This is a genomic window from Pseudomonas putida (assembly GCF_028682455.1).
In the GTDB taxonomy this organism is placed as follows: Bacteria; Pseudomonadota; Gammaproteobacteria; order Pseudomonadales; family Pseudomonadaceae; genus Aquipseudomonas; species Aquipseudomonas putida_AA.
Map to the genome: position 1 here is coordinate 254,174 of NZ_JANHLD010000005.1, position 115,343 is coordinate 369,516.

At 61.9% G+C, this 115,343-nt stretch carries 103 protein-coding genes and 1 other RNA gene (2 of these 104 running past the window's edge); 56 read left to right on the forward strand and 48 right to left on the reverse strand.

The genetic code is table 11. From position 1 onward, the window contains the following. The 10 genes from brnQ to sdhC form a co-directional block, all read right to left on the reverse strand. On the reverse strand, nt 1-376 hold the start of the coding sequence (brnQ, locus tag NPS58_RS28130) for a branched-chain amino acid transport system II carrier protein (protein ID WP_274118465.1). Its footprint begins 938 nt before the window's first position; only the first 376 of its 1,314 coding nucleotides appear in the window; its start codon is at nt 374-376; the stop codon falls past the left edge of the window. A 386-nt stretch (nt 377-762) separates the two neighbouring features. Continuing rightward, on the reverse strand, nt 763-1,647 hold the full coding sequence (sucD, locus tag NPS58_RS28135) for a succinate--CoA ligase subunit alpha (RefSeq protein ID WP_038613108.1): 885 nt from the start codon (nt 1,645-1,647) through the stop codon (nt 763-765). Continuing rightward, nucleotides 1,647-2,813 carry an ADP-forming succinate--CoA ligase subunit beta gene (sucC, locus tag NPS58_RS28140; RefSeq protein WP_028945352.1) on the reverse strand — a complete coding sequence of 389 codons (1,167 nt, stop codon included), beginning with the start codon at nt 2,811-2,813 and terminating at the stop codon, nt 1,647-1,649. The genes sucD and sucC overlap by 1 nt, the downstream gene beginning before the upstream one ends. Nucleotides 2,814-2,988: 175 nt before the next feature. Then, the gene (gene lpdA, locus NPS58_RS28145) at nt 2,989-4,425 is read right to left on the reverse strand and encodes a dihydrolipoyl dehydrogenase (protein ID WP_274118466.1); all 1,437 of its coding nucleotides are present in this window, start codon (nt 4,423-4,425) and stop codon (nt 2,989-2,991) included. Nucleotides 4,426-4,519: 94 nt separating this feature from the next. After that, entirely contained in the window at nt 4,520-5,740 is a 1,221-nt protein-coding gene (gene odhB, locus NPS58_RS28150; RefSeq protein WP_274118467.1) for a 2-oxoglutarate dehydrogenase complex dihydrolipoyllysine-residue succinyltransferase, read from the reverse strand. Nucleotides 5,741-5,782: 42 nt separating this feature from the next. Then, the gene (locus NPS58_RS28155) at nt 5,783-8,614 is read right to left on the reverse strand and encodes a 2-oxoglutarate dehydrogenase E1 component (RefSeq protein ID WP_274118468.1); all 2,832 of its coding nucleotides are present in this window, start codon (nt 8,612-8,614) and stop codon (nt 5,783-5,785) included. A 245-nt stretch (nt 8,615-8,859) separates the two neighbouring features. Beyond that, a complete protein-coding gene (locus NPS58_RS28160; RefSeq protein ID WP_274118469.1) occupies nt 8,860-9,564 on the reverse strand; it encodes a succinate dehydrogenase iron-sulfur subunit in 705 nt (234 codons plus the stop codon). Nucleotides 9,565-9,576: 12 nt separating this feature from the next. Beyond that, nucleotides 9,577-11,349, reverse strand: a complete 1,773-nt coding sequence (gene sdhA / locus NPS58_RS28165; RefSeq protein ID WP_274118470.1) for a succinate dehydrogenase flavoprotein subunit — start codon at nt 11,347-11,349, stop codon at nt 9,577-9,579. Between the two features lie 3 nt (nt 11,350-11,352). After that, nucleotides 11,353-11,721, reverse strand: a complete 369-nt coding sequence (sdhD, locus tag NPS58_RS28170; RefSeq protein ID WP_028945358.1) for a succinate dehydrogenase, hydrophobic membrane anchor protein — start codon at nt 11,719-11,721, stop codon at nt 11,353-11,355. Next, the gene (gene sdhC, locus NPS58_RS28175; RefSeq protein WP_174446946.1) at nt 11,715-12,101 is read right to left on the reverse strand and encodes a succinate dehydrogenase, cytochrome b556 subunit; all 387 of its coding nucleotides are present in this window, start codon (nt 12,099-12,101) and stop codon (nt 11,715-11,717) included. Before sdhC ends, sdhD begins: the two co-directional genes overlap by 7 nt. Nucleotides 12,102-12,451: 350 nt before the next feature. On the opposite strand from sdhC, the gene gltA reads away from it, so the two are divergent. Further along, entirely contained in the window at nt 12,452-13,741 is a 1,290-nt protein-coding gene (gene gltA / locus NPS58_RS28180) for a citrate synthase (protein WP_274118471.1), read from the forward strand. Nucleotides 13,742-13,875: 134 nt separating this feature from the next. Here gltA and NPS58_RS28185 read toward each other — a convergent pair whose 3' ends face one another. The 9 genes from NPS58_RS28185 to NPS58_RS28225 form a co-directional block, all read right to left on the reverse strand. Continuing rightward, the gene (locus NPS58_RS28185; protein ID WP_274118472.1) at nt 13,876-14,481 is read right to left on the reverse strand and encodes an START domain-containing protein; all 606 of its coding nucleotides are present in this window, start codon (nt 14,479-14,481) and stop codon (nt 13,876-13,878) included. A gap of 32 nt (nt 14,482-14,513) precedes the next feature. After that, nucleotides 14,514-14,768 carry a YkgJ family cysteine cluster protein gene (locus tag NPS58_RS28190; protein ID WP_274118473.1) on the reverse strand — a complete coding sequence of 85 codons (255 nt, stop codon included), beginning with the start codon at nt 14,766-14,768 and terminating at the stop codon, nt 14,514-14,516. Nucleotides 14,769-14,893: 125 nt separating this feature from the next. Continuing rightward, a complete protein-coding gene (locus NPS58_RS28195; protein ID WP_274118474.1) occupies nt 14,894-15,328 on the reverse strand; it encodes a translation initiation factor 2 in 435 nt (144 codons plus the stop codon). 60 nt (nt 15,329-15,388) lie between these two features. Beyond that, a complete protein-coding gene (locus NPS58_RS28200) occupies nt 15,389-16,834 on the reverse strand; it encodes a PLP-dependent aminotransferase family protein (RefSeq protein ID WP_274118475.1) in 1,446 nt (481 codons plus the stop codon). Nucleotides 16,835-17,038: 204 nt separating this feature from the next. Continuing rightward, the gene (locus NPS58_RS28205) at nt 17,039-17,848 is read right to left on the reverse strand and encodes an OmpA family protein (RefSeq protein WP_274118476.1); all 810 of its coding nucleotides are present in this window, start codon (nt 17,846-17,848) and stop codon (nt 17,039-17,041) included. Next, on the reverse strand, nt 17,845-18,198 hold the full coding sequence (locus NPS58_RS28210; protein WP_274118477.1) for a DUF4398 domain-containing protein: 354 nt from the start codon (nt 18,196-18,198) through the stop codon (nt 17,845-17,847). The genes NPS58_RS28205 and NPS58_RS28210 overlap by 4 nt, the downstream gene beginning before the upstream one ends. Before the next feature lie 9 nt (nt 18,199-18,207). Continuing rightward, on the reverse strand, nt 18,208-19,032 hold the full coding sequence (locus tag NPS58_RS28215) for a substrate-binding periplasmic protein (protein ID WP_425313160.1): 825 nt from the start codon (nt 19,030-19,032) through the stop codon (nt 18,208-18,210). Nucleotides 19,033-19,144: 112 nt separating this feature from the next. Beyond that, on the reverse strand, nt 19,145-20,074 hold the full coding sequence (locus NPS58_RS28220; protein ID WP_274118478.1) for an electron transfer flavoprotein subunit alpha/FixB family protein: 930 nt from the start codon (nt 20,072-20,074) through the stop codon (nt 19,145-19,147). Continuing rightward, the gene (locus NPS58_RS28225; RefSeq protein WP_028945368.1) at nt 20,075-20,824 is read right to left on the reverse strand and encodes an electron transfer flavoprotein subunit beta/FixA family protein; all 750 of its coding nucleotides are present in this window, start codon (nt 20,822-20,824) and stop codon (nt 20,075-20,077) included. Between the two features lie 544 nt (nt 20,825-21,368). Here NPS58_RS28225 and NPS58_RS28230 point away from each other — a divergent pair. Then, entirely contained in the window at nt 21,369-23,033 is a 1,665-nt protein-coding gene (locus tag NPS58_RS28230) for an electron transfer flavoprotein-ubiquinone oxidoreductase (protein WP_274118479.1), read from the forward strand. Nucleotides 23,034-23,118: 85 nt separating this feature from the next. On the opposite strand, the gene NPS58_RS28235 is transcribed toward NPS58_RS28230, so the two are convergent. Both NPS58_RS28235 and NPS58_RS28240 read right to left on the reverse strand, forming a co-directional pair. Then, nucleotides 23,119-24,429 carry an MFS transporter gene (locus NPS58_RS28235; protein ID WP_274118480.1) on the reverse strand — a complete coding sequence of 437 codons (1,311 nt, stop codon included), beginning with the start codon at nt 24,427-24,429 and terminating at the stop codon, nt 23,119-23,121. A 110-nt stretch (nt 24,430-24,539) separates the two neighbouring features. Next, entirely contained in the window at nt 24,540-25,025 is a 486-nt protein-coding gene (locus NPS58_RS28240) for a histidine kinase (protein ID WP_274118481.1), read from the reverse strand. A 38-nt stretch (nt 25,026-25,063) separates the two neighbouring features. Between NPS58_RS28240 and NPS58_RS28245 the strand changes: the two genes are divergently transcribed. From NPS58_RS28245 to NPS58_RS28260, 4 genes are all read left to right on the forward strand, one after another. Beyond that, the gene (locus NPS58_RS28245; protein WP_274118482.1) at nt 25,064-25,252 is read left to right on the forward strand and encodes a hypothetical protein; all 189 of its coding nucleotides are present in this window, start codon (nt 25,064-25,066) and stop codon (nt 25,250-25,252) included. Between the two features lie 76 nt (nt 25,253-25,328). Further along, a complete protein-coding gene (locus NPS58_RS28250; protein ID WP_274118483.1) occupies nt 25,329-26,507 on the forward strand; it encodes an efflux RND transporter periplasmic adaptor subunit in 1,179 nt (392 codons plus the stop codon). Between the two features lies 1 nt (nt 26,508). Next, complete coding sequence (locus NPS58_RS28255) at nt 26,509-28,476, forward strand: MacB family efflux pump subunit (protein ID WP_274118484.1); 1,968 nt, start codon at nt 26,509-26,511, stop codon at nt 28,474-28,476. A gap of 3 nt (nt 28,477-28,479) precedes the next feature. Further along, nucleotides 28,480-29,883 (forward strand): efflux transporter outer membrane subunit, encoded by a 1,404-nt coding sequence (locus NPS58_RS28260; protein WP_274118485.1) that lies wholly within the window; start codon nt 28,480-28,482, stop codon nt 29,881-29,883. A 40-nt stretch (nt 29,884-29,923) separates the two neighbouring features. Here the strand turns inward: NPS58_RS28260 and NPS58_RS28265 are convergent, their stop codons facing one another. After that, nucleotides 29,924-31,246 (reverse strand): ATP-binding protein, encoded by a 1,323-nt coding sequence (locus NPS58_RS28265; protein WP_274118486.1) that lies wholly within the window; start codon nt 31,244-31,246, stop codon nt 29,924-29,926. After that, nucleotides 31,243-31,926, reverse strand: a complete 684-nt coding sequence (locus NPS58_RS28270; RefSeq protein WP_274118487.1) for a response regulator — start codon at nt 31,924-31,926, stop codon at nt 31,243-31,245. Before NPS58_RS28270 ends, NPS58_RS28265 begins: the two co-directional genes overlap by 4 nt. Before the next feature lie 173 nt (nt 31,927-32,099). Here NPS58_RS28270 and dsbD point away from each other — a divergent pair, with 173 nt between their 5' ends. Genes dsbD through dsbG form a run of 3 tightly spaced genes read left to right on the forward strand, consistent with a single transcriptional unit; the run spans nt 32,100 to nt 35,421 of the window. Beyond that, nucleotides 32,100-33,815: a protein-disulfide reductase DsbD gene (dsbD, locus tag NPS58_RS28275; RefSeq protein WP_274118570.1), complete on the forward strand. Its 1,716-nt coding sequence runs from the start codon at nt 32,100-32,102 to the stop codon at nt 33,813-33,815. Beyond that, a complete protein-coding gene (locus NPS58_RS28280) occupies nt 33,815-34,672 on the forward strand; it encodes a TlpA family protein disulfide reductase (protein WP_274118488.1) in 858 nt (285 codons plus the stop codon). The genes dsbD and NPS58_RS28280 overlap by 1 nt, the downstream gene beginning before the upstream one ends. Continuing rightward, complete coding sequence (dsbG, locus tag NPS58_RS28285) at nt 34,657-35,421, forward strand: thiol:disulfide interchange protein DsbG (RefSeq protein ID WP_274118489.1); 765 nt, start codon at nt 34,657-34,659, stop codon at nt 35,419-35,421. The genes NPS58_RS28280 and dsbG overlap by 16 nt, the downstream gene beginning before the upstream one ends. 69 nt (nt 35,422-35,490) lie before the next feature. Here dsbG and NPS58_RS28290 read toward each other — a convergent pair whose 3' ends face one another. Continuing rightward, nucleotides 35,491-36,294 (reverse strand): substrate-binding periplasmic protein, encoded by an 804-nt coding sequence (locus NPS58_RS28290; RefSeq protein WP_274118490.1) that lies wholly within the window; start codon nt 36,292-36,294, stop codon nt 35,491-35,493. A gap of 169 nt (nt 36,295-36,463) precedes the next feature. On the opposite strand from NPS58_RS28290, the gene NPS58_RS28295 reads away from it, so the two are divergent. Both NPS58_RS28295 and NPS58_RS28300 read left to right on the forward strand, forming a co-directional pair. Next, entirely contained in the window at nt 36,464-37,015 is a 552-nt protein-coding gene (locus NPS58_RS28295; RefSeq protein WP_274118491.1) for an exonuclease domain-containing protein, read from the forward strand. A gap of 70 nt (nt 37,016-37,085) precedes the next feature. Continuing rightward, on the forward strand, nt 37,086-37,370 hold the full coding sequence (locus NPS58_RS28300; protein ID WP_010225980.1) for a pyrimidine/purine nucleoside phosphorylase: 285 nt from the start codon (nt 37,086-37,088) through the stop codon (nt 37,368-37,370). A gap of 139 nt (nt 37,371-37,509) precedes the next feature. Here NPS58_RS28300 and NPS58_RS28305 read toward each other — a convergent pair whose 3' ends face one another. Further along, nucleotides 37,510-38,199 carry an alpha/beta family hydrolase gene (locus NPS58_RS28305; RefSeq protein WP_274118492.1) on the reverse strand — a complete coding sequence of 230 codons (690 nt, stop codon included), beginning with the start codon at nt 38,197-38,199 and terminating at the stop codon, nt 37,510-37,512. A gap of 49 nt (nt 38,200-38,248) precedes the next feature. Here NPS58_RS28305 and ccoN (NPS58_RS28310) point away from each other — a divergent pair, with 49 nt between their 5' ends. From ccoN (NPS58_RS28310) to NPS58_RS28385, 16 genes are all read left to right on the forward strand, one after another. Next, entirely contained in the window at nt 38,249-39,673 is a 1,425-nt protein-coding gene (gene ccoN, locus NPS58_RS28310) for a cytochrome-c oxidase, cbb3-type subunit I (RefSeq protein WP_274118493.1), read from the forward strand. 10 nt (nt 39,674-39,683) lie between these two features. After that, nucleotides 39,684-40,292: a cytochrome-c oxidase, cbb3-type subunit II gene (gene ccoO / locus NPS58_RS28315; protein ID WP_274118494.1), complete on the forward strand. Its 609-nt coding sequence runs from the start codon at nt 39,684-39,686 to the stop codon at nt 40,290-40,292. 5 nt (nt 40,293-40,297) lie between these two features. Then, on the forward strand, nt 40,298-40,492 hold the full coding sequence (locus NPS58_RS28320) for a cbb3-type cytochrome oxidase subunit 3 (RefSeq protein WP_274118495.1): 195 nt from the start codon (nt 40,298-40,300) through the stop codon (nt 40,490-40,492). After that, nucleotides 40,489-41,436 (forward strand): cytochrome-c oxidase, cbb3-type subunit III, encoded by a 948-nt coding sequence (gene ccoP / locus NPS58_RS28325; protein ID WP_274118496.1) that lies wholly within the window; start codon nt 40,489-40,491, stop codon nt 41,434-41,436. Before NPS58_RS28320 ends, ccoP (NPS58_RS28325) begins: the two co-directional genes overlap by 4 nt. 486 nt (nt 41,437-41,922) lie before the next feature. Further along, nucleotides 41,923-43,365 carry a cytochrome-c oxidase, cbb3-type subunit I gene (ccoN, locus tag NPS58_RS28330; RefSeq protein WP_274118497.1) on the forward strand — a complete coding sequence of 481 codons (1,443 nt, stop codon included), beginning with the start codon at nt 41,923-41,925 and terminating at the stop codon, nt 43,363-43,365. Further along, the gene (gene ccoO / locus NPS58_RS28335; protein WP_274118498.1) at nt 43,365-43,973 is read left to right on the forward strand and encodes a cytochrome-c oxidase, cbb3-type subunit II; all 609 of its coding nucleotides are present in this window, start codon (nt 43,365-43,367) and stop codon (nt 43,971-43,973) included. Before ccoN (NPS58_RS28330) ends, ccoO (NPS58_RS28335) begins: the two co-directional genes overlap by 1 nt. Before the next feature lie 5 nt (nt 43,974-43,978). Next, nucleotides 43,979-44,176, forward strand: coding sequence for a cbb3-type cytochrome oxidase subunit 3 (locus NPS58_RS28340; protein ID WP_274118499.1), 198 nt, complete (start codon nt 43,979-43,981; stop codon nt 44,174-44,176). Further along, nucleotides 44,173-45,153 carry a cytochrome-c oxidase, cbb3-type subunit III gene (gene ccoP / locus NPS58_RS28345; protein WP_274118500.1) on the forward strand — a complete coding sequence of 327 codons (981 nt, stop codon included), beginning with the start codon at nt 44,173-44,175 and terminating at the stop codon, nt 45,151-45,153. Before NPS58_RS28340 ends, ccoP (NPS58_RS28345) begins: the two co-directional genes overlap by 4 nt. Nucleotides 45,154-45,466: 313 nt before the next feature. Beyond that, on the forward strand, nt 45,467-46,882 hold the full coding sequence (gene ccoG, locus NPS58_RS28350) for a cytochrome c oxidase accessory protein CcoG (RefSeq protein WP_274118501.1): 1,416 nt from the start codon (nt 45,467-45,469) through the stop codon (nt 46,880-46,882). Nucleotides 46,883-46,894: 12 nt separating this feature from the next. Then, the gene (locus NPS58_RS28355) at nt 46,895-47,434 is read left to right on the forward strand and encodes a FixH family protein (protein ID WP_274118502.1); all 540 of its coding nucleotides are present in this window, start codon (nt 46,895-46,897) and stop codon (nt 47,432-47,434) included. A gap of 89 nt (nt 47,435-47,523) precedes the next feature. Next, nucleotides 47,524-49,977: a heavy metal translocating P-type ATPase gene (locus tag NPS58_RS28360; RefSeq protein ID WP_274118503.1), complete on the forward strand. Its 2,454-nt coding sequence runs from the start codon at nt 47,524-47,526 to the stop codon at nt 49,975-49,977. A 12-nt stretch (nt 49,978-49,989) separates the two neighbouring features. Then, on the forward strand, nt 49,990-50,202 hold the full coding sequence (gene ccoS / locus NPS58_RS28365) for a cbb3-type cytochrome oxidase assembly protein CcoS (RefSeq protein ID WP_028945394.1): 213 nt from the start codon (nt 49,990-49,992) through the stop codon (nt 50,200-50,202). Next, entirely contained in the window at nt 50,195-50,878 is a 684-nt protein-coding gene (locus NPS58_RS28370; protein WP_274118504.1) for a sulfite exporter TauE/SafE family protein, read from the forward strand. The genes ccoS and NPS58_RS28370 overlap by 8 nt, the downstream gene beginning before the upstream one ends. A gap of 84 nt (nt 50,879-50,962) precedes the next feature. Further along, the gene (hemN, locus tag NPS58_RS28375; RefSeq protein ID WP_274118505.1) at nt 50,963-52,345 is read left to right on the forward strand and encodes an oxygen-independent coproporphyrinogen III oxidase; all 1,383 of its coding nucleotides are present in this window, start codon (nt 50,963-50,965) and stop codon (nt 52,343-52,345) included. Nucleotides 52,346-52,500: 155 nt separating this feature from the next. Continuing rightward, entirely contained in the window at nt 52,501-53,235 is a 735-nt protein-coding gene (gene fnrA, locus NPS58_RS28380; protein ID WP_274118506.1) for a Crp/Fnr family transcriptional regulator FnrA, read from the forward strand. A gap of 55 nt (nt 53,236-53,290) precedes the next feature. Then, nucleotides 53,291-53,839: an adenine phosphoribosyltransferase gene (locus NPS58_RS28385; RefSeq protein ID WP_274118507.1), complete on the forward strand. Its 549-nt coding sequence runs from the start codon at nt 53,291-53,293 to the stop codon at nt 53,837-53,839. Nucleotides 53,840-53,894: 55 nt separating this feature from the next. Here NPS58_RS28385 and recR read toward each other — a convergent pair whose 3' ends face one another. From recR to NPS58_RS28430, 9 genes are all read right to left on the reverse strand, one after another. After that, nucleotides 53,895-54,497, reverse strand: coding sequence for a recombination mediator RecR (recR, locus tag NPS58_RS28390; RefSeq protein WP_274118508.1), 603 nt, complete (start codon nt 54,495-54,497; stop codon nt 53,895-53,897). Between the two features lie 99 nt (nt 54,498-54,596). Continuing rightward, nucleotides 54,597-54,923 (reverse strand): YbaB/EbfC family nucleoid-associated protein, encoded by a 327-nt coding sequence (locus NPS58_RS28395; RefSeq protein ID WP_028945400.1) that lies wholly within the window; start codon nt 54,921-54,923, stop codon nt 54,597-54,599. Between the two features lie 68 nt (nt 54,924-54,991). Next, nucleotides 54,992-57,022, reverse strand: coding sequence for a DNA polymerase III subunit gamma/tau (dnaX, locus tag NPS58_RS28400; RefSeq protein ID WP_274118509.1), 2,031 nt, complete (start codon nt 57,020-57,022; stop codon nt 54,992-54,994). Between the two features lie 250 nt (nt 57,023-57,272). After that, an RNA gene (gene ffs, locus NPS58_RS28405) (signal recognition particle sRNA small type) lies at nt 57,273-57,369 on the reverse strand. 97 nt (nt 57,370-57,466) lie between these two features. Further along, nucleotides 57,467-58,612, reverse strand: coding sequence for a zinc-binding metallopeptidase family protein (locus NPS58_RS28410; protein WP_274118510.1), 1,146 nt, complete (start codon nt 58,610-58,612; stop codon nt 57,467-57,469). A gap of 59 nt (nt 58,613-58,671) precedes the next feature. Next, on the reverse strand, nt 58,672-61,026 hold the full coding sequence (ligA, locus tag NPS58_RS28415) for an NAD-dependent DNA ligase LigA (protein WP_274118511.1): 2,355 nt from the start codon (nt 61,024-61,026) through the stop codon (nt 58,672-58,674). Between the two features lie 94 nt (nt 61,027-61,120). Further along, nucleotides 61,121-61,996, reverse strand: coding sequence for a cell division protein ZipA (gene zipA, locus NPS58_RS28420; protein ID WP_274118512.1), 876 nt, complete (start codon nt 61,994-61,996; stop codon nt 61,121-61,123). A 203-nt stretch (nt 61,997-62,199) separates the two neighbouring features. Then, nucleotides 62,200-65,688: a chromosome segregation protein SMC gene (gene smc / locus NPS58_RS28425; RefSeq protein ID WP_274118513.1), complete on the reverse strand. Its 3,489-nt coding sequence runs from the start codon at nt 65,686-65,688 to the stop codon at nt 62,200-62,202. A 2-nt stretch (nt 65,689-65,690) separates the two neighbouring features. Next, nucleotides 65,691-66,350, reverse strand: a complete 660-nt coding sequence (locus NPS58_RS28430) for a GntR family transcriptional regulator (protein ID WP_274118514.1) — start codon at nt 66,348-66,350, stop codon at nt 65,691-65,693. A gap of 273 nt (nt 66,351-66,623) precedes the next feature. Here NPS58_RS28430 and xdhA point away from each other — a divergent pair, with 273 nt between their 5' ends. From xdhA to guaD, 4 genes are all read left to right on the forward strand, one after another. Next, on the forward strand, nt 66,624-68,078 hold the full coding sequence (gene xdhA, locus NPS58_RS28435; RefSeq protein ID WP_274118515.1) for a xanthine dehydrogenase small subunit: 1,455 nt from the start codon (nt 66,624-66,626) through the stop codon (nt 68,076-68,078). After that, nucleotides 68,071-70,467 (forward strand): xanthine dehydrogenase molybdopterin binding subunit, encoded by a 2,397-nt coding sequence (gene xdhB / locus NPS58_RS28440; RefSeq protein ID WP_274118516.1) that lies wholly within the window; start codon nt 68,071-68,073, stop codon nt 70,465-70,467. The genes xdhA and xdhB overlap by 8 nt, the downstream gene beginning before the upstream one ends. Before the next feature lie 81 nt (nt 70,468-70,548). Further along, nucleotides 70,549-71,394, forward strand: coding sequence for a xanthine dehydrogenase accessory protein XdhC (xdhC, locus tag NPS58_RS28445; protein WP_274118517.1), 846 nt, complete (start codon nt 70,549-70,551; stop codon nt 71,392-71,394). A gap of 10 nt (nt 71,395-71,404) precedes the next feature. Next, entirely contained in the window at nt 71,405-72,709 is a 1,305-nt protein-coding gene (gene guaD, locus NPS58_RS28450; protein ID WP_274118518.1) for a guanine deaminase, read from the forward strand. On the opposite strand, the gene aqpZ is transcribed toward guaD, so the two are convergent. Both aqpZ and NPS58_RS28460 read right to left on the reverse strand, forming a co-directional pair. Beyond that, nucleotides 72,706-73,404, reverse strand: coding sequence for an aquaporin Z (gene aqpZ / locus NPS58_RS28455; protein ID WP_274118519.1), 699 nt, complete (start codon nt 73,402-73,404; stop codon nt 72,706-72,708). The two genes, guaD and aqpZ, sit on opposite strands and share 4 nt — an antisense overlap. A gap of 546 nt (nt 73,405-73,950) precedes the next feature. After that, complete coding sequence (locus tag NPS58_RS28460; protein WP_028945414.1) at nt 73,951-74,715, reverse strand: GntR family transcriptional regulator; 765 nt, start codon at nt 74,713-74,715, stop codon at nt 73,951-73,953. 359 nt (nt 74,716-75,074) lie between these two features. On the opposite strand from NPS58_RS28460, the gene NPS58_RS28465 reads away from it, so the two are divergent. Next, entirely contained in the window at nt 75,075-76,424 is a 1,350-nt protein-coding gene (locus tag NPS58_RS28465; protein ID WP_425313162.1) for an NCS2 family permease, read from the forward strand. Nucleotides 76,425-76,613: 189 nt separating this feature from the next. Here the strand turns inward: NPS58_RS28465 and uraH are convergent, their stop codons facing one another. After that, nucleotides 76,614-76,967: a hydroxyisourate hydrolase gene (uraH, locus tag NPS58_RS28470; protein WP_028945416.1), complete on the reverse strand. Its 354-nt coding sequence runs from the start codon at nt 76,965-76,967 to the stop codon at nt 76,614-76,616. Between the two features lie 397 nt (nt 76,968-77,364). Here uraH and puuE point away from each other — a divergent pair, with 397 nt between their 5' ends. From puuE to NPS58_RS28505, 7 genes are all read left to right on the forward strand, one after another. Then, the gene (puuE, locus tag NPS58_RS28475; protein WP_274118520.1) at nt 77,365-78,291 is read left to right on the forward strand and encodes an allantoinase PuuE; all 927 of its coding nucleotides are present in this window, start codon (nt 77,365-77,367) and stop codon (nt 78,289-78,291) included. Continuing rightward, entirely contained in the window at nt 78,291-78,806 is a 516-nt protein-coding gene (uraD, locus tag NPS58_RS28480) for a 2-oxo-4-hydroxy-4-carboxy-5-ureidoimidazoline decarboxylase (RefSeq protein ID WP_274118521.1), read from the forward strand. The genes puuE and uraD overlap by 1 nt, the downstream gene beginning before the upstream one ends. A gap of 103 nt (nt 78,807-78,909) precedes the next feature. Beyond that, the gene (locus NPS58_RS28485) at nt 78,910-79,413 is read left to right on the forward strand and encodes an ureidoglycolate lyase (RefSeq protein ID WP_274118522.1); all 504 of its coding nucleotides are present in this window, start codon (nt 78,910-78,912) and stop codon (nt 79,411-79,413) included. 50 nt (nt 79,414-79,463) lie between these two features. Next, nucleotides 79,464-80,789 carry a urate hydroxylase PuuD gene (locus NPS58_RS28490; protein ID WP_274118523.1) on the forward strand — a complete coding sequence of 442 codons (1,326 nt, stop codon included), beginning with the start codon at nt 79,464-79,466 and terminating at the stop codon, nt 80,787-80,789. Nucleotides 80,790-80,916: 127 nt separating this feature from the next. Next, the gene (locus NPS58_RS28495) at nt 80,917-82,272 is read left to right on the forward strand and encodes a nucleobase:cation symporter-2 family protein (RefSeq protein WP_274118524.1); all 1,356 of its coding nucleotides are present in this window, start codon (nt 80,917-80,919) and stop codon (nt 82,270-82,272) included. A 133-nt stretch (nt 82,273-82,405) separates the two neighbouring features. Next, on the forward strand, nt 82,406-83,191 hold the full coding sequence (locus NPS58_RS28500) for an outer membrane protein OmpK (protein ID WP_274118525.1): 786 nt from the start codon (nt 82,406-82,408) through the stop codon (nt 83,189-83,191). A 361-nt stretch (nt 83,192-83,552) separates the two neighbouring features. Beyond that, complete coding sequence (locus NPS58_RS28505) at nt 83,553-84,341, forward strand: outer membrane protein OmpK (protein WP_274118526.1); 789 nt, start codon at nt 83,553-83,555, stop codon at nt 84,339-84,341. Between the two features lie 64 nt (nt 84,342-84,405). Here NPS58_RS28505 and NPS58_RS28510 read toward each other — a convergent pair whose 3' ends face one another. Next, entirely contained in the window at nt 84,406-85,314 is a 909-nt protein-coding gene (locus NPS58_RS28510) for a DUF808 domain-containing protein (protein ID WP_274118527.1), read from the reverse strand. Nucleotides 85,315-85,460: 146 nt separating this feature from the next. On the opposite strand from NPS58_RS28510, the gene NPS58_RS28515 reads away from it, so the two are divergent. Continuing rightward, complete coding sequence (locus NPS58_RS28515) at nt 85,461-86,069, forward strand: TetR/AcrR family transcriptional regulator (protein ID WP_274118528.1); 609 nt, start codon at nt 85,461-85,463, stop codon at nt 86,067-86,069. 54 nt (nt 86,070-86,123) lie between these two features. On the opposite strand, the gene NPS58_RS28520 is transcribed toward NPS58_RS28515, so the two are convergent. Then, nucleotides 86,124-86,564 carry a GlcG/HbpS family heme-binding protein gene (locus NPS58_RS28520; protein WP_274118529.1) on the reverse strand — a complete coding sequence of 147 codons (441 nt, stop codon included), beginning with the start codon at nt 86,562-86,564 and terminating at the stop codon, nt 86,124-86,126. 256 nt (nt 86,565-86,820) lie between these two features. Between NPS58_RS28520 and gcl the strand changes: the two genes are divergently transcribed. The 12 genes from gcl to NPS58_RS28580 all read left to right on the forward strand — a co-directional run bounded on the left by gcl (nt 86,821) and on the right by NPS58_RS28580 (nt 102,666). Beyond that, on the forward strand, nt 86,821-88,596 hold the full coding sequence (gcl, locus tag NPS58_RS28525) for a glyoxylate carboligase (RefSeq protein WP_274118530.1): 1,776 nt from the start codon (nt 86,821-86,823) through the stop codon (nt 88,594-88,596). Between the two features lie 57 nt (nt 88,597-88,653). Continuing rightward, nucleotides 88,654-89,436, forward strand: coding sequence for a hydroxypyruvate isomerase (gene hyi, locus NPS58_RS28530; protein WP_274118531.1), 783 nt, complete (start codon nt 88,654-88,656; stop codon nt 89,434-89,436). 154 nt (nt 89,437-89,590) lie between these two features. Next, on the forward strand, nt 89,591-90,484 hold the full coding sequence (locus tag NPS58_RS28535; RefSeq protein WP_274118532.1) for a 2-hydroxy-3-oxopropionate reductase: 894 nt from the start codon (nt 89,591-89,593) through the stop codon (nt 90,482-90,484). Nucleotides 90,485-90,662: 178 nt separating this feature from the next. Further along, a complete protein-coding gene (locus NPS58_RS28540) occupies nt 90,663-91,943 on the forward strand; it encodes a glycerate kinase type-2 family protein (protein WP_274118533.1) in 1,281 nt (426 codons plus the stop codon). Continuing rightward, nucleotides 91,933-93,348, forward strand: coding sequence for a pyruvate kinase (gene pyk / locus NPS58_RS28545; protein ID WP_274118534.1), 1,416 nt, complete (start codon nt 91,933-91,935; stop codon nt 93,346-93,348). Before NPS58_RS28540 ends, pyk begins: the two co-directional genes overlap by 11 nt. A 139-nt stretch (nt 93,349-93,487) precedes the next feature. Then, nucleotides 93,488-94,375, forward strand: coding sequence for an urea transporter (locus tag NPS58_RS28550; protein WP_274118535.1), 888 nt, complete (start codon nt 93,488-93,490; stop codon nt 94,373-94,375). Between the two features lie 44 nt (nt 94,376-94,419). After that, the gene (locus NPS58_RS28555; protein WP_274118536.1) at nt 94,420-95,244 is read left to right on the forward strand and encodes an ion transporter; all 825 of its coding nucleotides are present in this window, start codon (nt 94,420-94,422) and stop codon (nt 95,242-95,244) included. 93 nt (nt 95,245-95,337) lie between these two features. Then, nucleotides 95,338-96,336 (forward strand): sulfate ABC transporter substrate-binding protein, encoded by a 999-nt coding sequence (locus NPS58_RS28560; protein ID WP_028945434.1) that lies wholly within the window; start codon nt 95,338-95,340, stop codon nt 96,334-96,336. 121 nt (nt 96,337-96,457) lie between these two features. Further along, nucleotides 96,458-98,494, forward strand: a complete 2,037-nt coding sequence (locus NPS58_RS28565; RefSeq protein ID WP_425313164.1) for a mechanosensitive ion channel family protein — start codon at nt 96,458-96,460, stop codon at nt 98,492-98,494. A gap of 43 nt (nt 98,495-98,537) precedes the next feature. After that, a complete protein-coding gene (locus NPS58_RS28570; protein WP_274118537.1) occupies nt 98,538-98,924 on the forward strand; it encodes a DUF2946 domain-containing protein in 387 nt (128 codons plus the stop codon). Nucleotides 98,925-99,023: 99 nt separating this feature from the next. Beyond that, nucleotides 99,024-101,192 (forward strand): TonB-dependent receptor, encoded by a 2,169-nt coding sequence (locus tag NPS58_RS28575; protein ID WP_274118538.1) that lies wholly within the window; start codon nt 99,024-99,026, stop codon nt 101,190-101,192. 10 nt (nt 101,193-101,202) lie between these two features. Then, nucleotides 101,203-102,666 (forward strand): PepSY domain-containing protein, encoded by a 1,464-nt coding sequence (locus NPS58_RS28580; RefSeq protein WP_274118539.1) that lies wholly within the window; start codon nt 101,203-101,205, stop codon nt 102,664-102,666. 35 nt (nt 102,667-102,701) lie between these two features. On the opposite strand, the gene NPS58_RS28585 is transcribed toward NPS58_RS28580, so the two are convergent. Further along, nucleotides 102,702-103,649 (reverse strand): class I SAM-dependent methyltransferase, encoded by a 948-nt coding sequence (locus NPS58_RS28585; RefSeq protein WP_274118540.1) that lies wholly within the window; start codon nt 103,647-103,649, stop codon nt 102,702-102,704. A 131-nt stretch (nt 103,650-103,780) separates the two neighbouring features. Here NPS58_RS28585 and NPS58_RS28590 point away from each other — a divergent pair, with 131 nt between their 5' ends. Then, a complete protein-coding gene (locus tag NPS58_RS28590; RefSeq protein ID WP_274118541.1) occupies nt 103,781-104,473 on the forward strand; it encodes an alpha/beta hydrolase in 693 nt (230 codons plus the stop codon). Here the strand turns inward: NPS58_RS28590 and NPS58_RS28595 are convergent. Continuing rightward, nucleotides 104,460-105,365, reverse strand: coding sequence for a DMT family transporter (locus NPS58_RS28595; protein WP_274118542.1), 906 nt, complete (start codon nt 105,363-105,365; stop codon nt 104,460-104,462). The genes NPS58_RS28590 and NPS58_RS28595 overlap by 14 nt on opposite strands. Nucleotides 105,366-105,495: 130 nt before the next feature. Here NPS58_RS28595 and NPS58_RS28600 point away from each other — a divergent pair, with 130 nt between their 5' ends. Continuing rightward, on the forward strand, nt 105,496-105,933 hold the full coding sequence (locus NPS58_RS28600) for an Lrp/AsnC family transcriptional regulator (RefSeq protein ID WP_028945443.1): 438 nt from the start codon (nt 105,496-105,498) through the stop codon (nt 105,931-105,933). A gap of 238 nt (nt 105,934-106,171) precedes the next feature. Then, nucleotides 106,172-107,161, forward strand: a complete 990-nt coding sequence (locus NPS58_RS28605; protein ID WP_274118543.1) for a formylglycine-generating enzyme family protein — start codon at nt 106,172-106,174, stop codon at nt 107,159-107,161. Nucleotides 107,162-107,219: 58 nt separating this feature from the next. Here the strand turns inward: NPS58_RS28605 and NPS58_RS28610 are convergent, their stop codons facing one another. The 4 genes from NPS58_RS28610 to NPS58_RS28625 form a co-directional block, all read right to left on the reverse strand. Beyond that, on the reverse strand, nt 107,220-109,742 hold the full coding sequence (locus tag NPS58_RS28610) for a LysM peptidoglycan-binding domain-containing protein (protein WP_274118544.1): 2,523 nt from the start codon (nt 109,740-109,742) through the stop codon (nt 107,220-107,222). Nucleotides 109,743-110,220: 478 nt separating this feature from the next. After that, nucleotides 110,221-111,141 carry a transporter substrate-binding domain-containing protein gene (locus NPS58_RS28615; protein ID WP_274118545.1) on the reverse strand — a complete coding sequence of 307 codons (921 nt, stop codon included), beginning with the start codon at nt 111,139-111,141 and terminating at the stop codon, nt 110,221-110,223. 9 nt (nt 111,142-111,150) lie between these two features. Further along, nucleotides 111,151-111,501, reverse strand: a complete 351-nt coding sequence (locus NPS58_RS28620) for a RidA family protein (protein WP_274118546.1) — start codon at nt 111,499-111,501, stop codon at nt 111,151-111,153. A gap of 34 nt (nt 111,502-111,535) precedes the next feature. Continuing rightward, the gene (locus NPS58_RS28625) at nt 111,536-112,777 is read right to left on the reverse strand and encodes a D-amino acid dehydrogenase (RefSeq protein WP_274118547.1); all 1,242 of its coding nucleotides are present in this window, start codon (nt 112,775-112,777) and stop codon (nt 111,536-111,538) included. A 106-nt stretch (nt 112,778-112,883) separates the two neighbouring features. Here NPS58_RS28625 and NPS58_RS28630 point away from each other — a divergent pair, with 106 nt between their 5' ends. Next, nucleotides 112,884-113,798 carry a LysR family transcriptional regulator gene (locus NPS58_RS28630; protein WP_274118548.1) on the forward strand — a complete coding sequence of 305 codons (915 nt, stop codon included), beginning with the start codon at nt 112,884-112,886 and terminating at the stop codon, nt 113,796-113,798. 12 nt (nt 113,799-113,810) lie between these two features. Here NPS58_RS28630 and NPS58_RS28635 read toward each other — a convergent pair whose 3' ends face one another. The 3 genes from NPS58_RS28635 to NPS58_RS28645 form a co-directional block, all read right to left on the reverse strand. Then, nucleotides 113,811-114,473 (reverse strand): histidine phosphatase family protein, encoded by a 663-nt coding sequence (locus NPS58_RS28635; RefSeq protein WP_274118549.1) that lies wholly within the window; start codon nt 114,471-114,473, stop codon nt 113,811-113,813. Nucleotides 114,474-114,682: 209 nt separating this feature from the next. Beyond that, complete coding sequence (locus tag NPS58_RS28640) at nt 114,683-115,021, reverse strand: FKBP-type peptidyl-prolyl cis-trans isomerase (RefSeq protein ID WP_274118550.1); 339 nt, start codon at nt 115,019-115,021, stop codon at nt 114,683-114,685. Nucleotides 115,022-115,040: 19 nt separating this feature from the next. Beyond that, nucleotides 115,041-115,343: the 3' end of a DMT family transporter gene (locus NPS58_RS28645; RefSeq protein WP_274118551.1), read on the reverse strand. Its footprint extends 726 nt past the window's final position; only the last 303 of its 1,029 coding nucleotides appear in the window; the start codon falls outside the window, past its right edge — the gene reads right to left on this strand; the stop codon is at nt 115,041-115,043.

The window sequence follows — 115,343 nt, forward strand, 5'->3', positions numbered from 1 at the left end:
GGCTGTAGATGAACAGCGCAGTCGGGCTTTCACCAGTCAATGGCGCCACGCCGACTTCGAAGGATACCGTCGCGGTGCGCGGGGTTGCGAACAGCGGGCCTACCGACAGGTAGCAAACCGCAGCCAGCAGACCGCCTGCGGCCTTGCCGATGGGGCTGCTCAGCGCGTCCATGCCGCCACCGACCTTGGCCAGGGCGATCACGGTGATTACAGGCAAGCCGACTGCGGTAATCAGGAAACCCAACGCCGCCATCCAGACATGGGGACCGGACTGCAGGCCGACAATAGGTGGGAAGATGATATTACCCGCACCAACGAACAACGCGAACGTCATAAAACCAAGCGCCAGGATGTCCTGGCCTTTCAAAACTTTCATTAAGGAAATACCACACTTCTGAAATCGGGATTTAGAGAGGGATTTCCCCTTGGATGAGGGAAAATGAAGCCCGTCCGGTGAGACAAGCCCTTTAAAGCATGCCCATACCCTTTTGGGGTACCGACATAAAAGTGAGGACAGTGTAACCAAGTTGCACCGGCTGCGCACCGCGGACTGACGAGGTGTCCGATGCACACATGTCTTTGTCGCGTAACCGACAGCAAAAAAGGTACTACCTAGTACAACCAACGCAGAAGCGGGCTTGCCCCGCGATGCGATTCAACCTTCGGATCGCTATCGCGGGGCAAGCCCGCCCCTAAAAGGCAGAAAACACAAAGGCCACCCGAAGGTGGCCTTTGTGGCTGGAGCGAAGGGTCGGCCGAAGCTTACTTCTTCACTTCCCAGCCAGTCAGCTCGGCCAAGGCCTTGCCGATGTCTGCCAGCGAACGCACGGTTTTCACACCAGCGTCTTGCAGTGCAGCGAATTTCTCGTCTGCAGTGCCTTTGCCGCCGGAGATGATGGCGCCAGCGTGGCCCATACGCTTGCCCGCAGGAGCGGTAACACCAGCGATGTAGGAAACGACAGGCTTGGTGACGTTGGCCTTGATGTAGGCAGCGGCTTCTTCTTCGGCCGAACCGCCGATCTCACCGATCATGACGATCGCTTCGGTCTTCGGGTCTTCCTGGAACAGCTTCAGGATGTCGATGAAGTTGGAGCCCGGGATCGGGTCACCACCGATACCAACACAGGTGGACTGACCGAAACCGGCGTCAGTGGTCTGCTTGACGGCTTCATAGGTCAGGGTGCCGGAACGCGAAACGATACCGACCTTGCCTGGCAAGTGGATGTGACCTGGCATGATGCCGATCTTGCACTCGCCCGGAGTGATGACGCCTGGGCAGTTAGGGCCGATCAGGGTAACACCCAGCTCGTCGCACTTGACCTTGGCATCCAGCATGTCCAGGGTAGGAATGCCTTCGGTGATGCAGACGATCAGCTTGATGCCACCGAAAGCAGCTTCCAGGATCGAGTCTTTGCAGAAAGGAGCCGGAACGTAGATGACCGAAGCGTCAGCACCGGTAGCCGCAACGGCTTCTTTAACGGTGTTGAACACTGGCAGGCCCAGATGAGTGGTGCCGCCCTTGCCTGGGGTCACGCCGCCAACCATCTTGGTGCCGTAGGCGATGGCTTGTTCGGAGTGGAAAGTACCCTGCGAGCCGGTGAAGCCCTGGCAGATGACTTTGGTGTCTTTATTGATCAGGACGCTCATTACTTGCCCTCCGCAGCTTTGACAACTTGTTGAGCAGCGTCGGTCAGGCTGGTTGCCGCAATGATGTTCAAACCGCTTTCTGCCAGTACTTTAGCACCCAGTTCAGCGTTGTTACCTTCCAGGCGAACAACAACCGGTACTTTAACGCCGACTTCTTTCACGGCGCCGATGATGCCTTCGGCAATCATGTCGCAGCGAACGATGCCGCCGAAGATGTTGACCAGAACGGCCGCGACATTGCTGTCGGACAGGATGATCTTGAAGGCTTCGGTAACGCGCTCTTTGGTAGCACCACCACCTACGTCGAGGAAGTTGGCTGGCTTGCCGCCGTGCAGGTTGACGATGTCCATGGTACCCATGGCCAGGCCAGCACCGTTGACCATGCAGCCGATGTTGCCTTCCAGGGCCACGTAGTTCAGCTCGAAGCTGGCAGCGTGGGCTTCACGAGGATCGTCCTGGGACGGGTCGTGGAAGGTTTTCAGCTTAGGCTGACGGTACATTGCGTTGGCGTCGATGTTGATCTTGGCATCGAGGCAGTGCAGGTCGCCGTCGGCCTTGATGACCAGCGGGTTGACTTCCAGCAGAGCCAGGTCGTGTTCCTGGAACAGCTTGGCCAGGCCGACGAAAATCTTGGCGAACTGTGCAACTTGCTTGCCTTCCAGACCCAGCTGGAAAGCCAGTTCACGACCCTGGAATGGCTGAGCGCCAACCAGTGGATCGATAGTAGCCTTGATGATCTTCTCAGGAGTGTCGTGAGCGACTTTCTCGATGTCCACGCCACCTTCGGTGGAGGCCATGAACACGATGCGACGGCTCGAACGGTCGACTACAGCGCCCAGGTACAGCTCTTTGGCGATGTCAGTGCAGGATTCGACCAGGATCTTGGTCACTGGCTGACCGTTGGCGTCAGTCTGGTAGGTCACCAGACGCTTGCCCAACCACTGCGCAGCGAACGCCTTGGCGTCTTCTTTGCTGCGAACCAGCTTGACGCCGCCCGCTTTACCGCGACCACCGGCGTGAACCTGGGCTTTGACAACCCACTCGGTGCCACCGATCTTGTCGCAGGCTTCTGCGGCAGCTTCAGGGGTGTCGACTGCGAAACCCTTGGAAACTGGCAGGCCGTATTCAGCGAACAGCTGCTTACCCTGATACTCGTGAAGATTCATGCTTTTTACCGTCTTCGTTAGGTACTGCGCTTCGGCGCTGCGCTCTTGTAGAGTGCCGCGCCACCTGTGACCACTTGCCCCCGGTATGCTCCGGGAGTTCGAGTCCGGCGGACGTTCCGCGGTGAGTCATGCACGCAAGACTCACGACGGGCTGCCCGCCGTGGTTTCTTATTGTTTAACGCTTCTTACGGTTGGCTACGTGGATGGCACCGCCATTCACAGCCAGCGCGGCTTCATGCAGCGCTTCGGACAGGGTCGGATGGGAGAAAACCATCATGCCCAGGTCTTCAGCGCTGGTGCCGAATTCCATTGCGATTGCACCCTGCTGCACGAGTTCTGCAGCCGATGGGCCAATCACATGTACACCCAGGACGCGGTCGGTCTTGGCATCGGCGATGACCTTGACGAAACCACCGGTGTCGTTGGCCGCCATCGCACGGCCGCTGGCCGCGAACGGGAAGGTGCCCACGTTAACCTCAACGCCTTCAGCCTTCAAGGTCTGTTCGGTTTTACCGACCCATGCAATCTCAGGGTGGGTATAGATAACCGATGGGATCAGGTCGTAGTTCATCTGGGCCTTGTGACCCTTGATGCGCTCGACGACCATGATGCCCTCTTCCGAGGCCTTGTGAGCCAGCATCATGCCACGAACCACGTCACCGATGGCGTAAACGCCCGGTACGCTGGTCGCGCAATGATCGTCGACGAAGATGAAGCCACGCTCGTCGATGGTCACGCCGCTGTCGGCAGCCAGCAGGTCAGTGGTCACTGGACGACGGCCGACCGCAACGATCAGCTTGTCGAAGGTGATTTTCTGTTCGCCGTTGGCGTCGGTGTAGGTCACTTCGACTTCAGTTCCGTTGACCTTGGAACCGGTTACGCGAGCGCCCAGCTTGATGTCCAGACCTTGCTTGGTCAGGGTCTTCAGGGCTTCCTTGGAGACGGCGGCATCAGCGGCCATCAGGAAGGTGTCCAGCGCTTCCAGAACGGTGACTTCGGCACCCAGGCGAGCCCAGACCGAACCCAGTTCCAGACCGATGACACCAGCACCGATAACACCCAGGCGCTTAGGTACAGCCTGGAATTCCAGGGCGCCGGTGGAGTCGACGATGACATTCTGGTCGACCGGAGCCGGTGGAATGTCGATCGGACGCGAACCAGAGGCCAGGATCACGTTCTCGGCTTCGATGATTTCGGTGGTGCCGTCAGCCTTGGTGACTTCGACTTTCTTGCCAGCCAGCAGTTTGCCGTGGCCCTGGATCGAAGTGACGCCGTTTGCCTTGAACAGGGTGGCGACGCCGCCGGTCAGGTTCTTGACGATGCCAGCCTTGCGGCCAACCATCGCAGCGACGTCCATCTTGACTTCGCCGGTGGAGATACCGTGGACGTTGAAGCTCTCTTTGGCTTCCTTGTACTTCCAGGAGCTGTCCAGCAGCGCCTTGGATGGAATGCAACCCACGTTCAGGCAGGTACCGCCGAGGGCCAGCTTGCCTTCGCCGTCAACATACTTCTCGATACAGGCAGTCTTCAGACCGAGCTGCGCAGCCTTGATAGCAGCTACGTAGCCGCCAGGACCTGCGCCAATCACTACCACGTCGAATTTCTGGGTCATAAAAGATTCCTTTTAGCTTCAAGCCACAAGCTGCAAGCGGCAAGACGACCGGCTTCGGGGATGAAGCCAGTCGCTTGCAGCTTGCAGCTGTTTTTTAGATGTCCAGCAGCAGACGAGCCGGGTCTTCCAGCAGGTTCTTGATGGTCACCAGGAAGGTCACGGCCTCTTTACCGTCGATCAGACGGTGGTCGTAGGACAGCGCCAGGTACATCATCGGACGGATTACGACCTGGCCATTGACGGCCATTGGACGCTGGATGATGTTGTGCATGCCCAGGATAGCGGCCTGAGGCGGGTTGACGATCGGGGTCGACATCATCGAACCGAAGGTACCACCGTTGGTGATGGTGAAGGTACCGCCGGTCATTTCGTCGATCGACAGTTTGCCGTCACGAGCTTTCTTGCCGAAGGTGGCGATGCCGTTCTCGATTTCGGCCAGGCTCATCAGCTCGGCGTTACGCAGTACAGGCACTACCAGGCCACGGTCGCTGGAAACGGCAACGCCGATGTCCGCGTAACCGTGGTAGACGATGTCCGAACCGTCGATCGAGGCGTTGACAGCCGGGAAGCGCTTCAGCGCTTCGGTGGCAGCCTTGACGAAGAACGACATGAAGCCCAGGCGCACGCCGTTGTGGGTCTTCTCGAACAGGTCCTTGTACTTCGAACGCAGGGCCATGACTTCGGTCATGTCGACTTCGTTGAAAGTGGTCAGCATGGCCATGTTCGACTGTGCTTCGACCAGGCGCTTGGCCACGGTGGCACGTACGCGAGTCATCGGTACACGCTTCTCGGTACGGTCGCCAGTGGCGACAACCGGGGCAGCGGCAGCAGCGCCAGGCTTGGCGGCTGGAGCGGCAGCCGGAGCGGATTTCTTCGCTTCGATGGCGGCTACAACGTCTTCCTTGGTGATGCGACCATCTTTACCGGTGCCCTTGATGCTGTTCAGGGCGATGCCGTTCTCTTCGGCCAGCTTGCGAGCAGCTGGCGCGCCGATGGCGTCTTCGTCCGAAGCAGCAGCGGCCGGTGCGGCAGCTGCAGCGGGAGCTGCGGCAGCAGCAGGAGCAGCGGCAGCAACGCCGCCCTCTTCGATCGAGCCCAGGACTTCGTCGGACAGGACGGTTTCGCCCTCGCCCTTGACGATTGCACCCAGCACGCCGTCAGCGGTGGCCAGTACTTCCAGGACGACCTTGTCGGTCTCGATGTCGACGATCAGTTCGTCACGCTTGACGGCTTCGCCCGGTTGCTTGTGCCAGGTGGCAACGGTGCCATCGGCAACCGATTCCGGGAAAGTAGGGGCTTTGATCTCGATAGCCATTATCAGTGGTTCCTTAAATTCGGTTTCTTGTGCGCGATGGCATTAAACAGTGAAGGCATCTTGCAGCAGTTTTTCCTGCTGCTCGGCGTGCATCGAAGCATAACCACAAGCAGGTGCTGCCGAAGCATCACGGCCCGCGTATTCCAGAACCAGCTCTTTATTGTGGCGGGTCAGGATACGGCGCATGTGGTGCTGGCTGCTGTACCAGGCGCCCTGGTTCATCGGCTCTTCCTGGCACCACACCACATCCTTGAGATTGGTGTACGGCGCGAGGATCTCGACCAGATCGTCCTCAGGGAATGGATACAGCTGCTCGATTCGCACGATGGCGATGTCTTCGCGGCCTTCGGCACGGCGTTTTTCCAGCAGATCGTAGTAGACCTTGCCGCTGCACAGGACCAGGCGGGTGACCTTTTTCGGATCGAGGGTATCGATTTCCGGGATCACGGTCTGGAACGAGCCTTCGGCCAGTTCTTCCAGGGTCGAGATGGCCAGCTTGTGGCGCAGCAGCGACTTTGGAGTCAGTACGATCAGCGGCTTACGCAGTGGACGGATGACCTGGCGACGCAACAGGTGGTAGATCTGAGCAGGCGTGGTCGGTACGCAAACCTGGACGTTGTGCTCGGCGCACAGCTGCAGGTAACGTTCCAGACGTGCCGAGGAGTGCTCAGGCCCCTGCCCTTCATAACCGTGTGGCAGCAGCATGGTCAGACCGCACAGGCGGCCCCACTTGTGCTCGCCGCTGGTGATGAACTGGTCGACAACCACCTGGGCACCGTTGGCGAAGTCGCCGAACTGGGCTTCCCAGATCACCAGCGCGTTTGGCGTGGTGGTGGAGTAGCCGTATTCGAAGGCCAGTACCGCTTCTTCCGACAGGAAGGAGTCGTACAGGTCGAAACGTGGCTGGCCCGGGAACAGGTTCTGCAACGGAATGTAGGTGCTGGCGTCCTTCTGGTTGTGCAACACCGCGTGACGGTGCGAGAAGGTGCCACGGCCGATGTCCTGGCCGGTCATGCGGATCGGGTGACCTTCGAACTGCAGGGTGGCGTAGGCCATGGTCTCTGCATAACCCCAGTTGATCGGCAAGCCACCGGCCTGCATCTTCTGGCGATCTTCGTAGATCTTCGAAACCTGACGCTGAACCACGAAGCCTTCCGGCAGCTCCAGCAGCTTGGCCGACAGTTCCTGCAGGGTCTTCAGATCGAAGCGGGTGTCGTGACGCGCGGTCCAGGCATGGCCCAGGTACGGACGCCAGTCGACGAATAGCTCTTTGTTCGGCTCTTTGACCAGGCTCTTCACTACGTGCAGGCCGTTGTCCAGTGCGTTGCGGTACTCGTCGACCTTGGCCTGGACGCGGTCCAGATCAAGACGACCCGCCTGGATCAGGCTGTCGGCATACAGTTCGCGGGTAGTGCGCTGCTTGGCGATCTGCTGGTACATCAGTGGTTGGGTGCCGTTCGGCTCGTCAGCCTCGTTGTGGCCGCGACGACGGTAGCAGACCAGGTCGATTACCACGTCACGCTTGAACTGCATGCGGTAGTCGACGGCCAGCTGGGTCACGAACAACACGGCTTCCGGATCATCACCGTTAACGTGCAGGATCGGCGCCTGGATCATCTTGGCGACGTCGGTGGCGTACTCGGTGGAACGCGAGTCCAACGGGTTGCTGATGGTGAAACCAACCTGGTTGTTGATCACGATGTGCACGGTACCGCCGGTCTTGAAACCGCGGGTCTGCGACATCTGGAAGGTTTCCATGACCACGCCCTGACCTGCGAATGCAGCGTCACCGTGGATGGAGATCGGCAGAACCTTGTCGCCAACGGTGTCGTTGCGACGGTCCTGACGGGCGCGCACCGAACCTTCTACCACTGGCGAGACAATTTCCAGGTGCGAAGGGTTGAACGCCATGGCCAGGTGGACTTCGCCGCCGGCAGTCATCACGTTGGACGAGAAGCCCTGGTGATACTTGACGTCACCGGACCCCAGCTCGACCTTCTTCTTGCCTTCGAACTCGTCGAACAGGTCGCGCGGGTTCTTGCCGAAGGTGTTGACCAGCACGTTCAGACGGCCACGGTGGGCCATGCCGATTACAACTTCCTTGGTGCCGTAGGAACCGGAACGCTGAATCAGCTCGTCCAGCATCGGAATCAGGCTTTCGCCGCCTTCCAGGCCGAAACGCTTGGTGCCCGGGTATTTGGTACCCAGGTACTTCTCCAGGCCTTCTGCTGCGGTCACACGCTCGAGCAGGTGGCTCTGGATATCTGCCGAGAAAGCCGGGCGCCCACGAACGCTCTCCAGACGCTGCTGGAACCAGCTGCGCTGCTCGGAGTCGACAATATGGGTGAATTCGGCGCCAATGGTGCGGCAATATGTCTGCTGCAAAGCGTCGAAGATTTCGCGTAGGCTCGCTTCCTCTTTGCCGATGAACAGGTCGCCGGCACGGAAGGTCGTATCAAGATCGGCATTGGTCAAGCCGTAGTGATTGATCGACAGGTCTACTGGCGCAGGGCGCTGCCACAACCCCAGGGGGTCGAGCTTCGCGGCTTGGTGGCCGCGCATACGGTAGGCCTGGATCAGGCGCAATACTTCAACCTGCTTCTTCTCGTGTTCACTGCTCACGCTTCCGGCGGAAACCGGTTGGGCGCGGCGCTGGTTCTTTGCCAGCAGTACGAAATGGTCGCGGATTGTAGAGTGCGATACATCGGTAGCGGTGCTGCCTTCGGCGGGCAACTTCTGGAAGTAAGTGCGCCACTCTTCTGGCACAGCGTTAGGGTCGTGCAGGTAGAGCTCGTAGAGCTCTTCCACATATGCAGCGTTACCACCTGAAAGGTGGGCGCTTTCCCACATGCGCTGCATCACGCTTTCTTGCATGCTTGGTCACCCTCGGTTAGGGGACGGATCGGCGAGAGCCACAGCAAGCCTGGAAAAGTCCTAATGCAGCGACCGAACCAAGCCACCAAGGATCCCACAGATTTTCCGGGTACCAGCCCGGAAGCCCCTGCTGGTCTCATATCTTCATAGGTAAAAGCTCGGGCTTTTTGAGCCCTCGCTCGAGTTTCACCTTGGTGCGGGCAAAGGCCCGCACCTCGGTGTGCTACGGGTACAACACTTTCAAATCAGGTACCGCTTTGCAGCAGCATGTTACGTACGTGACCGATCGCCTTGGTCGGGTTCAGACCTTTGGGGCAAACGTTTACGCAGTTCATGATTCCGCGGCAGCGGAACACACTGAACGGGTCGTCCAGCGAAGCCAGACGCTCCTGGGTCTTGGTGTCACGGCTGTCGGCCAGGAAACGATAGGCCTGCAACAGTGCAGCTGGACCGAGGAACTTGTCAGGGTTCCACCAGAACGATGGGCAGGAAGTCGAGCAGCAAGCGCACAGGATGCACTCGTACAGACCGTCCAGCTTTTCACGCTCTTCAGGCGACTGCAGACGCTCGATGGCCGGAGCCGGAGTGTCGTTCTGCAGGAAAGGCTTCACCTTCTCGTACTGCTTGTAGAAGATGCTCATATCGACGACCAGGTCACGGATGACCGGCAATCCAGGCAACGGGCGGACGACCAGCTTGTTACGCTTGACCACTGCCGACAGCGGCGTGATGCAGGCCAGGCCGTTCTTGCCGTTGATGTTCATGCCGTCGGAGCCGCAAACACCTTCGCGGCAAGAACGACGATACGAGAAACCTTCATCCTGTTCTTTGATCAGTGCCAACACATCCAGCACCATCAGGTCTTTGCCACCGGTATCGACCTGGAACGTCTGCATTTTCGGCGCAGAGTCGGTATCGGGGTTGTAACGATAGACTTCGACTTGCAACATAGCGACCACCCCTTAGTAAGTCCGGACTTTTGGCTCGAAAGCCGGTACGGTTTTCGGCGCGAAGTTGACAGCGCGCTTGGCAACCCGCTTCTCGCCTGGGAAGTACAGGGTGTGGCACAGCCAGTTTTCGTCGTCACGGTCTTCGAAGTCTTCACGGGCGTGGGCACCGCGGGACTCTTTACGGACTTCTGCAGCAATTGCAGTGGCTTCGGCGACTTCCAGCAGGTTCTGCAGCTCCAGCGCTTCGATACGCGCGGTGTTGAAGGCCTGGGATTTGTCGTTGATCTTGACGTTGGCGATACGTTCGCGCAGCTGGGCCAACTGCTCGATACCCTTCTGCATGTATTCGCCGGTACGGAATACACCGAAGTAGTTCTGCATGCAGCTTTGCAGCTCGCGACGCAGGGTAGCCACGTCTTCGCCGGTGTTGCGTTCGTTGAGCTTGTTCAGGCGGCTCAGGGCAACATCGATATCGGTGTCGCTGGCGTCGAGGTATTCGATACCGTCGGTCAGCGCCTTTTCCAGGTGCAGGCCGGCAGCGCGGCCGAAGACCACCAGGTCGAGCAGCGAGTTGCCGCCCAGGCGGTTGGCACCGTGAACCGATACACACGCCACTTCACCTACAGCGAACAGACCTGGGATGATCTGGTCTTCACCATTGGCATCCTGGGTCATTGCCTGGCCGTGAATGTTGGTGGCAACGCCGCCCATCATGTAGTGGCAGGTTGGAACGACAGGAACCGGCGCGACGACAGGGTCGACGTGAGCGAAGGTCTTGGACAGTTCACAGATACCTGGCAGGCGGCTGTGCAGTACTTCTTCACCCAGGTGGTCGAGCTTGAGCATCACGTGGTCGCCGTTAGGGCCACAGCCGTTGCCGGCGATGATCTCTTTAACCATCGAGCGGGCCACGACGTCACGACCGGCGAGGTCCTTGGCGTTGGGCGCATAGCGCTCCATGAAACGCTCGCCGTGCTTGTTGATGAGGTAACCACCCTCACCACGGCAGCCTTCGGTAACCAGCACACCAGCGCCGGCGATACCGGTCGGGTGGAACTGCCACATCTCGATGTCCTGTACCGGAACGCCTGCACGCAGCGCCATGCCTACACCGTCACCGGTGTTGATCAGGGCGTTGGTGGTCGAAGCGTAGATACGGCCTGCGCCGCCCGTGGCCAGTACGGTAGCCTTGGACTTGATGTACAGGGTTTCGCCGGTTTCGATGCAGATGGCGATCACACCGACGAACGCGCCTTCCTGGTTCTTCACCAGATCGACGGCGTAGTACTCGTTCAGGAAGGTGGTGCCTGCCTTCAGGTTGCCCTGGTACAGGGTGTGCAGCAGCGCGTGGCCGGTACGGTCGGAAGCTGCACAGGTACGGGCAGCCTGGCCGCCTTTGCCGTAGTCCTTGGACTGGCCACCGAACGGACGCTGGTAGATACGGCCGGTTTCGGTACGCGAGAACGGCAGACCCATGTGGTCCAGCTCGAATACGGCTGCCGGGCCTTCCTGACACATGTATTCGATAGCGTCCTGGTCACCGATGTAGTCGGAACCCTTGACGGTATCGTACATGTGCCAGCGCCAGTCATCGTTCGGGTCGGCCGAAGCGATGGCGCAGGTGATGCCACCCTGGGCCGATACAGTGTGCGAACGGGTCGGGAAGACCTTGGTGATCACGGCAGTCTTGTGACCGCCCTGGGCCAGCTGCAGCGCAGCGCGCATGCCGGCACCGCCGCCACCGATGATGATGGCGTCGAATGAAATCGTTGGAATGTTAGCCATGAATCAGATACCCCAGAGAATCTGCACACCCCAGACGAAGTACGCGAACATCGCGACACCACATACCGCCTGGAACAGGAAACGTACGGCAGTCGCCGACTTGCCCAGCGCCATCGGCGTCAGGTAGTCGGTGGCAATGGTCCACATGCCGACCCAGGCGTGAGCGCCCAGGGCAACCAGTGCCAGCAGACTGAAGATACGCATCGCGTTGTTGGAGAACAGAGCGTGCCACTGGGCAAACTCGATGCCCGGGTGCGCGACCAGGTATCCGATCAGGAAAATGAAATAAGCCGCGAGAACGACCGCAGAAACGCGCTGCGCCATCCAGTCATAGAGGCCCGAACGCGAGAGGTTCGTGACGTTGGTTACCATATCCAAACTCCTGCCAGCACGATCACCACCACAGAGACGGCGATGATAATTTTCGAGCCCAGTCTTCCGCCTTCCAGCGTCTCACCGATGCCCATGTCCATGATCAAGTGGCGCACACCGGCTACCAAGTGATACAGCAAGGCGGACAGGAGGCCCCATGCCACGAACTTGGCCAGCGGACTGGTCAAGCATGCCTTCACCTCGGCGAAACCTTCCTCGGAACCCAGGGATTTGCCCAATGCATAAAGCATGATGCCAAGGCCCAGGAAGAGGATGATGCCGGAAACACGATGAAGAAATGACGTAACGCCGGTAATGGGGAGTTTGATGGTCCTTAGGTCTAGGTTTACAGGTCGTTGGCTTTTCACGGCTTTTTTCACACTGAAGAGCCCCTAGCAAGCAGGGCAAAGTTGTTGGTAAGTGTACTGGTCAGGTACCCACCACCCAGGGAGTGACGACCCCAGCAACACGGGCTTGCAAGCCCCTGGCGGTCGGGGGCCGATTATAGACAGTTAGGCTACTAATGACAACGCGAAGACCTAGCCCAAATAGCGCATTGCCTTTAATGAACAAAAGGCGTAAACGGGCGGCAATTTCGAGGAAAAACAGCGCCCAGAGCCCTTTACAACCGTGCTTTAGGCAAATTGACATTCGAATTTATCTCACTATAGTGGTGCGGGCCCTGCGTGGGGGGTCTGTCTGATGATTTCAAGCATTAATAGGAGGCCACATGGCTGACAAAAAAGCGCAGTTGGTCATCGAGGGCGCAGCCCCCGTCGAGCTGCCCATTTTAACCGGCACCGTTGGTCCCGATGTTATCGACGTTAGAGGGTTGGGGGCCACGGGTCACTTCACTTTCGACCCTGGTTTCATGGCGACCGCATCCTGCGAGTCGAAGATCACTTATATCGACGGCGACAAGGGTATCCTGCTGCATCGCGGCTATCCGATCGAACAGCTCGCCGAGAAATCCGATTATCTCGAGACCTGCTACCTGCTGCTGAACGGCGAGCTGCCCAATGCCGAGCAGAAGGCCCAGTTCGTCAGCACCGTGAAGAACCACACCATGGTGCACGAGCAGTTGAAGTCCTTCTTCAACGGCTTCCGCCGCGACGCCCACCCGATGGCCGTCATGTGCGGCGTGGTCGGCGCCCTGTCGGCGTTCTACCACGACTCGCTGGACATCAATAACCCGCAGCACCGCGAAATTTCCGCGGTCCGCCTGGTCGCCAAGATGCCGACCCTGGCAGCGATGGTGTACAAGTACTCCATGGGCCAGCCCATGATGTACCCGCGCAACGACCTGTCGTACGCGGAAAACTTCCTGCACATGATGTTCAACACCCCGTGCGAGATCAAACCGATCAGTCCGGTACTGGCCAAGGCAATGGACCGGATCTTCATCCTCCACGCCGACCACGAACAGAACGCCTCGACCTCGACCGTCCGCCTGGCCGGTTCTTCGGGCGCCAACCCGTTCGCCTGTATCGCTGCCGGTATCGCCGCACTCTGGGGCCCTGCCCACGGCGGTGCCAACGAAGCCGTACTGACCATGCTCGATGAAATCGGCGATGTCTCCAACATCGACAAGTTCATCGCCAAAGCCAAGGACAAGAACGATCCGTTCAAGCTCATGGGCTTCGGTCATCGCGTCTACAAGAACCGCGATCCACGCGCCACCGTGATGAAGCAGACCTGCGACGAAGTCCTGCGCGAGCTGGGCATCAAGAACGACCCGCAGCTGGAACTGGCCATGCGCCTGGAAGAGATCGCCCTCACCGATCCTTACTTCATCGAGCGCTCGCTGTACCCGAACGTCGACTTCTACTCGGGCATCATCCTCAAGGCGATCGGCATTCCGACCAGCATGTTCACCGTGATCTTCGCCCTGGCGCGGACTGTCGGCTGGATCTCCCACTGGAAAGAAATGCTCTCCAGCCCTTACAAGATCGGCCGCCCTCGCCAGCTGTACACCGGCTACGAGTCGCGCGACATCAGCAAGCTGGAAGACCGCAAGTAAGCCTCTGGGCCGAACGCAAAAAAGGCTGCCTTCGGGCAGCCTTTTTTTTGGCCTGCTGGAGCAGGCTTGCCCCGCGAGAGGCCCGCACTGCAATCACAGTTGCGCTAACGACTCAAATCTCAACATCTGTACGCTTACTGCTTCTCTGCCTTCGCCTTCAACGCCTTCAAGGTATTGAACGGCGCGTCCACCACAAATTTGTTGGCCAGCCACGACGGGACGCTGCCACCCGGCTCGGTGTGCACCTGATAGGTCACTTCAGTGGCATCCCCCTTGGGCACCAACTTCCAGAAACCTTCAACCTGGGACACACGCACAAAGCCTTTCTCCTCAGGCTGGTACTTGGGCACCCCTTCAAGCTTGCGGGTCAGGCTACCGTCGGCATCCTGAGTGGTGGTGACATGCAGGATCGAGTCACGCGCCGTTACCGGCCATGGAGTGTTGAACTGGGTGTAGGTCCAGGTTTGGTCACCTTCGTGCTTGAGCAACTTCTGCGATTTGCACTCGTGAATCCACGCGCAAGCACCGACCACATCTTCCTGCAGCGCCTTGACCTTGGCCAACGGCGCCTTGATCAAGGTGACGCCGCGGTAGGCCTTGTACTCGGAACCGGCCACTTCGCTCAGCGAAATCTTGATGCCGTCTTCGTCCTTGGCCACTTTCCAGTCGTCGGCATGCACCAGCGGCGCCAGCATTGCGCTCAACCCGATAACCACTGCCACTTGCTTAAACGATCCCATTCTATTGTTCCTTATTGTCGAAGATCCGCGTTTCAAGCTGCCGTCATTTGCTCCAGCCAACCAAGGATTCTGATCGCCTCATCGCGATCGCTGCCGCACACCTCTGCCTCGGCCTTGAACCCGCCACACACCGCCGGCCGTTCGGGCTTGCCGAACAAGCCACACAGGTTGGCAGCCGACAAATGCAGGCAACGCTCACCCGCCGGTTTACCCTTGGGCATACCAGGAATCGCAGAGCTGATGGAGGGCGCAATGCAGCAGGCGCCACAACCTTCACGGCAGTTCATGACAACAGAATCCTCGGTGCAACAAATGATGAATGAGCCTGGATAGTACTCGTTTAAACAGGCGTTTGAAATTACTCGTAATACGAAAAATCAGCGCATTTACGGTGACTGGCGAGTCACCGCAGCTATTGCTTGAACTCGAATTCGATGGCGGCGCCTTCGATATCCTGACGAGCATCATTGCGCAGTTGCAGCTGCATCTCGTTGCTCAACAGCCGGCCGTTCAGCTGAAACGGACTGTCGGAAGGAGGTTTTTCGCCAAACAGGTAAGGCAGCAACGGCTTTGGCGTTGACACCGGATCCTGGGAGGCCGGCTTGAGATCCTTGACCATGTCGGCAGGTAGGCTGAGATCGACCCTGGCACTGGGCAGGGGCTCGGGCGCAGGCTTGGCGGGCTTGGACGCTTTGTGGCGTACCGCTGGCTTATGCTTTTCTGTCGCCGGTGCCTTTTTTGCCGTGGACGCGCCCGCCTCGGGCGCCGCCTGGACCATGGCCGAGCCGTTGCCGACCCAAGCGACCAGCAAACACAGGACCAGGCCGACACCACGCAACGCTTTCATAGACACTGACGATCATTCCATAAAGTGCCTATGCTCCCCGTTCCCGCGAAGACTGGCAAGTTAGAAAAAGCCGGTCGATCCGGTCTCCTGGCACAACTGGCTGGCCAACATCCCCAAGGTCATCAAGGCACGTTCCGCCTCGCGGTTCCACGGAATCCCGCAGTTCAGTCGAATGCAGTGGTTGAACTGTTCTGTATTGCTGAAGATCAGACCCGGCGCGATGCTGATCCCCTGCTGCAGCGCACGCACATGCAACTCCTGGGTATTGACCCGCCCGGGCAGGCTGACCCAGAGAATAAATCCGCCGGTGGGCCGGGTCATCTGAGTACCTTCCGGGAAGTGCTGCTGCACCGCCAGCTGGTAGGCGCTGAGGTTCTTGCGGTACTCCTGGCGGATATAGCGCAGGTGGCGGTCGTAGCCGCCGTTCTCAAGGTAAGCGGCCACGCCCATTTGGGTCACACTGCAAGCGGAATGCGTGGTGAAGGTCTGCAAGCGCTGGATTTCAGCCTGGTACTTGCCGGCGATCATCCAGCCAATGCGCACACCTGGCGACAAGGTCTTGGAAAAGCTCGAACAGTAGATCACCCGCCCCAGGCGGTCGAACGCCTTGAGTGCCTTGGTCTTGCCCTGCTCGAACATCAGTTCGCCATAGATATCGTCTTCAACGATCTGTATGTCGAAATCCGACGCCAAGCGCAGCAGCTGCTTCTGGCGATCCTCGGGAATGGTGCCGCCGAGTGGATTACTCAGGCGCGCGGTCAACACCAATGCCTTGATCGACCACTGGTTGGCTGCCAGTTGCAGCGCCTCCAGGCTGATACCGGTAGACGGGTCGCTGGGAATCTCGATGACCTTGAGCCCCAGCAGGTCGGCCAGTTGCAACAGTCCATAATAAGTAGGCGATTCGGCGGCGATCAGGTCGCCAGGTTTGGTCAAAACCCGCAGCGACATTTGCAGCGCATCGACACAACCGTGGGTGACGACCACTTCGCTGGGATCGACCACGACCCCGGCATCGCGCATTCGAATGGCAATCTGCCGGCGCAACGGCTCGAACCCCGGGCTGAACATATAGCTGAAGGCGCGCGGGCTATGAAAGCGCGTGACCTTGGCCAATTGTTGGTGCAACGCCCGCACCGGCAGGTAGTCGACATGCGGCACCGCTGCACCAAACGGAAATACCCCGTCGCGCCGCGCCTCGGTCAACACCTGCTGGATGATACTGCTGCGGGTAACCAGGCCCGGCCGCTCTACCCTGGCGATGTCCGGGGTTTGCGCAGTCAGCGCTGGGGTCTGGTGTACGTAGTAGCCGGACTGCGGGCGAGCACGGATCAGCCCCTGGTCTTCCAGGTTGGCGTAGGCCTGCAGCACGGTGGCATGACTGACATTGAGCTGCGAACTCATCTTGCGCACCGACGGCACCCGCTCACCCGGCTGATAGACACCGCGCCGGATATCCTCGGCCAATTGCTGGGCAATGCGTTGATAGAGCAGCAGGTTGGTCATGATCGGTTCTCGACACGCAGGCAATGTAGTTATTGTTGTTCGACTCGATTTTCGAGCCAGAATACCGGAACAGTTGCAAAGTGTACTGGGACAGATTGCAGAATAGTAGACAATACAGTTGTGTGACAGCGCCTGCTGTCGACCCTTTCACAGGGCACAAAAAAACCCGACGAGGTCACTCGTCGGGTTTTTTATACAACTACCTCAGCGCGCTGCGCCGAGCTTGCCCTTTTCGTCGGAGAAGACAATCTCGACCCGGCGATTCTGCGCCCTGCCCCGCTCCGAGGCATTGGCCTCGACCGGGTACTGGTCACCATAGCCTTCGACCTCGATTCGTTTCTCGTCGACACCCAGATCGACCAGCATGTCTGCCACGGCCTGGGCCCGATCCCGGGACAACTTGAGATTGTCTTCCGGCGCACCCGTACTGTCGGTGTACCCCTCGATGCGTACGATGCGCTTGGGGTTGAGCTGCAGGAACTGCACCAGCTTGAGCACGGTACGGCTGGCCGAATTCTTCAACTCCGCACGACCGGTGTCGAACAGCACATCCCCCAAGGTCATCACCAGGCCGCGATCCCCCTCGGTGGTAGCCAGGCTGACAATCTGCGCCTCGACCCACTTGCCCTGTTGCTGCACGCTGGCGAGCTTGGCTTCGCGCAATGCCAGCTGAAGGCGCTGGCGCTCAAGTTCCAGCTTGGCCAGGCGCTCCTGGTTGAGCACCAGGTTGGTGTGCTCGCGGGCGATATCGCTGTAGCGCTCGCTCAGGTATGCATAGTGGCGAACATCGGCACCAGTGCCCAGGTAAGTGGATAGCCGATCGGCCCGGGCCAGGGATTCACCGGCACGGATGACATCCCGGGGCGCGCTGCGCAACACATCGGAATCGTCCTTGACGGTCTGGAACTTGGCGGTCGCGTCATCGAGCGCCGATTCGCTGCGCTGGCTGGCACAACCCTGCAGGCCCACGATCCCGACCAACAGCAGGGCCGCAATAGGTTTGATCGAACTCACTGCTGTTCCCCCAACTGTTTGCGCAGGCGATTGACCCGCGACTGCAGCAGGTCCAGCTGCTCTTTGCTCTTGCTGGTCAGTACCCGCGCTTCGGCCAGGCGCGCATCAAGCTCGGCCTGCTCGGCGCGCATGCGGGCATCGCGGTAGGCCTCACTGGTCATGTTGACCCGGGCCCTGGCCATTTTGTCTTCGGCCAGCTTCAGCTCGGCCACCTCATCGGTCGCGCCGACGGCCTTGGCCTGCTCCAGCGCCTGCTCAGACAAGCGAAACTGCTCATTGGGTGCCGGGTCATTGGCACATCCGGCCAAGGCCAGTAGCGCCAGGGCGGCGAATAGTGGTTGGGTTCTCACACAATCTTCCTACTGTTTAGGGGCATCCAGCGGTGCCTGCATCTGCGCTTTCCAGCGCTCGATATTGCGTTGCAGCACCGCCTGAGACACGCCGGAGGCCGGCAATTCTGTCAGCTTTTTCGCCAGTTGTCCGCGTATCCAGGTGTCATTGCAGGCTGAATTATGCGACAGCGCCACATACAACCCCGGGCGATCCAGGGGCAAGCCGCGCGCCACCAGTTCATTGCTCATACCCAGCGATTGCGCCATGGCCATGCCCGAGTAACGCCCGGCCAGCACGTACTCCACCTGACCCAGCAACAACTGCTGAAAGGCCTGAGTAAGGTTCTGTGCCGATGAGAGTTTCAAATTGGACTTGGCAAAGGCTTCGAATTCGGGGGTCAGCCGGGACTTTTGCGACAGGCTGCCCTGGCGCTCATGCAAATCGGCCAGGCCATCGTAGACCAGCGGCGAGTCGTGCCGGGTCCAGACCAGGTACTCGTTGTGCATCAGGGGCGGATGAACGTAGTCCACCGCCGTCAGCTCAGCCACCACCAGGGGCGCATCGATCAGCATGTCGACCCGCCCACTGCGCACCTGTTCAAGGGCCTCGCTGCGGGTGCCGCTGTAGAGAATCTCGACTTTCACCCCAAGCTGCGTCGCAACCTGGTCGAGCAGATCGGCATTGGCGCCGATCAGGTGCTTGGGGTCCTTGGGGTCGCGCCATAAATAAGGCGGAGCGTCGGGACTGCCGGTCGCCACCAGGCGCTCGCACTTGCCCGCTGCCATTGCCTGCGACGGCAGCAACACCGCAGCGAGCACCAGCGCCGTGTTCATCCGGCCAAGCCATCCCATGCAAACGACTCCTTACCTTCTCGCACAATAAAAAAGCCCGGTCCGCTGGGTTGCGCAAGACTGGCTTGCACAACCCGCCCGGACCGGGCCCTTTATAAGTGAAGCAGCGGGATTAAACCAGCTTCTCCAGCTCAGGTACGGCTTCGAACAGATCAGCCACCAGGCCGTAGTCGGCCACCTGGAAGATCGGCGCTTCTTCGTCCTTGTTGATCGCAACGATCACTTTGGAGTCTTTCATGCCGGCCAGGTGCTGGATCGCGCCGGAGATACCAACGGCGATGTACAGCTGTGGCGCAACGATCTTGCCGGTCTGACCGACCTGCATGTCGTTGGGTACGAAACCTGCGTCGACCGCAGCGCGCGAAGCGCCAACGGCAGCACCCAGCTTGTCGGCCAGGGAGTACAGGTGCTTGAAGTTGTCGCCGTTCTGCATGCCGCGACCGCCGGAAACGACGATTTTGGCAGCGGTCAGCTCAGGACGGTCGGACTTGGCCAGCTCTTCGCCAACGAACGCCGATTTACCAGCGTCATGCGCTGCAGCGACGCTTTCGACCGCAGCCGAACCACCTTCGGCGGCAACGGCGTCGAAGCCGGTGGCACGTACGGTGATGACCTTGACGGCAGCGTTGGACTGTACGGTGGCGATAGCGTTACCGGCGTAGATCGGACGCTTGAAGGTGTCAGCCGATTCAACCGAGATGATCTCGGAGATCTGGTCGACGTCCAGCAGCGCGGCAACGCGCGGCAGGATGTTCTTGCCGTTGGAGGTGGCAGGTGCCAGCACGTGGCTGTAGCCCTTGCCCAACTCGGCGACCAGCGGAGCGACGTTTTCTGGCAGTTGGTGCGCGTAGGCAGCGTTGTCGGCAACCAGCACCTTGGCGACGCCGGCGATTTTCGCTGCGGCTTCAGCAACACCACCTACGTTCTGGCCAGCGACCAGCACGTGGATGTCGCCACCGATCTTGGCGGCAGCGGCAACAGTGTTCAGGGTGGCCGGGGCAACGGCACCGTTTTCGTGTTCAGCGATAACCAGGATAGTCATTTAGATTACCTTCGCCTCGTTCTTCAGTTTCTCGACCAGTTCAGCAACCGACTTGACCTTGATACCAGCGCTGCGAGCAGCCGGCGCTTCGACTTTCAGGGTCTTGTTGGTGGAGGCGGTGGAAACGCCCAGCGCGTCTGGAGTAACGGTTTCCAGAGGCTTTTTCTTGGCCTTCATGATGTTTGGCAGCGACGCGTAGCGTGGCTCGTTCAAACGCAGGTCGGTGGTGACGATCGCAGGCAGGTTCAGCGCAACAGTCTGCAGGCCGCCGTCGATTTCACGGGTGACGTTGACCTTGTCGCCAGCGACTTCGACCTTGGAGGCGAAAGTACCCTGGGCGAAGCCGGTCAGCGCAGCCAGCATCTGGCCGGTCTGGTTGTTGTCGCTGTCGATGGCTTGCTTGCCAAGGATCACCAGCTGAGGTTGCTCTTTGTCGACCACAGCCTTGAGCAGCTTGGCCACGGCCAGGGAGGTCAGCTCGTCGGCGGATTCGACCAGCACCGCACGGTCGGCACCCAGTGCCAGGGCAGTACGCAACTGCTCCTGCGCCGTAGCGGGGCCTACGGTAACGACGACGATCTCGCTCGCCACGCCCTTTTCTTTCAGGCGTACGGCTTCTTCTACGGCGATTTCGCAGAAGGGGTTCATGGACATCTTGACGTTAGCAAGGTCGACGCCGGAGTTGTCCGCCTTGACGCGAACCTTGACGTTATAGTCGACCACTCGTTTGACAGCTACAAGAACCTTCATGGATTCCTCGTTACTCTCCGGTGAAAAGAATGTCGCCTGGGGCAAACCCGGCGATTGCGCGTGGGTACAAGGGCACCTCTAAAAACGATTGCAGCCGGTCGAATTCAACCCTGACTTAGCGGTCTCGATTTGACCTTGCAGAAGCAAAACCCGTGGTCCATTTTCTGTCGTGGTGTGTAAACTCCACTACAAAGCGGGTTAAGGCCTCAATGCCCTGCTTTTCGCCTGGTTTTTAGGGGTGCACCTGCATCCGACGGTCAGCCTACGGCGAGCGCAAAACCGCTCGTATCTTGACCGTAACGCCCAATCCGGTCAATACGGCAAACCGGTCAGCTTCAAGCCGCGCTTCTTTGATTTTACTGGCCTGCGGCAAATTCAAACAAACGTTTGTATTGGACCCCGTGAGTGGTGTAGATATAATGCGCGGCCAAGAGAAAGCGGTGTAGTCCGTCATCACTCGAGCTACAGCCCGAGCGCATTCAAAATGACCGCCTGACACCCGCCAACAAAGAAAAACCGATGAGCCTTGAGTAGGAGAGAACCTGTGGAACGCGAATACATGGAATTCGACGTGGTCATCGTCGGCGCCGGCCCGGCGGGCCTGTCCGCCGCCTGCCGACTGAAGCAGAAGGCCGCCGAAGCCGGTAACGAAATCAGCGTTTGCGTGGTTGAGAAAGGCTCTGAAGTCGGTGCCCACATCCTCTCCGGCGCGGTGTTCGAACCACGCGCCCTGAACGAACTGTTCCCGGACTGGAAAGAGCTCGGCGCCCCGCTCAACACCGCCGTCAAACGCGACGACATCTATGTGCTCAAGGATGCTGGCAGCTCGATCAAGGTCCCGGACCTGTTCGTGCCCAAGACCATGCACAACGAAGGCAACTACATCATCTCCCTGGGCAACCTGTGCCGCTGGCTCGCCCAGCAGGCCGAGAACCTGGGCGTGGAGATCTACCCGGGCTTCGCCGCCCAGGAAGCGCTGTTCGACGAGAACGGCGTGGTACGCGGGATCATCACCGGCGACCTGGGTGTCGACCGTGAAGGCAATCCTAAAGACGGCCTGTACACCCCAGGCATGGAACTGCGCGGCAAGTACACCTTGTTTGCCGAAGGCTGCCGTGGCCATATCGGCAAGCAACTGATCAAGCGCTTCAACCTCGACAGCGACGCCGACGTCCAGCACTACGGCATCGGCCTCAAGGAAATCTGGGAAATCGACCCGGCCAAGCACGAACAGGGCTTGGTCGTGCACACCGCCGGCTGGCCGCTGGATGTGATGGCCAAGGACAACACCGGTGGTTCCTTCCTTTATCACCTGGAAAACAACCAGGTGGTTGTCGGCCTGATCGTCGACCTGTCGTACGCCAACCCGTTCCTGTCGCCGTTCGACGAGTTCCAGCGCCTCAAGCACCACCCGGTGATCAGCCAGTACCTCGAAGGTGGCAAGCGCATCAGCTACGGCGCCCGCGCCCTGGCCAAGGGCGGCTTGAACTCGCTGCCTAAAATGGTTTTCGCCGGTGGCGCCCTGATCGGCTGCGACCTGGGCACCATGAACGTGGCCAAGATCAAGGGCAGCCACACTGCCATGAAGTCCGGCATGCTCGCAGCAGACGCAGTGGCCGATGCCCTGCTGGCCGGTAGCGAAGGCGGCGATCAGCTCAACACCTACGTCGAAGCGTTCAAGGCCAGCTGGCTGTATGAAGAACTGTTCGCCAGCCGTAACTTCGGCCCGGCCATGCACAAGTTCGGCCCGATGCTCGGCGCTGCGTTCAACTACGTTGACCAGAACTGGTTTGGCGGCAAGCTACCGTTCACCCTGCACGACACCAAGCCGGACTACGCCTGCCTGAAACTTGCAGCTGATTCGAAGAAAATCGACTATCCCAAGCCTGATGGCAAACTCAGCTTCGACAAGCTGAGCTCGGTGTTCCTCTCCAGCACCAACCATGAAGAAGAACAGCCGTGCCACCTCAAGCTGGCCGATGCGAGCATCCCGATCGGCACCAACCTGCCCCTGTACGACGAGCCGGCCCAGCGTTACTGCCCGGCGGGCGTGTACGAGGTAGTCACCCAGGAAGACGGCGCCAAGCGCTTTCAGATCAACGCCCAGAACTGCGTGCACTGCAAGACCTGTGACATCAAGGACCCTTCGCAGAACATCACCTGGGTCACGCCGGAAGGCGCCGGTGGCCCGACTTACCCGAACATGTAAGCCGGCCCGCCACTAAAAAAGCCCCCTCGCCTCACGGCCAGGGGGCTTTTTATTTTGTAGGAGCAGGCTTGCCCCGGGACAACCGTCAGCATCGCACCCCTGCTTCCTCGATCGTCGCGCCTTCCCGTCCGCCGAAATACATCGCCGTCAACAACCCCACAGCCCCCATCACCAACGCGAAACCCGCGCACACCCATGGGCTCCATGGCATCAGAGCGATCAGCATCAACGGCGTGGTACTGGCCCACAATGCATAGGCAATGTTGTAGGTGAAGGAAATGCCCGACACACGAATCGGCGCCGGGAACAGACCGACCATCACCGACGGCACCACTCCCACCACGCCACAAGCCAACCCCGCCAGGGCATAGGCCACGCCGGGCCATTCCCAGCCGCTCACCAGGCTTGCGTACAAGGCGCCGATACCCAGCGGCATCAGCAGGCTGTAGAACATCAATGCGCGCCAGGCACCGATACGGTCAACCAGCAACCCCGCCAGCACGCAACCGATGTTGAGAAAGACAATGCCCATGCTGCTCAAGGCAAAGGTATGCCCGGCGTCCATGCCAAAGCGCTGCTGCATGATAGTGGGGGTAATCACCACCAGCACCACCACCGCCGAGGTCAGCACACAGGTCAGCAGCACCGCCGGCGCCAGCGCTCGCCGATGCTCGCGCAGCACGGTGCTCAGCGGAAAGGCTACCGGTTGCTCGCGCCGTTCGCGCAAGGCCAGGAACACCGGCGTCTCGCTCAGCCAGCGGCGCAGCCACACGCCGATCACACCGAACACACCGCCCAGCAGGAAGGGATAGCGCCATGCGTAGTCGAGAATCTCCTGGGGGGTGAACCACTGCGCCAGCGCGGTCGCCGTCAAGGCTCCGAGCAAGTAGCCAAAGGTCAGGCCGGCCTGGAGAAAGCCCAGGGCATAGCCGCGACGCCCGACCGGAGCGTGCTCGGCCACGAACACCCAGGCACTGGGCACTTCGCCGCCCACCGCCGCGCCCTGCAGAATGCGCAGGGCCAGCAGGATCAGCGGGGCGAAGTAGCCGATGTCGGCGTAGGTCGGCATGAGGCCGATCAGCAAACACGGCAAGGCCATCATCAGGATACTCAGGCTGAAGACCTTCTTGCGCCCCAGGTGATCGGCGAAATGCGCCATCAGGATGCCGCCAAGGGGCCTGGCCAGGTAGCCCGTGACAAAAATGCCGAAGCTTTGCAGCAGGCGCAGCCACTCCGGCATCTGCGGCGGGAAGAACAGCTGACTCAAGGTCAGGGCAAAGAACACGAAGATGATGAAATCGTAGATTTCCAGCGCGCCGCCCAATGCCGCCAGGCTCAGGGTCTTGTGGTCACTGCGGCTCAAGCGCATCGCTGGCGCAGGCGTAGTGGCTGTCATAGGAGCATCCATCAATCAGTGGGCAGACCAACGCGCACGCCGGCGCGCCTGGGCAAACGCAAGAGGATAACAAAACGCGCACCCCTGGGGTGCGCAGGTGCTATCAGCGCTCAGGACTGGCGGGAGAACGCACTCGAGCCAAAGCTCATCCGTCGCGGGGTATAAGCGGGATGCGGGATTCGCTCAGTAATACCCGGCAATTGCCCCAGCACCTTGGGCGCATCGATGATGCCCATGAAGGTCTGCAGGGTTTCGTTGTCGGGCACTTTGGGCAGGCTGATGTTCACCGCCTGGCGCTGGGTGGCGGGAATGGCAGGCACCTTCAGGTGCTGGGACTGGTATAGCAGGGCATGCTGGATCTGCGAATTGACCCGGCAAAAACGCTCCAGGTCGACGCCGACATGGTTGGCCAGGTCGATGTTGCCAACCAACAGATTGAACGGCTGCAACGCCGCCTGCACCAAACGCTGCAGGTCTTCGAAGCATTCCACGGGGGCGATACGGTAATAGCCCATGCCGTTGAGCATCTTTTCCAGCTGCATCAACTGCATCGGGTGCTCGTCGGCAATCAGGATCCGCATGGATTTGTTTGGCATCGTCTATGACCAAGGCTTGAGAGCGTTAGTGACGTTCCTTGACCATACTGCGCCAATATTTCAACTACAGGCTGGAGGCGGGTAATCCGCCTGTGAAAGGGTCTTCACTGATAGTTGTAGGGAATCCCTCAGAAATCAAGCAAGGCCTGCAAGGAATTTTCAGCACGCCTGGCGACAACGACATCTTCCTGACGCTATTCAACGATGGCTGCATCGAGCAGATCTGAATGATGGCAGTTTGCAACAATACAAATTACAATCATTTGCATTATGAGTATCACCCCCTCCTGGCTGGAAGCCCGCATGAGACGTCCTTCGAACAAACGCCGCCTGCTTCTGTGCGGCCTCGGCTTGCTCGCCCTTAGCGCCCTGCTCGCCTGGAAAGCCCTGCCCGCCGGTAGCGACCCGCTGAGCACCGTCAGCGTCACCCGCACGGACATCGAAAGCAGCGTCACCGCACTGGGCACCTTGCAGCCCAGACGCTACGTGGACGTCGGCGCCCAGGCTTCCGGGCAGATCCGCAAGCTGCACGTGGAGGTGGGCGACCCGGTCAAGACTGGCCAATTGCTGGTCGAGATCGACCCCTCGACCCAACAAGCCAGGCTCGACGCCGGTCGCTTCTCGATCGACAACCTCAAGGCCCAGCTTGCCGAGCAGCAAGCCCAGTACCAATTGGCCGAGCAACAGTACAAGCGCCAGCGCAACCTGGCCGCCGGCGGCGCCACGCGCGAAGAAGACGTGCAAAGTGCCCAGGCCCAACTCAAGGTCACCCAGGCCCGCATCGACATGTACCACGCACAGATCCGCCAGGCCCAGGCGAACCTGCGCAGCGATGAAGCCGAGCTGGGCTACACCCGAATCTATGCACCGATGTCCGGCACCGTGGTTGCCGTCGATGCCCGCGAGGGCCAGACCCTCAACGCCCAGCAGCAAACACCGTTGATCCTGCGCATCGCCAAGCTGTCGCCGATGACCGTCTGGGCCCAGGTATCGGAAGCCGATATCGGACACGTCAAACCCGGCATGACGGCCTACTTCACCACCCTGGCTGGCGGCAAGCGTCGCTGGCACAGCACGGTACGCCAGATCCTCCCAGTGCCGCCCAAGCCACTGGACCAGTCCAGCCAGGGCGGCGGCAGCCCGGCCAGTGCCGCTGGCAGTGGCGCAGGTAGCAAGGTGGTGCTGTACACCGTGCTGCTGGATGTCGACAACGCCGACAACGCCCTGATGGCAGAAATGACCACCCAGGTGTTTTTCGTCGCCGGGCGGGCCAGCAAGGTGCTGACCGTACCGGTGGCGGCCCTGGATGAAGACACCAGCGCCCAGAGCATGGCTGTTGCCCAGGTGCTGAACGCCAACGGCAAGGTCGAGCAGCGTCGGGTACGCACCGGGCTCAGCGACCGCTTGCGGGTGCAAGTACTGGACGGCCTGGCCGAAGGTGAACGGCTGCTGATCGGCGCACCTGCTGCCAGCGGAGGTTGAGGTGAGCACACCACTGATCGAACTGCGCGACATCCGCAAATCCTATGGCGGGGTCGACACTCCCAGGGTCGACGTGGTGCGAGGAATCAGCGTGGCCATCCACCCCGGCGAGTTCGTGGCCATCGTCGGTGCCTCCGGTTCCGGCAAGTCGACCTTGATGAACATCCTCGGTTGCCTGGACCGGCCAACGTCCGGCGAGTACCTGTTCGCCGGCAGGAATGTGGCCGACCTGGACAGCGACGAGCTGGCCTGGTTGCGTCGCGAGGCCTTCGGCTTTGTGTTCCAGGGCTATCACCTGATCGCGTCGGGCTCGGCCCAGGAAAACGTCGAGATGCCGGCAATCTATGCCGGCACACCTGCTGTCGAACGCCATGCCCGCGCCGCCGCCCTGCTCGATCGACTGGGGCTTGCCAGCCGTACCGACAATCGCCCCCATCAACTCTCCGGCGGCCAGCAGCAGCGGGTGTCGATCGCCCGGGCGTTGATGAACGGCGGCCATATCATTCTCGCCGACGAGCCCACCGGCGCCCTCGACAGCCAGAGCGGCGCCGAGGTCATGGTCTTGCTCGACGAGCTGGCAAGCCAGGGGCATGTTGTCATCCTGATCACCCATGACCGCGAAGTCGCGGCGCGGGCCAAGCGCGTCATCGAGATTCGCGACGGCCTGAAAGTCAGCGACTCGGCCAACCAACACCCGGTCACCCAGGCCGATGCCCCTGGCCTGCAAGCCGAAGACCTGCGCCGGCGCCTGGACCAGGGCGCCACCCACCGCGGCGCCTGGAAAGGCGAATTGCTCGAGGCCCTGCAAGCGGCCTGGCGGGTCATGTGGATCAACCGCTTTCGCACCGCCCTGACCTTGCTTGGCATTGTCATCGGCGTGGCGTCGGTGGTGGTCATGCTGGCCGTCGGCGAAGGCAGCAAGCGCCAGGTGATGGCGCAGATGGCCGCGTTCGGCTCCAACATTCTCTACCTCAGCGGCAGCGCCCCTACCCTGCGTGAACCGGCCGGCGTCGTGACCCTGGAGGATGTCGCCGCGGTAGGCAGCCTGCCCCAGGTGAAGATGATCATGCCGGTGATCGGCAACAAGCTGATGGTCCGCTACGGCAACAACAACCAGCAGTTCTATGTCGGCGGCAACAACACCTTTTTCTCCGAGATCTTCAACTGGCCCGTGGTCGAAGGCAGCTTCTTCACCGAGGACGACGAGCAGACCGCAGCCGCCGTGGCGGTGATCGGCCAGAAGGTCAAGGAAAAGCTGCTGGGCGATCAAGTCGATCCCATCGGAAAGTACATCCTGGTGGAGAACGTGCCGTTCCAAGTGGTCGGTGTGCTGCAGGGCAAAGGTGCCAGCTCGGGCGATCAGGACAGCGACCAGCGCATCGTGGTGCCCTACTCGGCCGCAGCCATTCGCCTGTTCGGCAGCCGCGACCCGGAGTACGTGACCATCGCCGCCGCCGACTCGCGGCGAGTGGCCGAAACCGAAGCGGCCATCGACAGGCTGATGCGCAAACTGCACAACGGCAAGCACGACTACGAACTGAGCAACGACGCGGCGCTGATCCAGGCCGAAGCGCGCACCCAGAACACCCTGTCGCTGATGCTCGGCTCGATCGCCGCGATCTCGTTGCTGGTTGGCGGCATCGGGGTGATGAACATCATGCTGATGACCGTGCGCGAACGCACCCGTGAGATCGGCATCCGCATGGCCACCGGCGCGCGGCAGCGCGACATCCTGCGTCAGTTCCTCAGTGAAGCGGTACTGCTGTCGATGGTCGGCGGCCTCACCGGCATCGCCCTGGCCCTACTGATCGGCGGTGGATTGCTGCTGTCCGATATCGCCGTGGCCTTCTCCCTGGCCGCCGTCCTCGGCGCGTTTGCCTGCGCGGTGGTTACCGGGGTGGTGTTCGGCTTCATGCCTGCGCGCAAAGCCGCCCGACTCGACCCGGTCAAAGCCCTTGCCAGCGAATAGTCCATGAACCTGCCCAGCCGTCTCAGCCTGTTGTCCATCAGCGTGTTAATCGCCGCCTGCAGCGCCACGCCCACGCCGCCACAAAGCGACTTGCCAACACCGGCCCAGTGGCAAAGCCAGCTTGCCAACCCCGATCAGCCGTTGCCTGGCGAACACTGGTGGCAACAATTTGCCAGCGCGCAGCTCAATCAGTTGATCCAGCAGGCCCGCCATAAAAGCTTCGACCTGGCCGCTGCCGCCGCACGCGTTCGCCAGGCCCAGGCTTCGGCGGTGATCGCCGGCGCGCCGTTGCTGCCGGAGGTCAAGTTCGGCCTCGATGCCAGCCGCCAGCGCCTGCTGCGTGGCGATGGCTTCGACCAACTGGATGCCAGCGACTATGAGCGCACCAGCACTTCCTTTGACACGCGCCTGAGCGCCAGCTACGAGATCGATTTCTGGGGTGGCAAGCGCGCCGCCCGTGACAGCGCACTGCACGGCCTGGACGCCAGCCGCTTCGACCGCCAGACCGTCGAGCTGACCTTGCTCGGCGGCGTTGCCAACAGCTACCTGCAAAGCCTGGCCCTGGCCGAAAAGGTGCGCATTGCCCGGCTCAACCTGGCCAACGCCAAGGATGTGCTGAACCTGGTACAGACCCGTTTCGACTCAGGATCGGCCACCGCCCTTGAACTTGCCCAGCAGCGCAGCCTGGTTGCCGGGCAAGCACGCCAGGTACCGTTGTTCGAACAGCAACTGCAAGAAGCGCGTATCACCCTGGCGACCTTGCTGGGCGAACCGGTGCAACGGCTGCCGCCGATCCAGGAAGCCATCGAGGGCCTGCGCTGGCCCGGCATCGGTAGCGGCGTGCCCAGCGACCTGCTCAGCCGCAGGCCCGACATCGCCGCTGCCGAAGCACGACTGGCGGCAGCCCGGGCCGATGTCACCGTGGCCCGCGCCGCGATGCTGCCAAGCTTTACCCTGGGCGCAGATGTGGGTTCAGGTGCCGATACCTTTGCCCGCATCCTGCGCAGCCCCTACTACACCCTCAGTGCCGGGCTCACGGCGCCGATCTTCAACAATGGCCGACTGAGTGCCGAGCGCGACAAGGCTCGGGCAGTGGAGGAGGAACTGCTGGAGAACTACCGTGCCAGCATCATAGCCGGCTTTGCCGACGTTGAAAAAGCCCTCGCCGGCATCGGCGGCGTCGACAACCAGCGCCAGTGGCAGGATCAGGAAGTCGAACAAGCACGCATCGCCTTTGCCCTGTCGCAGAACCGCTACCGGGCCGGAGCCGAGACCTTGCTGACGGTGCTCGAAACCCAGCGCACCCTGTATCAGGCCCAGGACCAGCAAGTGCAGCTGCGCCTGGCTCGCCTGCAAGGCAGCGTGGCGCTGTACAAAGCGCTGGGTGGGGGTTGGCAGGCCCGGTAAGCCCGCCTGAGCGGATCAAGGTGGCCTGCGGCTAACCTGATCAACCACTGCGCAGCGGGATCTGCAGCAGCACCCGCAACCCGTCGCTGCGGCTGTCAAAGCGCAGGGAACCGGCGCAGCGCTGGACGATGGCCTGGACAATCGCCAGGCCCAGGCCGCAACCGCCGCTCTGGCCATGGCGCCAGAAGCGCTCGGTCAGGTGCTCCAGGTCCTGCTCGGCAATCCCGGGGCCGTGATCGCGCACGGTGAAGGCCACACGGTCCTTGTCCATCTGGACCGCCAGCTCCACCGGCTCGGTTCCCCGGGTGTGGCGCAGGGCGTTGTCCAGCAGGTTGCGCAAGGCGGTTACCGCCAAGGGTGCAGGCATGCCCAGATAAGCCTGGGCGGCACCTGGGTCCAGCTGCAGCGCGATGCGCTGCGAATCGCCAAGGCCAGTGTCCTGGATCGCCTGGCGCGCCACTTGCTCGGCGCTGCACTGCACACCGTCCTCGAACGACAGGCTGCCTTCCACCCGCGCCAGCAACAGCAGTTGCTCCAGGGTACGGTGCAATCGGTCGGCGCCCTGTTCGGCGTGCTCAAGCGCCTGCTCGCGGATGTCGCCATCGGTCATGCGAGCCACCTGCAGGTGGGTCTTGATGGCGGTCAGAGGGGTGCGCAGCTCATGGGCGGCATCGTCGGTCAGGCGGCGTTCACGCTCGATGGTCTGGGCGATGCGCTGGAACAATTGGTTCTGGGTCTCGAGCAGCGGCTGCAACTCGCTGGGCAGGCCCCGCACCTGCAAGGGCTCCAGGGCATCGGGGCTGCGCCGGCGCAGGGCATCGCGCATGCGGTTGAGCGGCGCCAGGCCCTTGCCGACACCGATCCACAGTAACCCCAGGCTACCCAGCAGGGCGACCAGCACCGGCGCCGAGGCGGCCAGCAGGATCGAGCGGTTCAGCGCTTCGCGCTCCTGGTGGCGGTCTGCCGTGGTGATCCGTACATCTGCGCGGTAATAGGTGAAGGTGCGCCAACGGGCATCGTCGATGGTCTGGTCGCGAAAACCGCTGCGGTCGTCGTTGAGCACCTGGTCGTTGCTGTGGTTGCGGGCAATGATTTCGCCACGCAGCGAGCTCACCTGGCACGCCATGCCATCGGGCACGCTGAGCTGATCGGCGCTGATCCGGGTGCTCTCGCCCTTGCTTACCAGTGGCTGGGGCATCTGGTCGATCAGGCCGGCCACCATGCGGGCCGACGCCACCAGGCGCTGATCCAGGGAGAACATCATCTGGTGGCGCAGGTCGCGCAGCATCCAGGCTGCCGCCAGTGCCCAGATCGCCACGAATGCGGCACCCAGGATAAGCGTCAGGCGTACTCGCAGGCTCATGGCTGCGAAACCTCGGGCAGTTGCGCAGGCCCCAGGCGATAGCCCAGGCCCCGCACGGTTTCGACAATGCCGTTGCCCAGCTTGCGGCGCAGGTGATGGATATGCACGTTCAAGGCGTTGCTCTCGACCTCGTCGCCAAAGCCGTAGACGCTGTCCTTGAGTTGCTCGCTGGACAGGACCCGGCCACGGTTGTGCAACAGGGCCTGCAGCAATGCCTGCTCACGTCGCGACAGATCGACCGGAACCCCGCCCAGGCAGGTTTCCCGGCTACTGGGATCGTAGCTGAGCGGGCCATGTTCGATGATATTGACCGCACGTCCCGCCGAGCGGCGCAACAAGGTGTGCAAGCGCGCCGCCAGTTCGCGCAGATCGAAGGGCTTGAGCAGGTAGTCGTCGGCACCGGCCTGCAGGCCGTCGACCCGGTCGGTGATCGCATCGCGGGCCGTCAACACCAGTACCGGCAGGCTCTGGCCTTGTTGACGCAGGCGCTGGAGCAGCTTGAGCCCGTCTTCATCGGGCAGGCCAAGGTCCAGCACCATCACATCGAAGGCAGCCGCCTGAAGCATCGCCTGGGCGGCGCCGGCCGTGGCCACCCGGTCAACGGTCATGCCCTGGGCGGTCAGCCCGGCGGCGATGCCGCTGGCAATCAGGTCGTCATCCTCGCAGAGCAGTACGTGCATGGTGGGTCTCGGGACTCAAAGTGGGCAGTGAAGCGCAGGCGCATTAAGCCAGGATTATGCCGTGCCAGGGCCGAATCGTCGCGGCTGGCCCGACAATCGATGCCTGGCGGTTAACACTCGGTTAATCGAGCATGGCCAGCATCGACCGTTCATCGCACTGCCAAGGCTTCGAGATGCGCGCTTTACTGATTGTCCTGATGTTTGTCTTCAGCGGCCTGACCCAGGCCAACCCTTTTGCCCAAAGCGATTTCCTGCCGGTGGACAAGGCCTTCGTGTTCAGCAGCGAACGGCTGACCACGGGCGAAATGCGCCTGCACTGGAAAATCACCGACGGCTACTACCTGTACCAGAAGCGTCTGAAGTTCGACGGCCTGCCCGCCGAACAGCAGCCCGCATTGCCAGAGGCCCTGCCCCATCAGGACGAGTACTTCGGTGAAACCCTGGTGTATCGCGGCGAGCTGGAGCTGATCCTGCCCGCCGACGCCCGCGGCCAGTTGCGCATGGGCTGGCAAGGCTGCGCCGATGCCGGCCTGTGCTACCCACCGCAAACCAACCTGGTCAGCCTGAGCGATGCCCAGGCCAATGAGCCAGCCACTGAACAGGCCAGCGACCAGGCCCTGGCCGGCGGCCTGCAGCAGTCAGGCCTGGCCTGGAGCCTGCTGGCCTTCCTGGGCCTTGGCCTGTTGCTGGCCTTTACCCCGTGCTCGCTGCCGATGCTGCCGATTCTCGCCGGGCTGGTGCTGGGTAATGGTGTCAGTGCCCGCCGGGGCTGGGCGTTGGCCAGCGTCTATGTGCTGAGCATGGCCCTGGTGTATGCCGCCCTGGGTGTGGTTGCCGCACTGCTGGGTGCCAGCCTGCAGGCCTGGCTGCAGCAACCCTGGCTGCTGGGCACCCTGGCGGCGCTGTTCGTGTTGCTGGCGTTGCCGATGTTCGGCGCCTTCGAACTGCAATTGCCGGCCTGGCTGCGTGATCGCCTGGAGCGCGCCGGCCAAGGCACCCGCGGCGGCAACCTGTACGGTGCGGCCCTGCTGGGTGCGCTGTCGGGGCTGCTGATGGGCCCGTGCATGACCGCGCCGCTGGCCGGCGCCCTGCTCTACATCGCCCAGAGCGGCAACGCGGTGCATGGCGCCCTGGTGCTGTTCACTCTCGGCCTGGGCATGGGCTTGCCGCTGCTGTTGCTGGTCACCCTGGGCAACCGCTACCTGCCGCGCCCCGGCCCGTGGATGAACCTGGTCAAGGGCCTGTTCGGCTTCGTATTCCTGGCCATGGCGCTGTACACCCTGCGTACCGTATTCGAGCCTTCACTGTGGCTGGGCCTGGCCGGTGCCTGGCTGATCGCCCTGGCCTGGGCGGCATGGCCGGCGCTGCATAACCTGCGCGCCATTCGTGCCCTGCCACTGCTGCTGGGCTTCTGGGGCAGCCTCCTGGTGATCGGTGCCGCGGCAGGTGGCGATGATCCCTGGCAGCCGCTGCAGCCTTTCCGTGCAGGGAGCGGCACGGTAGCCAGCGTCGCGCACACCGACGCCTTCGTCACGGTGACCCAGCCGGCCGAGTTGCAGCGTGAACTGGATACAGCCAAGGCCCAGGGCCAGTGGGTGATGCTGGACTACTATGCCGACTGGTGTGTGTCGTGCAAGGTGATGGAGAAACAGGTGTTCGCCCGCACCGACGTGCTGGCCGCCTTGAGCGGCGTACGCCTGATACGCCTGGATGTGACCGCCGATGCGCCGTCGAGTCGCGAGTTGATGCAGCGCTACCAGGTACCCGGCCCGCCCAGCCTGATCTGGATCGGTCCGGAGGGCAATGAACGTCGGGTGCGCCGGATTACCGGTGAGGTCGATGCGAAGACTTTCCTCGAACAGTGGGCCCAGACCCGGAGTCAAGGCTGATGCTGACCGTAAACCTGGGGCCGTTGACCATGGCCTTGAATCACCTGCTACTGCTCTGCGCGCTGACACTGGCAACCCTGGTCGGCTGGCGCGTGGCCAAGCGCGGCGGCGACAACCCCGAGTCGGTGCTGTTCAGCCTGTTCCTGCTGGGCCTGCTCGCTGCGCGGGTGGGCTTTGTGCTCAGCTACTGGCCGATGTACCGGGACGACCCGCTGCAGATCGTCGACCTGCGCGATGGCGGCTTCCTGCTCTGGCCCGGTTTGCTGGCCGTGGCGGCAGGCGCCTTGTCGCAAGGTTTTCGCCGCCCTACCCTGCGTCGCCCCTTGGGCTGGGGACTGTTCAGCGGCGCGTTGTTCTGGCTGCTGGGCAGCCTGGGCAGCCACCTGTATGAACAAGGCACACAACTGCCCGACACCAGCCTGCGCAAGGCCGATGGCCAGGCCGTGCAGCTCAGCGCCTACCGTGGCCGGCCCCTGGTCATCAACCTCTGGGCCACCTGGTGCCCGCCGTGCCGGCGCGAAATGCCGGTGCTGCAGCAAGGCCAGAACGAACGTCCGGACATCACCTTCCTGTTCGTCAACCAGGGGGAGTCGCCGCAAACCGTCAGCAACTTTCTCGCCACCACCGGCCTGAACCTGTCCCATGTACTGTTCGACAGCGGCGGCCAACTGGCCCAGCAGGTCGGCTCCATGGCCCTGCCTACCACCTTGTTCTACAACGCCGACGGTCGCCTGATCGGCAGCCACCTGGGCGAACTGTCGCGGGCCAGCCTCAGCCACGCCCTGGAATCATTCGAGCGCCCCGCCGCACCCGCCGTCACCGACACTTCAAGGAATGACACATGCACGCTTTGCTGAAACTGCCCCTCGCCCTCACCCTCGGCCTGCTGGCCAGCCAGGCGGTAACCGCCGAAGAACTGCCCAAGGCTGTCCAGCAAATGGAAGCCAAGGGGGTAAAAATCAAAGGCAGCTTCGACGCGCCCAACGGGCTGCGCGGCTATGCCGGCGAATACCAGAACCGCGGCATGGCCCTGTACCTGACACCCGACGGCAAGCATGTGCTGATCGGCAGCCTGTTCGATGAACAGGGCAAGGACCTGAGCGAAGCGCCACTGGAAAAACTGGTCTACGCACCGATGGCCAAGGAGGTCTGGGCGAAGATGGAAAAGACCGCCTGGATTGCCGACGGCAAGGCCGATGCACCGCGCATCGTCTACCTGTTCAGCGATCCCAACTGCCCGTACTGCAACCTCTTCTGGCAGCAGGCACGGCCGTGGGTCGACTCGGGCAAGGTGCAGTTGCGCCACATCATGGTCGGCATCATCCGTGAAGACAGCCCGGGCAAGTCGGCCGCGCTGCTGGCCAGCAAAGACCCGGTCAAGGCCCTGCAAACCCACGAGAAGGCCGGCAAGGCCAGCACCCTCAAGGCACTGGACAAGATCCCCGCCGACGTCCAGGCCAAGCTCGACGCCAACCTGGCTATCATGGAAGAACTGGGCCTGTCGGCCACTCCGGCGATCTTCTACCTCGACGAGCAACAGCAACTGCAAACCCAGCAAGGTGCGCCACGGCCAGAAATGCTCGGCAAGATCCTCGGCAAACGCTGATAGCGTGATCTCCTGCCGGGGCAGGTGCCAGCTCACGCCCCGGCCAGAGACCATTGCAGGAGCCCGGGTTCAGTCTGCCCGGGGCTGGCTGACGGTGATCCGATAAGGCTGGAAGATCCGCAGCAGTTCGCCCTGGTCACGCAACAGCTGCAACAGCCGGGCGAACTCCTCGCCACTGATCGGGGCACCGGGTCGCAGCAATGCATAGTGGTGATAGACCTGATCGACGCGCTCCGAAGCACGCAGGGTCCTGGCGCTTTGCGGATTGCGGGCCTGGAAATCACTGAGGTAGGAGCGAGTCACCAGGGCGATGTCCGCCCGACCGCGCTCGACCATCAACAGGTTGCTGTCGTGGGAGTAGGTCAAGGTCACCTTGAAGTGCTCGACCAGGTACTTGGGGTCGGATTTGAAATCGGCGAAAGCGTAGTGATAGCCGTTGTACAGGGCCAGGCGCTTGCCGGCGAGGTCGTCAAAATAGCGCTCGTCGCGCTCCGGCAGGTACTGGGCGACATACACCTCGGCGTCTTCCAGCCCCATGTCCACCGCCTCGTGCGGGATGTCTTGCCAGTCCCACTCCGGGTTCTCGAAGATGGCCATGTCGGTGCGACCCTGCTTGAAATCGCCAAAGCGGCGCGGGATCGAGGTGGGCACCAGGACGAACCGATAATGCTCTTGGGCCGCGTTCAAGGCATCGACCAACTGCGGCAGCAGTCCGGTGTCGGCACCCTTCTCTGGCCGCACGGTATAAGGAGGAAAATGCGCCGCGCCGATTTTGACTTCGATTTCCTCGCGCGCCTGGGCCGGTATCACCATCCACAGGGTGGTGAACATGAACAGCAAGGATCTGGCCTGCGCCATGGGCGTTGGAGTCAAAGCAACACACTCTTGCGGGTTTGAGCCGAATTGAACCTAAGCTAGGCGTTTTCGGCGCGCGGTACAACAGCGGATTGTGCCAAAAGGCCAGCAAGCGGCATTACGCCAGGGGATACCCCGCAGGCCCGACTTTGGCTACGCTCTAGCGAGTCTTGCAAGGGAGCCTACTATGGGCCATTGGCTGGTGATTGACCTGGAAGCAACCACGGACGACGGCGGTTGGCCAGTCACGGATATGGAAGTCATTGAAATCGGAGCGACGCTGGTCAACCGCCAGGGTCGCGAAGTGGATCATTTCCAGCGTTTCATCAAACCGCGGCGCCGCCCGCAACTGACCCCCTTCTGCCGCGAACTGACCCACATCAGCCAGGCCAATGTCGACACGGCAGCCGCCTTCAGCGAGGTGTGGGGGCAATTCGAACGCTGGATCGGCCACCACCGGGCACAGCTGGAAGGCTGGGTCAGCTGGGGCGATTACGACCGCCTTCAATTGCTGCAGGAATGGCAGTTGCACAATGTCCAGAGCCTGCTGGCCACGGTGCCCCACATCAACCTCAAGCAGCGCTTTGCCAAGGCCCGGCACCTGCAACGGCCACTGGGCCTCAATGGTGCATTGCAACTGGCCGGGTTGCAGTTCAGCGGTCAACAGCACCGGGCCCTGGAAGACGCCCGCAACACGGCGCGCCTGCTGCCGTTGACCTTGCCGCCAGGTGGCCTCTGAAAGCGGATGACGGCGCCGGGAGCCTTGGGCATACTGGCCAGCCTTTTCAGCCCCTTTTCAGGAGTCGCCCATGTTTAAGGTCAACGAGTACTTTGATGGCACGGTCAAGTCGATCGCTTTCGGCACTGCCGAAGGCCCGGCCACTGTAGGCGTGATGGCGCCCGGCGAGTACGAATTCGGCACCGCACAACGTGAAATCATGCACGTGGTGTCTGGCGCCCTGACCGTCAAGCTGCCTGACAGCGACAACTGGGAAACCTTCAGCGCCGGCAGCCAGTTCAACGTGCCAGCCAACAGCAAGTTCCAGCTCAAGGTGGCCGTGGATACCGCCTACCTTTGCGAATACCGCGGGTAAGCGATTATCCCTGAGCGAGTGGGAGCGGGCCTTGCCCCCGATCGGGCGCGAAGCGGCCTTAGGCTGTACTGGCCTCGTCGCGGGGCAGGCCCGCTCCCACCGAATTGACTGATCAAGACAGTTGCTCCCACTTCTCCCCTCAAGGCAAGAACGCTGCCACTCTCTGCGCCGTCGTCGCCAGATGATCTGCGTGACTGAACCCCGACGCCTTCAACGGCTTGAGGTCATGATCCCCCGCCTGCAGCCAGCACACCTCGATCGCCGGCGATAACGCATACCCCTCCACCGCCTGCCGGTTCCCCAGGGCATCGCGCTCGCCCTGAACAATCAGCGTCGGCGTCTTCAATTGCGCCATGTGCGCTACCCGCGGTTTTTCCGGCTTGCCCGCCGCATAGAACGGGTACCCCAGGCACACCAGCGCATCGGCGCCCAGTTCATCTGCCAACAAGCTGGCCATACGACCGCCCATGGACTTGCCGCCAATGGCCAGCGTCCCAGTGACCAAAGGTCGCACCTGCGCATACACCTCCCGCCAGCACTCGAGCAATTTGGCCTGCGGATTCGGAGGCCTTTTGCCACCATCGAGCCGCCGTTGCGCCATGTACGGGAACTCGAAGCGCAGTACTCCCAGCCCTTGTGCCGCCAGCCTTTGCGCGATGTCGTCCATGAACCCGCTGTCCATCGGTGCCCCTGCGCCATGCGCCAGGATCAGGCACCGATCAGGCTGGCCATCTCCCTGATTTTGCGGGGCATTCCAGCGCCAGCCGTGGTTTTCGACCAGATGCGCCCATTGATCCCCGTCAATACCGGCCAGTTGCCCATTACTCATGCTTGCCTCGCTGTTTAGTCTGCCTATAACCGTGGATGGGAACCCATACATGAACACAACCAGCAGTACCGCCTACAACTACAAGGTGGTCCGCCAATTCGCCATTATGACGGTGGTGTGGGGAATCGTCGGGATGGGGCTCGGCGTTTTCCTCGCCGCGCAACTTGTCTGGCCTTCGCTCAACTTCGACCTCCCCTGGACCAGCTTCGGACGCCTGCGTCCGTTGCACACCAACGCGGTGATTTTCGCCTTCGGGGGCTGCGCACTGTTTGCCGCTTCCTACTACTCGGTCCAGCGCACCTGCCAGACCACCCTGTTCTCTCCACGCCTTGCCGCCTTCACCTTCTGGTCATGGCAACTGGTAATCGTGCTGGCGGCGATCACGCTGCCGCTGGGTTATACCAGCTCCAAGGAATACGCCGAACTGGAATGGCCGATCGACATCCTGATCACCATTGTCTGGGTCGCCTACGCCGTGGTGTTCTTCGGCACCCTGATGAAGCGCACCACCAAGCACATCTATGTGGGTAACTGGTTCTTCGGTGCATTCATCATCACCGTGGCCATCCTGCACATCGTCAACAACCTGGAGCTGCCGGTCAGCCTGACCAAGTCCTACTCGCTGTACAGCGGCGCCACCGACGCCATGGTGCAGTGGTGGTACGGCCACAACGCCGTGGGCTTCTTCCTGACCGCAGGCTTCCTGGGGATGATGTACTACTTCGTGCCCAAGCAGGCCGAGCGTCCGGTGTATTCCTATCGCCTGTCGATCGTGCACTTCTGGGCGCTGATCACCCTTTACATCTGGGCAGGTCCTCACCACCTGCATTACACCGCCCTGCCAGACTGGGCCCAGTCGCTGGGCATGATCATGTCGCTGATTCTCCTGGCGCCAAGCTGGGGCGGCATGATCAACGGCATGATGACCCTCTCCGGTGCCTGGCATAAGCTGCGCAGCGACCCGATCCTGCGCTTTTTGGTGGTGTCGCTGGCGTTCTACGGCATGTCGACCTTCGAAGGCCCGATGATGGCGATCAAGACCGTCAACGCCCTGTCGCACTACACCGACTGGACCATCGGCCATGTACACGCCGGTGCCCTGGGCTGGGTTGCAATGATCTCGATCGGCGCCCTGTACCACATGATCCCGAAAGTCTTCGGTCGCGAGCAGATGCACAGCATCGGCCTGATCAACGCGCACTTCTGGCTGGCCACCATCGGCACCGTGCTCTACATCGCCTCGATGTGGGTCAACGGCATCGCCCAGGGCCTGATGTGGCGTGCAGTCAACGCCGACGGCACCCTGACCTACTCCTTCGTCGAAACCCTGGTGGCCAGCCACCCTGGCTTCATCGTGCGCTTCGTCGGCGGGGCGATCTTCCTGACCGGCATGTTACTGATGGCCTGGAACACCTGGCGCACCGTGCGTGCTCCGGTGGCCGCGACCGCCCCTGCCGCTGCGCAGCTGGCCTGAGGAGACCGAGATGAAACACGAAGTAATCGAGAAGAACGTCTTCCTGCTGGTGCTGTTGATGGTATTCGCCGTGAGCATCGGTGGCCTGACCCAGATCGTCCCGCTGTTTTTCCAGGACGTCACCAACAAGCCGGTCGAGGGCATGAAGCCCTACACCGCGCTGCAGCTCGAAGGCCGCGACATCTACATCCGCGAAGGCTGCGTGCAGTGCCACTCGCAGATGATCCGTCCGTTCCGTGCCGAAACCGAGCGCTACGGTCACTACTCGGTCGCCGGTGAAAGCGTCTGGGACCACCCGTTCCTGTGGGGTTCCAAGCGTACCGGTCCGGACCTGGCCCGGGTCGGCGGTCGCTACTCCGACGACTGGCACCGTGCCCACCTGTACAACCCGCGCAACGTGGTGCCCGAGTCGAAGATGCCGGCCTACCCGTGGCTGGTGTCGAGCCAGGTCGACAACAGCCACACCGAGACCAAGCTGCGCACCCTGCGCACCCTGGGCGTGCCGTACACCGATGCCGACATCAGCGGCGCGGTTGAATCGCTCAAGGGCAAATCCGAAATGGACGCGCTGGTTGCCTATCTGCAGGTGCTGGGCACCGCGATCAAGAACAAGAGGTAAGGGCCATGGACTTGACACTGGATATTGGTCAACTGCGCGGCCTGGGCACCCTGCTGGTGGCCATCGCCTTCATCGGCCTGTCGCTCTGGGTGTTCAACGGTCGGCGCGACCGGGAATTTGCCGAAGCCAGCCTGCTGCCGTTTGCCGACGACCGCCTGGCACCTGCCAACGAACCCGAATCGAGGAGTAACGGGCAATGACCACCTTCTGGAGTACGTACATCAGCGTACTGACCATCGGTAGCCTGATCGGCCTGACCTGGCTGCTGCTGGCAACGCGCAAGGGCGAGAAGCCCGGTACCAGCGACCAGACCATGGGCCACAGCTTCGACGGCATCGAGGAGTACGACAACCCGCTGCCCAAGTGGTGGTTCTGGCTGTTCGTGGGCACCTTGGCATTCGGGGTCGGTTACTTGATCCTCTACCCGGGCCTGGGCAACTGGAAAGGCATCCTGCCTGGCTATGAGAACGGCTGGACCCAGGTCAACGAATGGCAGAAGGAAATGGACAAGGCCGACGCCAAGTTCGGACCGATCTTCGCCAAGTTCGCCGCCATGCCGGTGGAAGAAGTGGCCAAGGATCCCCAGGCGCTGAAAATGGGTGGCCGCCTGTTCGCCTCCAACTGCGCGGTATGCCACGGTTCCGACGCCAAGGGCGCCTACGGCTTCCCCAACCTCACTGACAAGGACTGGCGTTGGGGCGGCGAGCCGGACACCATCAAGCAGTCGATCATGTCCGGTCGCCACGGCGTGATGCCGGCCTGGGCCGAGGTGATCGGCGAGCAAGGCGTAGCCGATGTTGCCGGCTTCGTGCTGACCAACCTCGACGGTCGCAAGATGCCTGAAGGCACCAAGGCCGACATCGCCAATGGCCAGAAGCTGTTCGCCGCCAACTGCGTGGCCTGCCACGGCCCTGAAGGCAAAGGCACCCCCGCCATGGGCGCACCGGACCTGACCCACCCGCAAGCGTTCATCTACGGTTCGAGCTTTGCCCAGCTGCAGCAGACCATCCGATACGGCCGCCAGGGCCAGATGCCTGCCCAGCAAGAGATCCAGGGCAACGACAAGGTCCACCTGCTGGCCGCCTATGTCTACAGCCTGTCCCAGGATGAACCGAGCCAGGGCGAACCACTCTCTGCCAAGTGAAATCAAAGCCTAACTGAGCCTTGACTCGAACCGCCGCCTCCACCCGGATGCGGCGGTTCCCTTCCCCCTTGCGACCAAGTGTCGCACCTCCCCCGCCACCACGCCTTGCACCCGCCTTGAACGCAACTAAGCTTGTTGCCACAGCGACCACAACCGAAGGACCGATGAACCCCACGGGCGGTCGTGCCTGTTGAAGAATGCGTGCAAAGGTAGATGGGACCGGCTCGACCTGATCGTACCCGTATCTGGGCAAATGAAAATGGTCACAACAAGCCTGACCGATTGGACAAGAAAATGTAAATAACGGTACACATATCAAACATATAATTGTGTACACTTCGTCCGCCAACAACGCTCGAAACAGCGGTAGATCGGGCTTTGGCAAAGGTCGGCGCGGGAGCCATCGCGTTGCAATAACCACACGGTTTATACATACTTGCGCCGATTTTTTAACCTACAAAAACACCCAAACCGTGGAACCTTAGAATGAGCACAGCAATCAGTCCGACTGCTTATAACTATAAGGTCGTCCGCCAGTTCGCCATCATGACGGTGGTCTGGGGGATCCTTGGCATGGGGCTTGGCGTTTTCATCGCCTCGCAACTGGTATGGCCCCAGCTCAACCTGGACCTGCCATGGACGAGCTTTGGCCGCCTGCGCCCACTGCACACCAACCTGGTGATTTTCGCCTTCGGTGGCTGTGCACTGTTTGCCACTTCCTATTATGTCGTGCAGCGAACCTGCCAGACGCGACTGATCTCCGACAGCCTCGCCGCCTTCACCTTCTGGGGCTGGCAAGCGGTGATCGTCGGTGCGCTCATTACCCTGCCGCTGGGTTACACCACCACCAAGGAATACGCCGAGCTGGAATGGCCGATCGCCATTTTGCTGGCCATTGTCTGGGTGACCTACGGCGTGGTGTTCTTCGGTACCATCGTCAAGCGCAAGACCAAGCACATCTATGTGGGCAACTGGTTCTACGGTGCCTTCATCGTCGTGACCGCGATGCTGCACATCGTCAACCACGCCTCGTTGCCGGTCAGCTTCTTCAAGTCGTACTCGGCCTACTCGGGCGCGACCGACGCAATGATCCAGTGGTGGTACGGCCACAACGCCGTGGGCTTCTTCCTGACCACCGGCTTCCTGGGGATGATGTACTACTTCGTGCCGAAACAGGCCGAGCGTCCTATCTACTCCTATCGCCTGTCGATCGTGCACTTCTGGGCACTGATCACCCTGTACATCTGGGCCGGCCCGCACCACCTGCACTACACCGCCCTGCCAGACTGGGCACAGTCGCTGGGCATGGCGATGTCGATCATCCTTCTGGCGCCGAGCTGGGGCGGCATGATCAACGGCATGATGACCCTGTCGGGCGCCTGGCATAAGCTGCGCACCGACCCGATCCTGCGCTTTTTGGTGGTATCGCTGGCGTTCTACGGCATGTCGACCTTCGAAGGCCCGATGATGGCGATCAAGACCGTCAACTCGCTGTCGCACTACACCGACTGGACCGTTGGCCACGTACACGCCGGCGCCCTGGGCTGGGTTGCGATGATCTCGATCGGCGCCCTGTACCACATGATTCCGAAAGTCTATGGCCGCGAGCAGATGCACAGCATCGGCCTGATCAACGCGCACTTCTGGCTGGCGACCATCGGTACCGTGCTCTACATCTCCTCGATGTGGGTCAACGGCATCACCCAGGGCCTGATGTGGCGTGCAATCAACGACGACGGTACCCTCACCTACTCCTTCGTCGAAGCCCTGCAGGCCAGCCACCCTGGCTTTATCGTCCGTGCCCTGGGCGGTGCGTTCTTCGCCTCCGGCATGCTGCTGATGGCGTACAACGTCTTCCGTACCGTACGCGCCTCGAAGCCGGCCGAAGCTGAAGCCGCCGCTCAGATCGCTGTAGTTGGAGCTCACTGATGAAGCATGAAGTAGTCGAGAAGAATATCGGCCTGCTGGCCTTCTTCATGGTCATCGCCGTGAGCATCGGCGGCCTGACCCAGATCGTCCCGCTGTTTTTCCAGGACGTCACCAACAAACCGGTCGAGGGCATGAAGCCACGAACCGCGCTGGAACTCGAAGGCCGCGACATCTACATCCGCGAAGGCTGCGTACAGTGCCACTCGCAGATGATCCGTCCGTTCCGTGCCGAAACCGAGCGCTACGGCCACTACTCGGTCGCCGGTGAAAGCGTCTGGGACCACCCGTTCCTGTGGGGTTCCAAGCGTACCGGTCCGGACCTCGCCCGCGTCGGCGGTCGTTACTCCGACGACTGGCACCGTGCCCACCTGTACAACCCGCGCAACGTGGTGCCCGAGTCGAAGATGCCGGCCTATCCATGGCTGGTAGAAAACAGGCTCGACGGCAAGGACACGGTCAAGAAGATGGAAGTCCTGCGCACCCTCGGCACGCCGTACACCGACGCAGACATCGCCGGTGCCCGCGACGCGGTCAAGGGCAAGACTGAAATGGACGCCCTGGTTGCCTACCTGCAAGGCCTGGGCACCATCATCAAAAGCAAACGGTGACATTGATGGATATCGGGATGATTCGTGGCCTGGGCACCGTCGTTGTGATGGTGGCCTTTGTTGGCCTGGCGTTGTGGGTATTCAGTTCTCGACGCAAGTCTGAGTTCGACGAAGCGACCATGCTGCCCTTCGCGGATGATCCCGAAGCCAGCAAGCACATCGAGCAAGCGCAAGCGAAAGCGTCTAGGAGTAACAACGAATGACTTTCTTCTGGAGTCTGTACGTCACTGTTCTGAGTCTGGGCACCATCTTCGCCCTGACCTGGCTACTGCTGTCCACCAGCAAGGGCCAGCGCAGCGAAACCACCGAAGAAACCGTGGGCCATGCCTACGACGGCATCGAGGAATACGACAACCCACTGCCAAAATGGTGGTTCTGGCTATTTGTCGGCACCATCGTTTTTGCACTCGGCTACCTGGTGCTGTACCCGGGCCTGGGTAACTGGAAAGGCATCCTGCCGGGCTACCAGTACCTGGATAACGAGAAGAAAACCGAGTTCGCCAACGGCCAGGGCGGCTGGACCGGCGTTCACGAGTGGGAGAAGGAAATGGCCCGCGCGGACGCCAAGTTCGGGCCGATCTTCGCCAAGTTCGCTTCGATGCCCATCGAAGAAGTGGCCAAGGATCCACAAGCCCTGAAAATGGGTGGCCGCCTGTTCGCCTCCAACTGCTCGGTCTGCCACGGTTCCGACGCCAAGGGTTCCTATGGCTTCCCCAACCTGACCGACAACGACTGGCGCTGGGGCGGCGAGCCTGAAACCATCAAGGCCACCATCATGGGCGGTCGTCATGGTGTCATGCCAGCCTGGTCCGAAGTGATTGGCGAGCAAGGCGTCGCCGACGTTGCCGCCTATGTGCTGACCAACCTCGACGGCCGCAAGCTGCCAGAGGGCGCGAAGGCCGATCCTGCCAATGGCCAGAAGATCTTCGCCGCCAACTGCGTGGCCTGCCACGGTCCTGAAGGCAAGGGCACCCCTGCCATGGGCGCTCCGAACCTGACTCACCCGCAGGCGTTCATCTACGGTTCGAGCTTCGCCCAACTGCAGCAGACCATCCGTTACGGCCGTCAGGGCCAGATGCCTGCCCAGGAAGCGATCCAGGGTAACGACAAGGTCCACCTGCTGGCGGCCTACGTCTACAGCCTGTCGCACCAGCCTGAAAAAACCGCCGACGCGAAGTAATTCGCCAGGCAAAAAAAAGCCCCGTCAGTGCAGACTGGCGGGGCTTTTTTTTGCCTCGGCAGGAGCGGGCTTGCCCCGCGATAGCGAACTGGCTGATACACCGCTATCGCGGGGCAAGCCCGCTCCTACGTGACCCAGATCAATTGACACGCCCACTACACTAATCACCTGGCAAACCCAACGCGACTAAACGCCGCACGCGTGCCCCATGGGGCCACTACAGGCGTATCATTCGCCGCAGAGCAGCATTAACTTCTGACTGCGGTCGGCACGCACTGATCGCGGCATTATTCCACTGCCGTGGGACTCAATGATGAGCAAGCAGATTCCAGTACATGACGTCACCCCGCCTGCCAACAAAGACAAGGACAGCGTCGACCTCTACGCCTCCCGGGAAAAAATCTACACCCGGGCATTCACCGGCCTGTTTCGTAACCTGCGCATGGTCGGCGGCGCCTTCCTGTTCCTGCTGTACTTCGGAACGGTCTGGCTGAACTGGGGTGATCACCAGGCAGTCTGGTGGAACCTGCCGGAGCGCAAGTTCTACATCTTCGGCGCCACCATCTGGCCCCAGGATTTCATCCTGCTCTCGGGCCTGTTGATCGTCGCCGCCTTCGGCCTGTTCTTCATCACGGTATTCGCCGGGCGCGTGTGGTGCGGCTATACCTGCCCGCAGAGCGTCTGGACGTGGATTTTCATGTGGTGCGAAAAGATTACCGAGGGTGATCGCAACCAGCGCATGAAGCTCGACAAGGCGCCAATGAGCGGCAACAAGTTCCTGCGCAAGCTGGCCAAGCACAGCCTTTGGCTGCTGATCGGCTTCGTCACCGGCATGACCTTCGTCGGCTATTTCTCCCCCATCCGCGAGCTGGTCGTCGAATTCTTCACAGGCCAGGCCGATGGCTGGGCGTACTTCTGGGTCGGCTTCTTCACCCTGGCCACCTATGGCAACGCCGGGTGGCTGCGCGAGCAGGTGTGCGTGTACATGTGCCCGTACGCGCGCTTCCAGAGCGTGATGTTCGACAAGGACACCCTGATCGTCTCCTACGATCCGCGTCGCGGCGAGACCCGTGGTCCGCGCAAGAAAGACCTCGACTACAAGGCCAAGGGCCTGGGCGATTGCATCGACTGCACCATGTGCGTCCAGGTATGCCCGACCGGCATCGACATCCGCGATGGCCTGCAGATCGAATGCATCGGCTGCGCCGCCTGCATCGATGCCTGCGACACCATCATGGACAAGATGAACTACCCCAAAGGCCTGATCAGCTACACCACCGAGCACAACCTCTCGGGCCAGAAAACCCACATGCTGCGCCCTCGCCTGATCGGCTATGCGGTGGTGCTGCTGGCCATGATCGCCCTGCTCTGCAGCGCCTTCGTCATGCGATCGCTGGTGGGCTTTGACGTCAGCAAGGACCGGGTCCTGTACCGCGAGAACGCCCAGGGCCGGATCGAGAACGTCTACAGCCTCAAAGTAATGAACAAGGACCAGCGCGACCACGTCTACGTACTCGACGCCGCCGGCCTGCCGGACCTCAAGCTGGAAGGCGCGCGGGAAATCCGCGTAGCGGCCGGCGATATCGTCAGCCTGCCGGTACAACTGTCGATGGCCCCGGAAAAACTGCCATCGAGCACCAACGAAGTGACCTTCATCCTCAAGGACGCCGACGACAGCGCCACCCAGGTTGAAGCCAAGAGCCGCTTCATCGGCCCCCAAATTCGATAAGAGATTGAACCTATGCCTCCTGCAACAGCCGCAAGCCCCTGGTACAAGCACCTCTGGCCGTGGATCATCATCGGGGTGCTGGCCACCTCGGTGACCTTGAGCCTGACCATGGTCACCATTGCGGTGAACAACCCCGACAACCTGGTCAACGACAACTACTACGAGGCCGGCAAAGGCATCAACCGCTCGCTGGAACGTGAACTGCTGGCCCAGACCCTGGGCCTGAAGGCCAGTATTCACCTGGACGAGCTGACCGGCGAAGTGGATCTGCGCCTGACCGGCAACAGCCAGCCTCAAACCCTGGAACTGAACCTGATCTCACCGACCCAGCCGGAGAGAGACCGCCGGGTGATCCTGGCGCGCAGCGAAAGCGAGGCGGGACGCTACCTGGGCCAGTTGACCGACCAGGTCGACGGTCGTCGCTTTGTCGAGCTGCTGGGCAGCGAGAACCAACAGGTATGGCGCTTGTTCGAGGAAGAGAAAGTGGCGCACGGGGTGACCCTCCAGCTTGGCGATGAAGCCTTACAAGGGGCTGAACACCACGAAAACTGAGGCGCCCTCATCGCTGGCAAGCCGCGCTTGCCCTGTGGGAGCTGGCTTGCCAGCGATGAGGCCACTACAAGAACTTGCGATAGACCAACATGACCTCGCCCACGCCTTGCTACCACTGCGCCCTGCCCGTTCCTGCCGGCAGCCACTTCACCGCCGTGGTACTCGGCCAGCCTCGGCTGTTCTGCTGCCCCGGTTGCCAGGCCGTGGCCGAGGCGATTGTCGCCGGCAACCTGGAAAGCTATTACCAGCACCGCAGCGAAGCCAGCGCCAACCCCGAGGCATTGCCCCAGCAACTGGTCGATGAACTGGCCCTGTATGATCGTGCCGATGTGCAAAAACCCTTCGTGCGTCACAGTGGCGAACTGGCTGAAACCACCCTGCTGATCGAAGGCATCAGCTGCGCTGCCTGCGGCTGGTTGATCGAAAAGCACCTGCGCAATCTGCCTGGCGTTGCCGAAGCACGCCTCAACCTGTCCAACCACCGCCTGCAGGTCAACTGGGCCGATAGCCAGCTGCCACTGTCCAAGCTACTCGCCGAACTGCGCCACATCGGCTACGCCGCCCACCCCTACCAGGCCGACCGCGCCGCCGAACAACTGGCCAACGAGAACCGCACTGCCCTGCGCCAACTGGGCGTCGCCGGCCTGCTGTGGTTCCAGGCCATGATGGCAACCATGGCCACCTGGCCGGAATTCAACATCGACCTGAGCCCCGAGTTGCACACCATCCTGCGCTGGGTCGCGCTGTTCCTCACCACACCTATCGTGTTCTACAGCTGTGCGCCGTTCTTCCGTGGCGCCGCCCGTGATTTGCGTACCCGTCACCTGACCATGGATGTCTCGGTGTCGCTGGCCATCGGCCTGGCCTACGGCGCGGGCATCTGGACCGCCATCACCGGCAGCGGCGAGCTGTATTTCGACGCGGTCGGCATGTTCGCCCTGTTCCTGCTGGCCGGTCGCTACCTGGAGCGCCGCGCCCGCGAGCGTACTGCCGCCGCCACCGCGCAACTGGTCAACCTCTTGCCGGCCTCCTGCCTGCGCCTGGGCGCGGCGGGCCAGAGCGAGCGCATCCTGCTGCGCGAGCTGCAGGTGGGCGACTGCGTATTGATTCAACCGGGTCACGTGGTACCGGCCGACGGGCGCATTGTCAGCGGCCAGTCCAGTGTCGATGAATCGCTGCTGACCGGCGAATACCTGCCACAGCCACGACGCGCCGGCGATGCGGTCACCGCCGGGACCCTGAACGTCGAAAGTGCGTTGACTGTCGAAGTGCAGGCCCTGGGCCAGGACACTCGCCTGTCGGCCATCGTCCGCCTGCTGGAACGGGCCCAGTCGGAAAAGCCGCGCCTGGCCGAGATCGCCGACCGTGCCTCGCAGTGGTTCTTGCTGTTTTCCCTGGTCGCCGCTGCTGGCATCGGCCTGCTCTGGTGGCAACTGGACCCCTCGCGGGCGTTCTGGATCGTGCTGGCCATGCTGGTCGCCACCTGCCCTTGCGCGCTTTCACTGGCCACCCCGACGGCATTGACCGCAGCCACCGGCACCTTGCACAAGCTCGGCCTGCTGCTGACCCGCGGCCATGTGCTGGAGGGGCTGAACCAGATCGACACGGTGATTTTCGACAAGACCGGCACCCTCACCGAGGGGCGCCTGACCTTGCGCAGCATCCGCCCGCTGGGCGAGCACGATGCCGACCAGTGCCTGATGCTTGCCGCCGCCCTGGAAAATCGTTCCGAACACCCGATTGCCCGCGCCTTCGGTCGCGCCAGCGTGCCGGCCGAAGAAGTGCACGCCGAGCCTGGCCTGGGCCTTGAAGGGTTGGTGCAAGGTCAGCGCCTGCGTATTGGCGAGCCGGGCTATGTCTGCGCCCTGAGTGGTGCTGTTGCGCCCGCCATGCCCGAGGAGCCCGGCCAGTGGCTGCTGCTCGGTGATACGAGGGAGCCACTGGCCTGGCTGGTGCTCGATGACCGCCTGCGCGGCGACGCCGCCGACCTGCTCGCCGCCTGCCGCGCGCGCGGCTGGCGCACCCTGCTGCTCTCCGGCGACAGCTCGCCGATGGTGCAGAGCGTGGCCGCGGAGCTGTCGATCGACGAGGCCATCGGTGGCCTGCGCCCGGATGACAAGCTGGAAAAGCTCAAGGCCTTGCAGCAACAGGGCCGAAAGGTGCTGATGCTGGGCGACGGAGTCAACGATGTGCCGGTGCTGGCCGCCGCCGACATCAGCATCGCCATGGGCTCGGCGACCGACCTGGCCAAGACCAGCGCCGACGCGGTGCTGCTGTCCAACCGCCTCGACGCGCTGGTCCAGGCCTTCAGCCTGGCCCGTCGCACGCGGCGGATCATTATCGAGAACCTGCTCTGGGCCGGGCTGTATAATGGCCTGATGTTGCCCTTCGCCGCCCTGGGCTGGATCACTCCAGTCTGGGCAGCGATCGGCATGTCGGTCAGTTCGCTGATCGTGGTGCTCAATGCCCTGCGCCTGACCCGGCTCAGCGGCCCGGTCGCCACCGGTGCGCCAGCCAGCACCTCACACCCCGCCACGGCCTGATCAGGAGTCACCATGCCCGCGCTCTACGTCATGATTCCCGCCGCGCTGCTGATCGTCGCCATCGCCGTGTACATCTTCTTCTGGGCGGTGGACAGCGGCCAGTACGACGACCTCGACGGCCCGGCCCACAGCATCCTGTTCGACGACCAGGACCCCCAGCACACCGCCGCCATGGACGAAGCCGACGGCAAGAAACCCGACGACGGCGCCCCACCCCGTGCTTGAACTGCTGCCCCTGCTCAGCTCGGCGCTGATCCTCGGCCTGCTCGGCGGTGGCCACTGCCTGGGCATGTGCGGCGGCCTGATGGGCGCCCTGACCCTGGCCATCCCCAAGGAACAGCGCAGCCGACGCTTTCGCCTGCTGCTGGCCTATAACCTCGGACGCATCTTCAGCTATGCCCTGGCCGGCCTGCTGCTGGGCCTCGCTGGCTGGGCCGTGGCCAACAGCCCGGTGGCCCTGGGCATGCGCGTGGTCGCGGCCCTGTTGTTGTTCTGCATGGGCCTGTACCTTGCCGGCTGGTGGAGCGGCCTGACCCGCATCGAAGCCCTGGGACGCGGCCTGTGGCGGCACATCCAGCCAGTGGCCAACCGCCTGTTGCCGATCTCCAGCCTGCCCCGCGCCCTGTTGCTGGGCGCTCTGTGGGGCTGGCTGCCCTGCGGCCTGGTCTATAGCACCTTGCTGTGGGCGGCGAGCCAGGGCAACGCGGTCGACAGCGCCTTGTTGATGCTGGCCTTCGGCCTGGGTACCTGGCCGGTGTTGCTGGCCACAGGGCTTGCCGCCGAGCGTACCAGCGCGCTGCTACGCAAACGTGGCGTTCGAGTTGCCGGTGGGGTGCTGGTGATCCTCTTCGGCATCTGGACCCTGCCAGGGCCGCACCAACACTGGCTGATGGGCCACTAAAGCGGCGTTGATGCAAATCAACACGCCATGCCGCCCAGCTCCCTAGACTCCGGACACTAGCTGCTTTATCCGGGGACTGCCCACATGCTCGACGCACTTCGTTGGGACTCTGACCTGATCCGTCGTTACGACCTGGCAGGTCCACGCTACACCTCATACCCAACCGCCGTGCAACTGCACAGCGAAGTCGGCTCATTCGACCTCCTGCACGCCCTGCGTGACAGCCGTCGCGCGGTGCGCCCGCTGTCGCTGTACGTGCACGTGCCGTTCTGCGCCAACATCTGCTACTACTGCGCCTGCAACAAGGTCATCACCAAGGACCGGGGCCGCGCCCTGCCTTACCTTCAGCGCCTGGAGCAGGAGATCCAGCTGATCGCCTGCCACCTGGACCCCAAGCAGACCGTCGAGCAACTGCATTTCGGTGGCGGTACGCCGACCTTCCTCAGCCACGTCGAGCTGCGCCGCCTGATGGCGTACCTGCGCCAGCACTTCAACCTGCTGGATGACGACTCCGGCGACTACGGCATCGAAATCGACCCCCGCGAGGCCGACTGGTCGACCATGGGCCTGCTGCGCGAGCTGGGGTTCAATCGGGTCAGCCTGGGCGTGCAGGATCTCGACCCGGTCGTGCAACGGGCGATCAACCGCCTGCAAAGCCTGGAGCAGACTCGCGCGATCATTGAAGCGGCGCGCACCCTGCAGTTTCGCTCGATCAACCTCGATTTGATCTACGGCCTGCCCAAGCAGACCCCTGAAGGCTTCGCCCGCACCGTGGATGAAGTCATCAAGCTGCAGCCCGATCGCCTGTCGGTGTTCAACTATGCGCACCTGCCGGAACGCTTCATGCCCCAACGGCGCATCGACAGCAACGACCTGCCCGCACCGGCCGCCAAGCTGGAAATGCTGCAACGGACCATCGAGCAACTGACTGGCGCCGGCTACCGCTACATCGGCATGGATCACTTCGCCCTGCCCGATGACGAACTGGCCATTGCCCAGGAAGAGTCGACACTGCAGCGCAACTTCCAGGGCTACACCACCCACGGTCACTGCGACCTGATCGGCCTGGGCGTTTCAGCCATCAGCCAGATTGGCGACCTCTACTGCCAGAACAGCAGCGACCTGAACACGTACCAGAACTCGCTGCTCAGCGCCCAGCTGGCTACCAGCCGCGGCCTGGTGTGCACAGCGGACGACCGCTTGCGCCGTGCCGTGATCCAGCAATTGATCTGCCATTTCGAATTGGATTTCGACACCATCGAACAGGCTTTCACCGTCGACTTTCGTGGCTACTTCAAGGATGAGTGGCCCGCACTCCAGGCCATGCACAAGGACGGTCTGATCAACCTCAGCGCCAAGGGCATCGAGGTGCTGCCGGCCGGGCGGCTGCTGGTGCGCTCGGTGTGCATGGCATTCGACGCCTACCTGGGCATGCACAGTCAACAGCGGTTCTCACGGGTGATCTGATTTACAGAATTCCTTGTAAAGCACACTATGTTTAATAAGGTCGGACGATAAGCCGCACCTGCGCCAGCACGCCTTACCCGGCACAGACTGGCCGAAACCCCATGGCCTGAGTTACCCTTACGGCTTATGTGTGCTTTCCCACAAGGAATGAAGAAATGTCCGAGCCAGTTAAACTGCGCCCTCACAACCAGGCCCATTGCAAGGATTGCAGCCTGGCGCCTCTATGCCTGCCATTGTCGTTGAACATGGAAGATATGGATGCACTGGATGAAATCGTCAAACGCGGGCGACCGCTGAAGAAAGGCGAATTTCTGTTCCGCCAGGGTGACAACTTCGGCTCAGTTTATGCGGTGCGCTCCGGCGCCCTGAAAACCTTCAGCTTGAGCGACAGCGGCGAAGAGCAGATCACCGGCTTCCACCTGCCCAGCGAGCTGGTCGGCCTGTCCGGCATGGACACCGAGGCCTACCCGGTATCGGCACAGGCCCAGGAAACCACTTCGGTCTGCGAGATCCCGTTCGAACGCCTCGATGAACTCTCGGTACAGTTGCCTCAACTGCGTCGTCAATTGATGCGGGTGATGAGTCGCGAGATTCGTGACGACCAGCAGATGATGCTGCTGTTGTCGAAGAAAACCGCAGACGAGCGCATCGCCACCTTCCTGGTCAACCTCTCCGCACGTTTCCGCGCCCGTGGCTACTCGGCCAATCAGTTCCGCCTGAGCATGTCGCGCAACGAGATCGGCAACTACCTGGGCCTGGCCGTGGAAACGGTGTCCCGGGTGTTCACCCGCTTCCAGCAGAACGGCCTGATTTCTGCCGAAGGCAAGGAAATCCATATCCTCGATCCGATCCAGCTGTGCGCGCTGGCCGGTGGCTCGCTGGACAGCTGAGTCCGCAGGATAAAGGGTATACTGGCGGGCATTCGTTTTTCAGGATACCCGCCCCATGCACAGCGAACCCTTCGACCTCAAAGCCTTGATCCGCCCGGTACCGGACTTCCCTAAACCTGGCGTGATCTTTCGCGACATCACCCCGCTGTTCCAGTCGCCACGGGGCCTGCGCCATGTGGCCGACGCCTTCATCGAGCGTTATGTCGAGGCCGAATTCAGCCACATCGGCGCCATGGACGCCCGCGGCTTCCTGATCGGCTCGATCATCGCCCACCAATTGAACAAGCCGCTCATTCTGTTTCGCAAGCAGGGCAAACTGCCGGCCGACGTGATCGCCGAGGGCTACCAGACCGAGTACGGTGAAGCCTTCCTCGAAGTGCACGCCGACAGCCTGTGCGAGGGTGACTCGGTGCTGGTGTTCGATGACCTGATCGCCACCGGTGGTACCTTGCTGGCTGCGACCAATCTGGTACGACGGATGGGCGCCGAGGTATTCGAGGCGGCCGCGATCATCGACCTGCCGGAACTGGACGGATCGAAGCGGCTGAATGATGCTGGGGTGTCGACGTTCTGCCTGACCGCGTTTTCGCTTAGCGAGCGGTAAACCAGTCGCGGGGCAAGCCCGCTCCTACAGGAGCGGGCTTGCCCCGCGATTGCACTCACAGCGAGATCGGCTTACGCCCGGCAAAGGAATGCGCCAGGGTCCCGCCATCAACCAGCTCCAGCTCGCCGCCCAACGGCACCCCGTGGGCAATGCGCGAGGCAACCAGCCCCTTGTCGGCCAGCAACTGGGCGATGTAGTGGGCAGTCGCTTCACCCTCCACCGTTGGATTGGTAGCCAGGATCACTTCGGTGAAACTGCCCTGCTCTTCGATGCGCGCCATCAACTGCGGAATGCCAATCGCCTCTGGCCCAAGACCATCGAGCGGTGACAGGTGCCCCTTGAGCACAAAGTAGCGACCGCGATAGCCGGTCTGTTCGACCGCATACACATCCATCGGCCCTTCGACCACGCACAGCAGCGTGTCGTCGCGGCGCGTGTCGGCGCACTGGGGGCACAATTCCTGTTCGGTCAGGGTCCGGCACTGACGGCAGTGCCCAACACCTTCCATAGCCTGGCTCAGGGCCTGGGCCAGGCGCAGGCCGCCACTGCGGTCGCGCTCTAGCAACTGCAGAGCCATGCGCTGGGCGGTTTTCTGACCAACCCCGGGCAAGGTGCGCAAGGCATCGATCAGTTGGCGAATCAAGGGGCTGAAGCTCATGGTCAATTAGCCTGAATATTCAATGAAGCGCGAGAAAAACGACGATGGGAGCGACAGCTTCACAGCTGTGCTCCCACCGTGGGTATTACAGGGTGTGCCTCAGAACGGCATTTTGAAACCCGGTGGCAGTTGCATGCCAGCCGTCATGCCGCCCATTTTCTCCTGGCTGTTCTGCTCGACCTTGCGCACGGCGTCGTTGACGGCGGCGGCGATCAGGTCTTCGAGCACTTCCTTGTCTTCCTGCATCAGGCTGTCGTCCAGGCTGATGCGCTTGACGTCATGACGACCGGTCATCACCACGCTGACCAGGCCTGCGCCCGATTGGCCAGTCACTTCGGCGTTGGCCAGCTCTTCCTGCATCTTGGCCATTTTTTCCTGCATCTGCTGGGCCTGCTTCATCAGGCCGGCCATGCCACCTTTCATCATGGGGATCACCTCAAATAAGAGTTACGGGGTGCGGCGCGGGCCTGGCCCGGGCTGCTTGAGTTATTCGGCTATTCGCCCTGGGCTACCTGGGCGTCTACAGGCTCAATGGTATCGTGTCGAACCATGGCGCCAAACTGCTGAATCATCTGCTGGATGAGCGGATCGGCCTGGATCGATGCCTCCGCCTCGCCCTGGCGCTCGGCACGCTTGCGCGACGCTGCCTGGGCCGGGGTTTCCTGCTCGGGGCGAATCAGCTCGATGGACAGCTTGAGCGTGCGCCCGAAATGCTGGTTCAGGGCCTCGTTCAACCGCCGCTGCTGAGTGCTGTTGAACAGGGCGCTATGGGCCGGGTCCAGGTGCAGCAGCCAGTCATCGCCATCCGCGGCAATCAACGTACAGTTGGCGGCGATACTGCCGGTCATCCCGGAGATCGGCAACTGTGGGAATAATTCCAGCCATTGCAGCGCCAGGCCGGTGGCCGGCTGGGCCGCTGGCAGGGGCTCAGGGGCCACGACCGGAGCGGCCTCGTGTACATGCTCGATCGCCAGCTCATCCAGATAACTGTAGCTGGCCGGATCCATTTCCGGTTCGTAATAGTCTTCGTCAAGCGGCGGCTCGTCGTCGCGGTCCATGCCTGCAGGGCTATAGCCGATACCTTCGTCGAGCGGTGGCGCGTCCTGCTGAACAGCAGCTGCAACCGGTGCAGGTTGCGGCGTTTCGACAACAGGCTCGGGCTCGCGCTCAGGTTCGGCAACGGGTTGCGTCGGCACCGGGTCGTTCCAGGGCAGGTCGACCACAGGCTCAGGTGCTTGTGCCTGGACCTCGGCCGGCGCAGGTTCGGGTGCGGGCTCGGCGACGGGCACTGGCTGCGGGACAACCGGCTCGGGCTCGACAACCGGCGCAGCGACCACGGCAGGCGCAGCCACAGGGGCCGCTGCCACCGTCCTTGCAGAATCAGCTGTGGCCTGGCTGATCCCCACCGGCTTTAGTACCGGTTTCGGTGCGTCATCGGTATCGGCCGGCCGGAACGCCAGCATGCGCAGCAGCACCATCTCGAAACCACCGCGCGGATCCGGCGCCAGCGGCAGGTCGCGACGACCGATCAGGCCCATCTGGTAGTAGAACTGTACGTCTTCTGCCGGCAGCGACTGGGCCAGGGCCAACACGCGATCCCGGTCACCCTGGCCGTTGTCGACCGCCTCGGGCAACGCCTGGGCAATGGCCACGCGGTGCAGCACATTGAGCATCTCGGCCAGCACGCCATTCCAGTCCGGCCCCTGCTCTGCCAGATGCCTGACAGCTTCGAGGAGCGCACGGGCGTCACCCTCGAGCAACGCCTGCAACACGCCATAGACCTGGCCGTGATCGAGGGTGCCCAGCATCGCTCGTACATCGGCGGCCAGCACCTTGCCCTCACCGAAGGCAATGGCCTGGTCGGTCAGGCTCATGGCATCGCGCATGGAGCCATCGGCCGCACGACCGAGCAGCCACAGGGCGTCGTCTTCGAACGGGACGTTTTCGGCACCCAGCACATGGCTCAAGTGCTCGACCACCCGTTCCGGGGTCATGTTCTTGAGGGAGAACTGCAGGCAGCGCGACAGAATGGTCGCCGGCAGCTTCTGCGGGTCGGTGGTCGCCAGGATGAACTTGACGTAGGGCGGTGGCTCTTCCAGGGTTTTCAACAGGGCATTGAACGAGTGACTGGAGAGCATGTGCACTTCGTCGATCAGGTAGACCTTGAAGCGCCCACGACTGGGGGCGTACTGCACGTTGTCGAGCAGTTCGCGGGTGTCCTCGACTTTGGTACGGCTGGCAGCGTCGATCTCGATCAGGTCGACGAAGCGCCCCTCATCGATCTCCCGGCATACCGAACACGTGCCGCACGGAGTGGAGGTGATCCCGGTTTCGCAGTTCAGGCACTTGGCAATGATCCGCGCAATGGTGGTCTTGCCCACGCCGCGGGTACCGGTGAACAGGTAGGCATGGTGCAGGCGCTGATTGTCCAGCGCATTGATCAAGGCCTTGAGCACATGGGTCTGGCCGACCATTTCGCGGAACGAGCGCGGACGCCATTTACGTGCAAGAACCTGATAACTCATCGAAAACCGTCGCGACTGGCAAGCTGAAGACCGCTAATCGTAGCGGAGCGGGGGCAAAATTGCACCCTGACTATCGCTGGCGGGCGTTCGCAAAGCAGGTGTCGGGAGTGACTGAGGTCGATTTGACGCAACCCGCTGCAGGCGCTGCCGTTGAACAGGCACGACGAGGCCGCACGGCAACCATGGCGGGCAGTAATCTGAATAATAAGGAAGGATGAAGCGAAGTGCCCGTGGGCGAGATAGGTGGCGGCCCCACCAGCCACACCCCGGCACACAATGTCACCGCTGCGGCTGCTCCCTTCCAGGCCTGACCGGGTTCACGGCTGATCGTTGCGGGGGGACCGATGGGGCCACCATAACGCATGCTCATCTGGCGACGAGCCGCGCCATTGTACCGGCCTGTCGCCAAGATACAACCTTTAGTTGATAAAAAATCATCGCCACTCAATGACTTGGCGGATTCTCGGTGACGCACAAGTGGATGAAGTGCAATTTCGCCACCACCGCCGACGACAACACGAACGGGTAGAAATCCACCTGCCCCATGCTGCGCGACAGCTCGTTGAGCATGGCCGAGAGCTCGACCCAGGCGTTGACGAAGGCGAGAAAGTCCTTGGCCCCTGGGACGTCGGGCTGATACAGGTCTTGCGCCTGGTAGGGCGGATAGTCCAGCTCCAGGCTCCTGGCGTTCATCCCCAGGGCCAGGGCGGTATCCACTGCATCGGTCATGTGCAGGTAGTGCGCCCAGGTTTCGGCCCAGTCCTCCCAAGGGTGCATAGTGGCATAGGCGCTTACGTGGGCCTGCGCCCAATCGCTCGGTGCGCCGTGCTGGTAGTGTCGCTCAAGCGCTTCGCTGTAGCTGTCTCGCTCGTCACCGAACAGCTGGCGAAAGCCGTCGAGCCATCCACTGTTGGCGATCAGCCGATCCCAGTAGTAATGCCCTACTTCGTGGCGCAGATGGCCGAGCAAGGTTCGGTAGGGCTCATGCAGTTGCACCCTCACCCGCTCGCGCCAGTCGTCATCGGCCTCACGTACATCCAGGGTGATCAGGCCATTGGCATGGCCGGTGATGGGGGCATTGCCCTCGAGGTCGATGCCGATAAAGTCGAAGGCAAGGCCGGGACCGTCATCGGCGGTCTTGGGTTCAATGGGCAGCCCCAGGTGCAACAGCTGCGCGGTAAGGCGGCGCTTGGCAGTTTCCAGCTTGCGCCAGCGCAGGTGGTTTTCGGCGATCGAGAGGTCGGGGATGGTCCGGTTCAAGCGACAGGCCAGGCACAAGCTGTGCGCCTCATCGGCCGCCAGCAGCCAGTTGCAGGCCGCCGGGGTATCGAGGTTGGCGCAACGTCGCAGCGGACCGAGTTCCGGCTCGCCATCCAGCATCCAGTTGCCTTCGACCGCCCCCGGCCACAAGCTTGCGACCCGATTGCTCGGCGGCCAATAGCCCAGCGCCGACTGGCAAGCCAGGCACTGGCTGTTGCGAAAGAACACCGACTGACCGCACTGGCACAGCCAGACCCGATCCGGGTGCTGCGCCTGGCTGACAAACGGGGCCGCGATCCGGGCCCCCAACTGTTCGAAGAAACGGTACATGGTGATCCTCCTGGCTGCTCGCCAAGCCTAGACCATCGGCGCCGTTGCGCTTGCTGCCGTCAGGCCTGGATGCCGTGCTCGCCGAGGAACACCAGAAAGGCATCCTCGTCGAGCACCTTCACCCCCAGGTCATTGGCCTTGGCCAACTTGGAGCCTGCCCCCGGGCCCGCCACCACGCAGTGGGTCTTGGCCGAGACCGAGCCTGCAACCTTGGCGCCCAGGCTCTCGAGCTTGTCCTTGGCCACATCGCGACTCATGCGCTCCAGCGAGCCGGTCAGCACCCAGGTCTGCCCTGCCAGCGGCAAGCCCGCCGCGACCTTTTTCTCGCTCGACCAGTGCATGCCGAACTCACGCAATTGCGCCTCGATGGCCAAGGCCAGGGCTGCGTTGGCGGGCACCTGGAAGAACGTGCGCACGGCCTCGGCCGGCTTGGCAGCCAACGCCTGGCGCAGGTCGATGCCATCGGCCGCGATGATTTTTTCCAGGCTGTCGAGCTTTGCGACCAACTTCTCGGCGCCGGTCGGGCCTACCGAAGGAATGTCCAGTTTGGCGATCAATCCGGCCAGGGTGGTGCTGGCCGCAAATTCGGCGGCCAGCTCACCTTCATCCTGCAACGAGAGGCCACGTTCGAGCAGCTGCGCGATCACTGTGCGGTTGTGCTCGTCTTCGAAGAAGCTGTGGATCTCGTGGGCGACTTCCAGGCCAATATCCGGCAAGTAGGTCAGTACCTGCGGCAACGCCGCCATGACACGCTGCAAGGAGCCCAGCGAGCGAGCCAGTACCTTGGCCGTCTCTTCGCCGACATCCGGAATGCCCAGGGCATAGATGAAGCGCGCCAGGCCTGGTTGCTTGCTGGCTTCGATGGCCGCCAGCAGGTTCTTACTCGACAGCTCGGCGAAGCCTTCAAGGTCGACGATTTGCTCGAAGGTCAGTTGATAGAGGTCAGCCGGCGAGCGAATCAGGCCTTCGTCAACCAGTTGCTCGACGCTCTTCTCACCCAGGCCTTCGATGTCCATGGCCCGACGCGATACGTAGTGGATGATGGCCTGCTTGAGCTGCGCCGCACAGGCCAGGCGGCCGACACAGCGATACACCGCACCTTCGCTGATGGTTTCCTTGCCCTTGCTGCGCTTGACGAGTTGTGTACGCTCGACCTGTGAACCGCACACCGGGCACTGGGTCGGAATATGCACAGGCCGGGCATCGGCCGGGCGGCGCTCGGTGACCACCTGCATGACCTGGGGAATCACATCACCGGCACGGCGGATGATCACGGTATCGCCGATCATCAGGCCCAGGCGCGCCACTTCGTCCATGTTGTGCAACGTGGCGTTGGCCACCGTAACGCCGGCGACCTTCACCGGCTTGAGGCGGGCCACGGGCGTCACCGCCCCGGTACGCCCGACCTGGAACTCGACATCCAGCACTTCGGTCAGCTCTTCCATCGCCGGGAACTTGTGGGCGATGGCCCAGCGCGGCTCACGGGCTCGGAAACCCAGCTCGCGCTGGGACGCCAGGCTGTTGACCTTGAACACCACACCGTCGATCTCGTAGGGCAGCTCGTTGCGTCGAGCCCCGATGTCACGGTAGTACTCCAGGCACTCGGCCACCCCCGCGGCATGGCGCAGCTCGCGGCTGATCGGCATGCCCCAGGCCTTGAGTTGCTCGAGAATGCCGATATGGGTGTCGGCGATCTGCGCCGATACCTGGCCGAGCCCGTAGCAGCAGAACTCCAGCGGGCGACTGGCCGTGATCTTCGAGTCCAACTGACGCAGGCTGCCCGCGGCGGCGTTGCGCGGGTTGGCGAAGGTCTTGCCGCCTGCCTCGATCTGCGCCTGGTTGAGGCGCTCGAACCCGGCCTTGGACATGTAGACCTCGCCCCGCACTTCAAGCACGGCTGGCCAGCCTTCACCCTGCAGCTTGAGCGGGATGTTGCGCACAGTGCGCACATTGACGCTGATGTCTTCACCGGTGGTGCCGTCGCCGCGCGTGGCGCCCTGCACCAGCTGCCCATCGCGGTACAACAGGCTCACGGCCAGGCCGTCGAGCTTGGGCTCGCAGCTGTAGTCCACCGCCCCCCCATCGCCGAACAGATCGCCTGCCGGCAGGTCCAGCCCCTCCACTACCCGCCGGTCGAACTCGCGCAGGTCATCCTCTTCAAAGGCGTTGCCCAGACTGAGCATCGGCACTTCGTGACGTACCTGGCTGAACGCCGACAACGCCGCGCCGCCGACCCGCTGGGTGGGCGAATCAGCCGTCACCAGTTCCGGATGCTCGGCCTCCAGGGCCTTGAGCTCGTTGAACAGGCGGTCGTACTCGGCGTCCGGCACGCTGGGCTCATCGAGCACGTAGTAGCGGTAGTTGTGCTGATCGAGTTCGGCACGCAGCTCAAGGATTCGGGATTGGACAGTCATGGTTGTGTTCTCTTGCAAAGCAAAAGAGCAGCCGGGGCTGCTCTTGCTTGGGATTCATCGCGGGGCAAGCCCGCTCCTACACGGCGCGAAGCCTTTAGCGTTTTTGAGTCAGCGCACGGCGCTCGAACTCGACGATGCGCTGGCGATAATGCTCGATGGTTTGCGCGGTCATCACGCTGCGCTGGTCATCCTTGAGCTCGCCATTGAGCTCGTGGGCCAGTTTGCGTGCGGCAGCCACCATCACGTCGAATGCCTGCTTCGGATGGCGCGGCCCCGGCAGACCGAGGAAGAAGCTCACGGCGCGGGTGCTGAAGTGATCGATGTCGTCGAGGTCGAACACGCCCGGCTTGACTGCGTTGGCCATGGAGAACAGCACCTCGCCGTTGCCGGCCATGCTCTCGTGACGGTGGAAGATGTCCATCTCGCCGAAGCGCAGGCCGCTTTCCAGGATGTTCTGCAGCAGGGCCGGACCCTTGAAGCCGCCTTCATCACGGGAAATAACGCTGATCACCAGCACTTCTTCGACGGGCGGCAGATCACGACTTTCGCTGGCGCCGTAGCCGGAATTGTTACGGGTTTCATCCGGGAAATCGTCGTCAGCGCTGGCAAACAGGTCAGGCTCGCGCTCACGTGGCTCGGCGGCCAGGTTCAGGTCGCCCTGATGAGGCTCGCTGCCGCGCTTGCGCTTGGACGCCTTGGGTTTGTTGTCACGCTCGCGCGCCGGGGCACTCATGGATGGCAGGTCATGCTCATCCAGCTCGGGCTCTTTATGGTTGTCCAGCACCCGTGGTGGGCCCAGTACTTCTGCACCGCCACCACCTTCTTCGTCAGGCAGGTTTGAAAAGCTGCGATCCAGACGGAATTTCAGCTTGCCCTTGCCGCCGCGCATACGGCGCCAGCCGTCAAAAAGAATACCGGCAATGACAATGATGCCGATGACGATCAGCCACTCGCGCAGACCGATTTCCATGTAATCCCGTGCCTCTGTAAAAAATGCTGAAAAATAAAGGGTTTAAACCCCTTTAAAACGTGGCGCCAACTCTATGTTCTGACAGGCGTTTTACCCACGCAAAAAATAAGTGACATTAAGCTAGCACGACCAAAGATAACTTTACACCGTCTGTCGCAACTGACAGGGCCATTTACCGCAGGTTCACGCCGCATCGCCTCCAATCAGGCGTCGACCATGGCCATTGCCTCCTCCACATCAACTGCAACAAGACGTGAACACCCCGGCTCATGCATGGTCACGCCCATCAACTGATCGGCCATTTCCATGGCAATCTTGTTGTGAGTGATATAGATGAACTGCACGGTCTGACTCATCTCCTTGACCAGCCGGGCGTATCGTCCGACGTTGGCATCGTCCAGTGGCGCATCGACTTCATCGAGCATGCAGAACGGTGCCGGGTTGAGTTTGAAAATGGCGAATACCAGGGCCAGGGCCGTCAGCGCCTTTTCACCGCCCGAGAGCAAATGAATTGTGCTGTTCTTCTTGCCTGGCGGGCGCGCCATGATTGTCACCCCTGTATCGAGTAGATCTTCGCCCGTCAGTTCCAAGTAAGCGCTGCCACCACCGAAAACTTTTGGGAAAAGTGCCTGTAATCCGGCATTTATCTGATCAAAGGTATCCTTGAAGCGGTTGCGGGTTTCTTTGTCGATCTTGCGAATGACGTTTTCCAGCGTATCCAGCGCTTCGACCAGGTCGGCATCCTGCGCGTCGAGATAGCGTTTGCGCTCGGACTGTTGCTGATATTCGTCGATGGCCGCCAGGTTGATCGCACCCAGGCGCTGGATACGCGCATCGATGCGTTCCAGCTCTTGCTCGGCCTCCTGTTCGCTGGCCGCCTCGCTCAAGGTCGCCAGCACGCCCTGCAAATCGTAACCATCGGCCTGCAGCTGCTCCTGGAGGGTCTTGCGACGCACGCTCAGGCCTTGCCACTCCAGACGGTGCTGCTCCAACTGGCCACGCAGCAGCTGGGCCTGTTGTTCGGCCTGGGTACGGCGCTTTTCCGCATCGCGCAACTCGCGATCGGCTTCGTCCATGTGCAGCCGTGCCTGACGCATTTCGCCATCGACGCTCATGCGTTTTTCCAGCAGTTCTTCCAGCTTCAGGCGCAGCTCTTCGAGGGGCGCCTCGCCTTCTTCAAGGTTGAGCGTAAGTTGTTCGCGTTTTTCAGAAAGACGCTCTGATTGCAGCTCCAGGCGCTCGAGCGCCTGGCGGGTGGAATCGTGCTGGGCGCGCAACGAGCCCAGGCGCACGGCCAACTGATGCCCGTGGTCCTTGTGCTGGCGAGCCTCTTGGCGCACCCGGTCGAGGCGCTCGCGCAGGCTGTCACGCTGGGCCAGGAGCAACTCACGCTGCTCGGTGTCCTGGGCCATCAGGTCGAGCGCTTCCTGCAACTGCAGCCGCGATTCCCCAAGGTGTTCGCTCTCGAGTGCGCGTTGCTCCACCAGTTCTGCCAACTCTTCTTCCAGGCGCTGGCGGCGCAAGGTCAACTGCTCGGCCCGGGCCCTGCCCGCTGATAAGCGCGCATTGAACTCACTCTGCTGCCGGGCTTCGTCCTGGGTACGCCGCCGCAAATGCTCGCGGTGCTCCTCAAGGGCCTGCTGCTGTTCGCGCTGCTCCCGGAGCTGGACGTCGAGCAACTCCAGCGCCGCTTCCTGCTCATGACGCTCAAGCCCCAGCCGCTCCAGCTCCTGGCCACGCGCCAGCACTCCACCCTGGGCATCGCTGGCACGGTTGACCCGCAGAAAATGCCGACCCACCCAATAGCCATCGCGACTGACCAGGCTCTGGCCGGCAGCGAGCTGGCCACGCTGGGCCAACGCCTGCTCCAGGCTATCCACTGGCCTGACTTGCCCGAGCCAGGGCGCCAGGTCGATGCACCCCTCGACCTTGTCCAGCAGGCTGCCTGGCACCCGCGCACCTTCGCCGCGCGCATCGAGCAAACGAAGATCGCCCTGGCTGAACGCCGCCAGGTCGAGCCCCGAAAAATCGTCAACCAGCACCGCCTGAAGGTCGGCGCCCAGGACGGCCTCGACCGCCAACTCCCAGCCCGGCTCGACCCGCAAGCCTTCAGCCAGGCGCGGACGCTGGTCAAGGCCCTGGTCGCGCAACCACTGCGTGGTACCGGTGCCTGGGTCAAGGGCGGCCTGTTGCAGGGCCTCGAGCGACGCCAGGCGTCCACCCAGGCGCTGCAGCTCGCCTTGCGTGCGCTGCTGGGCCTGGACAGCGTGGTGCAGTTGCTCACGCAGGGTTTCGAGTTGCTCCATCACCTGCTGTTCTTGCACCTGCAGGTCTTCAAGCGCCAGTTCGCTGCCGGCCACCTGCTCCGCCAGTTCGACCAGGGCGGCATCTTCCGGGTCGGCATTAAGCTGGTCGCGTTCCTCACTCAGCTTGCGCTGGCGCTCGAACAGGCGCTCGAGGGCCTGGTCCAACTGCTGGATCCGCGCCTGTTGCACTTCGGCCTGGCGTCGTGGCTCGGCCGAGCGGGTGTTGAAGCTGTCCCACTGTTCTTGCCAGCCATGCATGGTGGCTTCGGCTTCCTCCAGCGTTGCGGCCGATTCTTCGGCGGCAGCCAGGGTGATTTCCTGCTCGGGTTCGAGCATTTCCAGCTCTTCGCCCAGGGTGGCCAGCATCGTGCGGTCATGCCCCAGGTGCGACTCGGTTTCCAGGCGCGAGCGCTCGGCCTCCTTGAGGTCGTCCTGCAATTGCCGCAAGCGTTGCTGGCCGTGCTGGATACTTTGCTCGACCCGGGCAATATCGCCACCGACCGAATAGAAGCGTCCCTGAACCTGGCCAAAGCGCTCGGACAACTCATGGTGCCCGTCACGCAAGCGCTCGATGCTGGCATCGGCATTGCGCTGCTCGGCCACCAGGGCCTCGAAGGCCACCTCCTGATCGCCGATCACCGCTTCGCGCTGACTCACCTGCTCATCCAGCGCCTGCCAGCGCAAGGCAGACAGCTGCGCCTTTAGCTGGCGCTCCTCGGCCTTGTACTCCTTGTACTTCTCGGCGGCCTGGGCCTGGCGGTGCAAGCGCTCCAGCTGGCGCTCGAGCTCTTCGCGCAGGTCGGTCAAGCGCTCGAGGTTTTCATGGGTGCGGCGGATGCGATTCTCGGTTTCGCGCCGACGCTCCTTGTACTTGGAGATGCCGGCGGCTTCTTCGATAAAGTTGCGCAGGTCCTCAGGCTTGGCCTCGATCAGCTTGGAGATCATCCCCTGCTCGATGATCGAATAACTGCGCGGGCCCAGGCCGGTACCCAGGAAAATATCGGTGATGTCACGGCGCCGGCATTTGGTGCCATTGAGGTAATAGGTGTTCTGGGCGTCGCGGGTCACTTTGCGGCGAATGGAGATTTCCGCATAGGCGGCATATTCACCAACCAGTGTGCTATCGGAGTTGTCGAAGACCAGCTCGATGCTGGCCTGGCTCACCGGCTTGCGGCTGGTCGAGCCATTGAAGATGACGTCGGTCATCGACTCGCCACGCAGGTTCTTGGCCGAGCTTTCGCCCATCACCCAGCGTACGGCGTCGATGATGTTGGATTTGCCGCAACCGTTTGGCCCGACCACCGCCGCCATGTTGCTGGGGAAGTTGACCGTGGTTGGGTCGACGAACGACTTGAACCCGGCCAGGCGAATGCACTTGAGGCGCATGCTCAGGGAGTCGCCAGTGCCGCCAGCACCAGCTCGCAACTGCGCTGGCAGTACTCGGCCAGCACGGTGCGGATGCGCGCCTGGTCGCGAGCGACCACCGCTTCAAGCAGGTTGGCGAACAGCGCCAGGAAATCACTCATCTCGGCCTTGCGCTGGTCAAGCGCCAGGAAATAGGCACGACTCATGGCCGGCTGCAGGTTCTCGACGGTTTCCTGCAGGTAGGGATTGTTGGCGAACGGGTAAGCCGCGCGCATCACCGCAAAGCTGTCTTCGACGAACGAGCGGATGTCCTGGCGCTCGAGGGCGGTGATCAGGCGCTGCTGGATCTTGAGGAAAGGCGCCAGGTCGCCGTCAGTACGCCAGTTCTGCGCCACGGCATTGCCCAGCAAGGTGTAGAGCTCGCCCATCAGGGTGCAGAGGCTGCGCACGTTGTGCTCGTCGAGCTCGGTCACGTGGGCGCCACGACGCGGGAGGATGGTCACCAGGTGACGCCGCTCGAGGATCAATAGCGCCTCGCGTACCGAGCCGCGGCTGACATTCAATGCCTGGGTGACCTTTTGCTCCTGGATACGCTCGGCAGGCTTGAGCTCGCCGCGAATGATCCGCTCGGCCAGGTAGTGGGCAATTTGCTCGGAGAGGCTGTCCGGCGCCTTGAACGTCATGGTTTTCCTTCAAAATCATTGAACTGTGTACAAGGGGCGAATTGTAGCGCACTTGCCCCGGCGCCGCGCAGGGGCCTGGACGCAGAAGTTGGCACGAATGGCGCAAAAGATTCGGGGTGTCTACAGGGAACTATGCTCTATAGAAGAACGCTTATGGCAGGTGGGTAATGGCGTGGAAAATTTCCTGACCCGAAGGTCAGAAATTTGTTGACCTGAAAATCAAGTCTGCTTACAGTCCGCTCAACAACAATAAACCGCGTGTGAGGCCTTCCCGTGATCCAGTTTCTACTCAACCAGGAGCTGCGCAGTGAGCATGCCCTGGATCCCAACCTGACCGTGCTCCAATACCTGCGCGAGCATCTGGGCAAATCCGGTACCAAGGAAGGCTGCGCCAGCGGCGATTGCGGCGCCTGTACCGTGGTGGTCGGCGAATTGAGCCAGGACGATGATGGCCGCGAGCACATTCGCTACCGTAGCCTGAACTCGTGCCTGACCTTCGTTTCGTCGCTGCACGGCAAGCAATTGATCAGCGTCGAAGGCCTCAAGCACCAGGGCAAGTTGCACAGCGTGCAGCAGGCCATGGCCGACTGCCATGGCTCGCAGTGCGGTTTCTGCACGCCAGGCTTTGTCATGTCGCTGTTTGCCCTGCAAAAAAACAGCGATGCACCGGACCTGCACAAGGCCCAGGAAGCCCTGGCCGGCAACCTCTGCCGCTGCACCGGTTACCGCCCCATCCTCGCTGCCGCCGAACAATCGTGCTGCCAGGCCCGGCCTGACCAGTTCGACAGCAGCGAAGCCCAGACCATCGCCCGCCTCAAAGCCATCGCCCCGAGCGAAACCGGTGAGCTCAACAGCGGCGACAAGCGCTGCCTGGTACCGCTGACCGTGGCCGACCTGGCCGACCTCTATGGCTCTCACCCGGAAGCTCGCCTGCTCGCCGGCGGCACCGACCTGGCCTTGGAAGTGACCCAGTTCCACAAGACCCTGCCTGTGATGATCTATGTGGGCAACGTGGCCGAGCTCAAGCGCATCGAAACCCGCGACGATTACCTGGAAATCGGCGCAGCCACCCCGCTGACCGATTGCTATGACGCCCTTAGCCGCGAGTACCCCGACTTTGGCGAACTGCTGCACCGCTTCGCCTCCCTGCAAATCCGCAACCAGGGCACCCTGGGCGGCAACATCGGCAACGCCTCGCCGATTGGTGACTCCCCGCCCCTGCTGATTGCCCTGGATGCGCAGATCGTCCTGCGCAAGGGCGAAAGCACCCGTACCCTGGCCCTTGAAGACTACTTCATCGACTACCGCATCACCGCGCGCCAGGAAAGCGAGTTCATCGAAAGGATCATCGTGCCGCGGGCCAAGGCCGACTGGACATTCCGCGCCTACAAGGTGTCAAAACGACTGGATGACGATATTTCTGCAGTGTGCGCCGCGTTCAACCTGCGCATTGAAAATGGCGTGGTGGAAGCTGCACGCATGGCCTTCGGCGGCATGGCGGCGATCCCGAAACGGGCCCGCGCCTGTGAAGCGGCCCTGGTCGGCAAACCCTGGACCCAAGCCAGCATCGAGCGCGCCTGCCAGGCCCTGGCCGAAGACTTCACGCCGCTGTCGGATTTCCGCGCCAGCAAGGAGTACCGCCTGCTCGGTGCCCAGAACCTGCTGCGCAAATACTTCATCGAACTGCAAACGCCGCACATCGAGACTCGGGTGACCGCTTATGTCTAATCATCACGCCCCCAAAAGCCAGGCCGAAATGGCCGAACTGTTCAGCCAGGGCCTGACCACCGGTGTAGGCGCCAGCATCAAGCACGACAGTGCCGACAAGCATGTCTCGGGTGAAGCGGTGTACATCGACGACCGCCTGGAATTCCCCAATCAGTTGCACGTCTATGCGCGCCTGTCCGACCGGGCCCACGCCCGGGTGCTGAGCATCGACACCAGCCCCTGCTACGCCTTCGAAGGTGTACGCATTGCCATCACCCACGAAGACGTGCCGGGCCTGAAGGACATCGGCCCCCTGCTGCCCGGCGACCCGCTGCTGGCGATCGACAAGGTCGAGTTCGTCGGCCAGCCGGTCGTCGCCGTCGCCGCCCGCGATCTGGACACCGCCCGCCGCGCCGCCATGGCGGCGATCATTGAGTATGAAGACCTGGAGCCGGTACTGGACGTGGTCGAGGCCCTGCGCAAGAAGCACTTCGTCCTCGACAGCCACACCCATCAGCGCGGCGACTCGGTCAGCGCCCTGGCCAGCGCCCCGCACCGCCTGCAGGGCACCCTGCACATCGGCGGACAGGAGCACTTCTACCTGGAAACCCAGATCTCCTCGGTGATGCCGACCGAAGACGGCGGGATGATCGTCTACTGCTCCACCCAGAACCCCACCGAAGTACAGAAGCTGGTGGCCGAAGTGCTCGACGTGTCGATGAACAAGATCGTCGTCGACATGCGCCGCATGGGTGGCGGGTTCGGCGGCAAGGAAACCCAGGCAGCCAGCCCCGCCTGCCTGTGTGCCGTGATCGCCCACCTGACCGGCCAGCCGACCAAGATGCGCCTGCCGCGGGTCGAAGACATGCTGATGACCGGCAAGCGCCACCCCTTCTACATCGAGTACGACGTCGGCTTCGACGACACCGGGCGCCTGCACGGGATCAACTTCGACCTGGCCGGCAACTGCGGCTGCTCGCCGGATCTTTCGGCCTCGATTGTCGACCGGGCGATGTTCCACTCCGACAACGCCTACTACCTGGGCGATGCCACCATCCACGGTCACCGCTGCAAGACCAACACCGCCTCCAACACCGCCTACCGCGGCTTTGGTGGTCCGCAGGGCATGGTTGCCATCGAAGAGGTCATGGACCACATCGCCCGCCACCTGGTGCTCGATCCGCTGGCGGTGCGCAAGGCCAACTACTACGGCAAGACCGAGCGCAACGTCACCCACTACTACCAGACCGTCGAGCACAACATGCTCGAGGAAATCACGGCCGAACTCGAAGCCAGCAGCGACTACCAGCAGCGCCGCGAGTCGATCCGCCGCTTCAACGCCAACAGCCCGATCCTCAAGAAAGGCCTGGCACTGACGCCGGTCAAGTTCGGCATTTCGTTCACTGCCAGCTTCCTCAACCAGGCCGGCGCCCTGGTGCATATCTATACCGATGGCAGCATCCACCTGAACCACGGCGGCACCGAAATGGGCCAGGGCCTGAATACCAAGGTTGCCCAGGTGGTGGCCGAAGTGTTCCAGGTTGATTTCCAGCGCATCCAGATCACCGCCACAAACACCGACAAGGTGCCCAACACCTCGCCGACTGCAGCGTCCAGCGGCGCCGACCTGAACGGCAAGGCGGCCCAGAACGCGGCTGAAATCCTCAAGAAGCGCCTGACCGAATTCGCCGCCCGCCAGTACAAGGTGAGCGAGGAAGATGTCGAGTTCCGCAACGGTCATGTGCGTGTTCGCGATGAAATCCTCAGCTTCGAGACGCTGGTGCAGCAGGCCTACTTTGCCCAGGTGTCGCTGTCGAGCACCGGCTTCTACAAGACTCCGAAGATCTACTACGATCGCGCCCAGGCTCGCGGCCGGCCGTTCTACTACTTCGCGTTTGGCGCGGCCTGCGCCGAGGTGATCGTCGACACCCTGACCGGCGAGTACAAGATGCTGCGCACCGACATCCTGCATGACGTCGGCGCCTCGCTGAACCCGGCCATCGACATCGGCCAGGTCGAAGGTGGCTTCATTCAGGGCATGGGCTGGCTGACCACCGAGGAACTGGTGTGGAATGCCAAGGGCAAGCTGATGACCAACGGCCCGGCCAGCTACAAGATCCCGGCCGTGGCCGACATGCCGATCGATCTGCGGGTCAAGCTGGTGGAGAACCGCAAGAACCCGGAAGACACCGTGTTCCATTCCAAAGCCGTGGGCGAACCGCCGTTCATGCTGGGTATCGCAGCCTGGTGCGCGATCAAGGACGCGGTGGCAAGCCTTGCCGACTACCGCGTGCAACCGAAGATCGATGCCCCTTCCACGCCGGAGCGGGTGCTGTGGGGTTGCGAGCAGATGCGCAAGGCGGTGGCGGCTACCCAGCCTGCTGTTGAAGCTGAACCTGTAGCACCGTAGTGGATTGGTCGCGGGGCAAACCCGCTCCTACAGGTAGGAGCGGGCTTGCCCCGCGATAACGCACCAAAGAGGCAACACACTATGCACACCTGGATCAACGCCCTCGCCGACCTGCAAGCCCGCGGCGAACCCTGCGTACTGGTGACGATCATCGAAGAGCGTGGCTCCACCCCGCGCAATGCCGGCTCCAAGATGGTGGTCGGCACTCATCAGCTGTTCGACACCATTGGTGGCGGACATCTGGAATACAAGGCGATGAAGATCGCCCGGCAGATGCTCGAGGAGCGTCGCGAGTCCCCTCATCTGGAGCGCTTCAGCCTGGGCGCAAGCCTGGGCCAGTGCTGCGGCGGCGCCACCGTGCTGCTGTTCGAGCCCATGGGCCAGGTCCAGGCGCAGATTGCCGTTTTTGGCGCAGGCCATGTGGGCCGTGCTCTGGTACCCTTGCTCGCCGCGCTGCCCTGCCGGGTACGCTGGATCGACTCGCGCGAGCAGGAATTTCCCGAAACGATCCCTGCCGGGGTCAGCAAGATTGTCAGCGAAGAGCCGGTCGATGAAGTCGACGACCTGCCCGCCGGCAGTTACTGCATCGTGATGACCCACAATCACCAGCTGGATCTCGAGCTGACCGCCGCGATCCTCAAGCGCAATGATTTTTCCTGGTTCGGCCTGATCGGCTCGAAGACCAAGCGAGTCAAGTTCGAGCATCGCCTGCGCGACCGCGGTTTCAGCGAAGAACGGATGCAACGCATGCGTTGCCCGATGGGCCTGGCCGAGGTCAAGGGCAAGTTGCCGATCGAGATCGCCGTGTCCATCGCCGCAGAAATCATTGCCACCTACAACGCCAGCTTCGGCCAGCATGACACCGCTGCCAATGCCGGCCCCATTGCCCAATTGCTGCCGCCTTCACGGCGCAGCCAAGCCATATGACGAGAGCCCTATGAGCGCAACCCGCAAAGCCTACCGTGCCGCTATCCTGCACAGCATCGCCGACCCTGCCGAGGTAGGCATCGAAGCCTCCTATCAATATTACGAAGACGGTCTGCTGGTAATCGACGGGGGCAAGATCAGCGCCCTGGGCCATGCCAGCGAACTGCTCCCGAGCCTCGCTGCCGATATCGAAGTCGAGCACTACCAGGATGCACTGATCACCCCGGGCTTCATCGATACCCACATCCACTTCCCGCAGACCGGCATGATCGGCTCCTACGGCGAGCAGTTGCTGGACTGGCTCAACACCTACACCTTCCCTTGCGAAAAACAGTTCACCGACAAGGCCCATGCCGACAAGGTCGCGAAGATCTTCGTCGAAGAACTGCTGCGCAACGGCACCACCACGGCGCTGGTGTTCGGCAGCGTTCACCCGGAGTCGGTCAATGCCTTCTTCGAAGAGGCCGAGCGCCTGGACCTGCGGATGATCGCCGGCAAGGTGATGATGGACCGCAATGCCCCCGACTACCTGACCGACACTGCCGAGTCCGGCTACACCGAGAGCAAGGCGCTGATCGAGCGCTGGCACGGCAAGGGTCGCCTGCACTACGCCGTTACCCCGCGTTTTGCCCCGACCAGCACGCCGGAGCAACTGGCCCTGGCCGGTCAACTGCTGGGTGAGTTCCCTGACCTGTACATGCACACCCACCTGAGCGAGAACCTCAAGGAAATCGACTGGGTCAAGGAGCTGTTCCCGGAGCGCAAGGGCTACCTGGACGTGTACGACCATTTCAAGCTGCTCGGCGAGCGCTCGGTGTTCGCCCACGGCGTGCACCTGTGCGACGAAGAATGCCAGCGCCTGTCCGAAACCGGTTCGGCCGTGGCCTTCTGCCCGACCTCCAACCTGTTCCTGGGCAGCGGCCTGTTCAACCTGCCACAGGCCGAGAAGTTCAAGGTCAAGGTGGGCCTGGGGACCGACGTGGGTGCCGGCACCAGCTTCTCGCTGCTCAACACTCTCAACGAAGCCTACAAGGTCATGCAACTGCAGGGCGCACGCCTGAGTCCGTTCAAGTCACTGTACCTGGCCACCCTGGGCGGCGCCCAGGCGCTGTGCCTGGACGACCGCATCGGTAGCCTCAAGCCTGGCAACGATGCCGACTTCGTGGTGCTGGACTACAAGGCCACGCCATTGATGGACTACCGCATCCAGCAATCGAACAGCATCGACGAGACGCTGTTCGTGCTGATGACCCTTGGCGACGACCGCACCGTCAAGCAGACCTTCGCGGCCGGCCGTTGCGTCCACCAGCGCTAAGGTTCGCGAAACAGTCCCTTGTACACCGCGCCGCCGATCACTGCCCCGATCAGCGGCGCCACCCAGAACAACCACAGCTGTTGCAGCGCCCAGCCGCCGACGAACAGCGCAGGCCCGGTGCTGCGCGCCGGGTTGACCGAGGTATTGGTCACTGGAATCGAGATCAGATGGATAAGGGTCAGGGCAAGGCCGATGGCAATCGGCGCAAAGCCTGCCGGTGCACGGCTGTCGGTGGCGCCCATGATGATCAGGATGAACATCGCCGTCATCACCACTTCACTGGCAAAGCCTGCGGCCAGCGAATAACCGGCCGGTGAATGTTCGGCATAACCGTTGGAGGCAAGGCCGGAAGCCACATCGAAGCCCTCCTTGCCACTGGCGATGAAATAGATCACCGCAGCGGCCAGAATGGCGCCGATCACCTGGGCGACGATATAGGGCAGCAGCTCCTTGGCCGGGAATCGTCCACCCACCACCAGGCCCACCGAGACGGCGGGGTTCAGATGACAACCGGAGATATGACCGATGGCGAACGCCATCGTCAGCACGGTGAGACCGAAGGCCATTGCCACACCGACCAGGCCGATGCCCGCCGGCAAGGAGGCCGCCAGCACCGCACTGCCACAACCACCCAACACCAGCCAGAACGTCCCGATCAGTTCAGCACCCATGCGTTTGCTCAGGGGCATCGACATATACCTGTCCTCAAGTAGTTGAAGTTCCACGCGTAGCGCGCAAGCCCAACTGCTTGATGAAGGATTGCGGTATGGAGCAGGTGAGAATCTAGCAGAGGCTGGGTGAAGTGCCAGCTGCAGCCCTTCGCGGAAGAATCCACTCCCACAGCCACAGCCACATGGCATCCCAGAACCTGGGCTACCAAAGCTCACCGACAATGCCTTGATGTCAATTGAAGGCAATGGCACTGGCCGCTTTTACCTTGGCCGGCGATCGCACCAATCCTGCCTCTTCGGACGCACGAAACTGCTGTACCAGAAGACGGCCAGAATGGAATTCGCTGAAAACAGGACAGCGACCCCGCGTATTGGAGGTCAACAAATAGATACGTCCAGATTCGCTGTAGCGACCAGTACGCAAATGACAGGAAGGCATGCGGGGACTGCGGGCTGTCCTTCCAACACTAGATCGGATACCGATCAGCTCGGCCGCATAAGGACTTCAAAAAAATCGGTGGGAGCGGATTCATCCGCGAAGGGCCGCAAAGCGGCCCCAAAGAAGTTCGATCAACCTTTAACCGGTACCGAACTGCGCTTCTTGGTCTGCAACAAGTGCGAGAACACTGCATGCAGGTCGTCCGAGGCGCTTTCTTCGTCGAGGTTGAGCTTGCTGTCGATGTGGTCCATGTGGTGCATCATCAGGCTGACCGCCTGATTCACATCACGGGCCTCGATGGCGTCGATCAGTTGCATGTGCTCATCGTAGGAGCAGTGCGAGCGGTTGCCGCTTTCGTACTGGGCGATGATCAGCGAAGTTTGCGAGACCAGGCTGCGCTGGAAGCTGATCAGGGGTGCATTGCCGGCCGCTTCGGCGAGCTTAAGGTGGAATTCGCCCGAGAGGCGGATGCCGGCGCCACGATCGCCGCGCGAGAAGCTGTCGCGCTCTTCGCGCACCATCTGGCGCAGTTCGTTGAGCTGCTCGGCCGTGGCGTGCTCGACGGCCAGTTCGGTGATGGCGCGCTCGACCATGCGACGCGAGAAGAACACCTGGCGGGCTTCCTCGACGGTTGGGCTGGCTACCACCGCACCGCGGTTGGGCCGCAGCAGCACCACACTTTCATGGGCCAGGCGCGACAGCGCGCGACGAATGATGGTACGGCTGACGCCAAAGATTTCGCCCAGCGCTTCCTCGCTCAACTTGGTACCCGGCGCCAGGCGCTGCTCGAGAATCGCCTCGAAAATATGCGCGTAGACGATGTCGTCCTGGGTTCCACTGCGCCCGGCCTTGCCGGTACGCACTGGTTTCTTGAGGGGTTGCAGCTGTTCGTTCATGGGCACTCGAGCACGGAGATCCGCCAGTCGGACCCAGACTTTAATAGCAGTCAGTGGGGCGGTGGCAAGTCTTGGAAAGAAAATTAAACGATTAAGGTATGCGCACATTGTACACAGCCGCAGGGATTTCTGCAGTGGATGATGGCCTTTATAGCTGCTCGGCGAAATTATCTGCGCACAACAACAAAAACATTATTTGCATTCTTTGTATACAAACGCATAATCCCCTCGTGCAACTTCCTGACTCAGAAGTCAACAAAAGGTCCGGTCGCCTGCCATCCCATCCGCCTCACAGAGCCCCCTAGTGCGTGCGCAGGACCGGTTCTGAAAAACAAGAAAAGACTTGAGGAGTACACGCTGTGGAAAGCCGCAAATCCGAAGCCCCTACGCTGGATCTTGCCCCACCGCTCGAAACGAGCTGGCTGGAGCGGATTTTCAAACTCAAGCTACATGGCACCACCGTAAAGACCGAGATGATCGCCGGCCTGACCACGTTCATCACCATGGCCTACATCATCTTCGTCAACCCCAACATCATGGCCGATGCCGGCATCGATCACGGAGCGGCCTTCGTCGCCACCTGTATCGCCGCCGCCCTGGGCTGCCTGTTGATGGGCCTGTATGCCAACTGGCCGGTCGGCCTGGCACCGGGCATGGGGCTCAACGCCTTCTTTACCTATACCGTGGTCGGCACCATGGGCTACACCTGGGAAGCTGCGCTGGGCGCGGTGTTTGTCTCCGGGGTGCTGTTCATGTTGCTGACCTTGTCGCGGGTGCGTGAATGGCTGCTCAACAGCATTCCCGTGAGTCTGCGTCATGCAATGGGTGCCGGCGTCGGATTGTTCCTCGGACTGATCGGTCTTAAAACAGCTGGAATTGTCGTCGACAGCCCGGCCACCCTGATCAAGCTCGGCTCCCTGCACGAGCCTGGCCCGCTGTTGGCAGCCATCTGCTTCCTGATGATTGCCGTGCTCAGCTACCACCGGGTGTTCGGTGCGATCCTGATCAGCATCATCAGCGTTACCCTCGCCGGCTGGGGCCTGGGACTGGTGGAATACGGCGGGCTGTTCTCGCTGCCACCGAGCCTGGCACCGACCTGGATGGCCATGGACGTGGCAGGCGTGTTCAACGTCAGCATGATCGCCGTGGTGTTCGCCTTCCTGTTCGTGCACATGTTCGACACCGCCGGCACCCTGATGGGCGTGGCCCAGCGGGCTAACCTGGTGAATGCCGACGGCCGCATCGAGAACCTGTCGCGGGCGTTGAAGGCCGACAGTGCTTCCAGCGTATTTGGTGCAGTGGTGGGTGTACCGCCGGTCACCAGTTATGTCGAGAGTGCCGCGGGGGTTGCCGCAGGGGGCCGTACGGGCCTGACCGCAGTCGTGGTGGGCCTGTTCTTCATCGCCGCGATGTTCTTCGCCCCGCTTGCCGGGATGATCCCTGCCTATGCCACTGCGGGCGCACTGATCTATGTCGCCATGCTGATGATGGGCAGCATGGCACACATCAACTGGGATGAAGCCACCGACAGCATTCCGGCGATCGTCACCGCAATCATGATGCCGCTGACCTTCTCGGTCGCCGACGGCATCGCTCTGGGCTTTATCACCTTTGTGGTGCTCAAGGCCGGTACAGGGCGCTTCAGCGAGATCTCGGCCAGCCTGTGGGTCCTGACAGCGATCTTTATCGCCAAGTTCGTGTTCCTGTAACACTGCTGCCTGCAACACCGCCAAAGCCTCACCTTCGGGTGGGGCTTTTTATTGGTTTGAGATACTCATCGCGGGGCAAGCCCGCTCCTACCGGTGGAACCGGGCTTGCCTCGCGATAAAAGCTCCGGGCAAAAAAAAGCCCGCCAGTGTGAGCGGGCAAGGACCTACGAAGATTCATCTAGCGACCAACTAGCTTCCGCGATAGGTCGAGTAACTGTACGGCGAGATCAACAGCGGTACGTGGTAGTGATCCTGCTCGGCGCTGATGCCAAAACGCAGTACCACCACGTCAAGAAATGCAGGCTCTGGCAGTTTCACGCCGCGAGCACGGTAGTAGTCGCCGGCGCTGAACTGCAGCTGGTACACACCGCTGCGGTAGTCGTCGCCTTGCAGCAGCGGCGCGTCGCAACGGCCATCGCTGTTGGTCAGGGTGGTATTCACCAGTTCCAGCTGCTGGCCTTCGACCCGGTACAGCTCGACTTTGATCGAGCTGCCAGGGCAGCCATGAGCGGCATCCAGTACATGCGTGGTCAAACGTCCCATTGCTTGCTCGCCTCTGTTCTATCTGTGGGCAAAAAATACCCGCAAGCCACCGGGAGGAAACACGGCAGCTTACGGCTGTCGGATTATTAAGACATTTTCCAGATAAATTGTACACAATAATTCGGTATTCTTTCCTGACACACCGTTCACCCCCTGTAAATACACCATCAGTCGCAAAACCGCGCCGCCAGCCGACGCCAACGTCATTAACTGACCGATCAGGCAGGTTTCTTGCAGGGCTCTCGCAGTGGGGTTTCGGGGTAAAAAGGCAAAGAAATACGAAAAAACAGGCTTACAAACCGCAAACAAAGTTGTATACAATCATCTCATCGACGTGGCCGATACCCCATCCCGGGCGCCACGCCCTCCGTTGACACGTATAAGAAGGAAGACTGCAGTGAGCGCTGATTATCCTCGCGACCTGATCGGTTACGGCAATACCCCACCCCATCCGCGCTGGCCGGGGAATGCCCGCATCGCTTTGTCTTTCGTGCTCAATTACGAAGAAGGTGGCGAGCGCAACATTCTTCACGGAGACAAGGAATCGGAAGCCTTTCTCTCGGAAATGGTCGCCGCCCAGCCCCTGCAGGGCGCTCGTAACATGAGTATGGAATCGCTTTACGAGTACGGTAGCCGCGCCGGCGTCTGGCGCCTGCTCAAGCTGTTCAAGGACACCGGTGTCCCGCTGACCATCTTCGCTGTCGCCATGGCCGCCCAGCGCCACCCCGACGTGATCCGCGCCATGGCCGAAGCCGGCCACGAAATCTGCAGCCACGGCTACCGCTGGATCGACTACCAGAACATGGACGAGGCCCAGGAGCGCGAGCACATGCTCGAAGCCATCCGCATCCTCACCGAACTCACCGGCGAGCGCCCCGTAGGCTGGTACACCGGCCGCACCGGTCCCAACACCCGTCGCCTGGTGATGGAGGAAGGCGGTTTCCTCTACGACAGCGACACCTACGACGACGACCTGCCCTACTGGGAACCGAACAATCCGACCGGCAAGCCGCACCTGGTGATCCCGTACACCCTGGACACCAACGACATGCGCTTCACCCAGGTCCAGGGCTTCAATTGCGGCGAGCAGTTCTTCCAGTATCTCAAGGACGCCTTCGACGTCCTGTACGAGGAAGGCGCCGAAGCACCGAAGATGCTGTCGATCGGCCTGCACTGCCGCCTGGTCGGTCGCCCGGCCCGCCTGGCCGCACTCAAGCGCTTCGTCGAATACGCCAAGAGCCATGATCAGGTCTGGTTCGCCCGGCGCGTGGACATCGCCCGTCACTGGCATGCCACCCACCCTTACAAAGCCGAGAACGCCTAATGACCGCTTTCAAGACCCTCAAGCCTTCGTCCCTGGAACGCGCTGCGTTCGTCGAAGCCTTTGCCGACATCTACGAACACTCGCCCTGGGTTGCCGAGAAGGCCTACGACCTGGGCCAGTTGCAGGAAGTCGATCAGATCGAAGCCCTGCACCAGCGCATGAGCGACATCCTGCTCAGCGCCGATCATGACGCCCAACTGGCGCTGATCAACGCTCACCCGGACCTCGCCGGCAAGGCCGCCATCCAGGGTGAACTGACCGAATCGAGCACCAACGAACAGGCCGGCGCCGGTATCCACCAGTGCACCGCCGAAGAATTCAAACGCTTCACCGAACTCAACGACGCCTACAAGGCCAAGTTCAAGTTCCCGTTCATCATGGCGGTAAAAGGCAGCAACCGGCACCAGATCCTCGCCTCGTTCGAAAAACGCATCCACAACTCGGTCGAGGCCGAATTCAAGGAAGCGCTGGCGCAGATCAACCTGATTGCCCTGTTCCGCCTGCTGCAACTTTAAAGGGACGCCGATGCCATCGGGCCCGAGTGCGCCACGCGAGCGTACCCAGGGCCCCAGGCACCGAGAGCGAAACCCTCCACAACACAGAAAAAAGAGAATCCGCATGCGCACTTTAGTGATTGAGCCATTGACCAAAGAAGCCTTCGCCCCTTTCGGTGACGTGATCGAAACCGACGGCAGCGACCACTTCATGATCAACAACGGTTCGACCATGCGCTTCCACAAGCTGGCGACGGTCGAGACCGCCCAGCCCGAGGACAACGCGATCATCAGCATCTTCCGCGCCGACGCGCTGGACATGCCACTGACCGTTCGCATGCTGGAGCGCCATCCGCTGGGCAGCCAGGCTTTCATCCCGCTGCTCGGCAACCCCTTTCTGATCGTGGTCGCGCCACTTGGCGATGCACCTGTATCGGGCCTTGTCCGCGCCTTCCGCAGCAATGGAAGGCAGGGCATCAATTACCATCGCGGCGTCTGGCACCACCCGGTGCTGACGATCGAAAAGCGGGATGACTTCCTGGTGGTTGATCGCAGTGGCACTGGCAACAACTGCGATGAGCATTTTTTCAATGAGGATGAGCAACTGATCCTCGCCCCCCACCAATAAGAGAAGACCTGAGCATCCGGCAACAGGATGCCAGGGTAGAGGTAAAGACTGTGGAAGCACATCTGTTGGAATGGCTGAACCTGAGCGTGCGTTGGGTTCACATGATCACTGGCGTGGCCTGGATCGGCGCGTCGTTCTACTTTGTCTGGCTGGAGAACAACCTCAACCGCGCCAATCCGCGCGACGGTCTTTCCGGCGATCTCTGGGCGATTCACGGTGGCGGGATCTACCACCTGGAGAAGTACAAGCTGGCTCCGCCAAAAATGCCGGAGAACCTGCACTGGTTCAAATGGGAAGCCTATTTCACCTGGATGTCGGGTATCGCCCTGCTGTGCCTGGTGTTCTACTGGAACCCGACCCTGTACCTGCTGGCCCCTGGCAGCACCCTCTCGGGCGGTGAAGGCATCGCCATCGGTGTTGGCTCCCTGATCGCCGGCTGGTTCATCTACGACTTCCTCTGCGACTCGCCACTGGGCAAGCGCCCTGCCCTGCTGGGCCTGGTACTGTTCGTGCTGGTCATCGCGGCGTGCTACGGCTTCAGCCAAGTGTTCAGCGGTCGTGGTGCCTACCTGCACACCGGCGCGATCATCGGCACCATCATGGTCGGCAACGTGTTCCGCATCATCATGCCGGCCCAGCGTCAGCTGGTCGCCGCCATCGAAGCCAACCAGACTCCCGACCCGGTACTGCCGGCCAAGGGCCTGCTGCGCTCGCGGCACAACAACTACTTCACCCTGCCGGTGCTGTTCATCATGATCAGCAACCACTTCCCGAGCACCTACGGTAGCCAGTACAACTGGCTGATCCTGGCCGGCATCGCGGTGGCTGCAGTATTGGTTCGTCATTACTTCAACACCCGCCACGACAGCAACAAGTACGCCTGGACCCTGCCAGTCGGCGCCCTGTCGATGATCTGCCTGGCCTACGTCACAGGCCCTGCGCCGATGCCGACCGCTCCTGAGCAAGCCGCAGCCAAGGTCGAGTACCAGCCGCTGCCGGAGACCGCCCTGGGTGGCAAGACTGCCGCCGAAAAAGCTGCAGAGAAAGCCGCCGAACCTGCCCAGGCTGCTGCCCCTGCCGAGGCACCCGCGGCCAACGTCGCCAAGCTCGACGATGCCGGCTTCGACAAGATCCACAGCGTCATCCAGGAACGTTGCGCCGTGTGCCATTCGGCCAAGCCGACCAGCCCGCTGTTCAGCGCCGCACCTGCCGGTGTGATGCTCGACACCCCGCAACAGATCCAGCAACAGGCGGCGCGCATCCAGGCGCAAGCCGTCACCACGCAGATCATGCCCCTGGGCAACATCACTCAGATGACCCAGCAGGAACGTGAACTGATCGGTGCCTGGATCGCCAAGGGTGCACCGACGAACTGAGGCGGCCGCAGGCTGCCAGCTGTAAGCGACAAGCAAAAAAAGCTGCAAGCCAAGCGCGACCTTCTTCTTGGAGGTTGGCGCTTGAAGCTTGCAGCTCTAAAGAATAAAAACAAAACCGAGGTGTTGCATGTCCGAGTCACGCAAGGCGTACATCCCCGTTGCGCCCCCACGACAGCCACTGCCAATGCTCCAACTGTTCCTGGTGGGTCTACAACATGTCTTGCTGATGTACGGAGGCGCGATCGCCGTGCCACTGATCATTGGCCAGGCCGCCGGCCTTTCTCGTGAAGAAGTCGCTTTCCTTATCAATGCCGACCTGCTGGTCGCTGGTGTCGCCACCATCGTCCAGTCGTTCGGCATTGGCGCAGTTGGCATCCGCATGCCAGTCATGATGGGTGCAAGCTTTGCTGCCGTGGGTAGCATGGTGGCCATGGCCGGCATGCCCGGTGTCGGCCTGCAAGGTATCTTTGGTGCGACCATCGCGGCCGGTTTCTTCGGCATGCTGATCGCCCCGTTCATGTCCAAGGTGGTGCGTTTCTTCCCACCGCTGGTGACCGGCACGGTCATCACCTCGATCGGCCTGTCGCTGTTCCCGGTTGCAGTCAACTGGGCCGGCGGTGGCGCCGAAGCCGAAACCTTCGGCTCCCCCGTCTACCTGACCGTCGCTGCCCTGGTACTGGCCACCATCCTGCTGGTCAACCGCTTCATGCGTGGCTTCTGGGTCAATGTCTCGGTGCTGATCGGCATGGGCCTGGGCTACATCCTCGCCGGTTCCATCGGCATGGTCGACCTCTCGGGCCTGGACGACGCTCCATGGGTGCAAGTGGTGACGCCGCTGCACTTCGGCATGCCGACCTTCAGCCTCGCCCCGATCCTGTCGATGTGCCTGGTAGTGGTGATCATCTTCGTCGAGTCCACCGGCATGTTCCTGGCCCTGGGCAAGGTCACCGACCGTGAAGTCACCCCGGGCATGCTGCGCCGCGGCCTGATGTGCGACGCCGGTGCGTCCTTCGTTGCCGGCTTCTTCAACACCTTCACCCACTCCTCGTTCGCCCAGAACATCGGCCTGGTGCAGATGACGGGCGTGCGCTGCCGCTATGTCACCGTGGTTGCCGGCGGCTTCCTGATCCTGCTCAGCCTGCTGCCCAAGGCCGCCTTCCTGATCGCCTCGATCCCGCCTGCGGTACTCGGTGGTGCCTCGATCGCGATGTTCGGCATGGTCGCGGCCACCGGCATCAAGATCCTCCAGGAAGCTGACATCGCCGACCGCCGCAACCAGCTGCTGGTTGCCGTCAGCGTCGGCATGGGCCTGATTCCAGTGGTGCGCCCCGAATTCTTCTCGCAGATGCCCCAGTGGATGGAACCGATCACCCACAGCGGTATCGCCATGGCCACGGTCAGCGCGCTGGTCCTCAACCTGCTGTTCAACATCCTGGGCGGCGCCGAACGTGCGGCGCATAACGAAGCCGCCCACCAGCACTGAGTTTTCGGGCGGCGCATGCCGCCCGGCTTCACCCGAGCAATACGCAGGACCGTCGACCCGTAGGAGCGGGTCGGCCGGGGCGCCTCGCGCCGAAAAACCCAAAACCAACAATAACAATGCCGGGAATCACAACATGAAAGGCATCACCACTTCCCTTCTGCTGGGCAGCAGTCTGCTGGCCGCTTTGCCAGCCACCGCAGGGGACTTGCTGCTCTGGCACACCAACAGCCTGACCTATCTCTACGGCAAGGACTTCCAGGTCAACCCTGCAATCCAGCAGACGGTGACCTTCGAACACGCCAACAAGTGGAAATACGGCGATACCTTCCTGTTCGTCGACAAGATCTTCTACAACGGCGGCACCGACCGAAACAAAGGCAGCAACACCTACTACGGCGAGTTCAGCCCCCGCCTGTCGTTCGGCAAGATCTTCGAGCGCAAATTCGAATTCGGCCCGATCAAGGACGTACTGGTCGCCATGACCTACGAGTCCGGCGAAGGCGACAACGAGGCCTACCTGATCGGCCCCGGCTTTGACCTGGCAATTCCCGGCTTCAACTACTTCACCCTCAACATCATGCAGCGCAACACCGAAGGCAGCCGCCCCGGCGATGGTGTCTGGCAGATTACCCCGACCTTTTCCTTTACCGTTCCCGTGGGCAGATCCGACATCCTCGTCGATGGCTACATGGACTGGGTGGTCGACAACGACGAAACCCGCCGCGGCACCTACCATGCCAACCTGCAGTTCAACCCACAGGTCAAATACGATCTGGGCAAGGCCCTGAATTTGGGCGCCAAGCAGTTGTACGTGGGCATCGAATACAGCTACTGGAAAGATAAATACGGCATCGAGAACAGTGGACGGCTCGATACCAACCAGAGTGTGACCAGTGCCCTGGTGAAGGTTCACTTCTAAAACCTGACCAAACGCACAGTTTTAGCCACACCCGCTCCATGACGGAGCACTTGAGGACCCGCGCGCAAGCCAGTAATCTGCGCGCCCCCTCGATAGGGCAGGACGGATTTCTGCCCGCGTTTGCTGACCGCTCAGTCAATGAATTCGGGCGGTTGGCAGGCGTGATGCCAACCTGATGTCCCTTTTTCAGCTGTTCAGAAAGACGTCGAGCAGGATTGTTGTGCCGTAACCGGAAAGTTGGCGCAGCTCTTGCCAATTAGCTGTGGCCAATCGAAAAAAACTGACTCGAAAGACAAGTATTAAACCAAACGGTGCCGCTCAGAGTACCGACAACAGATTCAATCAAGGGAGCAACACAGCGATGCGCATTACCAATAGCCTGATTCTCGCCGGCGGCCTGCTGGCGGCCAGTACCGCCGCCACCGCCGGCGACCTGCTGCAATGGCAGAACAACAGCCTGACCTATCTGTGGGGCAAGAACTTTGCCGTCAACCCGCAAATCCAGCAGACCGTGACGTTCGAGCACGCCGACGCCTGGAAGTACGGCGACAACTTCATCTTCGTCGACAAGATCTTCTATAACGGTGACAAGGACTTCAACAACGGTCCGAACACCTACTATGGCGAGATTCAACCGCGCTTGTCGTTCGGCAAGATCTTCGACCAGAAGCTGGAGTTCGGCCCGATCAAGGACGTGCTGCTGGCCATGACCTACGAGTTTGGCGAGGGCGATACCGAGTCTTACCTGATCGGTCCTGGTTTCGACCTGGCAATCCCGGGCTTCGATTACTTCCAGCTGAACTTCTACCAGCGCAACACCGAAGGCAGCCGTGCCGGTGACAACGTCTGGCAGATCACCCCGGTATGGTCCTACACCATCCCTGTGGGCAAATCCGACATTCTCATCGATGGCTTCATGGACTGGGTCGTCGATAACGATGCCACCAGCCGCCGTGGCACCTACCACGCCAACCTGCACTTCAACCCACAGGTCAAGTACGACCTGGGCAAGGCCCTGAACTGGGGCGAGAAGCAGCTGTACGTCGGTTTCGAATACGACTACTGGAAGAACAAGTACGGCATCAAGGACAGCGACGCCTTCGATACCGACCAGAACACTGCAAGCTTCCTCGTGAAAGTGCACTTCTGATGAAATCACGGGGCAAGCCCACTCCTCCCCCACCGGTAGGAGCGGGCTTGCCCCGCGATCAATCTCAACCCTTCACAGCCCGCCAGAGCTTGCCAACAACGGCGACCACGGCGAGCACCGTCGCCCCGGCCACAATCCCCACCCCGCCATTGAGCAACGCCCCCATCCATACCCCGCCCCGCCCTTCGCTGAAGGCTTCGATTGCGTGATGCAGCGGCGCCACGCCGTGCACCAGAATCCCGCCACCGACCAGGAACATCGCTGCAGTACCGATCACCGACAGGCTTTTCATCATGTAGGGCGCCGCCTGCAGAATGCCATTGCCCAGCGCCTGGGCTGCACGGGAGGCTTTCTGGGTCAGCCACAGGCCCAGGTCGTCGAGCTTGACGATGCCCGCCACCAGGCCATACACCCCGATGGTCATGACAATAGCGATACCCGACAACACGATGATCTGCTGGGTCAGCGGTGCACCGGCGACCGCGCCCAGGGTGATGGCGATGATCTCTGCCGACAGAATGAAGTCGGTGCGAATTGCTCCCTTGATCTTGGTCTGCTCGAAGGCCACCAGGTCGACCGCAGGATCGGCGAGGGCTTCGGTCCTGGCTTGATGCTCGGCGTGGTCTTCAGCCTTGCTGTGAAGGAACTTGTGGGCGAGTTTTTCAAATCCCTCGAAACACAGGAAGGCACCGCCGATCATCAACAGCGGCGTCACCGCCCAGGGGATGAAGGCGCTGATCAGCAGCGCCGCCGGCACCAGGATCAGCTTATTGACGAACGAGCCCTTGGCCACCGCCCAGACCACTGGAATTTCCCGCTCGGCCCGCACTCCGGTGACCTGCTGGGCATTGAGCGCCAGGTCGTCACCCAGCACCCCCGCGGTCTTTTTCGCCGCGACCTTGGTCATCACCGAGACATCGTCCAATACCGTGGCGATATCGTCGATCAATACCAGAAGACTGCTTCCTGCCATGTTTGCCTGATTCCAGCGGGTTAAGAGGTACTCAGCATAGCCCAAAGTCGCCACCTTGAGCCCTTTGCGAACGCGGTGCTACCATGCGCAACCGCCCTTTCAGGCCCGGTGCCGCTTGCGGCCCGACACGAGGAACAGCGTCAACCATGAGCAGCATTCGCGAGCGCAACAAAGAACTGATCCTGCGCGCGGCCAGCGAGGAATTTGCCGACAAGGGCTTTGCCGCCACCAAGACCAGCGACATCGCGGCCAAGGCCGGGCTGCCCAAGCCCAACGTCTACTACTACTTCAAATCCAAGGAAAACCTCTACCGCGAGGTCCTGGAAAGCATCATCGAACCGATCATGCAGGCGTCCACACCGTTCAACGCCGACGGTGATGCCAAAGAGGTGTTGAGCGCGTACATACGCTCCAAGGTGCGTATCTCCCGCGACCTGCCGTTTGCGTCCAAGGTATTTGCCAGCGAGATCATGCACGGTGCGCCGCACCTGAGCCCGAGCCAGGTCGAACAGCTCAACGAACAGGCCCGGCACAACATCGAATGTATCCAGGGCTGGATCGACCGCGGGCAGATCGCTCCCATCGACCCGCACCACCTGATGTTCAGCATCTGGGCCGCTACCCAGACCTACGCCGATTTCGACTGGCAGATCTCGGTGGTCACCGGCAAGGCCAAGCTGGAAGACAGCGACTACGAGGCGGCGGCGCAGACCATCATCCGCCTGGTGCTCAAAGGGTGTGAACCCGACGCCTGAAACCTGTGTAGGAACGGCGGGGCAAGTCGAGACGTCGCACCGCCGCTCCTGCCGTCAGGCTGCTACGCCGGCATCTGCCGTCAATCCCGCCTCTTCGATCGCACTGATCGCGCACTGCTCGTCGATATCCGAGGTATCGCCACTGATACCGATCGCCCCCACCACTACGCCCTGCTGATTGCGGATCAGCACGCCACCCGGCGCCGGCACCACCGGGCTCTGCCCCAGGCCATTGAGCGCGGCGAAGAACGCCGGGCGCTGCTGCGCGTCCAGCGCCAGCAGGCGCGAGCCCTTGCCCAGGGCAATTGCACCCCAGGCCTTGCCCATCGCCACTTGCGGACGCAGCAGGCTGGCACCGTCTTCGCGCTGCAGTGCCAACAGGTGGCCGCCGTTGTCCAGTACCGCGACGGTCAGGGGAGCGGAGTTGATCTTGCGGCCCGCCACCAGCGCGGCGTTCACCAGGCTGACGGCGACTTTCAAGGTCAATGCGTTCATGGAAAGGTCCTCTTGTTGTTAGGAGCCCGAGGGCAGGTGTAAAAATCAATAGAACAAATAGAACACAATGGCGAATATTTTTGTATACAATATTTTCAACGCGATAACCCAATTCGGACGAAAAGCCTTTTTTGCGGGCTTCCCGACGAAAGCACCCATCGCCGATGAAAATGGATTGACCAGAGTCGCCTGCCGTGAATACACTCTGACGAAAAGCCATTTGTATACAATTACAAAATCAAAGAGGCACAAAACCATGAGCAAAATGAGAGCAATTGATGCAGCCGTTCTGGTGATGCGCCGCGAAGGTGTTGAAACCGCGTTTGGTATTCCGGGTGCTGCAATCAACCCGCTGTACTCGGCACTGAAGAAAGTCGGCGGTATCGATCACGTCCTCGCTCGTCACGTTGAAGGCGCCTCGCACATGGCCGAGGGCTACACCCGCACCAAGGCCGGCAACATCGGCGTGTGCATCGGCACCTCCGGCCCTGCCGGTACCGACATGGTCACCGGTCTGTACAGCGCCTCCGCCGACTCCATCCCGATCCTGTGCATCACCGGCCAAGCGCCGCGTGCCCGCATGCACAAGGAAGATTTCCAGGCCGTCGACATCACCAGCATCGTCAAGCCCGTGACCAAGTGGGCGACCACCGTTCTGGAACCAGGCCAAGTGCCCTACGCGTTCCAGAAAGCTTTCTATGAAATGCGCTCCGGCCGTCCGGGCCCCGTGTTGATCGACCTGCCGTTCGACGTGCAGATGGCCGAGATCGAATTCGACATCGACGCCTACCAGCCACTGCCGGTGCAAAAGCCTGCCGCCAACCGCGTCCAGGTCGAGAAAGCCCTGGCCATGCTCGACACCGCCGAGCGTCCGCTGCTGGTCGCCGGTGGCGGCATCATCAACGCCGACGCCTGCGACAAGCTGGTTGAATTCGCTGAACTGACCGGCATCCCGGTGATCCCGACCCTGATGGGCTGGGGCATCATCCCTGACGATCACCCGCTGATGGTCGGCATGGTCGGTCTGCAGACCTCGCACCGCTACGGCAACGCCACCATGCTCAAGTCCGACGTGGTGCTGGGTATCGGTAACCGCTGGGCCAACCGCCACACCGGCTCCGTCGACGTCTACACCGAAGGCCGTCGCTTCATCCACGTCGATATCGAACCGACCCAGATCGGCCGCGTGTTCACCCCGGACCTGGGTATCGTGTCCGACGCTGGCGCCGCCCTGGACGTATTCCTGGAAGTGGCCCGCGAGTGGAAAGCCGCCGGCAAGCTCAAGGACCGCAGCGCCTGGCTGGAAGACTGCCAGCAGCGCAAGTCGAGCCTGCAGCGCAAGACCCACTTCGACAACGTGCCGGTCAAGCCACAGCGCGTTTACCAGGAAATGAACCAGGTGTTCGGCAAAGACACCTGCTACGTCAGCACCATCGGTCTGTCGCAGATCGCCGGCGCCCAGTTCCTGCACGTGTACAAGCCTCGCCACTGGATCAACTGCGGCCAGGCCGGCCCGTTGGGCTGGACCATCCCTGCGGCCCTGGGCGTGGTCAAGGCCGACCCGACCCGCAAGGTCGTTGCACTGTCGGGCGACTATGACTTCCAGTTCATGATCGAAGAGCTGGCGGTAGGTGCGCAGTTCAACCTGCCGTACGTTCACGTCCTGGTGAACAACTCCTACCTGGGTCTGATCCGCCAGGCACAGCGTGGCTTCGAGATGGACTACTGTGTGCAGCTGGCGTTCGAGAACGTCAACGCACCGGAACTCAACGGCTATGGCGTCGATCACGTTGCCGTGGTCGAAGGCCTGGGCTGCAAGGCCCTGCGCGTGACCGAGCCAGGCGAAATCGCCCCGGCCCTGCTCAAGGCGCAGAAGCTGGCTGAAGAGTTCAAGGTACCGGTAGTGGTCGAGGTTATCCTCGAGCGTGTGACCAACATTTCCATGGGCACCGAAATCAACGCGGTCAACGAATTCGAAGACCTGGCGCTGGTCGGCGACGACGCGCCAACCGCGATTTCCCTGCTCGACTGATCGCTTGGGCGGCCCTGCTGCGTGACGCGCAGGGCCCACTTTTGCAAGGAGACATCCATGCCACGTTTTGCCGCCAACCTGTCCATGCTGTTCACCGAGCAGGACTTCCTCGCCCGTTTCAAGGCTGCCGCCGATGCAGGCTTCAGCGGTGTCGAATATCTGTTCCCGTACGACTTCAGCTCGGCTGAAATCAAGCAGCAACTCGATGCCCACGGCCTGACCCAGGTGCTGTTCAACCTGCCGGCCGGCGACTGGGCCAAGGGTGATCGTGGTATCGCCTGCGATCCGGCCCGCGTCGAGCAGTTCCGCGCAGGCGTGGACCTGGCCATCGCCTACGCCAAGGTACTGGGCAACACCCAGGTCAACTGCCTGGCCGGTATCCGCCCACAAGGTCCGGACTGCGCCACCGTGCGCAAGACCTTCGTCGACAACCTGAAGTTCGCTGCCGATAAACTGGAAGCCGCCGGGATCAAGCTGGTCATGGAAATGATCAACACCCGCGACATCCCCGGTTTCTACCTGAACACCACCAAGCAGGCCCTGGAAATCCAGGCCGAGGTCGGCAGCAGCAACCTGTTCCTGCAGTACGACATCTACCACATGCAAATCATGGAGGGCGACCTGGCCCGTACCATGGAAAGCAACCTGGCCAAGATCAACCACATCCAACTGGCCGACAACCCGGGCCGCAACGAGCCGGGTACCGGCGAGATCAACTACCGCTTCCTCTTCGAACACCTGGACCGCATCGGCTACCAGGGATGGGTGGGCTGTGAATACAAGCCGCTGACCACCACCGAAGCTGGCCTTGGCTGGTTGAAATCGCACAACGCAATCTGATCCGCCGACGGCCTCGTCGCCCCCATTGCGGGAGCTGGCTTGCCAGCGAAGAGGCCCTCACTGACACACCCATTCGTTCCTATCGCTGGCAAGCCAGCTCCCACGGGGGCCAGGCCAACCAGCCGAGATTGAATAATTACAAGAGGCTTTTCTCATGGCTAAAATCGGATTTATCGGCACCGGCATCATGGGCCACCCAATGGCGCAGAACCTGCAAAAAGCCGGTCACAGCCTGTTCCTGTCCAGTCACCACGATGCTGCCCCGGCCGACCTGGTCGCCGCTGGCGCCGTAGCCCTGGCGAACCCGAAAGAAGTCGCCCAGGAAGCTGAATTCATCATCGTCATGGTGCCCGATACCCCACAGGTGGACTCGGTACTGTTCGGCGAGAACGGCGTGGCCCTGGGCGTTGGCCCGAACAAGGTAGTGATCGACATGAGCTCGATCTCCCCTACCGCCACCAAAGCCTTCGCCGAGAAAATCAAGGCCACCGGCGCCACCTACCTGGACGCTCCGGTATCCGGCGGTGAAGTCGGCGCCAAGGCTGCGACCCTGAGCATCATGGTCGGCGGCTGCCCAAACGCCTTCGAACGCGCCCTGCCGCTGTTCCAGGCCATGGGCAAGAACATCACCCGCGTCGGTGGCAGCGGCGACGGCCAGACCGCCAAGGTCGCCAACCAGATCATCGTTGCCCTGAACATCCAGGCAGTGGCCGAAGCCCTGCTGTTCGCCGCCAAGAACGGCGCCGACCCTGCCAAGGTGCGTGAAGCACTGATGGGCGGCTTCGCTTCTTCCAAGATCCTGGAAGTACACGGCGAGCGCATGATCAAAGGCACCTTCGACCCAGGCTTTCGCATCAGCCTGCACCAGAAGGACCTGAACCTGGCCCTGCAAGGCGCCAAGGAGCTGAACATCAACCTGCCCAACACCGCCAACGCCCAGCAAGTGTTCAGCACCTGCGCGGCCATCGGTGGCGCCAACTGGGACCACTCCGCGCTGATCAAGGGCCTTGAGCACATGGCCAACTTCTCGATCCGCGAAGAGAAATAAGCAGCAAGCTGCAAGCTGCTCGCTTCAAGCTGCAAGAAAGAGCGGGCTGTACATCGATCTGCTTTGTCTTGCAGCTTGCAGCTTGAAACTTGTCGCCCAAGCGCCCTTGGATATGCCTGCACGGAGGCGAGTCCCGGGGCGCTGTCGATTTTGAAGAACAATAAGATTGGAGCCTGCCATGTCGGTCGATCCGCAACACTTTCTGCGCGAGCTGTTCGCCACGGCCATCGATGCCGCACACCCTCGCCAGGTCCTTGAAGCCCACCTGCCCAGCGACCGCAGCGGTCGCGTCATTGTCATCGGCGCCGGCAAGGCCGCAGCCGCCATGGCCGAAGTGGTCGAGCGCAACTGGCAAGGCCCGGTTTCCGGCCTGGTGGTAACGCGCTACGGCCACGGCGCCAGCTGCTCCAAGATCGAAGTGGTCGAAGCCGCCCACCCGGTACCGGATGCCGCAGGCCTGGCCGTGGCCAAGCGCGTACTGGAGATGGTCAGCGACCTTAGCGCCGACGACCGGGTGATCTTCCTGCTCTCCGGCGGCGGCTCTGCCCTGCTGGCCCTGCCTGCCGAAGGCCTGACCCTGGCCGACAAGCAACAGATCAACAAAGCGCTGCTCAAGTCCGGCGCCACCATCGGCGAGATGAACTGCGTGCGCAAGCACCTCTCGGCGATCAAGGGCGGCCGCCTGGCCAAGGCCTGCTGGCCGGCCACCGTCTATACCTACGCGATTTCCGATGTGCCGGGCGACCTCGCAACCGTGATCGCCTCAGGCCCCACCGTGGCCGACCCGAGCACCTCGGCCGAAGCCCTGGCGATCCTCAAGCGCTACAACATCGAAGCACCGGCCGCCGTGACCGCCTGGCTGAACAACCCGGCCTCCGAGACCGTCAAGGCCGATGATCCGGCATTGGCACGCAGCCACTTCCAACTGATCGCCCGCCCGCAGCAGTCGCTGGAAGCGGCAGCGGTCAAGGCCCGCCAGGCTGGCTTCAGCCCGCTGATCCTCGGCGACCTGGAAGGTGAATCGCGGGAAGTGGCCAAAGTGCACGCCGGTATCGCCCGGCAGATCGTGCTGCACGGCCAGCCGCTGTCGCCGCCCTGCGTGATCCTCTCCGGTGGCGAGACCACCGTGACCGTGCGCGGCAATGGCCGTGGCGGACGCAACGCCGAGTTCCTCCTGAGCCTGACCGAAAGCCTCAAGGGCCTGCCCGGCGTCTACGCCCTGGCCGGTGACACCGACGGCATCGATGGCTCCGAAGACAACGCCGGCGCCCTGATGACCCCACAGAGCTACGCACGCGCCGCGGCCCTGGGCCTGTCGGCCAGCGACGAGCTGGACAACAACAACGGCTATGGCTACTTCGCCGCTCTCGATGCCTTGATCGTCACCGAGCCGACGCGGACCAACGTCAACGATTTTCGCGCCATTCTGATCCTTGAGAGTGCCAACCATGACGCCTGACAAAAAAGTCAAAATCCTCGCTACCCTCGGTCCTGCCATCAAGGGTGTCGACGACATCCGCCAGCTGGTCGAAGCCGGGGTGAACATCTTTCGCCTCAACTTCAGCCACGGCGAACACGAAGACCACGCCCTGCGCTACCAGTGGATCCGCGAGGTAGAGAGCCAGCTCAACTACCCGCTGGGCATCCTCATGGACCTGCAGGGCCCCAAGCTGCGCGTTGGCCGCTTTGCCGACGGCAAGGTACAACTGCAGCGCGGCCAGGCCCTGCGCCTGGACCTGGACACCACCCCGGGAACACTCTCGCGGGTCAACCTGCCGCACCCTGAAATCATCGCAGCGCTGGAGCCTGGCATGGACCTGCTGCTCGATGACGGCAAGCTGCGCCTGCGAGTCACCGCCAAGCACGCCGATGCCATCGAGACCGAAGTGCTCAACGGTGGCGAGCTGTCGGACCGCAAGGGTGTAAACGTGCCACAGGCCGTTCTGGACTTGAGCCCGCTGACTGCCAAGGACCGCCGCGACCTGACCTTCGGCCTGGAACTGGGTGTGGACTGGGTGGCGCTGTCGTTCGTGCAGCGCCCGGAAGACATCGTCGAAGCGCGCCAACTGATCGGCGACCGCGCTTACCTGATGGCCAAGATCGAGAAGCCTTCGGCAGTCACCCAGTTGCGCGCCATCGCAGAGCTGAGCGACGCCATCATGGTTGCCCGTGGCGACCTGGGCGTGGAAGTGCCGGCCGAAAGCGTGCCGCAAATCCAGAAGAGCATCATCAACACCTGCCGCGAACTGGGCAAACCCGTGGTGGTGGCCACCCAGATGCTGGAGTCGATGCGCTTCTCCCCGGCCCCGACCCGCGCCGAAGTCACCGACGTGGCCAACGCCGTGGCAGAAGGTGCCGACGCGGTGATGCTGTCGGCCGAGACTGCCTCGGGCGACTACCCACTCGAAGCGGTGCAGATGATGAGCAAGATCATCCGCCAGGTCGAGAACGGCCCGGACTACCAGGCCCAACTGGACGTCGGTCGTCCCAAGGCCGAAGCGACCGTATCGGACGCCATCAGCTGCGCGATCCGTCGCATCAGCGGCATCCTGCCGGTGGCGGTGCTGGTCAACTACAGCGAGTCGGGCGCCTCGACCCTGCGCGCTGCCCGCGAGCGTCCACGGGCGCCGATTCTCAACCTGACCCCCAACCTGTCCACGGCTCGTCGCCTGAGCGTGGCCTGGGGTGTGCACTCGGTGGTCAACGACCGCCTGCGCCAGGTGGATGAAATCTGCTCCACGGCGCTGGAAATCGCCCAGGCCCAAGGCATGGCCAGTCGTGGCGACACCCTGTTGATCACTGCCGGTGTGCCTTTTGGCAAGCCCGGATCGACTAACACGCTGCGGATCGAAACACTGATCTAAGGGTCGAGCCTCATCGCGGGGCAAGCCCGCTCCTACCCGCAGGAGCTGGCTTGCCCCGCGATGAATCCGCAAAAAATCCACGTGGGAAAACCCGGCCCGACAGAGGCCCGCCCACTCCACATCAACCCAGACTGCCCCCATGTACACCAAGAATTTCGTCAACCCGTGCCCCGACTGGGCCACGGCCTTGCTCAATGGCTTCAGCCAGGTCCTGCTGCAGCGCAGCCCGCTGTGCGGCCTGCTCTGCCTGCTGGCCATCACCCTGACCGCTCCCGACCTGGTGGGCGGCGCCTTGCTGGGTGCCCTCGCCGGGCTGCTCACGGCCCAGCGCCGTGGCTACAACCGCACCGACCGGCAGGCCGGCCTGTACAGCTACAACGGCGTGCTGATCGGTCTGCTGCTCAGCTATGCCCTGCCCTGGTCGGCCATCCTGCCGCCGCTGATCATCGCCGCCGGCGGCCTGAGCAGCATGCTCGTGCATCAGTGGCTCAAGCGTGCCAGCTCCAACCTGCTGCTGCCGGCCTACACCGCGCCCTTCGTGCTGATCGGCTGGGCCGTGCTGCTGCTCAGCGAACCAGCCGCCAGCACCGCGCCCCCCGTGGAGCACAATGCGCTCTATGCACTGGCACGCGGCCTGGGCCAGATCTTCCTGCTCGACAACCCCCTGGCGGGCCTGTTGATCGCCATCGGCCTGGTGATCGCCAACCGCTATGCCGCTGCCTGGGCGTTGCTCGGCGCGGCACTGGGCGGCAGCGTCGCCCTGCTCGGTGGCGAAGCGAGTGCCGCCTATGCCGGCCTCTACGGTTTCAACGCCGCGCTCGCTGCCCTTGCCTTCAGCCAGACCCGCAAGCAACCCTGGTTGCCTCTGCTGGCGATGATCCTGGCCATCGTCCTGCAACCGGTGGTTGCGCATTTGCCGGTCCCGGGGCTTACCGCACCGTTCATCCTGGCCTGTTGGCTGGTGCTGATCGGCCAGCGCCTGAGCCGCCAGCCACTGGCCCGTCGTGCCGGCCGCTTGCATAGCTGAAAGGCTGCCCCTAGGCTCAGCTCCATCGTGTAATGGAGCTGAGCATGGATACCCCCTTGAGCTGGCGTGAGCGGCTCTACGTCATTGTGTTTCAAACCGACACTGTCGCTGGCCGGCGCTTCGACAGCATCCTGCTGCTGATCATCCTCGCCAGCCTGATCACCGTGGTGCTCGACAGCATCGATGAAGTCCACCAGAACTACGCCGGCTTGCTGGCCGGTATCGAGTGGGGCTTCACCGCCATCTTCCTGGCCGAGTATGTGGTGCGCCTGTACTGCTCGCCCAAACCCTTGCGCTATGCCTTCAGTTTTTATGGCCTGGTCGACCTGCTGGCAATCGTGCCGGGGATCATCGCCCTGTACTACAGCGACGCCCAGTACCTGTTGATCATCCGGGTGATCCGGATGCTGCGCATCTTTCGCGTGCTCAAACTCAGCCCCTACCTCAAGCAGGCGCACTACCTGCTCTCGGCACTGAGGGGCAGCAAGCAAAAGATCATTGTTTTCCTGGTCAGCGTATCGACCCTGGTGACGGTGTTCGGCACCTTGATGTATGTGGTCGAAGGCCCCGAGCATGGCTTTACCAGTATTCCCAAGGGGATCTACTGGGCCATCGTCACCCTGACGACCGTGGGCTTTGGCGATATCGTGCCCAGGACGCCGCTGGGCCAGGTGATATCGTCGCTGGTGATGATCACTGGTTACTCGATCATCGCCGTGCCCACCGGTATCTTCACCGCCGAACTGGCCAATGCCATGCGCGGTGAACAGCTGCAGCACGACTGCCCGGTGTGCCGCAAGAACCACCATGAACATGGGGCGGCCTTCTGCTCCCGTTGTGGCAATGCATTGTTTAAGAAAATGGAATAAGCACAGTACTTTTTAATCTTTTAGCGCCTAAAGCCGAACCGCTATAGTCGCTGGCAAAATGCCTTAAACGCCAATTCGAACAAGGAATGCGCAGTGAAAAAACTCTTCAGTGCCTCGCTTCTGGCCGCGGGCCTCGCCCTGAGCAACCTGGCCCATGCAGCGCCGCCGCTGCTCAACGTCTCCTACGATGTGATGCGCGACTTCTACAAGGACTACAACGCCGCCTTCCAGAAGCACTGGGAAGCCGAGCACAAAGAGAAGCTCACTGTGCAGATGTCGTTCGGTGGTTCGAGCAAGCAGGCGCGCTCGGTCATCGACGGCCTGCCGGCCGACGTCATCACCATGAACATGGCCACCGACATCAATGCCCTGGCCGACAACGGCAAGCTGGTCCCCGACAACTGGGTAACCCGCCTGCCGAACAACAGTGCGCCGTTCACCTCGGCCACCGTATTCATCGTGCGCAAGGGCAACCCCAAGGCCCTCAAAGACTGGCCCGACCTGCTCAAGGACGGCGTCCAGGTCATCGTGCCCAACCCCAAGACCTCGGGTAATGGCCGCTACACCTACCTCTCGGCCTGGGGCTACGTGCTGAAGAACGGCGGTGACGAAAACAAGGCCAAGGATTTTGTCGGCAAGCTGTTCAAGCAGGCGCCTGTGCTCGACACCGGCGGCCGCGCCGCCACCACCACCTTCATGACCAACCAGATTGGCGATGTGCTGGTGACCTTCGAGAACGAAGCCGAGATGATCGCCCGGGAATTCGGCCGTGATCAGTTCGAAGTGATCTACCCAAGCGTCTCGGCCGAAGCCGAGCCACCGGTGACCGTGGTCGACAAAGTGGTGGACAAGAAAGGCACCCGCGCCACTGCCGAGGCCTACCTGAAGTACCTGTGGTCGCCAGAGGCCCAGGAAATCGCCGCCAACAACTACCTGCGCCCGCGTGACGCAACGGTGCTGGCCAAATACACCGACCGCTTCCCGAAAGTCGACTTCCTCTCGGTAGAGAAGACCTTCGGTGACTGGCGCACCGTGCAGAAGACCCACTTCAATGATGGCGGTGTGTTCGACCAGATCTACACAGGCCAGTAATCAAGGCCTCTTCGCGGGGCAAGCCCGCTCCACAATGGGAGCGGGCTTGCCCCGCGATTGCTTTTCCATCGATCGGTTCATTGACTACCCTTTCCGTCATCCACGGCTCAAGGAGTACCCAGTGATCCGATCTTTCCTCGCCCTGCTGCTCGGCGCCTTTCTGAGCCTCCAGCTGGCGATCGCCGCACCGCTTTTGCCCAAGACCGACAAATCGACAGAGCCCGCTGAACCAGTGGTCCAGGGGGGCCTGCTCGGCGCGATTGCCGATGGCCTGGATGATGTCAGCCAGGAACTGGATGTCGACAACCACCTGATCGATAACTGGCGCCTGCGCGCCGATCGCGCCGCCGATGAAGTCGACGAACTTGTCAGCAAGCCGTCAGGGCTGAGTTCACTGGAACTGTGGCGCGATTTCGCGGTACTCACCGTCACCTGGCTGATTGCCTTTGTCCTGCTCACCCACCTGGGCCGCATGCTCGCGCGAACCTGCAGCCAGTCGCGCCTGCTGCGCGACCGACCGCGCCCCATCCAGGTGGTCAAGTACCTGCTGGCCTATACCCTGCCTGCGCTGGCCAGCCTGATCGTCACCCTGTACGTCAGCCACTTCCTGGCCATCTCGGCCGGACGCGCCCTGGGCATGAGCCTGGCCTATGCCACCAGCAGCGGTACGTTTTCAACCTCGATCATTCTCTGCCTGATTACCCTGTTCGACACCGGGCACAAGCGCGCGGCGGTGCGCATCATTCGCCGCCTGGCGCCACGCCCACTGTTTCTGATCGGCTTTCTGGCGGCCTGGAGTGACGCACTCACCAGCCCGCAGATCGCCCGGCAACTGGGCGGCAACATCACCAGCAGCGTCGCCGCCGTCACCGGCCTTCTGGCCACCCTGGCGTTCGCGGTACTGGTGCTCAAGCTGCGCCGTCCGGTAGCCCACCTGATCCGCAACCGCGCCTTGCCCGAGCGCCTGGAGCATCGCGCGGTCCAGGAAACCCTGCGGATTTTCTCGGCGCTGTGGTTCCTGCCGATTCTGATGATGATCCTGGTCTCGGCCATCCACCTGGTCGGCGCCGGCGAAGAAAGCCAGCGCGCCCTGCAAAAGGCCCTGCTGACCTCGATCCTGCTGATCGGCACGGTGTTTCTCAGCACCGTCCTGCAGCGCATGTTCAAACACCAGGAACCGGACGCCCGGCAACGCCTGCGGCCCTACAAGGAACTGCTGCGCAACCTGGCCTATGCACTGCTGCGCATTGCCATGGCCGTGGCCTTCATCGAGCTGCTGGGGCGCATATGGGGCTTCTCGGTACTCGATTTCGCCCTGCGCAACAGCCTGGGCCGTGCCATCAGCGACTCGTTGAGCAGCATCGGCCTGATCCTGCTGGTGACCTGGCTGCTGTGGGTAGTGATCGACACCGCCATCCAGGAAGCGCTCAAGCCCACGGTCGGCCGCCGTGCCTCGCGCCAGCCCAGCACCCGGGTGCGAACCATCCTGCCGATGCTGCGCAACGCCATCAAGATCATCCTGGTGGTGATCTGCACCATCACCACCATGGCCAACCTGGGTATCAACGTCGCCCCGCTGCTGGCCGGTGCCGGGGTGGTGGGCCTGGCCATCGGCTTCGGCTCCCAGCAACTGGTGCAGGATGTCATCACCGGGTTGTTCATCCTCATCGAAGACACCATCGCCATCGGCGACTGGGTGGTGCTCGACTCCGGCCATGCCGGCACGGTGGAAAGCCTGACCATCCGCACCCTGCGCCTGCGCGACGGCAAGGGCTTCGTACACTCGGTGCCGTTCGGCCAGATCAAGGCCGTCACCAACCAGTCGCGACAGTTTGCCTACGCGTTTTTCTCGGTGCAGTTCAGCTACGCCACCAATGTCGACAGCGCCTTGAAGCTGATCCGCGAAGTCGGCCACTCGATCAGCGAAGACCCCATGCTGCGCCACAGCCTGCAAGGGCCGCTGCAGGTGTTCGGGGTCGACAGCATGAACCTCAACGGCATCACCCTCACCGCGCAGTTCCGCACCAGCTCCGGCGGCCAGTACGCAGTCAACCGGGCCTTCAACGAGCGCCTGAAAAAGCGCGTGGACGAAACCGATGACGTCAGCTTCGCCCAGTACTACCCCGCCCCGCCCGGACGGGCCGAAGGGCCGACCTGATTGATCTTTCTAGCCCCCTGACATCGGTGATAAAGTCGCGCCCATGAAACCCACCCTTGCCCACCGCCCGCTGATTGCCTGGACCCTGTATTTCTGCGTCCTGTTCAATCTGTTCGCCTGCGGTATCGGTCATGGGCAGATGATGGGCCTCAAGCTCAACGGCATCGGTGGCGCCTTCTGCTCGGCCATGGGTACCGCCGGGCCAACGCTCAAGAGCGACTTCGGCGACCAGTCGGTCGCCGGCTGGGACAGCCTGCAGACCTGCCCGGTATGCGCTGGCGCCGTGGTCTGCCTGGGCCTGGTGCTGGTCATCGGCTGGCTGCTGGCTGCCGCCCGAACCCGCCGTTATCACCGTGAGCTGCGCAGCAAGGCACCACCGCGCTATTGCTGGCCCGCCGCCAATCCCCGCGCCTCTCCCTTGCTGGCTTGAACCGACCGACAGCCCCGATGGCTGCCTGTAACCGGCCCTGTTGCCGCACCTGACTGTCAGGTGCCGCGGGCTGCTGGCTCAATTTCCAGAGTTCGACCCATGCCCTACTCCTATCGCCTTTCCGGATGCGCGGCGCTGCTCTGCGCGCTGTCCTTCAACGCCTCGGCCGAGGCCCAACTGACCCTGCCTGACGTGCGCATCGAAGGCCGCGCCGACAGCGAAGACGGCGTGCTGCTCGACACCCCTTCGCAAACCGGCTCGCGCCTGGGCCTGACCCCACGGGAAACCCCGGCCTCGGTGAACATCGTCAACCGCCAGCAGCTCGAACAGCGCGGCGCCCAGACTACCCAGGACGCGCTCAACGGCGTGCCCGGCATGACCGCCGCCTCACCGCCAGGCTCGGCAGGCTCGGTGGCCTACCGGGGCTTTTCCGGGGCGCAGATCACCCAGCTGTTCAACGGCATCAGCGTGCAGTACGACTCGATTGCCGCACGCCCGGTAGACAGCTGGATCTACGACCGAGTCGAAGCCATCGGCGGGCCATCGAGCTTTCTGTTCGGCGCCGGTGCCGTGGGCGGCTCGATCAACTACATCACCAAGCTCGCCAGCCGCGACGAAAACTTCAACGAGGGGCGCATCAAGTACGGCTCCTATGACAGCAGCGAAACCTCGTTCGGCTTCAACCATGCGCTGAACGAGGGCGACGGCATTCGCAACTACGCACGCCTGGACTTCAGCCACACCCACAGCAATGGCTACGTCGATCGCGAGAAACGCGATGCCTGGAGCGTGGCGTTCTCGCTGCTCACCGACATCAACGACCAGCTTTCCCATACCCTGGCCCTGGAGTACCAGAACGAGTCCGTCGACAGCCCCTACTGGGGCAGCCCGGTGCTCAACCCGCTGGGTGGCGAAATGGAGGTCGATGAAAGCCGGCGCTTCGAGAACTACAACGTCGAAGATGGCCGCTACGAACAACGGGTGCGCTGGCTGCGCTCGATCACCGAGTACCGTTTCAACGACGACACCTCGGTGCGCAATACCCTCTACCACTACAACACCGAGCGCAACTTCCGAAACCTTGAAACCTACGCCTACACCGCCGACAACAGCCATGTGAACCGCTCCAACGCCTTGCTGCAGCGCCACGACCAGGAGCTCAACGGCAACCGCTTCGAGCTGCTGCACCAGGGCCAGCTATTGGGCATGAACAGCCAGTGGTCCGCCGGGCTGGACTACAGCCACAACGTGCAGATGAACTACCCGCGCTCGGTCACCGGAGTGTTCGACAGCATCGACCCTGCGCACTTCGACCCCGGTCATTTCTATGACCTCGACGGCATGGTCCCGGGCTACCAGAAAAACCGCCAGAACACCGTGGACACCTGGGCAGCGTTTGTGGAAAACCGCCTGCAACTGACCGAGCGCCTGTCGCTGCTTACCGGCCTTCGCTACGACCATATCGACCTGGAGGTGCACAACTACCGTACCGTCGATGCCAACAACCCGCTGGATTTCAAGCAGACCTACGAACCCACCACCGGGCGTGTCGGCCTGGTCTACCAACTGACCCCGGCCGCCAATGTCTACGTGCAGTACAGCACCGCCGCCGACCCGCCCGCCGGTATCCTCACCACCGCCACCTTCGCCCAGGTGCGCGACTTTGACTTGAGCACCGGCAAGCAGGTCGAGGTGGGCAGCAAGTTCGACTTTCTCGACGGCCGTGGCGCCGCCACCGTCGCCGCCTACCACATCGAGCGCAAGAACCTGGCCACCGCCGACCCGGCCAACCCCGGTTTCACCCAGCCGGTAGGCAAGCAATCGTCGCGGGGCGTCGAGGTGGCAGCTTCCCTGCACGTCACCCCGCAGCTGCTGGCCGAGGGCAACGTCGCCTACGTCGATGCCCAGTACGACGAGTTCAATGAGAACGTCGCTGGCACCAGTGTGTCGCGCAAGGGCAATACCCCGACCAACATCCCCGAGCGGGTCGCCAACCTGTGGTTGACCTACGACATCGACCCCAACTGGCAGGTGGGTGGCGACAGCCGCTATGTGTCCTCGGTGTACGCCGATGCGGCCAACACCCGTCATGCGCCGTCGTACACGATCTTCGGGGCCTTTGTCGGCTACAAGCTCGATGCCGACACCCGCATCACCGCCCGGGTGCGCAACCTGACCGATGAAGTCTACGCCCGCTGGACCAGCGCCAGCATGCTCTACCTGGGTGCCCCGCGTACCCTGGAGCTGGCCGTGCAGACGCGCTTCTAGGACGGCCTCGATGAAACGCTACCTGTACCTGTGGCACCGCTGGCTGGGCATCGGCCTGTGCCTGTTCATGGCCCTGTGGTTTTTCTCGGGCGTGGTCATGCTGTACGTGGGCTACCCCAAGCTGACGCCCCGCGAGCACCTGGCCCACCTGCCGGTGCTGAACCTGCAGGGTTGCTGTATCAACCTGCGCAGCGCCCTGGCTGCCGCCGACCCGAAGCAGGCACCGTCGAGCATCCGCTTGAACACGGTGGCAGGTGCGCCGCGCTACCTGCTCGGCTACAGCGGCGGTACCAACGTGGCGGTAGATGCCCGCAGCGGGCAGCGCCTTGGCCCAATCGGTCGCGACCAGGCGCTGGCCAGCGCGCATCAATATGATCCGCAGGCAACCGCGCGCTATCGCGGAGTGGTGGATGAAGACCTGTGGACGCATTCACGGGCACTGGATGCCGACCGTCCGTTGCAGCGCGTGCAGCTCAATGATGCCGATGGCACCCTGCTCTACGTCTCCGGCCACACCGGCGAAGTGGTGCGCGATGCCAGCGCGGTGGAGCGTGGCTGGAACCTGGTCGGCGCCTGGCTGCACTGGCTATACCCGCTACGCGGCATCGGCCTGGACGGGCTGTGGAGCAACCTGGTGATCTACTTGTCGCTGGGCGCCACGCTCATGGCACTGCTGGGCGCGGTGATCGGTGTGCTGCGCTGGCGCATGCGCAGGCCCTACCGCAGCGGCTCGCGCTCGCCCTACCGGGGCTTCGCCCGCTGGCACCATATCGGTGGGCTGCTATTCGGGGTACTGGCGATCACCTGGATCTTCAGCGGCCTGATGTCGATGAACCCGTGGCGGGTGTTCAGTAGCGATACACCCCTGAATACCTCGGCCTATCAAGGCGGGGCGCTCGATGCCGAAGCCTTCCCGGTGTCTGCACAGCAGGCGCTGGCACGTTTTGCCGATGAAGGCTTTGTGGTGCGGGAACTGGAGTGGCGATTGGTTGGTGGTACGGGATACCTGGTAGGCCATGACCGTGGCGGCCGGACCCGGCTGCTGGTCGACGGACAGGTGCTCGATCGCCTCCCGAAGGAAGTGCTGGAGCGTGCTGCCCAGGCGGTCCTGCCCACGGTCAGGATGCACAGCGAACAGCTCGACGCCTACGACTTCTACTACTACGCACGGGCCGAACAAAGCATGCTCGGCCACCTGGACAAACGCTTGCCGGTAGTACGGGTACGGTTTGATGACCCGCAGCACAGCTGGTTGCACCTGGACCTGTACACCGGCGAACTGCTGGGGGTAATGGACCAGCCCAAGCGTGCATCGCGCTGGCTGTTTGCATTGCTGCACAGCTGGGACTGGTTGCCGTTGCTGGAACGGCGACCGCTCTGGGATGCCTGGATGGTGGCGCTCAGCGTGGGTGGGCTGGTGATCAGTGTCAGCGGTATGGTGCTGGGCTGGCGACGCTTGCGCCATCGCAGGTAGAAGCCGGCTTTTGCCCCGCGATCGTGCCAGGGATGCTACATCGCATCGCGGGGCAAGCCCGCGCCTACGAACACCATCGCCTTGAGCCCGCCCGCCGGATCGATGTCCGCAAATTCCGGCGGGTTGGCCAGGCGCTCCACGAACGTCAGGGCCGGCGCTTCTTCGGCCATGCCATCAAGCAAGAACTCAAGCCCGATGCCCGGATCGTTCACACACGCCAGCACGGTCCCCCCTTCACTCAACAGCTCCGGCAAACGGCGCAGGATCTTGCGGTAATCCTGGGTCAACACGAAGCTGCCCTTCTGGAAGGTCGGCGGGTCGATGATGATCAGGTCATAAGGCCCGCTTTTGCGCACCTTGCCCCACGACTTGAACAGCTCATGGCCGAGAAAGCTCACGCGCGACAGGTCATGAGCGTTATGCCGGTGGTTGTCCCGGCCTCGGCTCAGGGCCGAACGCGCCATGTCCAGGTTGACCACGTGCTCGGCACCACCGGCAATCGCCGCAACGGAAAACCCGCAGGTGTAGGCAAACAGGTTCAGCAACCGCTTGCCCGCCGCATGCTCGCGCACCCAGCGCCGGCCATAGCGCATGTCGAGGAACAGGCCGGTGTTCTGCTTGACCCCCAGGTCCAGCTGGTAGCGAAGGCCATCCTCGTCGATCAGCCAGTGCTCGCTGGGCGTGCCCAGCAACCAGTGGCCCGGGCTGTCGGGCAGGTAGCGGTGCTGGATCAGCATCGCCTGTCCGGTCCAGCACGGCGCCTCGGCCAGTGCCAGCAGCATCTGCTCCAGCGCCTGCAACTGCCCCTCGGGCGGTTCGCGAAACAGCGACACCAACAGCACGCCCTGCAACCAGTCGACGGTGATCTGCTCGAGCCCCGGCCAGCACCGGCCGCGGCCATGGAACAGCCGGCGGGTTTCTGCAGGCGCCGGGTCGAGGGCGGCGAGCAGGTGGTGCTGGAGGGTATCGATCACAGAGGTCATGGGCAGTTTCAATGGCGTAAAGCGGGCTATTCTACCTTGCCCGTCGGCTGCCGGCAGAACCTTCGCCAGGCATCGCAGCCAGGAAAATGCGCCTAAACTACCACTCCCATTACTTGTGACGGACACCGATCATGAGCGAAAAACCTTCCATTGTTCTGGTCCACGGCTTCTGGGGCGGCGCCGCCCACTGGAGCAAGGTCATCCTCGAATTGTCACGCCTGGGGTACCACGACTTGCACGCCGTGGAAATGCCCCTCACCTCGCTTGCCGACGATGCCGAACGCACGCGCAAGATGGTCGCGTCCATTCCCGGCAAGGTGCTGCTGGTCGGTCACTCCTATGGCGGTGCGGTCATTACCCAGATGGGCAACCAGCCCAACGTCGCAGGCCTGGTGTACATCGCCGCTTTCGCCCCCGACGATGGCGAAAGCCCAGGCGGCATTACCGGCAAGAACCCGCCTGAAGCGGCGGCCAACCTGCAACCGGACACCGATGGCTACCTGTGGATCAAGCCCGACAAACTTCACGAGAGCTTCTGCCAAGACCTGAGCAAGGATGAAGGGCTGGTCATGAGCGTGACCCAGAAGGCGCCGCTGGCCAGCACCTTCGGCGATACCATCAGCAACCCGGCGTGGAAGCACAAGCCTTGCTGGTACCAGCTCTCGACTCACGACCGGATGATTCACCCGGACAACCAGGCATTCATGGCCGAGCGCATGAAGCCCCAAGAAACGCTCAGCCTGAACGCCAGCCATGCTTCACTGGCCTCCAGGGCGGCCGAAGTGGCTGCCCTGATCGACCGCGCGGCACTCAGTCTGGCTTGACCGCAACCGCCTTGGCCGCTGGCTTGAACCACCAGCCCTGCTGCATCCCGGCCGCTGCCAGCAGGATCGCCCCCACCCCCAGCCATTGCAGGGGTTCAAGACGATGGCCAAAGGCGAACCAGTCGACGAAGATCGCCGCGATCGGGTAGATGAACGACAAGGCTCCGGTCAAGGCGGTCGGCAGTTTCTGGATCGCGCCGTAGAGCAGCACATACATCACCCCGGTGTGGACGATCCCCAGCGTGATCAGCGAACCCAGCGCGCCGGCGTCGCTGGGCAGGCCCGAAGTATTGGCCCAGGGCGCCAGCAGCAAGATGCCGGTGCACACCTGGATCAACGCGATCAGGTGCGGCGGCGTACCACTCAGGCGCTTGATGATCAGCGCTGCCACGGCGTACAGGAACGCTGCGCCCAGGGCCAGGCCGATCCCCAGCAAATAATCACTGCCACTGCCGCCCTGACTGCCGTGGGCACTGACAATCGCCAGCATGCCGAGGAACGACAGCGCCAGCCAGAACAGCTTCTGCAGCGTGATCTTCTCGCCCAGGAACACCGCCGCCAGCCCCACCAGCATGAACGGCTGGACGTTGTAGACGGCCGTGCCGATGGCAATCGAGGCGCGGGAATACGAAGCGAACAACAACACCCAGTTACCTACTATCGCCACCCCGCTGAGCACCGCCAAGGTGAAGGTGACACGGGTCAGGATGCCCGGCTTGAGAAAGCCCATGGCCAGGCAGATCAACAGCAAGGTGCCGGCGCCGAACACGCAGCGCCAGAACACTACATCCAGCACCGGCTGCCCGGACACCAGCACAAACCAGCCAATGGTCCCCGAAATCAGCATCGCGGCGACCATCTCGAACGACCCACGGCGTATTGAACTGTCCATACCCACCTCCTCGACGATGGGCAAATTATGACCAATGCGCCGGGGGCGTCTCCAGCGGATAAAACAGGCTAAGCTTTGAATCTACCTTTACTATCAAGGCAAATTTCACAATCTGCCTAACGAGGCCGAAATGACCGACGACATCGACCAGGTATTGATAAAGGCGTTGATGGAAGACTCCCGGCGTTCGCTCAAAGCGTTGGCACAATTGAGCGGGCTGTCTTCCCCCAGCGTCAGCGAGCGCTTGCGCCGGCTGGAAGAACGTGGCGTGCTCAAGGGCTACACGGTCGAAATCGACCCGCGCTGCTTTGGCTACCAGCTGCAAGCCATCGTCCGGGTACGGCCGTTGCCAGGGCAGCTGCAGGAAGTGGAGCGCCAGATCATGGCCATCCCCGAGTTCACCGAATGCGACAAGGTGACCGGGGATGACTGCTTTATCGCGCGCTTGCATGTGCGGTCGATGGAAGAACTCGACACTGTCCTCGACAAGCTCAACAGCCATGCCGAGACCAACACCGCAATCGTGAAAAAGACGCCGGTGAAGCGGCGGTTACCGCCAATGGCATAGCAAGCTTTTGTTGCGCAGTTCAATCGAAGAGACCGCTTCAATACGGCACTGTGACTGCAATGTATTAGCGTCGATGCCGCTGGGCCTTTAGGGCACCCCTGTAGGAAATATCTTATTTTGCACTAAGAACTATCGCTAATTTAGCGAAATTACAAATTACTATTGTTGAGCCTTAAAATCGGCAAGGGTGAACAGATACACTGCGGCTATCAAATTTTTCATATAAGGACATTCCTTGATGCCAAGGCTGACACTCTTGCCGCTTTGTATTTTTCTACTTGCCGGCTGCCAGGCGCAATCGTTGCCTCTTCCCCAAAGCCAGAAACTCTCGCCAGACAAAGTCGCCCGGATTGCTGCAACCATCGACCAGAAATATCCGAAGCTGTCCGCTGAAACACGGAGCAAACTGCTCAATACCGTGGTGCAGTCACTGGACAATATGGTGTTCGTGGAGGGAGGCGAGTTCGAGATGGGCGACTTTGGCTGGCCGTTCGATGACAACCCGTACGACTTATGTGACTGGCCTTGTGGCGTGGATCGGAATCAGATGGGGAGGATCAGTTTTCGCGGCAATGATGATTTCGTTCACCCGGTCAAGCTGAGCAGCTATCACCTGTCGAAGTTCCAGACAAAACTGGGTGATTTTGATTTATTTTTTATTGCTCAAGGCAAGCCCGTATTTGATCTTGAAGATCGAAAGCGCGAAGACTTACAGTGGCTCTATCAACCCAACCTGCCGGCCCCGACTAAACGCTGGCAGGAGGCCAAGGATTATTGTGGTTGGCTGGGGGAACTCAGTGGTTACCCTGTGGACCTGCCGACCGAGGCGCAGTGGGAGTATGCCGCGCGTAGTCGTGGCCGGTATGTGATGTTTCCGACCGATAACGGCAGCTTGAACTATGATCGCAACTTTCCACATCCCGACGAGAGTCGCACCTTTCCAGTAGACAAGTTTGTTCCTAACCCATTAGGCATTTACAACCTGTCGGGCAATGCCACCGACTGGGTCAATGATTGGTATGGTGAAGATTATTATCGCCACTCTCCCCTCGAAAACCCCCGCGGACCAGAAACGGGTACGCAGCGAATTCGCCGTGGCGCTGATATTGGTGAAGGCCCTGTTCTTTCTGCCAGCACCGTGAGGCGTTGGGTGGATAATCCAGAAAGAAATGGGTATTTTCCAGGTACAAGCTTTCGTTGTGCAGTTCAATCGGAGAAACCGCTCTAAATGCCATAAACAATAGCGGCGCCTTGCGGCGCCGCTATCATATAGCTAACTACTCATCTCACACCAAGCCGTCAAAACGCCCACTACCACGAGCGGCTAATAATGTTTTTTCTTTGTACCAGGGCTGACTGGTTTTCCACGCCAACTGGGTTGAGCGGGCCGAAGTCTGGTGCATTGCCAAGCCTTCAATAAAGTAGTTGAACTGATTCTGCTCATAGCCGTCCAACAAGGCGTTGATTCGCTCCAGGCTTTTCAGGGCGTTCACTTTTTTCCCATGGGGTGAGCAGTGCTCCAGCGTTTTGATAAATTGTCGCCACGTCTTGATTTCTGACAGCAGGACCACCAGGGCTTGCTCTTGCTGCTCATTAAAACTCTCGACAAACCCTTCGGTTAACAGATAGACCATCGGTCCCAGCGTCTCGGGCGGCAGTGCACTAAAGGGTAAATGTTGGCCTCTGATCTCCATGGTTTCAGTACTTTTATTATTGTTGATATATTTGGCCAAATGATAGGCTTCCGATTTAGTCGCGTTACGTTTTTGCCACCAAACGGCCATTTCGGCTCGGCCCTCCTTGAAGCCCTCAGCGACCAACGTAATAGGAGAAGTTGCCATCTTATATAATCCTGAATTGAGGTAGGCGAATGCATCCCCTGTCACTCCCATCAAATACCGATAATCCACCGCCGCCAACGCATTACAGAACAACCACGCCAACCTACCGACCTGCTCGAGATCTACGACCGTAGCAAAACTACCGCCTGCCCCAGGGCCAAATACCACCGAACCACTGCAGGTAACCGCCAACCGGTCTTCCGAGATCTCAATCCTAAACTCCCCCGCCAGCCCCACCCCCGCCGCCGCATTCCCCTCCAGATTAATCCTCGCCAGATCCTTCCAGTTGCCGTCGGCATTGCTTTGCCCAAGCACGGCGGGGCCTTTGCCTTGATCGTCGGGCGCAACCCATTGAAACGCCCCACTGAGTGCGCCACCCAGTTGGGCGCCGGCAAAACCATCCGCCTTGACGCCAACGCTGCCGTGGGGGGTGATGGCCACTGTCGGCGGGCCCAGCAAGGCGGTCGCACCGGCCGAGGTTTCGCTGGGCCTGTAGCCGGTGGCAACCCCTGCCTCAGCTTGTGCCCTGACACCTGCAAAGCAGGAAAGCTCCAATTTGCCGTGCAGGCGGAAGACCCCAATGGGGTGGGTCACTGCCTGGTCCAGGGCGTTGCGGTAGACCATGCTGGCGACGTAGCCACCCTGGTCGGGAAAGTAGCTGTGCAACGCCACACTGGCTTCGGCCAGCGAGAACGCCGCATTGCCTTTGACGCCCACATCGATGGTGCCCTCCCTGGGGTTCCAGCTGTTCACGCCGGCACTGGCGATGGCGGCGAAGCGCAAGGCATGGGCTTCTGCGGTGACGGCAACGCGTGAGGCGTCGCTGTGGTTCGAGCGCCAGGCGACTTCCTGGTGCAGGGCGTTGAGCACGGGGTTGAGCCACTGGCTGAACTCAGTGTCGTCCTCGTTATTCCAACTGCTGAGCTTGGCCTCCAGGCCGCCCAGCGGGCCAACCTTGCGCGTGGTGCTGATCGCCGACTTGATGTCGTTGATCAGCTCCCTGGCCAAGGATTTACCCAAGGGCTTGCCGGCCAGTACCTGGGTGGAGACTCGGGTACGCCACTGGGTGGTCTCGTGGTAGCGAGTGGAGATGTAGTGACGGCGGCTGGGGTCGCTGAACAGGATGACTTCGACCACGTTGATACCGGTTCGGGTTTGCCGGCCCAGTTGGTGGGCGCCGCTGCGGCCCTTGCCATGTTTGAGGTCGGGTATGGCGCCGCTGTCAGGGGGGCGGCTGCCTTGTGGTTTGTCCTGGCGCTGGGCGGCCAGTTGCACGCGCAGGGCGTTGATCTGTTTATCCAGTTCGAGGATTTTTTTGTTCTGCAGTTTTTTCCAATTGCTTTCGAATAGCGACGAGGGTTTCCACGGCGGCGTGTAGGCCTGATACCAGTCACGGGCGCTTTGTAGCGTTGCCAATTGCCCTTGCAGGTCTTGGTCGGAGCTCGGCGGTGGGCTTGCGGGCGCTGTAGCGCGGGGCTCACGCACCAGTAGATCCGCGCCTTCAGCCTTCACCGTCCAGGCCTCTTTGACACAGGCAGAACAGGCGCAGACGGCGTCGGGTGCCTGTTTTTTCTTGCACTGCGCGCTGGGCAAGGCATCGGCCAGGTTGCGGTGCAGTTCGTCCATCAGCTTTTGCACCGCACTGATTTCCTGTTTCAGCGCTTTTGCCTGCTTGTGGGTCAGAACGTAGAAGTGGCTGTGGCCAGGGATGTGGGCAACGTCCACCAGCTCCTCGTGGCACTCGGGCTGCCCCTCGATGGCAACGCTGGTGATGCTATTGGCATTCACGGGGGGTGGCAGATCCAGTTGTGCCGGGAAACCGGAAAGCCGCAGTTGCCAGCCAGGCAGGATGTGATCCGGATTTTTGACAATCGGGTTGAGCGCCTGAAGATCCGCCACGGTAAGGCCATGGCGTTGGGCGATCTTGCTCAGTGTATCGCCGGATTGAACCGTGTAGGGGGTGTCCATCGCCTATCCTCCTCGTGGTTCAACGCTGCGAGAGCATGACCAGTTTGCGGGTCTGATAGGTGTTGCCAAGCGAATCGGGGGGCGTAGCCATGAGGTAGCTCCTTGCTGAAAGTAAGTACCCGAGACGGCAAAATGGCCTTGCGGGTACTTTCCATCTGGCAAAGGTTGTACCACCATAAAAATAATAGACAAAAATCAATTACTTATGATGTTTTCAATAAATATCTGGCTAAAAATCGATCAAAATCACGGTAAAAGTGCGCAAGAAGTTGCGCAGTGGTGTGCAACTTCTTGCGCACTCGTCTGTACATGACGGTTTAAAAGGCCTGTAGCAATATATACACAGGGTTATCTACATTTTGGTGCGCAACTTCTTGCGCAGTTGCCGATCTCACCCGGCGCAGGCCCACTGTTAAAAAGACGCCGGTGAAGCGGCGGTTGCCGCCAATGGCTTAACCCCGCGATCACCGACCGTCAGTCACATCGCATCGCGGGACAAGACTACACCTACCGGCTCACTCGACGGCTTGGCAATCAGCCCCTTCAACTCACTGGTCATCGGAAACTCCAGGTTCAGCCCGTTCGGCGGGATCGGTTGCTCGAACCAGCGCTGGTAGATGCCGTTGATCTTGCCGCTGCGGTACACGTCGGCCAGCGCTTCGTTGACCAGTGCCAGCAACTGCGTGTCACCCTTGCGCACCATGCAGCTGTAGATCTCCTGGGACTGTGCCTCCCCCACCACCACCCAGTCATGCGGGTTGCGCGCCTTGGCCCGTTCGCCGTAGAGCAGGGCATCGTCCATGTAGAACGCAGCCGCACGCCCGGTCTCCAGCATCTTGAACGCCTCGCCGTGATCCTTGGCACTGATCACCGAAGCGCCCAGCTTGTGCTCCAGGTTGTAGTTCTTCAGGTACTTCTCGTTGGTGGTGCCCGCGGTACTCACCACGTTCTTGCCCTTGAGGTCATCCAGGCTCTCGATGCCACTGTCCTTTTTGGTCAGCAACTGGCCTTTGACGAAGATGAAGCCATAGGAAAAGTCCACCTGCCTGGCTCGCTCGGCAGTCACGCCGGTGGTGCCGCACTCCAGGTCGACGGTGCCGTTCTGCACCAACGGAATACGGGTCTGCGAGGTCACCAGGTTGTAGCGCACTTTCAACTCGGGTACGCCCAGCTTGGCCTGCAGGTGCTTGACGATTTCACCGGCCAAGTCGACCGAGTAGCCCATGGGCTTGCCGCTGTGGTCACCGATATAAGAAAAAGGAATGGATGAATCGCGGTAGCCCAGGGTGATGCGGCCGGAATCGGCGATTTTCTGCACGGTACCGGTGAGGGGTGGGGTGTCGGCCAGCGCCGAATGCGCAAACAGCAGCGACAGGGCAATCAGGGCAGGTTTGAACATGACGACCTCCTAGCCGCGCACGGCAATGACGGTGATTTCCACGCGCACGCCCGGGCGTGCCAGTTCGGCCTGCACGGTGGTGCGGGTCGGTGCATGGCCCGGTGCGAGCCAGGCCGACCAGACCTCGTTCATTGCCTCGAAGTCGCTGGCAATATCCTTGAGGTAGACAGTTGCGCTGAGCAACTGGCGCTTGTCACTGCCCGCCTCGGCCAGCAAGGCATCGATCTTGTCCAGCACCTCCCGGGTTTGTTCACGGATGTCACGGGCCTGGGTGGGGACCTGGCCGGACAGGAACACCAGTTGCCCGAACAGGGCGGCGGCGCTCATGCGCTCGTTACTGTGCAAACGGGTTATCGACATCGGGACACTCCTTGCGACTGTTGTTTTTTAAAGTTCAGGCTGCCCGGGGGGACAGCCCGTGCAAGTCGATCGACGGCGCGCGGCCGCCGATCAGTTCGGCCAGTAGCGCGCCACTGGCACACGCCAGGGTAAAGCCGAGGGCGCCATGCCCCAGGTTGAGCCAGAGGTTGCGGTAGCGGGTGGCCCCCAGCAAGGGCACGCCACTGGGCGTTGCCGGTCGCATGCCGGCCCACTCACGGGCGTGCGCATAGTCCGCCGCATGGGGCAAGGTGGTAACTGCCAATTGGCGCATGCTGGCCAATCGCGCAGGATCCAGGGAATCGTCGAAGCCGACGATGTCGACCATTGCCGCCACCCGCAGTTGGTCTTCAAGGCGGGCATAGACAATCTTGCGGTCGTAGTCGGTGATGCTCACATCCGGTGCCCGCTGCCCCACCCCGATCGGTGCGGTCAGGCTGTAGCCCTTGAGCGGGTAGATCGGCAACTGCAGGCCTGGGATGCCGAGGCTTGCGCTACGGTGCCCGGCACACAGCACCAGGCGCTCCACCGGTATGACCTGGTCAGCCAGCTCCAGCGCCTGGACCACTCCACCCGCATGACGAATGCGGGTAACGCCCTGCCCCAACAACAGGCGGCACTGCCCTGACGCTTGCAGGCGCTCGGCCAACGCCAGGCAAAAGCGATGACAATCGGCGACTTCTTCATCGGCGGTGTACACCCCGCCAATGAAGGGCGCATCGGCCAGGGCCGGCTCCAGCGCGGCGATACCGGCGGCATCGAGCACCTGCTGGCCCTGCGGATCGAGCAGGTGGCGGCGGGCATGGGCGAAGCTGGCCGGGTTGCGAAAGGTCACCAGCTTGCCATTGCGCCGCCAGGCGAAACCCTCCAGTCGGTCGTCTTCGCGCCAGTGTGCCAATGTGGCCTGGCTGTGCAGGGCAAGGCGCAACAAATGGGCGGCGTTGCTACGATTGACCGACGTCCGGCAGGCCGCCATGAACGCCCCCATCCAACGCCACTGAGCCAGGTCCAGGCGCGGACGCAGCTTGAGCGGCGAGTCGCTGCGCAACAACCAGCCCAGCGCCTGCAGCGGTACCCCGGCATCGGCCAATGGCGACACATAGCGATAGGACAACTGACCGCCATTGGCGTAGCTGGTGCCAACGGCCAGGCTTTCCCGCGCCTCGATCAGGTCGACCGCCATGCCTTCGCGCACCAGGGCGTAGGCCGTTGCCAGGCCGATGACGCCGCCGCCGATCACTGTTACCCGCTGTGCCATATGCTTGCATCCACAAATCCGAAGGCTTTCAGAGTAGGGTCGGTGACAGCAGGCGGATAATGAATAAAGATGGGCAGGCCATAAACAAAGGTTATGGGGTACCGCCATGCGTTTGCGTCATATCGAAGTGTTCCAGGCCATTCGCCAGACCGGCTCGGTCAGCGGCGCGGCGCAACTGCTGCACGTGACCCAGCCTGCGGTGTCGAAGATTCTCCAGCATGCCGAGGCACAGCTGGGATTCCCGTTGTTCTTGCGGGTACGGGGCAAATTGCAGATCACGCCCGAAGCTTTGGCCCTGGAGCGTGAAGTGGACAAGGTCAGCGACAGTGTCGAAGGGGTCCGGCGCCTGGCTGCCAGTCTGCGCCGCCAACCGGGCATGAGTTTGCGTATCGGCGCGACGCCGGCCCTGGCCCTGTCGCTGTTTCCACCGGTAATCAGCCTGTGGTCCGAACGCCATCCGCAGTCCGAATGCGAGCTGTCCAGCTATCACAGCCGTGAGCTGGTGCAACAGTTGCTGATGCGCGAGATCGACGTCGCCCTGACGCTGCGTCATCCGGAACACCCGGGCCTCAACGCCCAGGCGTTGGCCCATGGCGTGCTGGTGGCCCTGGCGCCGCAGGGCTACTGGGCCGAAGAAACCCAGGGCGTGCCACTGTCGGTCGAAGCCCTGGCCGGGGCGCCGCTGATCGGCTTGAGCAGCAGCGATCCGCTGGCGGCGCAGGTAGGCAGCTACCTGAAGAATCTTGAACCGGCGCCGCGCATTGGCATTCGCGTGCAGACCTACTCGCTGGCCCGGGCCATGGTCGAGTCAGGCGCGGGGCTGGCGTTGATCGATCCGTTCACCGCCCTCGGGTCGCAACACACCCTGGTGCGCCCGCTCGATCCGCCACTGCCGATCACGCTGTACGCATTGACCCGCAGCAACGAAAGCCATCCCCACACCCTGGACGACCTGCTGCAGCTGTTTGGCCTGCGCGCTCGCGAGCAGATCGCCAGAGTCCCTGCCTTGCAAGGCGCCTGAGCCCGCAGGCAATCAGCTCGGGCAACTTTGCTCGCCGTTGTTCAGGCCTTGCTTGTAGTTGCGGCTGAGCAGGCTGGCCTTGCCGTTGTGCCAGGTCAGGGTCAGGACATAGAGCGAGTCGAAATCACCGCCGTCCCAGTCTTCGGTGATCACCTGCTTTTCGCCCACGGCCTTGCCGGCCACGGTATTGATCAGCTCCGGCAAGTAGCCATGGGACCAGGCGGTGTAGACGGTGGCGTTACGGTACTTGTCTTGCAGCAGCTCGTCGGCAAGCTCGGCGGTGTCGTTGGCACCGAAGTCGATGTTCACGGGCAGCCCGAGCTTGATGGCGCTGGGGCTGATGGTCATCAGGGGGCGGATGTAGCTGTAGGCGTCGTCCTTGCTGCCCTCTTCCACATGACGCGAAGGGTTGGCGGCGAACACATAGTCGGCCTTGCCGAATTTTTCCGGGAGCACGGTGGCCAGGTCCAGGGCACGGTTGAGCCCCTGGCAGTTGAGTTGCCCCAAGCCTTCGCCAGGCTTTTCGGCATGGCGCAGGAACACCAGTGTCTGAACGCCATCCACAGGCTCGGCGCGGCTTTCGACCGCTTCAACGGCCAGCAGCGTGACACCACCGAGCAGGGCCAGGGAGCACAAGGCGTGGCGATGACGCTTGAACAGGATCGACAACTTCATGGAGCGGACTCTTTACGGCGAAAGGGATGTGGCTGACCCGCCTGTGACACGCCGCGGCCGAGGCCGCGGGTGATCCCTGTCTGTCGTTCCATCCGTGGAGCGGGCTAACTGAGAGTGCGATAAGCCCGATTGGTTCGATCCTTGAGTGCTCAACCCTGAGCCCGAGTGACTTTAATGCGCTGATATTGCACAAATAAGACCGACGACCATCAATCGTCGCGGGTCAGGACTTCCAGCAGCTCGATCTCGAAGGTCAGGTTCGAGTGCGGGGTGATCGCGCCCATGCTGCGCTCGCCGTAGGCCAGGTGCGAGGGCACCACCAGCTTGCGCCTGCCACCGACTTTCATGCCCATCAGACCCTGGTCCCAGCCCTTGATGACCCGGCCCGTACCGATCACGCACTGGAACGCTTTGCCGCGGTCATAGGAGGAATCGAATTTAGTGCCGTCTTCGAGCCAGCCGGTGTACTGGGTGGTAATCAGGGCGCCCTTGACCGCTTCCTTGCCCTCGCCCAGCTGAATATCGATGATTTGCAGTTCGCTGCTCATGGTCTACCTCGTTGACGCGTTATTTCGTGGCAGCCTTTTCGCAGGAATGAACGGTGTTTGCAAGCACCACAGGAGCGGGCTGGCCGCGCGACAGCATCCTTCCGGTCACATCGTTTGGCGGGGCAAGCCCGCTGCTGCCTGGGCCGTGCTGGCGCATCGACAGGCACACACCGCCGATCACCAGGACAATGGCGGCAGCCTCCAGCAGACTCGGGCCGCTCTGCCGCCAGATGAAAGCGTACAGCAGGGCGAACAGGGTTTCGAACACGATCAACTGGCCACTCAGGGTCAACGGCATGCGCTTGGACGCGGCGTTCCAAAG

Bases quoted from the DNA above. Each gene is read 5' to 3' on its own strand.
- sucD (WP_038613108.1), bottom strand. From the start codon at position 1,647: ATGAGCGTCCTGATCAATAAAGACACCAAAGTCATCTGCCAGGGCTTC.
- sucC (WP_028945352.1), bottom strand. From the start codon at position 2,813: ATGAATCTTCACGAGTATCAGGGTAAGCAGCTGTTCGCTGAATACGGC.
- lpdA (WP_274118466.1), bottom strand. From the start codon at position 4,425: ATGACCCAGAAATTCGACGTGGTAGTGATTGGCGCAGGTCCTGGCGGC.
- odhB (WP_274118467.1), bottom strand. From the start codon at position 5,740: ATGGCTATCGAGATCAAAGCCCCTACTTTCCCGGAATCGGTTGCCGAT.
- NPS58_RS28155 (WP_274118468.1), bottom strand. From the start codon at position 8,614: ATGCAAGAAAGCGTGATGCAGCGCATGTGGGAAAGCGCCCACCTTTCA.
- NPS58_RS28160 (WP_274118469.1), bottom strand. From the start codon at position 9,564: ATGTTGCAAGTCGAAGTCTATCGTTACAACCCCGATACCGACTCTGCG.
- sdhA (WP_274118470.1), bottom strand. From the start codon at position 11,349: ATGGCTAACATTCCAACGATTTCATTCGACGCCATCATCATCGGTGGC.
- sdhD (WP_028945358.1), bottom strand. From the start codon at position 11,721: ATGGTAACCAACGTCACGAACCTCTCGCGTTCGGGCCTCTATGACTGG.
- gltA (WP_274118471.1), top strand. From the start codon at position 12,452: ATGGCTGACAAAAAAGCGCAGTTGGTCATCGAGGGCGCAGCCCCCGTC.
- NPS58_RS28185 (WP_274118472.1), bottom strand. From the start codon at position 14,481: ATGGGATCGTTTAAGCAAGTGGCAGTGGTTATCGGGTTGAGCGCAATG.
- NPS58_RS28190 (WP_274118473.1), bottom strand. From the start codon at position 14,768: ATGAACTGCCGTGAAGGTTGTGGCGCCTGCTGCATTGCGCCCTCCATC.
- NPS58_RS28195 (WP_274118474.1), bottom strand. From the start codon at position 15,328: ATGAAAGCGTTGCGTGGTGTCGGCCTGGTCCTGTGTTTGCTGGTCGCT.
- NPS58_RS28200 (WP_274118475.1), bottom strand. From the start codon at position 16,834: ATGACCAACCTGCTGCTCTATCAACGCATTGCCCAGCAATTGGCCGAG.
- NPS58_RS28215 (WP_425313160.1), bottom strand. From the start codon at position 19,032: ATGGGATGGCTTGGCCGGATGAACACGGCGCTGGTGCTCGCTGCGGTG.
- NPS58_RS28220 (WP_274118478.1), bottom strand. From the start codon at position 20,074: ATGACTATCCTGGTTATCGCTGAACACGAAAACGGTGCCGTTGCCCCG.
- NPS58_RS28225 (WP_028945368.1), bottom strand. From the start codon at position 20,824: ATGAAGGTTCTTGTAGCTGTCAAACGAGTGGTCGACTATAACGTCAAG.
- NPS58_RS28235 (WP_274118480.1), bottom strand. From the start codon at position 24,429: ATGACAGCCACTACGCCTGCGCCAGCGATGCGCTTGAGCCGCAGTGAC.
- NPS58_RS28240 (WP_274118481.1), bottom strand. From the start codon at position 25,025: ATGCCAAACAAATCCATGCGGATCCTGATTGCCGACGAGCACCCGATG.
- NPS58_RS28250 (WP_274118483.1), top strand. From the start codon at position 25,329: ATGAGACGTCCTTCGAACAAACGCCGCCTGCTTCTGTGCGGCCTCGGC.
- NPS58_RS28260 (WP_274118485.1), top strand. From the start codon at position 28,480: ATGAACCTGCCCAGCCGTCTCAGCCTGTTGTCCATCAGCGTGTTAATC.
- NPS58_RS28265 (WP_274118486.1), bottom strand. From the start codon at position 31,246: ATGAGCCTGCGAGTACGCCTGACGCTTATCCTGGGTGCCGCATTCGTG.
- NPS58_RS28270 (WP_274118487.1), bottom strand. From the start codon at position 31,926: ATGCACGTACTGCTCTGCGAGGATGACGACCTGATTGCCAGCGGCATC.
- dsbD (WP_274118570.1), top strand. From the start codon at position 32,100: ATGCGCGCTTTACTGATTGTCCTGATGTTTGTCTTCAGCGGCCTGACC.
- NPS58_RS28280 (WP_274118488.1), top strand. From the start codon at position 33,815: ATGCTGACCGTAAACCTGGGGCCGTTGACCATGGCCTTGAATCACCTG.
- dsbG (WP_274118489.1), top strand. From the start codon at position 34,657: ATGCACGCTTTGCTGAAACTGCCCCTCGCCCTCACCCTCGGCCTGCTG.
- NPS58_RS28295 (WP_274118491.1), top strand. From the start codon at position 36,464: ATGGGCCATTGGCTGGTGATTGACCTGGAAGCAACCACGGACGACGGC.
- NPS58_RS28300 (WP_010225980.1), top strand. From the start codon at position 37,086: ATGTTTAAGGTCAACGAGTACTTTGATGGCACGGTCAAGTCGATCGCT.
- NPS58_RS28305 (WP_274118492.1), bottom strand. From the start codon at position 38,199: ATGAGTAATGGGCAACTGGCCGGTATTGACGGGGATCAATGGGCGCAT.
- ccoN (WP_274118493.1), top strand. From the start codon at position 38,249: ATGAACACAACCAGCAGTACCGCCTACAACTACAAGGTGGTCCGCCAA.
- ccoO (WP_274118494.1), top strand. From the start codon at position 39,684: ATGAAACACGAAGTAATCGAGAAGAACGTCTTCCTGCTGGTGCTGTTG.
- NPS58_RS28320 (WP_274118495.1), top strand. From the start codon at position 40,298: ATGGACTTGACACTGGATATTGGTCAACTGCGCGGCCTGGGCACCCTG.
- ccoP (WP_274118496.1), top strand. From the start codon at position 40,489: ATGACCACCTTCTGGAGTACGTACATCAGCGTACTGACCATCGGTAGC.
- ccoN (WP_274118497.1), top strand. From the start codon at position 41,923: ATGAGCACAGCAATCAGTCCGACTGCTTATAACTATAAGGTCGTCCGC.
- ccoO (WP_274118498.1), top strand. From the start codon at position 43,365: ATGAAGCATGAAGTAGTCGAGAAGAATATCGGCCTGCTGGCCTTCTTC.
- NPS58_RS28340 (WP_274118499.1), top strand. From the start codon at position 43,979: ATGGATATCGGGATGATTCGTGGCCTGGGCACCGTCGTTGTGATGGTG.
- ccoP (WP_274118500.1), top strand. From the start codon at position 44,173: ATGACTTTCTTCTGGAGTCTGTACGTCACTGTTCTGAGTCTGGGCACC.
- ccoG (WP_274118501.1), top strand. From the start codon at position 45,467: ATGAGCAAGCAGATTCCAGTACATGACGTCACCCCGCCTGCCAACAAA.
- NPS58_RS28355 (WP_274118502.1), top strand. From the start codon at position 46,895: ATGCCTCCTGCAACAGCCGCAAGCCCCTGGTACAAGCACCTCTGGCCG.
- NPS58_RS28360 (WP_274118503.1), top strand. From the start codon at position 47,524: ATGACCTCGCCCACGCCTTGCTACCACTGCGCCCTGCCCGTTCCTGCC.
- ccoS (WP_028945394.1), top strand. From the start codon at position 49,990: ATGCCCGCGCTCTACGTCATGATTCCCGCCGCGCTGCTGATCGTCGCC.
- hemN (WP_274118505.1), top strand. From the start codon at position 50,963: ATGCTCGACGCACTTCGTTGGGACTCTGACCTGATCCGTCGTTACGAC.
- fnrA (WP_274118506.1), top strand. From the start codon at position 52,501: ATGTCCGAGCCAGTTAAACTGCGCCCTCACAACCAGGCCCATTGCAAG.
- NPS58_RS28385 (WP_274118507.1), top strand. From the start codon at position 53,291: ATGCACAGCGAACCCTTCGACCTCAAAGCCTTGATCCGCCCGGTACCG.
- recR (WP_274118508.1), bottom strand. From the start codon at position 54,497: ATGAGCTTCAGCCCCTTGATTCGCCAACTGATCGATGCCTTGCGCACC.
- NPS58_RS28395 (WP_028945400.1), bottom strand. From the start codon at position 54,923: ATGATGAAAGGTGGCATGGCCGGCCTGATGAAGCAGGCCCAGCAGATG.
- dnaX (WP_274118509.1), bottom strand. From the start codon at position 57,022: ATGAGTTATCAGGTTCTTGCACGTAAATGGCGTCCGCGCTCGTTCCGC.
- NPS58_RS28410 (WP_274118510.1), bottom strand. From the start codon at position 58,612: ATGTACCGTTTCTTCGAACAGTTGGGGGCCCGGATCGCGGCCCCGTTT.
- ligA (WP_274118511.1), bottom strand. From the start codon at position 61,026: ATGACTGTCCAATCCCGAATCCTTGAGCTGCGTGCCGAACTCGATCAG.
- zipA (WP_274118512.1), bottom strand. From the start codon at position 61,996: ATGGAAATCGGTCTGCGCGAGTGGCTGATCGTCATCGGCATCATTGTC.
- smc (WP_274118513.1), bottom strand. From the start codon at position 65,688: ATGCGCCTCAAGTGCATTCGCCTGGCCGGGTTCAAGTCGTTCGTCGAC.
- NPS58_RS28430 (WP_274118514.1), bottom strand. From the start codon at position 66,350: ATGACGTTCAAGGCGCCGGACAGCCTCTCCGAGCAAATTGCCCACTAC.
- xdhB (WP_274118516.1), top strand. From the start codon at position 68,071: ATGTCTAATCATCACGCCCCCAAAAGCCAGGCCGAAATGGCCGAACTG.
- xdhC (WP_274118517.1), top strand. From the start codon at position 70,549: ATGCACACCTGGATCAACGCCCTCGCCGACCTGCAAGCCCGCGGCGAA.
- guaD (WP_274118518.1), top strand. From the start codon at position 71,405: ATGAGCGCAACCCGCAAAGCCTACCGTGCCGCTATCCTGCACAGCATC.
- aqpZ (WP_274118519.1), bottom strand. From the start codon at position 73,404: ATGTCGATGCCCCTGAGCAAACGCATGGGTGCTGAACTGATCGGGACG.
- NPS58_RS28460 (WP_028945414.1), bottom strand. From the start codon at position 74,715: ATGAACGAACAGCTGCAACCCCTCAAGAAACCAGTGCGTACCGGCAAG.
- uraH (WP_028945416.1), bottom strand. From the start codon at position 76,967: ATGGGACGTTTGACCACGCATGTACTGGATGCCGCTCATGGCTGCCCT.
- uraD (WP_274118521.1), top strand. From the start codon at position 78,291: ATGACCGCTTTCAAGACCCTCAAGCCTTCGTCCCTGGAACGCGCTGCG.
- NPS58_RS28485 (WP_274118522.1), top strand. From the start codon at position 78,910: ATGCGCACTTTAGTGATTGAGCCATTGACCAAAGAAGCCTTCGCCCCT.
- NPS58_RS28495 (WP_274118524.1), top strand. From the start codon at position 80,917: ATGTCCGAGTCACGCAAGGCGTACATCCCCGTTGCGCCCCCACGACAG.
- NPS58_RS28500 (WP_274118525.1), top strand. From the start codon at position 82,406: ATGAAAGGCATCACCACTTCCCTTCTGCTGGGCAGCAGTCTGCTGGCC.
- NPS58_RS28505 (WP_274118526.1), top strand. From the start codon at position 83,553: ATGCGCATTACCAATAGCCTGATTCTCGCCGGCGGCCTGCTGGCGGCC.
- NPS58_RS28510 (WP_274118527.1), bottom strand. From the start codon at position 85,314: ATGGCAGGAAGCAGTCTTCTGGTATTGATCGACGATATCGCCACGGTA.
- NPS58_RS28515 (WP_274118528.1), top strand. From the start codon at position 85,461: ATGAGCAGCATTCGCGAGCGCAACAAAGAACTGATCCTGCGCGCGGCC.
- NPS58_RS28520 (WP_274118529.1), bottom strand. From the start codon at position 86,564: ATGAACGCATTGACCTTGAAAGTCGCCGTCAGCCTGGTGAACGCCGCG.
- gcl (WP_274118530.1), top strand. From the start codon at position 86,821: ATGAGCAAAATGAGAGCAATTGATGCAGCCGTTCTGGTGATGCGCCGC.
- hyi (WP_274118531.1), top strand. From the start codon at position 88,654: ATGCCACGTTTTGCCGCCAACCTGTCCATGCTGTTCACCGAGCAGGAC.
- NPS58_RS28535 (WP_274118532.1), top strand. From the start codon at position 89,591: ATGGCTAAAATCGGATTTATCGGCACCGGCATCATGGGCCACCCAATG.
- NPS58_RS28540 (WP_274118533.1), top strand. From the start codon at position 90,663: ATGTCGGTCGATCCGCAACACTTTCTGCGCGAGCTGTTCGCCACGGCC.
- pyk (WP_274118534.1), top strand. From the start codon at position 91,933: ATGACGCCTGACAAAAAAGTCAAAATCCTCGCTACCCTCGGTCCTGCC.
- NPS58_RS28550 (WP_274118535.1), top strand. From the start codon at position 93,488: ATGTACACCAAGAATTTCGTCAACCCGTGCCCCGACTGGGCCACGGCC.
- NPS58_RS28555 (WP_274118536.1), top strand. From the start codon at position 94,420: ATGGATACCCCCTTGAGCTGGCGTGAGCGGCTCTACGTCATTGTGTTT.
- NPS58_RS28570 (WP_274118537.1), top strand. From the start codon at position 98,538: ATGAAACCCACCCTTGCCCACCGCCCGCTGATTGCCTGGACCCTGTAT.
- NPS58_RS28575 (WP_274118538.1), top strand. From the start codon at position 99,024: ATGCCCTACTCCTATCGCCTTTCCGGATGCGCGGCGCTGCTCTGCGCG.
- NPS58_RS28580 (WP_274118539.1), top strand. From the start codon at position 101,203: ATGAAACGCTACCTGTACCTGTGGCACCGCTGGCTGGGCATCGGCCTG.
- NPS58_RS28585 (WP_274118540.1), bottom strand. From the start codon at position 103,649: ATGACCTCTGTGATCGATACCCTCCAGCACCACCTGCTCGCCGCCCTC.
- NPS58_RS28590 (WP_274118541.1), top strand. From the start codon at position 103,781: ATGAGCGAAAAACCTTCCATTGTTCTGGTCCACGGCTTCTGGGGCGGC.
- NPS58_RS28595 (WP_274118542.1), bottom strand. From the start codon at position 105,365: ATGGACAGTTCAATACGCCGTGGGTCGTTCGAGATGGTCGCCGCGATG.
- NPS58_RS28600 (WP_028945443.1), top strand. From the start codon at position 105,496: ATGACCGACGACATCGACCAGGTATTGATAAAGGCGTTGATGGAAGAC.
- NPS58_RS28605 (WP_274118543.1), top strand. From the start codon at position 106,172: ATGCCAAGGCTGACACTCTTGCCGCTTTGTATTTTTCTACTTGCCGGC.
- NPS58_RS28610 (WP_274118544.1), bottom strand. From the start codon at position 109,742: ATGGACACCCCCTACACGGTTCAATCCGGCGATACACTGAGCAAGATC.
- NPS58_RS28615 (WP_274118545.1), bottom strand. From the start codon at position 111,141: ATGTTCAAACCTGCCCTGATTGCCCTGTCGCTGCTGTTTGCGCATTCG.
- NPS58_RS28620 (WP_274118546.1), bottom strand. From the start codon at position 111,501: ATGTCGATAACCCGTTTGCACAGTAACGAGCGCATGAGCGCCGCCGCC.
- NPS58_RS28625 (WP_274118547.1), bottom strand. From the start codon at position 112,777: ATGGCACAGCGGGTAACAGTGATCGGCGGCGGCGTCATCGGCCTGGCA.
- NPS58_RS28630 (WP_274118548.1), top strand. From the start codon at position 112,884: ATGCGTTTGCGTCATATCGAAGTGTTCCAGGCCATTCGCCAGACCGGC.
- NPS58_RS28635 (WP_274118549.1), bottom strand. From the start codon at position 114,473: ATGAAGTTGTCGATCCTGTTCAAGCGTCATCGCCACGCCTTGTGCTCC.
- NPS58_RS28640 (WP_274118550.1), bottom strand. From the start codon at position 115,021: ATGAGCAGCGAACTGCAAATCATCGATATTCAGCTGGGCGAGGGCAAG.